The organism is Candidatus Poriferisodalis sp. (assembly GCF_965203655.1).
Classification (GTDB): Bacteria; Actinomycetota; Acidimicrobiia; order Acidimicrobiales; family Poriferisodalaceae; genus Poriferisodalis.
Genome location: NZ_CBDBDD010000001.1, coordinates 1 through 97,511, shown reverse-complemented (window position 1 = coordinate 97,511; position 97,511 = coordinate 1). Strand labels below are relative to the sequence as shown.

General features: G+C 66.6%; 86 protein-coding genes, 1 pseudogene and 1 CRISPR repeat array. Of the genes and pseudogenes, 56 read left to right on the top strand and 31 right to left on the bottom strand.

Features of this window, described 5'->3' with window-relative positions; translation table 11 throughout:
* Positions 1 to 298: pseudogene (locus ACOGW9_RS00435) on the bottom strand (acyl-CoA carboxylase subunit beta); the annotation flags it as partial.
* 124 nt (positions 299 to 422) lie between these two features.
* Here ACOGW9_RS00435 and ACOGW9_RS00430 point away from each other — a divergent pair.
* From ACOGW9_RS00430 to ACOGW9_RS00420, 3 genes are all read left to right on the top strand, one after another.
* Positions 423 to 1,082, top strand: a complete 660-nt coding sequence (locus ACOGW9_RS00430) for an O-methyltransferase (RefSeq protein ID WP_419907342.1) — start codon at positions 423 to 425, stop codon at positions 1,080 to 1,082.
* Between the two features lie 23 nt (positions 1,083 to 1,105).
* On the top strand, positions 1,106 to 1,888 hold the full coding sequence (locus tag ACOGW9_RS00425) for an alpha/beta hydrolase (protein WP_419907340.1): 783 nt from the start codon (positions 1,106 to 1,108) through the stop codon (positions 1,886 to 1,888).
* 99 nt (positions 1,889 to 1,987) lie between these two features.
* On the top strand, positions 1,988 to 3,139 hold the full coding sequence (locus ACOGW9_RS00420) for an amidohydrolase family protein (RefSeq protein WP_419907338.1): 1,152 nt from the start codon (positions 1,988 to 1,990) through the stop codon (positions 3,137 to 3,139).
* Positions 3,140 to 3,231: 92 nt separating this feature from the next.
* Here the strand turns inward: ACOGW9_RS00420 and ACOGW9_RS00415 are convergent, their stop codons facing one another.
* Positions 3,232 to 4,437 (bottom strand): hypothetical protein, encoded by a 1,206-nt coding sequence (locus tag ACOGW9_RS00415; protein ID WP_419907336.1) that lies wholly within the window; start codon positions 4,435 to 4,437, stop codon positions 3,232 to 3,234.
* 89 nt (positions 4,438 to 4,526) lie between these two features.
* On the opposite strand from ACOGW9_RS00415, the gene ACOGW9_RS00410 reads away from it, so the two are divergent.
* The gene (locus tag ACOGW9_RS00410; protein WP_419907334.1) at positions 4,527 to 5,204 is read left to right on the top strand and encodes a dienelactone hydrolase family protein; all 678 of its coding nucleotides are present in this window, start codon (positions 4,527 to 4,529) and stop codon (positions 5,202 to 5,204) included.
* A 93-nt stretch (positions 5,205 to 5,297) separates the two neighbouring features.
* Complete coding sequence (locus ACOGW9_RS00405; RefSeq protein WP_419907332.1) at positions 5,298 to 6,902, top strand: M1 family metallopeptidase; 1,605 nt, start codon at positions 5,298 to 5,300, stop codon at positions 6,900 to 6,902.
* 2 nt (positions 6,903 to 6,904) lie between these two features.
* On the opposite strand, the gene ACOGW9_RS00400 is transcribed toward ACOGW9_RS00405, so the two are convergent.
* Positions 6,905 to 7,798 (bottom strand): MaoC/PaaZ C-terminal domain-containing protein, encoded by an 894-nt coding sequence (locus tag ACOGW9_RS00400; RefSeq protein WP_419907330.1) that lies wholly within the window; start codon positions 7,796 to 7,798, stop codon positions 6,905 to 6,907.
* A 71-nt stretch (positions 7,799 to 7,869) separates the two neighbouring features.
* Between ACOGW9_RS00400 and ACOGW9_RS00395 the strand changes: the two genes are divergently transcribed.
* Genes ACOGW9_RS00395 through ACOGW9_RS00385 form a run of 3 tightly spaced genes read left to right on the top strand, consistent with a single transcriptional unit; the run spans position 7,870 to position 11,140 of the window.
* Positions 7,870 to 8,616: a lysophospholipid acyltransferase family protein gene (locus ACOGW9_RS00395; protein WP_419907328.1), complete on the top strand. Its 747-nt coding sequence runs from the start codon at positions 7,870 to 7,872 to the stop codon at positions 8,614 to 8,616.
* A complete protein-coding gene (locus ACOGW9_RS00390) occupies positions 8,613 to 9,893 on the top strand; it encodes a CaiB/BaiF CoA transferase family protein (RefSeq protein WP_419907326.1) in 1,281 nt (426 codons plus the stop codon). Before ACOGW9_RS00395 ends, ACOGW9_RS00390 begins: the two co-directional genes overlap by 4 nt.
* Positions 9,893 to 11,140, top strand: a complete 1,248-nt coding sequence (locus ACOGW9_RS00385) for a CaiB/BaiF CoA transferase family protein (RefSeq protein WP_419907324.1) — start codon at positions 9,893 to 9,895, stop codon at positions 11,138 to 11,140. Before ACOGW9_RS00390 ends, ACOGW9_RS00385 begins: the two co-directional genes overlap by 1 nt.
* A 31-nt stretch (positions 11,141 to 11,171) precedes the next feature.
* Here ACOGW9_RS00385 and ACOGW9_RS00380 read toward each other — a convergent pair whose 3' ends face one another.
* The gene (locus ACOGW9_RS00380; RefSeq protein WP_419907322.1) at positions 11,172 to 11,915 is read right to left on the bottom strand and encodes a helix-turn-helix domain-containing protein; all 744 of its coding nucleotides are present in this window, start codon (positions 11,913 to 11,915) and stop codon (positions 11,172 to 11,174) included.
* 180 nt (positions 11,916 to 12,095) lie between these two features.
* Here ACOGW9_RS00380 and ACOGW9_RS00375 point away from each other — a divergent pair, with 180 nt between their 5' ends.
* The 5 genes from ACOGW9_RS00375 (at position 12,096) to ACOGW9_RS00355 (ending at position 19,126) form a co-directional block, all read left to right on the top strand.
* Positions 12,096 to 13,208: an LLM class flavin-dependent oxidoreductase gene (locus tag ACOGW9_RS00375; RefSeq protein WP_419907320.1), complete on the top strand. Its 1,113-nt coding sequence runs from the start codon at positions 12,096 to 12,098 to the stop codon at positions 13,206 to 13,208.
* A gap of 83 nt (positions 13,209 to 13,291) precedes the next feature.
* Positions 13,292 to 14,143, top strand: a complete 852-nt coding sequence (locus tag ACOGW9_RS00370) for an LLM class F420-dependent oxidoreductase (RefSeq protein WP_419907318.1) — start codon at positions 13,292 to 13,294, stop codon at positions 14,141 to 14,143.
* Between the two features lie 30 nt (positions 14,144 to 14,173).
* Positions 14,174 to 15,754: an acyl-CoA carboxylase subunit beta gene (locus ACOGW9_RS00365; protein ID WP_419907316.1), complete on the top strand. Its 1,581-nt coding sequence runs from the start codon at positions 14,174 to 14,176 to the stop codon at positions 15,752 to 15,754.
* A 212-nt stretch (positions 15,755 to 15,966) separates the two neighbouring features.
* Positions 15,967 to 16,668 carry an ABC transporter ATP-binding protein gene (locus tag ACOGW9_RS00360; protein ID WP_419907314.1) on the top strand — a complete coding sequence of 234 codons (702 nt, stop codon included), beginning with the start codon at positions 15,967 to 15,969 and terminating at the stop codon, positions 16,666 to 16,668.
* 10 nt (positions 16,669 to 16,678) lie between these two features.
* Positions 16,679 to 19,126: an FtsX-like permease family protein gene (locus tag ACOGW9_RS00355; protein WP_419907312.1), complete on the top strand. Its 2,448-nt coding sequence runs from the start codon at positions 16,679 to 16,681 to the stop codon at positions 19,124 to 19,126.
* A gap of 12 nt (positions 19,127 to 19,138) precedes the next feature.
* Here the strand turns inward: ACOGW9_RS00355 and gluQRS are convergent, their stop codons facing one another.
* On the bottom strand, positions 19,139 to 20,080 hold the full coding sequence (gene gluQRS / locus ACOGW9_RS00350) for a tRNA glutamyl-Q(34) synthetase GluQRS (protein ID WP_419907310.1): 942 nt from the start codon (positions 20,078 to 20,080) through the stop codon (positions 19,139 to 19,141).
* Positions 20,077 to 21,288, bottom strand: a complete 1,212-nt coding sequence (locus tag ACOGW9_RS00345; RefSeq protein ID WP_419907308.1) for a nitroreductase family protein — start codon at positions 21,286 to 21,288, stop codon at positions 20,077 to 20,079. Before ACOGW9_RS00345 ends, gluQRS begins: the two co-directional genes overlap by 4 nt.
* A gap of 40 nt (positions 21,289 to 21,328) precedes the next feature.
* Here ACOGW9_RS00345 and ACOGW9_RS00340 point away from each other — a divergent pair, with 40 nt between their 5' ends.
* Both ACOGW9_RS00340 and ACOGW9_RS00335 read left to right on the top strand, forming a co-directional pair.
* Positions 21,329 to 22,993 carry a hypothetical protein gene (locus ACOGW9_RS00340; protein WP_419907306.1) on the top strand — a complete coding sequence of 555 codons (1,665 nt, stop codon included), beginning with the start codon at positions 21,329 to 21,331 and terminating at the stop codon, positions 22,991 to 22,993.
* 22 nt (positions 22,994 to 23,015) lie between these two features.
* The gene (locus ACOGW9_RS00335; RefSeq protein WP_419907304.1) at positions 23,016 to 24,176 is read left to right on the top strand and encodes a pyridoxal phosphate-dependent aminotransferase; all 1,161 of its coding nucleotides are present in this window, start codon (positions 23,016 to 23,018) and stop codon (positions 24,174 to 24,176) included.
* A gap of 33 nt (positions 24,177 to 24,209) precedes the next feature.
* Here ACOGW9_RS00335 and ACOGW9_RS00330 read toward each other — a convergent pair whose 3' ends face one another.
* The 3 genes from ACOGW9_RS00330 to ACOGW9_RS00320 are packed head-to-tail and all read right to left on the bottom strand — an operon-like array spanning position 24,210 to position 26,176.
* Complete coding sequence (locus ACOGW9_RS00330) at positions 24,210 to 24,836, bottom strand: hypothetical protein (RefSeq protein ID WP_419907302.1); 627 nt, start codon at positions 24,834 to 24,836, stop codon at positions 24,210 to 24,212.
* 16 nt (positions 24,837 to 24,852) lie between these two features.
* The gene (locus ACOGW9_RS00325; RefSeq protein WP_419907300.1) at positions 24,853 to 25,995 is read right to left on the bottom strand and encodes an LLM class flavin-dependent oxidoreductase; all 1,143 of its coding nucleotides are present in this window, start codon (positions 25,993 to 25,995) and stop codon (positions 24,853 to 24,855) included.
* Positions 25,988 to 26,176 (bottom strand): hypothetical protein, encoded by a 189-nt coding sequence (locus ACOGW9_RS00320; protein WP_419907298.1) that lies wholly within the window; start codon positions 26,174 to 26,176, stop codon positions 25,988 to 25,990. Before ACOGW9_RS00320 ends, ACOGW9_RS00325 begins: the two co-directional genes overlap by 8 nt.
* Between ACOGW9_RS00320 and ACOGW9_RS00315 the strand changes: the two genes are divergently transcribed.
* The 5 genes from ACOGW9_RS00315 to ACOGW9_RS00295 all read left to right on the top strand — a co-directional run bounded on the left by ACOGW9_RS00315 (position 26,177) and on the right by ACOGW9_RS00295 (position 29,363).
* Positions 26,177 to 27,475, top strand: coding sequence for an AMP-binding protein (locus tag ACOGW9_RS00315; protein ID WP_419907296.1), 1,299 nt, complete (start codon positions 26,177 to 26,179; stop codon positions 27,473 to 27,475).
* Positions 27,476 to 27,552: 77 nt separating this feature from the next.
* Entirely contained in the window at positions 27,553 to 27,861 is a 309-nt protein-coding gene (locus ACOGW9_RS00310) for an NIPSNAP family protein (protein WP_419907294.1), read from the top strand.
* 16 nt (positions 27,862 to 27,877) lie between these two features.
* On the top strand, positions 27,878 to 28,681 hold the full coding sequence (locus ACOGW9_RS00305) for an HpcH/HpaI aldolase family protein (protein WP_419907292.1): 804 nt from the start codon (positions 27,878 to 27,880) through the stop codon (positions 28,679 to 28,681).
* Positions 28,682 to 28,765: 84 nt separating this feature from the next.
* Entirely contained in the window at positions 28,766 to 29,017 is a 252-nt protein-coding gene (locus tag ACOGW9_RS00300) for a hypothetical protein (RefSeq protein WP_419907290.1), read from the top strand.
* Positions 29,007 to 29,363, top strand: a complete 357-nt coding sequence (locus ACOGW9_RS00295) for a type II toxin-antitoxin system PemK/MazF family toxin (protein ID WP_419907288.1) — start codon at positions 29,007 to 29,009, stop codon at positions 29,361 to 29,363. The genes ACOGW9_RS00300 and ACOGW9_RS00295 overlap by 11 nt, the downstream gene beginning before the upstream one ends.
* Before the next feature lie 55 nt (positions 29,364 to 29,418).
* Here the strand turns inward: ACOGW9_RS00295 and ACOGW9_RS00290 are convergent, their stop codons facing one another.
* Positions 29,419 to 30,996 carry a hypothetical protein gene (locus ACOGW9_RS00290; RefSeq protein WP_419907286.1) on the bottom strand — a complete coding sequence of 526 codons (1,578 nt, stop codon included), beginning with the start codon at positions 30,994 to 30,996 and terminating at the stop codon, positions 29,419 to 29,421.
* A gap of 390 nt (positions 30,997 to 31,386) precedes the next feature.
* Here ACOGW9_RS00290 and ACOGW9_RS00285 point away from each other — a divergent pair, with 390 nt between their 5' ends.
* From ACOGW9_RS00285 to ACOGW9_RS00255, 7 genes are all read left to right on the top strand, one after another.
* A complete protein-coding gene (locus ACOGW9_RS00285; RefSeq protein WP_419907346.1) occupies positions 31,387 to 32,040 on the top strand; it encodes a vWA domain-containing protein in 654 nt (217 codons plus the stop codon).
* A gap of 105 nt (positions 32,041 to 32,145) precedes the next feature.
* Entirely contained in the window at positions 32,146 to 33,294 is a 1,149-nt protein-coding gene (locus ACOGW9_RS00280; RefSeq protein ID WP_419907284.1) for an amidohydrolase family protein, read from the top strand.
* Positions 33,295 to 33,504: 210 nt separating this feature from the next.
* A complete protein-coding gene (locus tag ACOGW9_RS00275; RefSeq protein ID WP_419907282.1) occupies positions 33,505 to 34,281 on the top strand; it encodes a TIGR00266 family protein in 777 nt (258 codons plus the stop codon).
* A 6-nt stretch (positions 34,282 to 34,287) separates the two neighbouring features.
* Positions 34,288 to 35,352, top strand: coding sequence for a hypothetical protein (locus ACOGW9_RS00270; RefSeq protein ID WP_419907280.1), 1,065 nt, complete (start codon positions 34,288 to 34,290; stop codon positions 35,350 to 35,352).
* Positions 35,353 to 35,400: 48 nt separating this feature from the next.
* The gene (locus tag ACOGW9_RS00265; RefSeq protein WP_419907278.1) at positions 35,401 to 36,180 is read left to right on the top strand and encodes a hypothetical protein; all 780 of its coding nucleotides are present in this window, start codon (positions 35,401 to 35,403) and stop codon (positions 36,178 to 36,180) included.
* Positions 36,181 to 36,254: 74 nt separating this feature from the next.
* On the top strand, positions 36,255 to 36,776 hold the full coding sequence (locus ACOGW9_RS00260; RefSeq protein WP_419907344.1) for a UGSC family (seleno)protein: 522 nt from the start codon (positions 36,255 to 36,257) through the stop codon (positions 36,774 to 36,776).
* An 88-nt stretch (positions 36,777 to 36,864) separates the two neighbouring features.
* Positions 36,865 to 37,332 (top strand): VOC family protein, encoded by a 468-nt coding sequence (locus tag ACOGW9_RS00255; RefSeq protein ID WP_419907276.1) that lies wholly within the window; start codon positions 36,865 to 36,867, stop codon positions 37,330 to 37,332.
* Between the two features lie 46 nt (positions 37,333 to 37,378).
* Here the strand turns inward: ACOGW9_RS00255 and ACOGW9_RS00250 are convergent, their stop codons facing one another.
* Positions 37,379 to 38,731 carry a hypothetical protein gene (locus tag ACOGW9_RS00250; RefSeq protein ID WP_419907274.1) on the bottom strand — a complete coding sequence of 451 codons (1,353 nt, stop codon included), beginning with the start codon at positions 38,729 to 38,731 and terminating at the stop codon, positions 37,379 to 37,381.
* A gap of 126 nt (positions 38,732 to 38,857) precedes the next feature.
* Here ACOGW9_RS00250 and ACOGW9_RS00245 point away from each other — a divergent pair, with 126 nt between their 5' ends.
* The 4 genes from ACOGW9_RS00245 (at position 38,858) to ACOGW9_RS00230 (ending at position 46,759) form a co-directional block, all read left to right on the top strand.
* Complete coding sequence (locus ACOGW9_RS00245) at positions 38,858 to 39,085, top strand: CopG family transcriptional regulator (RefSeq protein WP_419907272.1); 228 nt, start codon at positions 38,858 to 38,860, stop codon at positions 39,083 to 39,085.
* Positions 39,082 to 39,501, top strand: coding sequence for a type II toxin-antitoxin system VapC family toxin (locus ACOGW9_RS00240; protein WP_419907271.1), 420 nt, complete (start codon positions 39,082 to 39,084; stop codon positions 39,499 to 39,501). Before ACOGW9_RS00245 ends, ACOGW9_RS00240 begins: the two co-directional genes overlap by 4 nt.
* Before the next feature lie 73 nt (positions 39,502 to 39,574).
* Positions 39,575 to 44,881 carry a RecQ family ATP-dependent DNA helicase gene (locus ACOGW9_RS00235; RefSeq protein WP_419907269.1) on the top strand — a complete coding sequence of 1,769 codons (5,307 nt, stop codon included), beginning with the start codon at positions 39,575 to 39,577 and terminating at the stop codon, positions 44,879 to 44,881.
* Positions 44,882 to 44,962: 81 nt separating this feature from the next.
* Positions 44,963 to 46,759 (top strand): 3'-5' exonuclease, encoded by a 1,797-nt coding sequence (locus ACOGW9_RS00230; RefSeq protein WP_419907267.1) that lies wholly within the window; start codon positions 44,963 to 44,965, stop codon positions 46,757 to 46,759.
* A gap of 87 nt (positions 46,760 to 46,846) precedes the next feature.
* Here the strand turns inward: ACOGW9_RS00230 and ACOGW9_RS00225 are convergent, their stop codons facing one another.
* Complete coding sequence (locus ACOGW9_RS00225) at positions 46,847 to 47,254, bottom strand: type II toxin-antitoxin system VapC family toxin (protein ID WP_419907265.1); 408 nt, start codon at positions 47,252 to 47,254, stop codon at positions 46,847 to 46,849.
* A complete protein-coding gene (locus ACOGW9_RS00220) occupies positions 47,251 to 47,478 on the bottom strand; it encodes a FitA-like ribbon-helix-helix domain-containing protein (RefSeq protein ID WP_419907263.1) in 228 nt (75 codons plus the stop codon). The genes ACOGW9_RS00225 and ACOGW9_RS00220 overlap by 4 nt, the downstream gene beginning before the upstream one ends.
* 146 nt (positions 47,479 to 47,624) lie before the next feature.
* Here ACOGW9_RS00220 and ACOGW9_RS00215 point away from each other — a divergent pair, with 146 nt between their 5' ends.
* Positions 47,625 to 48,662 carry a TIGR03617 family F420-dependent LLM class oxidoreductase gene (locus ACOGW9_RS00215; protein WP_419907261.1) on the top strand — a complete coding sequence of 346 codons (1,038 nt, stop codon included), beginning with the start codon at positions 47,625 to 47,627 and terminating at the stop codon, positions 48,660 to 48,662.
* Positions 48,659 to 49,318, top strand: coding sequence for a DNA-3-methyladenine glycosylase I (locus ACOGW9_RS00210; RefSeq protein ID WP_419907259.1), 660 nt, complete (start codon positions 48,659 to 48,661; stop codon positions 49,316 to 49,318). Before ACOGW9_RS00215 ends, ACOGW9_RS00210 begins: the two co-directional genes overlap by 4 nt.
* 49 nt (positions 49,319 to 49,367) lie before the next feature.
* Here ACOGW9_RS00210 and ACOGW9_RS00205 read toward each other — a convergent pair whose 3' ends face one another.
* Positions 49,368 to 49,667 carry a hypothetical protein gene (locus ACOGW9_RS00205; protein ID WP_419907257.1) on the bottom strand — a complete coding sequence of 100 codons (300 nt, stop codon included), beginning with the start codon at positions 49,665 to 49,667 and terminating at the stop codon, positions 49,368 to 49,370.
* A 62-nt stretch (positions 49,668 to 49,729) separates the two neighbouring features.
* The gene (locus ACOGW9_RS00200; RefSeq protein WP_419907255.1) at positions 49,730 to 50,347 is read right to left on the bottom strand and encodes a 5-formyltetrahydrofolate cyclo-ligase; all 618 of its coding nucleotides are present in this window, start codon (positions 50,345 to 50,347) and stop codon (positions 49,730 to 49,732) included.
* Between the two features lie 47 nt (positions 50,348 to 50,394).
* On the opposite strand from ACOGW9_RS00200, the gene ACOGW9_RS00195 reads away from it, so the two are divergent.
* Complete coding sequence (locus tag ACOGW9_RS00195; RefSeq protein ID WP_419907253.1) at positions 50,395 to 51,348, top strand: sterol desaturase family protein; 954 nt, start codon at positions 50,395 to 50,397, stop codon at positions 51,346 to 51,348.
* Positions 51,349 to 51,362: 14 nt separating this feature from the next.
* On the opposite strand, the gene ACOGW9_RS00190 is transcribed toward ACOGW9_RS00195, so the two are convergent.
* Positions 51,363 to 52,091, bottom strand: coding sequence for an SDR family NAD(P)-dependent oxidoreductase (locus ACOGW9_RS00190; RefSeq protein WP_419907251.1), 729 nt, complete (start codon positions 52,089 to 52,091; stop codon positions 51,363 to 51,365).
* 114 nt (positions 52,092 to 52,205) lie between these two features.
* Here ACOGW9_RS00190 and ACOGW9_RS00185 point away from each other — a divergent pair, with 114 nt between their 5' ends.
* Positions 52,206 to 53,504 (top strand): MFS transporter, encoded by a 1,299-nt coding sequence (locus ACOGW9_RS00185; RefSeq protein ID WP_419907249.1) that lies wholly within the window; start codon positions 52,206 to 52,208, stop codon positions 53,502 to 53,504.
* Positions 53,505 to 53,572: 68 nt separating this feature from the next.
* On the opposite strand, the gene surE is transcribed toward ACOGW9_RS00185, so the two are convergent.
* Positions 53,573 to 54,388 (bottom strand): 5'/3'-nucleotidase SurE, encoded by an 816-nt coding sequence (gene surE, locus ACOGW9_RS00180; RefSeq protein ID WP_419907247.1) that lies wholly within the window; start codon positions 54,386 to 54,388, stop codon positions 53,573 to 53,575.
* 160 nt (positions 54,389 to 54,548) lie between these two features.
* Here surE and ACOGW9_RS00175 point away from each other — a divergent pair, with 160 nt between their 5' ends.
* Positions 54,549 to 55,355, top strand: coding sequence for a metallophosphoesterase family protein (locus ACOGW9_RS00175; protein WP_419907245.1), 807 nt, complete (start codon positions 54,549 to 54,551; stop codon positions 55,353 to 55,355).
* 15 nt (positions 55,356 to 55,370) lie between these two features.
* Here the strand turns inward: ACOGW9_RS00175 and ACOGW9_RS00170 are convergent, their stop codons facing one another.
* Both ACOGW9_RS00170 and ACOGW9_RS00165 read right to left on the bottom strand, forming a co-directional pair.
* Complete coding sequence (locus ACOGW9_RS00170; RefSeq protein ID WP_419907243.1) at positions 55,371 to 57,353, bottom strand: ABC-F family ATP-binding cassette domain-containing protein; 1,983 nt, start codon at positions 57,351 to 57,353, stop codon at positions 55,371 to 55,373.
* 55 nt (positions 57,354 to 57,408) lie between these two features.
* Positions 57,409 to 58,326, bottom strand: coding sequence for an LLM class F420-dependent oxidoreductase (locus ACOGW9_RS00165; protein ID WP_419907241.1), 918 nt, complete (start codon positions 58,324 to 58,326; stop codon positions 57,409 to 57,411).
* Positions 58,327 to 58,384: 58 nt separating this feature from the next.
* Here ACOGW9_RS00165 and ACOGW9_RS00160 point away from each other — a divergent pair, with 58 nt between their 5' ends.
* Positions 58,385 to 60,049 (top strand): ABC transporter substrate-binding protein, encoded by a 1,665-nt coding sequence (locus tag ACOGW9_RS00160; protein WP_419907239.1) that lies wholly within the window; start codon positions 58,385 to 58,387, stop codon positions 60,047 to 60,049.
* 1 nt (position 60,050) lies between these two features.
* Here ACOGW9_RS00160 and ACOGW9_RS00155 read toward each other — a convergent pair whose 3' ends face one another.
* Together ACOGW9_RS00155 and ACOGW9_RS00150 are read right to left on the bottom strand one after the other, a co-directional pair.
* Positions 60,051 to 61,652 carry an FAD-binding oxidoreductase gene (locus ACOGW9_RS00155; protein ID WP_419907237.1) on the bottom strand — a complete coding sequence of 534 codons (1,602 nt, stop codon included), beginning with the start codon at positions 61,650 to 61,652 and terminating at the stop codon, positions 60,051 to 60,053.
* 51 nt (positions 61,653 to 61,703) lie between these two features.
* The gene (locus ACOGW9_RS00150) at positions 61,704 to 62,939 is read right to left on the bottom strand and encodes an acyl-CoA dehydrogenase family protein (RefSeq protein ID WP_419907235.1); all 1,236 of its coding nucleotides are present in this window, start codon (positions 62,937 to 62,939) and stop codon (positions 61,704 to 61,706) included.
* 66 nt (positions 62,940 to 63,005) lie between these two features.
* Between ACOGW9_RS00150 and ACOGW9_RS00145 the strand changes: the two genes are divergently transcribed.
* Positions 63,006 to 64,049: an LLM class F420-dependent oxidoreductase gene (locus tag ACOGW9_RS00145; protein ID WP_419907233.1), complete on the top strand. Its 1,044-nt coding sequence runs from the start codon at positions 63,006 to 63,008 to the stop codon at positions 64,047 to 64,049.
* 8 nt (positions 64,050 to 64,057) lie between these two features.
* Positions 64,058 to 64,564, top strand: a complete 507-nt coding sequence (locus ACOGW9_RS00140; protein WP_419907232.1) for a YbaK/EbsC family protein — start codon at positions 64,058 to 64,060, stop codon at positions 64,562 to 64,564.
* 53 nt (positions 64,565 to 64,617) lie between these two features.
* Here the strand turns inward: ACOGW9_RS00140 and ACOGW9_RS00135 are convergent, their stop codons facing one another.
* Positions 64,618 to 66,969, bottom strand: a complete 2,352-nt coding sequence (locus ACOGW9_RS00135) for an MMPL family transporter (protein ID WP_419907230.1) — start codon at positions 66,967 to 66,969, stop codon at positions 64,618 to 64,620.
* A 150-nt stretch (positions 66,970 to 67,119) separates the two neighbouring features.
* Between ACOGW9_RS00135 and ACOGW9_RS00130 the strand changes: the two genes are divergently transcribed.
* A complete protein-coding gene (locus tag ACOGW9_RS00130; RefSeq protein WP_419907228.1) occupies positions 67,120 to 69,171 on the top strand; it encodes a 5'-nucleotidase C-terminal domain-containing protein in 2,052 nt (683 codons plus the stop codon).
* Here ACOGW9_RS00130 and ACOGW9_RS00125 read toward each other — a convergent pair.
* Positions 69,119 to 70,801 (bottom strand): Ppx/GppA phosphatase family protein, encoded by a 1,683-nt coding sequence (locus tag ACOGW9_RS00125; protein WP_419907226.1) that lies wholly within the window; start codon positions 70,799 to 70,801, stop codon positions 69,119 to 69,121. The genes ACOGW9_RS00130 and ACOGW9_RS00125 overlap by 53 nt on opposite strands.
* 94 nt (positions 70,802 to 70,895) lie before the next feature.
* On the opposite strand from ACOGW9_RS00125, the gene ACOGW9_RS00120 reads away from it, so the two are divergent.
* Entirely contained in the window at positions 70,896 to 71,306 is a 411-nt protein-coding gene (locus ACOGW9_RS00120) for an acyl-CoA thioesterase (RefSeq protein ID WP_419907224.1), read from the top strand.
* On the opposite strand, the gene ACOGW9_RS00115 is transcribed toward ACOGW9_RS00120, so the two are convergent.
* Positions 71,303 to 72,088, bottom strand: a complete 786-nt coding sequence (locus tag ACOGW9_RS00115; RefSeq protein ID WP_419907222.1) for an SDR family oxidoreductase — start codon at positions 72,086 to 72,088, stop codon at positions 71,303 to 71,305. The genes ACOGW9_RS00120 and ACOGW9_RS00115 overlap by 4 nt on opposite strands.
* Positions 72,089 to 72,259: 171 nt before the next feature.
* Between ACOGW9_RS00115 and ACOGW9_RS00110 the strand changes: the two genes are divergently transcribed.
* From ACOGW9_RS00110 to ACOGW9_RS00100, 3 genes are all read left to right on the top strand, one after another.
* Complete coding sequence (locus tag ACOGW9_RS00110) at positions 72,260 to 73,810, top strand: acyl-CoA carboxylase subunit beta (protein ID WP_419907220.1); 1,551 nt, start codon at positions 72,260 to 72,262, stop codon at positions 73,808 to 73,810.
* Positions 73,811 to 73,897: 87 nt separating this feature from the next.
* Positions 73,898 to 75,148: an acyl-CoA dehydrogenase family protein gene (locus tag ACOGW9_RS00105; protein WP_419907218.1), complete on the top strand. Its 1,251-nt coding sequence runs from the start codon at positions 73,898 to 73,900 to the stop codon at positions 75,146 to 75,148.
* Between the two features lie 10 nt (positions 75,149 to 75,158).
* Positions 75,159 to 75,941: an SDR family oxidoreductase gene (locus tag ACOGW9_RS00100; protein WP_419907216.1), complete on the top strand. Its 783-nt coding sequence runs from the start codon at positions 75,159 to 75,161 to the stop codon at positions 75,939 to 75,941.
* A 116-nt stretch (positions 75,942 to 76,057) separates the two neighbouring features.
* On the opposite strand, the gene ACOGW9_RS00095 is transcribed toward ACOGW9_RS00100, so the two are convergent.
* A complete protein-coding gene (locus tag ACOGW9_RS00095) occupies positions 76,058 to 76,918 on the bottom strand; it encodes an alpha/beta fold hydrolase (RefSeq protein WP_419907214.1) in 861 nt (286 codons plus the stop codon).
* A complete protein-coding gene (locus ACOGW9_RS00090; RefSeq protein ID WP_419854421.1) occupies positions 76,915 to 77,883 on the bottom strand; it encodes a crotonase/enoyl-CoA hydratase family protein in 969 nt (322 codons plus the stop codon). The genes ACOGW9_RS00095 and ACOGW9_RS00090 overlap by 4 nt, the downstream gene beginning before the upstream one ends.
* Positions 77,884 to 78,021: 138 nt before the next feature.
* On the opposite strand from ACOGW9_RS00090, the gene ACOGW9_RS00085 reads away from it, so the two are divergent.
* The 6 genes from ACOGW9_RS00085 to ACOGW9_RS00060 all read left to right on the top strand — a co-directional run bounded on the left by ACOGW9_RS00085 (position 78,022) and on the right by ACOGW9_RS00060 (position 83,711).
* Positions 78,022 to 78,264 (top strand): FitA-like ribbon-helix-helix domain-containing protein, encoded by a 243-nt coding sequence (locus ACOGW9_RS00085; protein ID WP_419907212.1) that lies wholly within the window; start codon positions 78,022 to 78,024, stop codon positions 78,262 to 78,264.
* Positions 78,265 to 78,270: 6 nt separating this feature from the next.
* Positions 78,271 to 78,714 (top strand): PIN domain-containing protein, encoded by a 444-nt coding sequence (locus ACOGW9_RS00080; protein WP_419854419.1) that lies wholly within the window; start codon positions 78,271 to 78,273, stop codon positions 78,712 to 78,714.
* Between the two features lie 383 nt (positions 78,715 to 79,097).
* Positions 79,098 to 81,092, top strand: a complete 1,995-nt coding sequence (locus tag ACOGW9_RS00075) for a fibronectin type III domain-containing protein (RefSeq protein ID WP_419907210.1) — start codon at positions 79,098 to 79,100, stop codon at positions 81,090 to 81,092.
* 286 nt (positions 81,093 to 81,378) lie between these two features.
* Positions 81,379 to 82,557, top strand: a complete 1,179-nt coding sequence (locus ACOGW9_RS00070) for an AAA family ATPase (protein ID WP_419907207.1) — start codon at positions 81,379 to 81,381, stop codon at positions 82,555 to 82,557.
* Positions 82,554 to 83,186, top strand: coding sequence for a DUF4276 family protein (locus ACOGW9_RS00065; RefSeq protein ID WP_419854416.1), 633 nt, complete (start codon positions 82,554 to 82,556; stop codon positions 83,184 to 83,186). The genes ACOGW9_RS00070 and ACOGW9_RS00065 overlap by 4 nt, the downstream gene beginning before the upstream one ends.
* A 3-nt stretch (positions 83,187 to 83,189) precedes the next feature.
* On the top strand, positions 83,190 to 83,711 hold the full coding sequence (locus ACOGW9_RS00060) for a hypothetical protein (protein WP_419854415.1): 522 nt from the start codon (positions 83,190 to 83,192) through the stop codon (positions 83,709 to 83,711).
* A gap of 240 nt (positions 83,712 to 83,951) precedes the next feature.
* On the opposite strand, the gene ACOGW9_RS00055 is transcribed toward ACOGW9_RS00060, so the two are convergent.
* The 5 genes from ACOGW9_RS00055 to ACOGW9_RS00035 form a co-directional block, all read right to left on the bottom strand.
* On the bottom strand, positions 83,952 to 85,172 hold the full coding sequence (locus ACOGW9_RS00055; protein WP_419907205.1) for an HNH endonuclease: 1,221 nt from the start codon (positions 85,170 to 85,172) through the stop codon (positions 83,952 to 83,954).
* 196 nt (positions 85,173 to 85,368) lie between these two features.
* On the bottom strand, positions 85,369 to 85,830 hold the full coding sequence (locus ACOGW9_RS00050; protein WP_419854413.1) for a HEPN domain-containing protein: 462 nt from the start codon (positions 85,828 to 85,830) through the stop codon (positions 85,369 to 85,371).
* A complete protein-coding gene (locus tag ACOGW9_RS00045; protein ID WP_419907202.1) occupies positions 85,823 to 86,419 on the bottom strand; it encodes an ArsR/SmtB family transcription factor in 597 nt (198 codons plus the stop codon). The genes ACOGW9_RS00050 and ACOGW9_RS00045 overlap by 8 nt, the downstream gene beginning before the upstream one ends.
* A gap of 125 nt (positions 86,420 to 86,544) precedes the next feature.
* Positions 86,545 to 87,009 carry a hypothetical protein gene (locus tag ACOGW9_RS00040; RefSeq protein ID WP_419907200.1) on the bottom strand — a complete coding sequence of 155 codons (465 nt, stop codon included), beginning with the start codon at positions 87,007 to 87,009 and terminating at the stop codon, positions 86,545 to 86,547.
* Between the two features lie 317 nt (positions 87,010 to 87,326).
* Complete coding sequence (locus ACOGW9_RS00035; protein ID WP_419907198.1) at positions 87,327 to 87,608, bottom strand: hypothetical protein; 282 nt, start codon at positions 87,606 to 87,608, stop codon at positions 87,327 to 87,329.
* Positions 87,609 to 87,798: 190 nt separating this feature from the next.
* Between ACOGW9_RS00035 and cas7u the strand changes: the two genes are divergently transcribed.
* Genes cas7u through cas2 form a run of 6 tightly spaced genes read left to right on the top strand, consistent with a single transcriptional unit; the run spans position 87,799 to position 96,529 of the window.
* Positions 87,799 to 89,037 carry a type I-U CRISPR-associated RAMP protein Csb1/Cas7u gene (gene cas7u / locus ACOGW9_RS00030; RefSeq protein WP_419907197.1) on the top strand — a complete coding sequence of 413 codons (1,239 nt, stop codon included), beginning with the start codon at positions 87,799 to 87,801 and terminating at the stop codon, positions 89,035 to 89,037.
* The gene (gene csb2, locus ACOGW9_RS00025; protein ID WP_419907195.1) at positions 89,034 to 90,629 is read left to right on the top strand and encodes a type I-U CRISPR-associated protein Csb2; all 1,596 of its coding nucleotides are present in this window, start codon (positions 89,034 to 89,036) and stop codon (positions 90,627 to 90,629) included. Before cas7u ends, csb2 begins: the two co-directional genes overlap by 4 nt.
* 7 nt (positions 90,630 to 90,636) lie before the next feature.
* On the top strand, positions 90,637 to 93,663 hold the full coding sequence (gene cas3u, locus ACOGW9_RS00020) for a type I-U CRISPR-associated helicase/endonuclease Cas3 (RefSeq protein WP_419907193.1): 3,027 nt from the start codon (positions 90,637 to 90,639) through the stop codon (positions 93,661 to 93,663).
* On the top strand, positions 93,663 to 94,595 hold the full coding sequence (locus ACOGW9_RS00015) for a hypothetical protein (RefSeq protein WP_419907191.1): 933 nt from the start codon (positions 93,663 to 93,665) through the stop codon (positions 94,593 to 94,595). Before cas3u ends, ACOGW9_RS00015 begins: the two co-directional genes overlap by 1 nt.
* A complete protein-coding gene (gene cas1 / locus ACOGW9_RS00010; RefSeq protein ID WP_419907189.1) occupies positions 94,588 to 96,228 on the top strand; it encodes a CRISPR-associated endonuclease Cas1 in 1,641 nt (546 codons plus the stop codon). The genes ACOGW9_RS00015 and cas1 overlap by 8 nt, the downstream gene beginning before the upstream one ends.
* Positions 96,229 to 96,232: 4 nt before the next feature.
* The gene (gene cas2, locus ACOGW9_RS00005) at positions 96,233 to 96,529 is read left to right on the top strand and encodes a CRISPR-associated endonuclease Cas2 (RefSeq protein WP_419907187.1); all 297 of its coding nucleotides are present in this window, start codon (positions 96,233 to 96,235) and stop codon (positions 96,527 to 96,529) included.
* A 170-nt stretch (positions 96,530 to 96,699) separates the two neighbouring features.
* Positions 96,700 to 97,471: direct repeats of the CRISPR family, unit length 36 nt; unit sequence GTTTGGCGGGGAATATTCCCCGCCCTTCATTGAAGC.
* Positions 97,472 to 97,511 lie beyond the last annotated feature (40 nt).

Genomic DNA, 97,511 nt, shown 5'->3' with positions numbered 1-97,511 from the left:
CGACGCCGTTCACGACGCCGATGCCCATCACCAGCCCGCCCCCGACGGCGTAGTTCGAGCAGTAGCCCGCCAGCGAGCTGATTTCGTAGAAGGGCGAGTCGCGGTCCAGCACCATGGCGATGCGCTCGCGTACCGGCATCTTGTCGCGGCTGCGCATGCGTGCCATGGCCCGCGGCCCGCCGCCGGCTGCGGCTTGCTGCTGCAGCTCGTCAAGCTCGGCGAGTTGCTCGCGCATGTCGTCGCAGTTCTTGGTGAACCACTCGGCGGAGGTATCGATGTGGGATCGCAGTACCGGCATGTGACTCCCGCGGGCTCGCAGCGCTCCCGCCTGCGCCCCACCAGCCGGGCACGCAGACGCGAACTGCCGAATTCTGCATGACCGAGCCCGCCTTTGCCTACCTCGCTGCCATAACCTCGCCCGGGTGTCGCGGGACTCGGCATTTGTGGAGGAGAGCGCTGCGCTCTATGCGGCGGCGCATTCGCTGCAGCCCACCGAGGTGCAGCGTGAGCTGATCGCCGAGACGGCGTCGCTCGGGCGGGTGGCCGGCATGCAGATCGGCCCGCTGCAGGGCGCGTTCATGACGGTGCTGGCGACAGCCCTTCGCCCCCGGCTCGCCGTCGAGGTGGGCACCTTCACCGGGTATTCGGCGTTGTGCGTCGCCAGCGCCTTGGAACCGGGTGCACAGCTCATCTGCTGCGATGTGTCAGAGGAATGGACGTCGATTGCCCGCCGGTACTGGGAGCGTGCTGGTGTGGCTGATCGCATCGAGCTCCGCATCGGATCGGCACTCGACACGCTGCGCGCGCTGCCGCCTGAACCCCAGATCGACCTGGCGTTCATCGACGCCGACAAATCCAGCTATCCCGCCTACTACGACGAGATCGTCGGCCGGCTCTCGCCTAGAGGGGTGATCTTGGTCGACAACGTGCTGCGGGGCGGCACGGTCGCCGATGCCGCCAACGACGACGAGGCCACCGAGGCGATGCGTGCGTTCAACGAACACGTGGCCGCCGATGAGCGCACGCGCACCGTGCTGCTGCCCATCGGCGACGGCCTGACGATGATCAGCCCCAAGCCATAACCCTCCGCAATAGCATCCCGGCCGTGAACGATCAGGCTGCGTGGCCCATCGAGACGCACATCCTGCACCGGGACGATGCCGACCGCAGCTACCAGGTGTGGGTGGCATTGCCGATGGGCTACCGGCCCGACGCCACCAACCCATACCCGCTCGTCGTCTGCTGTGACGCGCCGTGGACGTTCGGCACCGCGGTGGACACCACCCGCATCCTGTCGATGTCGCGGGAGACGCCCCGCTGCGTGGTGGCGGGCATCGCGCACGACACGCCCGACATGCGCGAGATGCTCGATCTGCGGGCCATCGACTACACGGTGACGCCGGCCGAGGCCCCGCCGATGACGGGTATCCGGGCGCCTGCCGCTGAGACCGGTCAGGCAGAGCCATTCCGCCAGTGGCTCGCCAGTGATGTCATGCCGCTGCTGTACGACCGGTATCACGTCGGCGAGCCCACCTACGTCGGCCATTCGTTCACGGCGCTGTTCGGCCTGCACGTGCTGTTCAACGCACCTGACATGTTCGCCCGCTACCTGCTGGCCAGCCCGTCGGTGTGGTGGGACTACGAGGTCATGTTCCGTCTCGAGGAAGAGCACCACGCCGCGGGCGGCGATCCCGCCGTGAAGGTCTTCATGTCGATGGGGGAGCACGAGACCGACGAATACTCGCCCCAGGCCAAGTTCTGGGACCAGTTCTCGGCCCGCGGCTACCGCAACATCGACTCGACCTGGCACGTCTTCCCACGCGAGAACCACAACACCGTGGTCGGCCCGGCCGTGAGCCGGGGTCTACGGGTCCTCTACGCCGACTGAGCTTCTCCGGCTCACCGTGCCCCGCTGCCATCCGCCTGCACCGCTTGCGGGGGTGGGGCAGAATGGGCGCGTCGCATGGGGCAATGGGGAGGCCGTGACATGGCCATGACTGAGGAACGCAAGAGCCTGGGGCCGCTGGCAGCCAACGGCAAGGTGCCGGTGTACGACGCGGACGCGCATATCGCCGAGCCGACGTCGGTGTGGGAGGAGTACGCCGATCCCAAATACCGGGATCTGATCGCGCAGTGCCGGATCATGGACGACGGCAGCGATGCCATGTTCGTCGAGGGCAAGAGGCTGCGCAACGGCATCGCGCCGGCCTGCATCCCGGACGCATACGGTACTGATGTCACCTGGGACGACATCGTGCCCGGCAGCTACGACCCGGCCGCTCGCTTGTCGGTGATGGACGACGAGGGCCTCGACGCGGCGCTGATGTTCCCGTCGCTCATGCTGATCTCGGGTGACATCAACGACCCCGACATCGCCGTTGAGAATGCCCGTGCCTACAACCGCTGGATGACCGACTTCTGCTCGGAGGATCCGAACCGGCTGTTCGGCATGGGCGTGTGCCCGCTGCAGTCAGTCGACGGGGCAGTGGCCGTGATCGAAGAGGTCGCCAACGCCGGTCTGACCGGCATCACCTTCCGCCCCGAGCGGTATCAAGGGCTTGAGCTGTTCTCCGACGAGATGAACCGCGTGTGGTCAGCCGCCGAGCACCACGACCTCACCGTCGGCATCCACGGCAGCTTCGGCTCTGGCATGCCGAGCTTCGCCAAGACTCGCTACGAGAACCAGTTCTACGTCCATATGGTCTGCCACCCGTTCGAGCAGATGGCGTCGGTGATGGAGATGGTGTCCTCGGGCGTGCTCGATGATCACCCGATGCTGCGGGTGGGCTTCTTCGAGTCGGGCCTGGGCTGGCTGCCGTACTGGCTGGATCGCCTCGACGAGCACAAGGAGGCCATGGGCCACCTCGTGCCGCGGCTCAAGCGCGACCCCACCGAGATCTTCTCCGAGCAGTGCTTCGTGACCATGGAAGCCGGCGAGGGCGAGGCCTTCGAGCAGGTCGCCGCGATGGGCCTGGCGCACACCGTGGTGTGGGGATCCGACTACCCCCACTACGACTGCACCTTCCCCGGCGCGCTCGCCGAGCTCAACGAAACCTTCGACGGCTTCGACGACGAGGTGAGCGCCCTGCGCGACGAGGTCGTCTACACCAACGCCCGCCGCTTCATGGGCCTGACGTAGCCCCATGAACGTCGGGCACAGCATGGGGCTCTCGTAGCCCCATGAACGTCGGGCACAGCATGGGGCTCTCGTAGCCCCATACCGCCAGCGTCTCAGGGCGATTCGGTGACCAGGGTTCGGTGGTAGACGGCTCGCACGGCCAGTGCCTCGCGCAGCTCCTCGGTCATGTCCTCGGCAAAGTCCGCGCGGTAGCTGGCATCGTGCATGACCGACACGGCGAACTGCAGGCCGGAGAACAGCCCGATGAAGGCTGCTACCAGCACCAGCTGGCGGCTGAACAGCAGTTCCTCGCCCCACAGCGGCACACGCACCGCCCACGACTCTGCCCAGGTGAGCTGGCTCAGCGTGGTCCACTGCATCAACGTGCTCTCGCGAACGGTGAACATGCCGAACAGCACGTAGAAGCCGGTGACGATCCCCGCCACGAGCACGGTCTGGATGCTCTGAGCCACGAACAGCAGCAAGCCGACATTGGACCGGGCCCGGCGACCCAGCGGCGGCGCATCTGGCGGGGGCGCATCGTCGGCTGGCACCAAGTGGGCCACCGGCGTGTCGGCGCAGCGAGAGCGCACGTCGACCCAGGAGGCAAAGCGAGCCAGGTCCACGGCAAGGCGCCGCACAGAGACGCCGAGGAACAGCGCCCCGACGGCGATGAGCAGGCCGGCCACCATGGCGAAGAACGGCAATGTGAAATCGTGAGCCACCTGCCACATCTCGGCATTGAGAAAGATGAACGCCGAGAACACCAGCAAGAGCGGGAGCGACTTGGCCAGAAGCGTCGTCATTTGACCCACCTGACGCCACAACTGACCCACCGACCAACGCACCATCGGCACCAGGCCCCAGCTGGTCACCACATACGCGCCGCCGAGCAGCACCACATTCAGGCCCAAGGTGAAGGCCGCATCGACGATGACCGCGTTGGACGATCCCAGGCCGGCAAACACGGCACCGAGCCCGAGATAGGCCAGCACCTCCCACGGACCGAACCGCTCGGGCAACTGCCACAGACGCCGGCCCCGGATGCGGTTCACGAGTGCCATGGCGCCTGCCATTGCCGCTAGGCCCACCACGAAGATGCCCGCCTGGGCCCAGCCCGTCCATCGGTCGCCGAATACCAAGAAAAACTCAATGAACACCACGAACGCCAAGAACGGCGCGGCGCGGGTGAGCACGTCGGTGGTTGCGGAGTAGTCGTGGATCAGCTGCGGCAGTCCTTGGCGAACGAACCAGCGCTCGCACCGGTGTCGCTCGGCTGCGCGGCCCTGCTCGTGGCGTGACTCGCTGGGGCCGTCCATGACCGAGCACCTTAGGAAACCCGGGGACGGCGGCCAAAGTGGTGGCAGCCAAATCATCGGCAGTGCTCGGGCCGCTAGACATTGGCGCCATGGGACAGACGATTTCTTTGGCAGCTTCAGACGGCGTGACCTTCAGCGCCTACCGGGCCGATCCTGCGGGGCCGCCCAAGGGTGGTGTGGTGGTCGTGCAGGAGATCTTCGGGGTGAACGACCACATCCGCAGCGTCGCCGACGGCTATGCAGCTGACGGCTACCTGGCTGTGGCGCCGGCGCTGTTCGACCGTGTGCGGGGCGGCGTCGAGCTGGGCTACAACGCCGAGGGGATCGACGTCGGCCGCAAGATCGCCTTCGACGACCTCACCGTGGACCAGGTGATGGACGACATCGCGGCTGCCGCCGACTGCGCTGCTGAGGGCGGCAAGGTCGGCGTCGTCGGCTATTGCTGGGGCGGGTCGATGTGCTACGTGGCCTCAGCTCGCCTGGCCGACAAGATCGCTGCGGCGTCGGGCTACTACGGCGGGCAGATCATGCCGCACCTCGACGAGCGGCCCATCGCCCCGCTGCTGCTTCACTTCGGCACCGAGGACCACGGCATTCCGCTCGAGAACGTGCATGCCATCGACGAGCGCTGGGATCACATCACCGTGCACATCTACGACGGTGCCGATCACGGCTTCAACTGCGACGCCCGAGCCAGCTATCACGCCGACGCCGCGGCACTGGCCAAGCAGCGCACGCTGGACCACTTCGCTCAGCACCTGAGCTGAACCGGCGCTACCGGCCCGGGCGTCGCCGGGCGCCCACGAGCCGAGCGCCAGGGCGACGACGCTTCATCGGACTCTTCTGCAAGAGTGACGCCGATGCACGGATGGATGAAGACAGCCATCTCCGCGCTTGCCGTCGCGCTGGCATTCTCGGCTTGCAGCACCGCTGAGGATGATGCGGCCCCGGCAGCGACGACTCCGCCGCCCGATACGTCCCCGGCTGTCACGACGACTGCCGAGTCGCCGGCCACGACGGCGCTTCCTTCCGAGACCACTGCGCCGCCGCCTACGACTGCAGCACCAGAGGCCACGTCGACTACGGCGCCCGAAGCCGACATCACCGATGCGGATGCGAATGCGTCCGCGGATGCCGACGCATCACCGCCGCCCGGCGCTGGCGCCGGCGACAGCTTCTACCCGTGGCTCGGCAACAGCGGCTACGACGTCATCCACTACGACCTCGTGCTCGATGTGGACCCAGACGCCAACACCATCGATGGCGTCACGACCGTCTACGCCATGTCCACCGGCAAGCTCGAGACGGTCTACCTGGACCTGTCTGGCCTCGAAGTGAGCGGCGTCAAGGTCGATGAAACGGCAGCCGAGTTCTCACGCGAGCGGGCTGAGCTGATCGTGCAACCGGCGGCACCGATCGCCGCCGGCGCCGGCTTCACTGTCGAGATTGCGTATGCGGGTGTGCCAGAGCGCATCGACGACCCGGGTGTGCCGTTCGCTCGCATCGGCTGGTTCAACCAGGGCGGCGTGATCTTCACCGCCAACGAGCCGTCGGGCTCGATGTCATGGTTCCCATCCAACAACCATCCGACCGACAAGGCCACGTTCACCATCAGCATCACGGTGCCTGAGCACCTCACGGCTGCCTCGACAGGCTTGCTGGTCGAGGAGACTGCGGCCGGCGGTCGCCGCACCTTCACTTGGCAGATGAACGACCCGATGGCTACCTATCTGGCTGCCGTGTACATCGGCAAGTTCGAGCGCCATGAACAGCAGAGCCGCGAGGGACTGCTGATCCGCGACTACATCCCCGCTGGCCTGCCAGACACCGAGCGAGAAGCGATGCTCGAAGCGCTGTCGGTCACGCCAACGGCAATCGAGTATTTCGAAGGGCTGCTCGGCCCATATCCCTTCGACGCTTACGGCACGCTCGTGGTGCCGCTTTCTTTCGGTTTCGCCATGGAGAACCAGACTCTCTCGCTGCACAGCACCCAGACGCTTGGCGAGCAGATCATCGCCCATGAGCTTGCCCACCAGTGGTTCGGCAACTCGGTGACCGCGGCGGACTGGAGCGATATCTGGCTGCACGAAGGCTTCGCCCACTACCTGAGCTTCCTGTACCTGGCTGAGGTCGGCGACCAGGACCTCGATGAACTGATGGCCACGGAGCATCAAGCCATCATCGCTGGGCGGGCGGCACCTCCCGGCAGCATCGACGTCCATCAGCTGTTCGACTTCAACGCGGTGTACCAACGGTCGACGCTGACACTGCACGCGCTGCACCGTCACCTCGGCGACGAGACGTTCTTCCAGATCCTGCGCCGCCACTACGACGAGGCGGCCGGCGGCACCACGACCACGGCGGATTTCACGGCCATCGTTGCCGAACTCGGGGGGATCGCGGCAATCGATCTGCTCGATGATTGGCTCTACGACGTCGAGGTGCCGACGTCGCTCGGCAGCTGAGGTCAGTCGCTCAGGACGACGACGCCGCGGTCTATCGCGGGGCCGCCTTCGGCGTTGAGCACGTCGAAGCGGGCAGCCCGTGTGGCACCGCCGTCGCTGCTCGTGGGCACGACATCCCAGATGCGCACGGTGATCGTCGAGGGCATGAGCACCATGGCCCGGAATCGGCAGACGATCCGGCGCGCGCTGTGCGGATTGCCGTCGGCAACAGCGTCGACGACCGCCGAGACGCCCAGCGCCAGCGTGGCGGTGCCGTGCAGGATGATGCCCGGCAGCCCGGCCTTGCGAGCAACCGCCGCGTCGGTGTGGATCGGGTTCCAGATGCGAGCGCATTCGGTGTAGGCGTGCGCCGCGCCGTGTGCGACCGGCACAGGTATCTCGGCAAGGGGCTCCGCGGGCAGCCTGCCGAAGTCCGGCTCGGCCGGGGCGTCAGGGTCGGGCCTGTTGCCGCCGACCGTTTCGACGTTGAGGAACATCCCGCCCTGGTACGTCGTGGCAACAGGATTCCCATCGGCGTCCACGGTGTCGATCCGCATGGTCTGAAAGGTGCCGGGCTTGCGCTGCTCGACGCCCGTATAGGTGACGCTGGTCGTGAGATGGTCGCCGGGGCGCACCAACCGGTGGACCGTCAGGTCGTGGGTGGCGTGCACTGAGCGGCGGACCTCGTCGGGCGTGATGCCCCAGCGGTCGGAGATGTCGCGGCCTGCCACGATGACCGGCCACTCCGGGCACACGGCGAACATCGGGTGCGCCACCACGCCGTCGTCGGACAGCGTGTCGAAATAGCAGTCGTGGGTGTCGCCGAGCGAGGCCGAGTAGGCCATCGTCCAGCGCTCGTCGACGTCGTGGGAGATGGGCCCGATGGTCTCGCCCACCATGTCTGTCGGAACTGGCATGGCTGCGAGCGTAATGACAACGCGCATTTGGGATCGTCGCGGAACATTGCTGAGACGCCAGAATCGAGGGCGTGAGTGCACGAGCCCCCAGATGGAAGCTGCGAGGCAGCGGAGGGCTGCTGGCCGACGACGGGCTCGCCGGGACACTGGCATGGCGAGCTGCTCGGGGCCTGGTGCGCATCCTGCTGTTTCGCGTCTACCGGGTGCGGGCCACCGGTCAGGAGCGTCTGCGGGCGAACGGCACTGTCATCTACGCCCCGGTCCACCGCAGCCACCTCGACGGTCCGCTCATCGGCGGTCTCACCCACCGTCGTGTGCGGTACCTGGGCAAGGAGGAGCTCTTCCATCCCAAGCCGCTCGGCTGGTTCATGCGCTCGATCGGGGTCTTTCCCGTCCGCCGCGGCGAGGCTGACCTCGACGCGATGCGTGCAGCCCTCGGTCTGCTGACCAGCGGCGAGGCGATGCTGGTCTTCCCCGAAGGAACACGCCAGCCATCCGACGACATCGGCCCTGTCTTCGACGGCGCTGCATGGCTGGCCGCAAAGTCGGAAGCGCCGGTGCTGCCGGTGGGCATCGCGGGCACACGCGAGGCGATGCCCAGCGGCGCCAAGTTCCCGAAGCGGACGCAGGTCGCGATCGTGGTGGGGGAGCCGCTCGCCCCGCCGACCGGAGCCGACGGCGGCCGTGCCAAGCGGCCGGACATGACGGCATGGACGGCAACGCTGCGAGATGCCCTCGACGACTGCCAGCAGCGAGCGCGGGCGATGGCCGAACAGCCAGGACGGTGGCGCTCTCCCAAGCGGGAACTCGTGCCGTGATCGATCCCGACCACTGCCCGCCCAACTGGCCGAATCCCTATGGGCCGGGCGCTCTGGCGGGCATTCGCATCTGCGATTTCACTGGGCAGCTCGCCGGGGCGGGAGCCACCAAGATCTTGGCTGCGCTCGGTGCAGAGGTCATCCGCATCGAGGACCCGGTGAACCAGGGCCGGTGGGACATCCTGCGAGGCACGCAGCCGTTCATTGGGGAGCACCGCGGCATCGAAGCCGGGGGATCGTTCAACAACCACAACGCCGCCAAGCTCGGCATCACGCTCAACTTGCGAGACGACCGGGCCAAGGAACTGCTCGCCGAGCTCATCGCGGTCAGCGATGCAGTCACCGAGAACTTCGCCGCTGGGGTGCTGGAGCGTCTCGGATTCGGCTACGAGGCCCAGCGCGCCATCAAGCCCGACATCGTGTACGTCTCCAACTGCGGCTTCGGCGCCGACGGGCCCTACGCCAGCTTCAGGTCATGGGGCCCGATTGCTCAAGCCGTGTCGGGTCTCACCTTCCAATCGGGCCTGCCCGATCTGCCGCCAGCCGGTTGGGGCTACTCGTTCATGGACCACACAGGCGCGTACTACATGGCGATGGCGATCCTGATGGCCCTCTATCACCAGCGCCGCACTGGCGAGGGACAGTGGGTCGACCTCGCCTGCATCGAAGCAGCCGGAACGCTGCACGGAGCGGCGTCGCTGGACTTCACCGTCAACGGCCGCCCGGCTCGGCGCGACGGCATGCCCAACAGCAACCGGTCCCGGTCGCCTGCGATGGCGCCCCATGGCGTATGGGCCTGCCGGGGCGATGACGAGTGGGTGGCGATCGCGGTACGCGATGACGATGACTGGCAGCGGTTCGCCGACGCGGTCGATCGGCCGTGGGCCGCAGATGAATGCTGGGACCGCCTCGCGGGACGCTTGGCTGAGGAGCACCGCCTCGAGCGCCTGATCGGCGAGTGGACTGCGCAGCGCGGCAAGGCCGAGGTGGCCGAGCTGCTCGTCTCGGCCGGCGTGCCCGCCGCACCGGTGCTGCGGCCGAGCGAGCGCATCGACGGCGATCCCCGCACGAGCGACTGGGGCATGTGGGTGACCGCACCCCACAGCTCCATCGGCGACACCCGCGTCGAGGGACTGCCGATGCGCCTGTCCGAGAACGACTGGGCCATCGGCCGCGCCGCACCATGTCTGGGCGAGGACAACCACTACGTGCTCGGCGAAGTGCTGGGGCACAGCGCTGACGAGATTGCCGAGCTCGCCGCTGCGGGGGTCATCTGATGTCGGCGCCGACTGCTACACGTGCGCTCGACGGCCTGCGGGTGATCGAGCTGACCTCCGAGCGCTGCGCCCTGGCCGGAAAGCTGCTGGCGGACATGGGCGCCGATGTCATCGTGGTCGAGCCGCCCGGTGGGTCGCCGATGCGCGCCTACGAACCCTTCGCCGGCGACCGACCCGATCCCGAAGGTGCGCTGTGGTGGTGGCACTACAACACGTCGAAGCGCTCGCTCGTGGTCGACCTCGACAGTGCGCAGGGCGCGAACGACTTCCGCCGCTTAGCGAGCACCGCCGACGCCGTGATCGAGGCTGAGCCGCTGGGCCGACTCGACTGCCTCGGGCTGGACTGGAACCAGCTCGGCGGCGCCGGCGATCCCACTGGAGCGGCGCCTGCACGCAACGATCTCCTCATCTGGGTCTCGATCACCCACAACGGGCGTGAGCGAGCGGATCCGCCGGCCACCGACCTGACCGTGCTGGCCGAGGGCGGGCCGATGTGGTCGTGTGGATACGACGATCACTCAATCCCACCGGTGCGCGGCGGCGGGAATCAAGGCCTGCACATGGGGAGCCAGTACGCGGTGATCGCGCTGATGGCGGCGCTGATGCGGCGAGAGCACTCGGGCCGGGGCCAGCTCATCGACGTCTCGATGCTGGCTGCGGCCAATGCCACCTGCGAGTTTGCGACCTACTTCTGGCTGAACCAGCAGATTGAAGTGCAGCGCCAGACCGGTCGCCACGCGCTGCCGCAGATCAGCGAGCCCACCCAGGTGCAGTGCGCCGACGGCCGTTGGCTCAACACGGGCGTGCCGCCCCGCCGAGGCCCCGAGTTCGCGGCACTGGCCAAGTGGGTTGCCGAGCTGGGGCTGTTCGAGGAGTGTCCCTATACCGAGCTGTTGGCGCTCGGCGAGAGTTACGAGCAGATCGACATCCTCCACCTCGATGCCGATCCGCTGGGCGCCGAGGTATTCGGTGCCGGTCGGGACACTGTCAACTTCTTGGCCGAACGACTCGGCGCACACGAGCTCTTCGTGGGCTTGCAGACCATCGGCCTGGCGTGCGGCATCGTGTACTCGCCCGAGGAGATGCTGACCGACTCGCACTTCGAGGCCCGGGGCTTCCCCGTCGAGATCGATCACGACGGAGCCGCCGTCACTTACCCCGGTGCCCCGTTCAAGTTCTCAGCCACGCCATGGCACGCAACACGCGCGCCGCGTCTCGGCGAGCACCAAGACCTGATCGCCGACTGATCTCTCTGGACTGGGCGCCGCAGCCCCGCGGTTACTCGTCGGGATTGTGGAAGCGTGCCGCTTTCGCCAGTTCGCGCACTTCGGCGCGCTCATCGGGCGTCAGGCACTCGAAGTCGGGCGCATGCAGCTTGTCGGTCAGCGACTCGATCTCCTCGCGGGCATCACCGAGATCGCTGACGTCGGGATAGGGCTTGGGCCACCCGAAGAACTCGGCATTCCATTCGCCCGCAGGACCCGACAGGATCGCCTCGAGCGGTCCCATGCCCAGCGCCTGCACGGCCACGGCGTGCCGGCCGAAGCGCAGCTCGCGCATGATCTGGGCCATGAAGAACGCATGAGCCGGGCCGGGTTCGCCAGGTCGAGGCATGTCCCGCCAGCCGACAAAGGTCGGCGCACCTTGGGGGACGGCAGCGTCCACGACCCGCTCGAGCAGTTCGCCCAAACGCTCCGCGCCCTCCATCCCGGCGAGTCGCTTCTCGCCGTACTCGGTGCAGATGTCGGCCCAGATCAACGCCCCCTGTGACGGGTTCATAACCGCACGGCCCGCTTCGACGGCTGAGCGCATGGTGTCGGGATTCCAGAAGAATGCTGCGCCGATCACGTTGTCGACCGGGCACTCGCCGAGCACGCCCAGCCGGCCGGTTGCATATGCCCCGAGGCCCTCGGCCATGCCGCGCTGCGCCGCCTTCTCCAGCGTGGACGGGTCCATCAGCCAATCCATCGCCAGCATCCCCACTGAGCCGCGCATGCTGCGCGCTACCGCCGCCGTTTCCATGACCGACTTCTCCTCGTTCGACTGAGTGGTGACGCTAACCGCCCGACCTCTCGTCATGCATTGGCCGGCCCCTGCACAGTCGCCCCAGGACAGTCACAGCTGCGCGGACGCGGCGAGTCGGGAATCTGCCTAACATTAGATTCTGGCCGCGGCACAGGCGGCCGGACCAGGGGGCACGTCATGCACGTCGGATACTCGGCCGTCTTCCAGAATCCGGAAAATGCGCTCTCGGACCGTGAGGTCTGGGACCAAGAGATCCGCATGGTCGAGGAAGCCGAGGATCTCGGCTTCGACTCGATCTGGACGGTGGAGCACCACTTCACCGACTACACGATGTGCCCCGACCCGGTGCAGTTCCTGACGTGGGTCGCCGGCAAGACCAACCTCCAGCTCGGCACCGCGGTCATCGTGCTGCCGTGGCATGACCCGATGCGCGTCGCCGAGCAGGTGACCATGCTCGACAACCTCTCCGACGGCCGGCTCATCTTGGGGATCGGCCGCGGCCTGGCCCGCATCGAGTACGAGGGCTTCCGGGTGGACATGAACTCCAGCCGGGAGCGGTTCCTGGAGTACGCCAAGATGCTCATCGAGGGCCTCGAGCAGGGCTACGTCGAGCACGACGGCGAGTTCGTGCAGCAGCCCCGCCGCGACATCCGCCCGACTCCGGAGCACTCCTTCAAGGGCCGCACCTATGCGGCCGCGGTGTCTCCCGAGGGCATGCCGCTCATGGCACAACTCGGCATCGGCCTGCTGGTGATCCCGCAGAAGCCGTGGGACATCGTCGAGTCAGACTTCGCTGCGTACCACGGCGAATGGGTCAACCACCACACCGCACCCCCGCCGCCCCCGCTGTCGGGAGGTTTCTGCTGGGTGGACACCAACGCCGATCGTGCCGAGGAGAAGGCGCTCGAGCACATCTGCAACTACTACGGCACGGTGATGAAGCACTACGAGTTCGGGCCCAAGCGCCCGCACGAGGGCGTCAAGGGCTACGAGTTCTACGAGGGCATCTCCAAGTACATCGACCGCCACGGCGCCCGCGGCGCAGCCGAGGATTTCGCTCGCCTGATGCCGTTCGGCACGCCCGACCAGGTGCTCGAGAAGATCCAGTTCATCAAGGACAAGATCGGCATAGCGGCGTTCTTCCCGAACCTGTGCTTCGCCGGCATGAACTGGACAGAGGCCCGCCGCAACCGCGACCTGTTCGCCACCGAGGTGCTGCCCGTGCTCAAGGAGTGGGACGCCCCGCCGGTCGGCCTCGCCGCCACCGAGCTCGCCGCCGCTGCCGCCTAGCCGAGCCCGCGGGAATCCGCGGCGCTGATCGGCCATGATGTTCGCCGCCGCGCCGCCCGAGTGCGGCGGACGGGGGCTTCCAGATGAGATTCGGCCTGATCTCCGCGAACTTGATGGGCAACGTCGATGGCGCTGCGGCGCAGGAGACCGCCCAGACCGCTGAGGAAGTCGGCTTCGATTCGCTGTGGGCGATCGAGCATGTGGTGGTGCCGAAGTCGTACAGCTCCACCTATCCCTACGACGAGGGCGGGCGCCTGTTCAAGGGCGCAAGCCAGCTCGACCACTCAGACCCGCTCATCTGGCTGGCGTATGCCGCCGCAGTGACGGCACGCATCCGGCTGGCAACCGGCATTCTCATCCTGCCCCAGCGCAACCCCCTGATCCTGGCGAAGGAGATTGCTTCGCTCGACCGCCTGTGCGGCGGTCGTTTCGACTTCGGCATCGGCGTGGGATGGCTGCGCGAGGAGTTCGACGCACTCGGCGTGCCTTTCGACCGTCGGGGTGCGCGCACCGACGAGTACATCGCGGCGCTGCGTGTGCTGTGGACCGAGGAGGAAGCCGAGTTCCACGGTGAGTTCGTCGACTTCGACCCGGTCTACTCGCAACCCAAGCCCGTCCAGCAGCCGGTGCCGATCCTGGTAGGCGGCCACAGCGACCGCGCCGCCCGGCGCGCCGGTGAGCTCGGCGACGTGTTCTTCCCGGCCGAACGGCCTGTTGAGGTGCTAGCGGGGCTCTTCGAATCGACGCGCCGCTATGCCGAGGCCGCGGGACGCGACCCAAGTGACGTCGAGATGTGGACTACTGGCGGGACCGACCGCGCCCACCTCGATCAGCTGGTCGAGCTCGGCGTCAGCCAAGTGATGGTGCCGGGGCGCAGGCCGCCCCAGCTCGGCGAGACATACGGGCAGATCCTCGCTGACTACGCGGATGCATAAGTAGGGCGATAACAGTGCAGGAGACGGCCAATGGTTGAGTACGGAGACGGCGACGCGATCAGCCACGAGCAACGGGTTGCCGAGATGCAGGCCCAAGCCGAGGTGATCCGGCGGGACATGGGCGGCGCTTCGAAGGTCCAGGCGATGGCCGAAGAAGGCGACCGGACGATCCGCCAGCACATCGATGCCTTCCTCGACGACGGCTCGTTCCGTGAGATCGGCACCTTCAGCCGGTCGCTCCGCCCCGAGATGCGCGACATCACACCCGGTGACGGCAAGATCGGCGGGCACGGCGATGTGGACGGCCGGCCGGTGGCAGTGTTCGGCGACGACATCACGGTGCTGCGCGGCTCGAGCTCCATCGTGGGCACCCGCAAGGAGAGCCGTCTCTACGACCGCGCGCTCACCATGGGCATTCCTGTCGTGCACTTCGGCGAGACCGGCGGCGGCCGCATTCCTGATCTCATGGGCTCGGAAGGCATCTCCGAGCCCGGTGCCATGTTCGAGATGGCCCAGCGGCGTCACCGGATCCCGATGGCCACCATGATCTGCGGCCAGTCCTTCGGCGGCTCGTCGTTCGTGTCGGCCATGAGCGACTACGTCGTCATGGTGCGCGGCTCGTGCCTCGCCGTGACCTCGCCGAAGGTGTTCGAGATCGCGACCGGCGAGGTCATCTCATTCGAAGACGTCGGTGGCGTCGATGTGCACGCTCGCATCACCGGGCAGATCGATCTCGGCGTCGACACCGACGAGGAGGGGTATGAAGCCATCCGGCGGTGGCTGTCATACATGCCCTCGAATGCCTGGCAGCCGGCGCCCCGGGCCGAGCCACGCGGCGGCGACGGGCCCGATCCCGAGCTGGCCCGCATGGTGCCGGCCCGGCGCACCCGCGGCTACGACATGCGACGCGTCGTCGCCCGCATCTGCGACCCCGGTTCCGTTTTCGAGATGCAGCCGAATTACGCCCGCAACGTGGTGTGCGCGCTCGCCCGGCTGGACGGGTACGCGGTGGGCGTCATCGCGAGCAACCCGATGTTCCAGGCGGGAACCCTCGACCCGCAGGCCTGCCACAAGGTCATTCGCCTCGCCACCGTGTGCGACTCGTACAACATTCCCATGATCTTCCTGGTGGACGTGCCGGGCTTCATGGTCGGCAAGCGTGTCGAGCACGACTTGATGCTCCACTGGGGCATTCGCATGATGCATGCACTGCAGAACGCGTCCGCGCCCACGCTCACGGTGTGCCTGCGCAAGGCATTCGGCATGGCCTGGCAGGCCATGAACGGCTCCCGGATGCCCAGCCATGGCATCTACTGCTGGCCCGGTGCGGAGGTCGGCTTCATGGATCCCGAAGTCGGCGTGAACGTGGCGTTCGGCTCGAAGCTCTCGCGCATCGCCGACCCTGACGAGCGCGAGGCCGAGCGGCTGAAGCTCGTGGCCGAGGTGGCTGAGGCGACGAATCCCTTCGAAGCAGCCGGCACGATGCGCATCGACGAGATGATCGACCCCGCCGACACCCGCAGCGTGCTCATCTCGGACATCCGGATGCTGGCCAATCGGCCGGTGCCGCCGCCCGAGCAGCGGCCGCTGAGCTATTGGCCGAGCTGCTGAGGCCCGGGTCCGAGCGGCCCGTGAGCCCAATCGCACGAAATACGGGAACAAGAGCGGGAAACAACAGGTGCGGTTCACCTAGCTGCCTAGCCCACCGACGAGCCAGCGAGCAGTAGCGTCTTGAAGCAATGCCGAGCGGCCGTGATGTCGGTCGAGAGCTTTGGTAGTTCGTACCATTATCGACGTCGGCAGCGACTGGGGAGATCTCTGACGTGATCGATCTCGAAGGCGTCACCAAGCACTACGAAGTCGGCCCCGTGCTGGTGACAGCGCTGGCCGGCATCGACCTGCACGTCGATACGGGCGAGTTTGTCGTCGTCCTCGGTGCATCCGGCAGCGGCAAGACCACCACGCTCAACATCATCGGTGCCCTGGACGTACCGTCATCCGGCAAGGTGACCGTCGGGGGACGTGATCTCACCACATCAAGCCGCAGCGAGCTCTTTGCGCTGCGGCGCGAGACGGTCAGCTTCATCTTCCAAAGCTTCAACCTCTTCCCGGGTTTGACCGCAACCGAGAACGTCGAGTTCGGCATGGACGTCTCCGGCAAGAGCGGATCGGCCGATCCCGCCGACATACTCGACTCCGTCGGGCTCGGCCACCGGCTCGGTCACTTCCCGCATGAGCTGTCGGGCGGCGAGCAGCAGCGCGTGGCGATCGCGCGAGCACTCGCCACCGGCAACCCGGTGCTGCTCGCCGATGAGCCCACCGGCGAGCTGGACTTCAAGACCGGTGCCCAGATCCTCGAATTGCTCGCCGAGCAAGCCAACCAGGACCGGGCGGTGCTCGTGGTGACCCACAACCGCGAGATCTCCCGCATGGCCGACCGCGTCGTGGAGATGAGCAGCGGGCAGATCATCAGCGACGGTCCGCCCGAGGGCGGCAAGACCCCGCTGTCCGAGCTCCACTGGTAGGCCCGCGCGCATGTGGTTGTTCCGGCTGCGGTGGTCCCTGCGGGACGCGCGCAAACGCTGGATCCAGATCGTCGCCATCGGCTTCACACTGGCGATCGGCATCGGGCTGTACGCGGGCCTCTCGAGCGTGACGCAATGGAGGCTCACCTCCATTGACAAGAGCCTCGAGGCCACGAGCATGTACGACCTGCGGGCGACGGTCGGCGAGGGCGGGGACGTGCCGGCCGGCTCGCTTGCTCGCATCGCCAGCGAGATCGACGGCATCGACCGCTACAACGAACGCCTCCTGTTCGACACCCAGGTCGAGACTGTCGTCGAGGGCGAAGAACTGCTGGTGCACGGGCGCATCGTCGGCATGGACCTGTCGGGGAGCGAGCCCGTCGTCAATGACGTCTACCTGATCGACGATGCTGCGCGGCCGGTTTCGAACAGCGCAACACCGCAGGTGCTGGTCAATCGGGGCTTCTCGACCTTCTGGGACTTGCCGACGAGCGGCGCGCTGACGGTGGGCGGCGATGTCGGCGTGGACTATGTCGGCGCTGCCGTGTCACCCGAGTTCTTCCTCATCATCGAGGGGAACGGATCGCTCGGCAGGTCCAACCTGGCGGTGCTGTTCGCCCCGCTGGATGCCGCGCAGGACATATCGGGCCGGTCCGGCATGGTCAACGACCTCGTGCTGACCCTCGAGCCAGGTGCCGACGCAGCGGCGGTGACCCGGCAGCTCACCGAAGCCGCCGCGTCGCAGGACGGTGTACTGCTGGACGTCCTCACCCGAGAGGCGACGCCCTCGTATATCGGCTTGACCGGTTCACCAGAGATCGACCAGGGCATCTACAACGCCATCTCGCTCCTGCTCTTTGTCGGAGCTGCGTTCGCCGCACTGAACTTCTCCGCCCGCATGGTCGAAGCGCAGCGGCGCGAGATCGGCAACTCAATGGCGATCGGAGAGCATCCCCGGACGATCGTCATCCGGCCGCTGCTGATCGGCCTGCAGATCGGCATCATCGGCATGATCTTGGGCGTCGCCGTGGGCTACGCGATCGCCTTCCAGACGGTGACCGTCGTGCAGGAGGTTGCGTGGCTGCCGATCTTCGAGCAACCCTTCCAGGCAGGCATCTACGCGCAGGCTATGGCGCTCGGATTCGCAGTGCCGGTGCTTGCCGTGCTCTGGCCTGTCCTGCGCGCCGTCAGGGTGCGGCCAGTCGACGCGATTCGCTCAAGTCATCTGGCATCGAGGGGCGGCAGTTTGGGGCCCATCATCAGCCGCATCCCCCTGCCGGGCCGCAGCCTCGAGCGGATGCCGTTCCGGAACCTGATGAGGGCTCCCCGCCGGACATTCCTGACGCTGCTGACCTTCACCATGAGCTTGGCGATCATGTTCGCCATGCTGGGGCTGGGCAGCACCTTTACGGCCACGCTCGACGACGGCAACGAAGAACTGCTCGGTGGCGAGCCTGACCGCTTCACGGTGCAGTTGGATTCCTTCTACCCGGTCAACTCGCCGCAGGTTCAGGACATACTCACCAATCCGACGGTGCAACTCGGCGAGCCGGCGATGGTGCTCGGGGCCAATGTCACAGCCGCCACGTCAGAAGCCACCGACGACCCGATCCGGCTGGATCTCGCGGTCCGCTTCGTCGATTTCGGCAGCACCGTGTGGACGCCGACCGCGACGGAGGGATCGCTGTCGCCCCGGTCGCCAGGCATCGTTCTCGCCGACAAGGCCGCTCGTGACTTCGGTGTGGGGGTAGGCGATGACGTCATCGTGACGCATCCGGCGCTCGTCGATGGGGCGTTCACTTACAGCACCCGCAGCCTGCCCGTCGCGGCGATCCATCCGCATCCGCTGCGGCTCAACGCCTACATGGATCTCTCGCAGGCGTCGACCTGGGGCTTCGGCGATCTGGCCAACATCGTGACCGGCGTGCCGGCAGACGGCAGCAGCCTGAACGACGTGAAGCGAGCGCTCTTCGGCAGCGGCACGGGCGTGGCACTGGTGCAGGGGTTGAACGAGACGTTCCAGTCCTTGGAGGATTCGCTGGAGCAGTCCAGCGGCGTGTTCGTCATCACGCGAATATTCGTCATCTTCCTGGTGATGCTGATCGCGTTCAACACCGCCAACATCAATGTGGACGAGCGCTCCCGCGATCACGCCACGATGTTCGCCTACGGCATACCCGTGCGGCGGGTGATCGCGAACCTCTCGGTGGAGGGGCTGCTGCTGGGCGTGGTTGCCGTGGTGCTCGGCGGTCTGTTCGGGTACGCACTGTTGCTATGGATGGCGTTGTTCCAGATGCCGACGGCCGTCCCCGACGTCGGCATGATCGTGTCGGTGCGCTGGTGGGAGATGGCGGCGTCGTTCGTGGTGGCATTGGCCGCAATCGCGCTGGCGCCGATATTCCCTGGCCGCAAGCTGAACAAGATGTTCATCCCGGGCCAGCTCCGGGTCATGGAGTAGCGCCGGGCCGACTCACGCTGTGACCGCAGGAGGCTCGTACACCCAGGGTTGTCGTGGCAGAGTCGTCGGGTCGAAGCGCTGCGCTGTCTCGGCGAGGGCGTCGAGGCTCGTAACCGGGTCGAGTCCGAGGCTCGACAGCAGCAGGATGACGAAGTCGATTGGTGTCTCGCCGAGTGCCAGGCGGTCCTGCAGCGTCACGGCGCCGTCTCGCTTGGCCAGGCGGCGACCTTCGGGGCCGAGCACGAGGGGGACGTGGGCATAGGAGGGCGGCTCAAGGCTGAGCAGGCGCGCCAGATGGGTCTGGCGGGGGGCGGACGGCAGCAGGTCGTCGCCTCGCACGATCTCGGTGACGCCTTGGGCGGCATCGTCCACGACGACCGTGAGGTTGTAGGCGGGGGTACCGTCGCCGCGCTGGATCACGAAGTCGTCGACTGTGCTGGCGTAGGCGCCGAGCTGGCGGTCGACGACGGTCACCTCGGTGGGCTCCGAGTCGTCCGAGCCCACCCGCAGCCGCAGCGCCGCCGGTCGGCCACTGCTGCGCCGCTGCTTGAGCTCAGCGCGGGTCAAGCGTCGGCAGGTGCCCGGGTAGGCACCCTCGGGTGACGGTCCGTGCGGTGCCGCCGCGGCTTCGGCGATCTCGCGCCGGGTGCAGAAGCACTCGTAGGTGAGGTTGCGCCGGCGCAGCTCGGCAATGGCGTCGCGGTAGAGAGCTAGGCGGTCGCTCTGGCGGACCGGCTCGCCGTCCCAATCGAGCCCGAGCGCGGCCACATCGCGCAGCTGCGATTCGTAGAACCGCGGTCGCGCCGCGCCGTCGAGATCCTCAAAGCGCCACAAGAAACGTCCGCCAGCGGATCGGGCGAACAGCCAAGCCAGCAGTGCGGTGCGCAGGTTGCCCAGATGCAGGTCGCCTGTCGGGCTCGGCGCCCAGCGACCGACAGTCAGATCTGTGGTCAAGCGCTGCCCTCGGCGAGCGCCTTGATGCCCTCCACGCAGCGCGCCATGTTCGCCAGGTGCTCGTCCTGGCGGCGGGACAGGATGCGCGGCTCCTTGTCGGGCATCGCCGTGATTGCCACCGAGAGGCCCGATTCGCCCGGACCGATCCGCACGGTGTGGCGCAGGCGGCAGCGCTGGCCGTGCAACACGTCGATCTCGTAGCGCCACCGGGCGCCGGCAACGTCTTCGGTCTCGCCGGTCGCCCATCCGAACAGCACGTTCGGTTCGTACTCGGTGACGATGAGATCGATATTCCACTCGCCGATGGCGGGGTGTTGGTTGTGGCCGATGAACTTGGCGCCAGCGGCCGGGCCGTCGTAGCCCGGTGCCCACTCGGCGCGTACGAATTCCTCGGAGAAATCAGCCCCGGCATTGATGTCGCTGACGATCTCCCACACGCGTTCGGCGGGTGCGTCGATATCGACTTCGACCGTGGCGCCGGGCCCCTCTCTCAGCGACCGGGCGGCCGACTCGTCGCCTCGTGCCTCCCAGGTGCGACCCCAGCCGTCCACGTACGCGATCTCATTGGCGCGCCGGCGCGGGACCGAGCCGAACTCGGTGCCCTTCGACCATGCGAGCGGCAGGAGCGCCACCGGTGTGACTCCTTCGGGGATGCCGAGCACCTCGCGCAGCTCGTCTTCCTTGTTGAGAATCGCGGTGGTCCACGCCGTGGCGAGACCGCGGGCACGGGCGGCGAGGCAGAAGCTCCACGCCGACTGCAGCACCGAATCGAACAGGCCGGGCTTGCCGCTGTCGTCGTGCACCCCCCAGACGCATGGGATGACGATCACTGGCACGTCGGCGAGGTGCTCCGCGAGGTGGAACGCCGACTTCATCACCTGTTCCATCGGGTGCCCGGTTCCCATGGTCGCGTCGCGCCCCCGCTTCATGAACGCGCCGACGACCGAGTTGTACATGTCGCCGATGGCCTGACGCTGCTGAGGATCCCGGATCAGCAGCCACCGCCGGCTGGCCTGGTTGCCGCCGCCGGGCCCCTGCTCGGCTACGTCGATGCAGTCCAGGACGACGTCATGGGGGACGTCGCGTTCCAGATCCAGCCGCAGGCGCACTGACCGGGTGGTCGACAGCACCCCGTCGACCGATGCGAGGTCGACTCCGGCCGTGTCGTAGCGGGCAGGGACATGGGCGTTCAACTCTGGCGTTGGCATAGCCGCCAGTATTGCCGCCTCACTCAATAGTTTCTCCGGCGTGACGAACCCCTCGCCGGCTAGGCGGCACGACGCTCGGCCGTTCAGGTCGGGCGCGGTGCTGGCGTGCGCCGCCCTCGCGCTGCTGTGCAGTGCGTGCTCGCTGCGCTTGCTGGAGCGGCCAGAAACCCAAGAGCCCGCCGAGTCTGCGGTGACAGACGCTCCCGCGGCCGCTGAGACGACGGCTGGAGCGGCAGGCACCGCTGAGGCGGCCAGTACGACTGCAACCTCCGGCGCGACTGGCACCACCGGGACCGCCGCGACAACCGAGGCGGCCGTCCCTCCCACGACGGTCCGTGACTGTTCGCCCCGGGCCAGCGCCGGAGAGATTGCTCTCGACACCGCCGACGCGGTGACGCTCAGCTTCGACATCTCGCGCACGCTCTACGAGTGCGCCGACGAGGTCGGGTTGGCGCTCGCTTGGAGTCCCGAAGCGATCGTCTCGCTCGCTGGCCACGATCTTCGGGGGCCGCTGCTGCTCATCGAGTCATGGTCCTCGGCCGACCTCATGGCGGAGATCGAGCGCCTCGCTCCGGAGCGGATCGTGACGGCTGGCTTCAGCGAGCAGATCCTCGAACGGCGGCTCCCCGGTTTCGCCATCGAGCGGGTGCCGGTCGATCCGCAGACGACGCTGCCGCTGTCGGACGTGACCTACGAACGCGTGTGGATCGTTGCCGGCGCCGAGCACGCCGCTGTGCTGGGGGCGCTCGTTCAGCCCCTCGGCGGAGCGGCGGTGGCCGCTCATGCAGACATGCGAGCCCTCGCCCCGGCCGAGCGCGAGATGCTGCGCAGCGCAGTGCACGTAGAGGTGCAAGCCGAACTCGAACCCGAAGCAGCGTGGCAGCTCGAGGTTGTCCGCCGCGGCGCAGAATTGCCGGGCGGCGGCCTGCTCATCTTCGACCGTGACCGCACTCGCCGGATTGTGGCCATGTACGGCCACCCATCGACGTCGCAGCTCGGGGTGCTCGGAGAGCAGGGCCCATCCGAGGGCGTGGCGCGGCTGCGGTCCATCGCCGAGGGCTACGACGCCGACGGGGCAGACGTGGTGCTCGCCTTCGAGATCATCGCCACCGTCGCCTCAGCGCAAGCCGGCCGTGACGGCGATTATTCCAACGAGACCGCCCTCGACGACATCAGGCCGTGGATCGAAACTGCGGCGGCGAACGACATGTACGTGGTGCTGGACCTGCAGCCGGGCCGCACCGATTTTCTCACCCAGGCGAAGCAGTACGAGGAGTTGCTGCGACTTCCCCACGTCGGGTTGGCGCTCGATCCCGAGTGGCGCCTCAAGCCCGGCCAGGTCCACCTGCGCCAGATCGGCACCGTCGATGCGGCCGAGATCAACGAGGTCGTGCGTTGGCTGGCCGAGCTTGTCCGCACCGAGGCCCTGCCGCAGAAGCTGCTGGTGCTGCATCAGTTCCGCTTCTCGATGATCACCAACCGCGAGCTGATCGAGACGCCCCCGGAGCTGGCGGTGCTGATCCACATGGACGGTCAAGGCCCGATCAACACGAAGTACAGCACTTGGGATGCGCTGACCGGCGAGCCCGACGCCGACCGCTTCTGGTGGGGCTGGAAGAACTTCTACGACGAGGACTCGCCGACGCCCACCGCCTCCCAGGTGCTGGCGCGCACGCCGTTGCCCCTGTTCGTGTCGTACCAGTAGCGGCGCCTCTAGCCTCCGCGACATGGCACGGCTGCCGTACCTGAGTTCGCGCCTGCAGGGTTACCAGTTGACGATCTTCGCCGAGATGTCCGCACTGGCGGTGCGCACCGGGGCCATCAATCTCGGCCAGGGCTTCCCCGACACCGACGGGCCGGCTGAGGTGCTCGAAGCGGCGGTCGCAGCGATCCGCAGCGGCACGGCTAACCAGTACCCGCCGGGCATCGGCATCCCGGAGTTGCGTCACGCGGTCGCACGGCACCAGAAGCGGTTCTGGGGCATGGACGTCGATCCCGACAGCGAGGTGCTGATCAGCGCTGGTGCCAGCGAGGCCTTGGCGGCCAGCATCCTGGCGCTGACCGAGATGGGCGACGACGTGCTCACCTTCGAGCCGTGGTACGACCTGTACGGCGCGGTGATCTCGATGGCGGGGGCGGTGCGCAAGGTGGTGACCCTGCGCCCTCCCGACTACGGATTCGATCCTGACGAGCTGGCGGCCGCGGTGACGCCGCGCACCCGGATGCTGGTGCTCAACAGCCCCCACAACCCCACCGGCAAGGTGTTCAGCCGGGCAGAGCTGGAGGCCATCGCAGCGGTGGCGATCGAACGGGACCTCATCGTGGTCACCGACGAGGTGTACGAGCACTTGACCTTCGACGGCGAGCACATCCCCATCGCGACGCTGCCCGGCATGGCCGACCGCACGGTCACGATCTCCAGCGGCGGCAAGACCTTCGCCGTCACCGGCTGGAAGATCGGCTGGGTGTGCGCCCGCCCCGAGTTGGTGGCCGCCGTGCGCACGGCCAAGCAATGGCTGACCTATGTCAGCGGCGGCCCGTTCCAGCATGCGATCGCGGCGGGCCTCGACCTCGGCGACGAGTACTTCACAGCCCAAGCCGACGATCTGCGAGCCAAGCGAGACCGGCTGTCGGAGGGCTTGCGCTCGACAGGCCTCGAGGTCTTCGAGCCTTCTGGCACCTACTTCATTACCGCCGACATCCGCTCGATCGGCCACGACGACGGCATCGAGTTCTGTTGGGGCCTGCCCGAACGCATCGGGGTGGCCGCGGTCCCGAACGTCGTCATGTATGACAACGTCCACGAGGGCCGCCACCTCGTCCGCTTCGCCTTCTGCAAGCAACATGCCGTCCTCGACGAAGCCATAGAACGCCTCCGCACCCTGTAGCGCTGCCGGCTGGCAGCAATACGGCTCAGCGATTCAGCGGGGTCGCGCCGGAAAGAGAGTGACGGCGAGAGCGGAGCCGATCATGCCGCCAGCGGTAGAAAGGACGAGGTCGGCGACGGTGTCGTCGTAGGTGAGATCGAGGCCGCCGCCTGCGCCCGTCTCGGCCACGATCCACTCGGCTGCTTCCCAGCCCACGATGGCGAGCGCGCCGAGTCCTGCGCCGAGCAACCACGCATCGCCGCGGGACAGGCGATCTGCGGCCCCGCCACGGCGATAGCGCCAGGCGTGAAACGCACCGACGAGCAGGATCCAGTTGAGCGTGTGCAGCACGTCGTCGGTGGCGTCGAAGGTGTCGTAGACGTAGGCCAGGTTGCCGAGCGTGTCGATCAGGAACGGCGCCACGATGAGCACGTCGGCAGTCGCCGGATACGGCCGGAACCGCCCGCGCCACGCCAGCGGCACCACCACCGCTGACAGCATGAACAGCGGGAAGCGGAATGCCATCCCCTTGCCTTCGAGGTGATCGAGCGGCACGGCGATGGCCACCACGAAGCACAGCGCCAGCGCCACCTTGAACGCCATCGCCACCGCAACCGCCCGGGAGCGGGCATCCAGTGCGCCGACGCCGACCAGTCGGTTGTCGTCGGCTGCGCTCGTCACAGTTCGCAGGCCGTGCTCAGGCGCCAGCTCGCAGGGGAGCGATCACGCCTTCGGCGAACTCGTTGAGCATGGCCAGCTCTTGGTCCTGAGTGAAGTAGCCGACGTGATGCCACAGGAAGAACTCGGTGACACCGAACTCCTCGTGCAGCGAGGCCACGTGGTCGAGTTCCTCTTCCCTGCTGCCTCGCCACACACGCCCCATCGGCACCACGTAGGGCGGCGCGTTGTAGGCCCAGTTGAACAGCTCCTCGAAGCCGGCGTAGAGGTCCGCAGCTTCGGCGGGTGTGCGGCCCATGGTGAGGTGGCCGCCGATCGCCAGCGCATCGGCCGCAGATGTCTCGCGCCCCGCGTTATGCGCTTCCTCGAGGTAGATGCCCAGCGCGGTGCCGATGAAGCTCTGCCGCTCGGGCGCCACGAAGCTCACCATCTTCCCCCCCTCGCGTGCCCAGAACTTCGAGGTCTCCATGCTGTAGCTGAACGGTGCGTACACCGGCGGGTGCGGCCGCTGCAACGGCCGGGGGACGATACCGATTTCGCGCAGGGTCTTGTCCTCGTCGACGGCGGTCGGATCGAAATCGTCGGTCGGCGGGAAGTGCCATTCCATCTCGGGCGGCACCTGCCAGAACTCGCCCTGGATCGACACCTTCTCCTGGGTCCACAGCGACTTGATGAGGTGCCAGTTCTCGTAGAGGGCCCGCCGGCTTCGTTGGTCGGCCTCGGACTTGTCGGATTCGGTCGAGGTGATGCCGAGGTGCTGCCCAAAGGTGCCGGTCCAGCGGGGAGTGTTGCCGCGCGTGAAGCCCACGAAGGTGCGCCCGCCGGTGAAGTGGTCGAGGATGGCGATGTTCTCGGCGAGCTGGATCGGGTTGACAGCGGTGAGGTTCATGCCGAGCTGGCCCACACGCATCCGCTCGGTGTGCTGGGCCACGAAGTAATCCCAGAACAGCGGGTTGGTGGTGGTCTCGATGCCCTCGACCTGCATGTGCTGCTCGGTCATGGCGAAGCCGTCGTAGCCGACCGACTCGGCGAACTGCATCTGGGTCCGCACGTGATCCATGAGGGTCTGCCAGCGCTCGGGCATCGATCCGGCGAGGCCGATCTGCTCGTCGCGCCGGCGCATGTACGGCACGACCAGGATCGTGAAGCGGAAGTCAGTCATGGAACATCGGCCGGCCGGCCTCCGGGCGGTTGCGGTACAGGAACGGTGCCGCGTCGGGCGGGAGCGGTGCCGCAGACGTCAACACTAGGAAGCCGGCGCCCCTGCCATCATCTGAACGGGCATCATCGGGGCCGGCATCGATCGAGAGCTGCCGACCGCCGACGACACGAGGAACCGCCACATGGCCAAGTTCGAGCCCGCCGCGGGGCGGGGACTGCATCCCATCGAGCAAGCGCCGATCGCTGAGATCCGGGCCGTCCAGCTCGAGCGCCTCGCCTGGAGCCTGGCGCATGCGTACGCGCACGTGCCCGCCTACCAGCGTCTGTTCGACGACGCAGGCGTCCACCCGTCGGATCTGCGCAGCCTGGACGACTTGGCACGGTTCCCCTTCACCACCAAGACCGAGCTGCGCGACAACTACCCCTTCGGCATGTTCGCGGTGCCGCGGGACCAGGTCGTGCGTGTTCACGCCTCCTCGGGCACGACCGGCAAGGCGACCGTCGTCGGGTACACGCAGTCGGATATCGACATGTGGGTGCACGTGTATCAGCGCTCGCTGGTCGCAGCCGGTGTGCGGCCCGGCGATGTGGTGCATGTTTCCTACGGCTACGGCCTGTTCACCGGCGGGCTGGGCGCGCACTACGCGGCCGAGCAGTTCGGCTGCACGGTGGTGCCGGCGTCGGTCGGCCAGACGGCCCGGCAGGTGCAGCTGCTGGTGGACTTCGATGCCGATGTGCTGTGCGCGACGCCGTCGTATGCGCTGGTGGTGGCCGACGAGTTCCGCAGCCAGGGCATCGACCCCGCATCCACCTCGCTACGGGTGGGGCTGTTCGGCGCGGAGCCGTGGTCGGAGGCGATGCGGGCCGAGCTCGAAGAGGCCTTCGGCATCGACGCTGTCGACATCTACGGCCTCTCTGAGGTCATCGGCGGGGGTGTCGCCAACGAGTGCGTGGAGACCAAGGACGGGCCGACGATCTGGGAGGACCACTTCTATCCCGAGGTCATCGACCCAGACTCGGGCGAGGTGCTGCCCGAAGGCGAGACGGGCGAGCTGGTGTTCACCTCGCTGACCAAGGTTGCGATGCCGGTGATCCGCTACCGGACCCGGGACATCTGCTCGCTGCAGCCGGGCACGGCCCGCTCGATGCGCCGTATGGGCCGGGTGGCTGCCCGCACCGACGACATGCTCATCATCCGCGGCGTCAACGTGTTTCCCAGCCAGTTCGAGGAGTTGGTCTCGGCTGATCCTCGGCTCACCGGGCACTTCCTTCTCGAAGTGCACTCCCAGGGCCGAATGGAGGGCATCACCGCAGTGGTGGAGCCCAAGTCCGACGCCGGCGGCCACGATGCGATCGCTGCAGACTTCGCCAACACCGTCCGCCAGCGCATCGGCATCTCCGTGGAGGTGCGGACCGTCGAGCCCGACGGCATTCCCCGCTCAGAAGGCAAGGCCCAGCGAGTCCGCGACCTCCGGGGCTGAGCACATCGGGGGCGCGCTACGGTTCGGCGGTCGAGCCACGACGGGGCATGGCTTGAGCACGGCCGAAGGAGACAGTCATGAGCTTTGTGGAGATGCGGCACTACCGGCTGAAGGTGGGTGCCCCTGAACGCTGGGTGAAGGAGTACTTCGAGAAGGGCTACGAAGCACAGCGCAAATACCTGGGCGAACCGGTGGGCTACTACACCACCGAGTTCGGCGGCATCAACGAGATCTACCACCTGTGGCGCTACGACACGCTTGAGGAGCGTGCCGAAAAGCGCAAGGCGCTGTTCGAGGATCCGCAGTGGCTGGAGTTCGTCAGGGAGATCGCGCCCCTGCTGGAGATTCAGGAAAACGTGATGCTGCGCGACATCTTCGAAAGCTGAGCCGGAGCGCACACCTATGCCGAACACGATGATGGACACCTGGGCTGCCGGCGACGAGACGCTGGGCACGTGGCTGTCGATGGCTTCCAGCCATTCGGCCGAAATCGCCGGGCGTGCCGGCTTCGACTACGTCTGTGTCGACATGCAGCACGGCGTGGCCGACTACCAGGTCGCGGTTGAGATGATGCAGGCCATCGAGATGGGCGGCGGCACGCCGATCGTGCGGGTGCCGTGGAACGAGCCGGGCATCATCGGGCGGGTGCTCGATGCGGGGGCGCGGGGTGTTGTTGTGCCCATGGTGAACTCGGTTGCGGAGGCCCAGGCGGCGGTGACGGCGTGCAAATACCCGCCGCTGGGTGCCCGCAGCTTCGGCCCGGTGCTGGTGGCTGCGCGGGCTGCGGCGGGGGAGAACTACTTCGAGGTGGCGAACGACACCACGGCCTGCATTCCCATGATCGAGACCCGCCAGGCAGTCGAGGCGCTGGATGAGATCCTGGCGATCGAGGGCGTCGACGCCATCTACGTCGGGCCTGCCGACCTGTCGATCAGCTACGGCTACGGCCCCGGCTACACCGACGACAACGCCGACTACAAGGCAGCGCTCGAGCACATCGCCGAACGATGCGCCGCACACGGCGTGGTGGCGGGCATCCATTCCACGGCTGGGTTGTCGGCGAACCGCCGAGCCAAGGGCTACCGCATGCAAACGGTGGCCGGCGACGCCATGGCACTCGGCCGCGGCATGGCCCGCGACCTCCGCACCGCCCGCGAGTCCGGCGTAGCCGAAGCCGCCACCGGAGCCGACTCCAAGATCTACTGACCCTGCCAGCGTCGGAGCCGTATCTGCTGTCGCAAGACGGAATGACCAACGACGCCAAAGTGATCGCCGCGTTAAGCTACAAATATGGCGCTAACTCAGACGACCACGCTGCGGATGCCCACCGATCTGCGCGACGAAATAGCTCGCCTCGCTGAGCAGCGGAGCACGTCGATGCTGCAGGTTGTGACCGAAGCCGTGCATCGGCTCAGCCGTGACGAATGGTGGACGTCGGTGCGGGATGCGCTCGACAATCTCGATTCCGAGCAAGCGGCCATCTACCAGGCCGAGAGTCGCCGTCTTGACGCCGCGGCTGCGGACGGCCTCGATGGCGGTTGAGGAGCAGCTGCTCCGCGGCGACATCTGGCTTGTCGACTTCGGAATCGAACCGCGCGATCCCGAACAGGCGCTTGTGCGTCCGGCGGTGATTGTGTCGGAGAATCGGCTGCATCATCCGAATCTGAAGATGGTCATCGTGGTTCCGGGTACAACCACCATTCGGGGGATCCCGTTGCACGTCGTATGCCATGCTGACCGCGCTAACGGATTGTCCGCTGAGACGGCGTTTCAGATCGAGCAGGTGCGGGCAGTCTCGACTGAGCGTCTCATCCGCCGGATCGGCCGCCTGCACGCGCTGGAACTCCGGACGATTGACGAGACGCTGCGCAGCGCACTCAACCTCTGACCGGATGCCGCGCTTCGCGCTCAGCCGAGAACGGGTCCCTCGCTGCTATCTGGTCTCAGCCGTCGGATGTGTCCGGCTGGTCGACTTCGACATCTTCCGGCCCTTCGCGGTCGATGAGCGCCTTGGCTCGCCGCGCCACTGAACCAGCTGCGGTCGACGTCGCCGCGGCGGCATCCGCTGCGAGGCGTCCGGCAGCCTGAGCTGCGTCGGCCGTCCCTCGCCCGACCGTCGTTGCTTGGTCGGCTGAGAAGCGTCCGACAGCCGCCGCCGAGCTTGCAACGGACTTGCCAGCGATCGCTGCGCTACCGGCCACGATCCTGCCGACGCTTGCCGTGCCGTCCGTGACAGCGCGGCCAGCGTCAGCTGCGACATCCCCTATGGCATCGCCGATGGCAATGGCCTGTTGAGTGATTTGGCGTACCACCGTTGCCGCATCATCCTTGACGAAGCTGTGGATGGACTCCAGGGTTACGTCCTTGGTGGCGACGTGTGCGAGCACTCCTGCGGTGACGCCTGCGAGCAGAGCAACGCCGGCGGGGCCGCCCGCGACGCCGACGAGCGCGACGGTGCCTAAGCTGGCCCCGATGCCGATTGCGCCCTTGAGCCCGCCCTCGGCCAGCTCGACGTACTCGTCTGCATGATTTGCCTTGTGGAAGGCGCGCCCGAAGGCGACAACCGACACTGCCAGCAGCAGTGGGTTCGCGCTCACGGCAGCCGACATGCCCATGCCTGCTGCGAGGCTCGCGAACGACTCGGTCTCGGCCTTGTTCCAGCCGAAGACCAGCGAAACGACTCCGACGCTGGCGCCCATCAGTTCGCCGACATCGTAGGAATTCAGGTCGTAGAGCCATTTCTTCGGTATGCCGAAGTTCGATTTCAGCGTCTCCGCGACGGAGTCGTAGGTGGCCTTGTCCCAGTTGGCCAAGGGCAGACCCTTCGGCGTGGACACGTCGCGAAGCAAGCCCTGCATCCCGCCGAGTGCTTTTTGGACAAATGTGTCGTCTGGCGACGCGTTGTGGGCTGCCTTGATCGCGCCGAGGAGCGTGTGTCCACCGTCAAAGAGACGGTGATTGCCGCCGCCGATGTGCGTCTCGAGAAAGACGGCGTCCATCGCCTTGTCGTAGATGGTGGCTTTGCCCTTCACGGCTGCCTGCACGAGTTCGTTCAACTGAGGTGTGAGATCGCTCGCCACCAGTCCTTGAGCGGCCGCGAACAGTTGCGCCGTGCGCTCAGATGTCGAGTCGAACAACCACCGAGTGCCCGTGGCAACGGCCCGTCCGCTAGTAGCTCCCACCTTGGCGGCCCCGCTGCCGATTGCCCGCCCCGCTGACGCGCTGGCCGCGGCTGCCGTCTTGGCGTTCTCGCCGACGACCCGAGCTGTCGATGCAGCGGCTGCGCCAGTGGTCTCGGCCGCCTTGCGACCTCCGGACACCGTCGCGTCAGCCGCTTGCTTGGCAGTCGCGAGCGCTGTGTCGCCGAGGCGACTGAGACGTCCAGGCTCATCGTCCTCGGGCTCTGGGTCCTCCGACAAAGCAGGCCGCGGCGCGAGTGGGTCCGTGCCGTCTGGCGGCTCGTCTGCCTCGGCCGATTGGCGATCGGCAGCTTCGTTCATTTCCTGTTGCGCCTCGCTCATTCGGCTGAGACTCGGACCGACGAGGTTTGTCCGGCCAATTTGCAAGAGCCTCGCCACCGTGGTTGTAACACCCCCTCTCTACGTTGGACATCAGTGAGGTGGAGGCCGATCAGCGGCGCCGCCGCCGGCCCGTTTGGCAGTCACGCCGGGTGGGTCGGAGTCTGCAGAAAGGGAAAGACAGTGGGCTCAACATCAACCAACGGCACTGGCAACGGGCAGCTTGAGCGGAGCGGCACGGCGCCGTGGGAACGCGGTGGCGACGACGCAGGCTCGGCAAGAGATGCAGAGCGAGCGAGGAGCTCCGGGTCGGCTCAGAGCGGCAAGAAGAGCGGCAAGAAGAGCGGCAAGGCGGGTGGCAAAGCGTCGCCGTCTGGCCGGTCGAAGGTGTGGATGTTGCTGGATCGATCTGGGTCGATGTCAGGGCTGGAAGGTGCCGTCGTCAAGGGCGTAAGTCGCTTCATTGCCGAGCAGGCGGCTGAGCCGGGCACGTGCCGCCTCACGGTGGCCCAGTTCGACTCGCAAGCGCCGTTCGAAGTGCTCGTCGACAACGTCTCGGTGCAGAAAGCCGATCCGCACGCATTGGAGCTGTACGAACCGCGCGGGCTGACGCCGCTGTTCGACGCTGTCGGGAGGTTGATCGGATGTGCCGACCGTCGAGTCAAGCAACGGCGCCAGGCGGGCAAGAAGCCTGAAGATCAGACCATCGTGATCGTGACCGATGGGTATGAGAACGCCAGTACCGATTACTCAGTGGCCGACCTCCACGAGCTCATCAGCAAGCGGCGCGACCAGGGTTGGGCGTTCGTCTTCATGGGTGCCAATCAGGATTCCTACGCTGAGAGCACCCGCCTGGGTGTTGATCAGCGCAACGTACAGAACTACGAGGCGTCTGACGAAGGTGTCGGTGAGGCCTTCGCATCGGTGAGCCGGGCGTACAGCGAGCGGCGAACGAGGCACTCCACCGTGGGCCTGACGCCCGACAACGACGACTTCTTCGGAGGCGTACGCGAGGCCGAGGAAGGAATGCGACGCCGCTCGCAGTGAGACGGGCGCCGGCGCTCGCGGTTGATGCCGCGGTGTCAGTTGAGCCCGGCGGTGTCTGGAGCCCGGACAGTACGATCCGCTCCGGGGACCGACCTGGAGGGGAACGTGGACGTCGACTATCCGATCATCTCGGCCGATTCGCACATCGCGGAGGCACGCAACACTTACGTCGACTACATCGACCCCAAGTGGCGCGATGTGGCGCCACGGGTCGAGTGGACCGAAGAGCGCGGCGATGTGTATGTCATCGACGGCATGAAGCGCACGATCGACATGGGCCTCATCGCTGCCGCAGGTCAGAAGCCCGAGGAGCTCAAGCGCAGCGCGGCGTATGAGGAGCTGCCCATCAGCAGCTACGACCCAGCCACGCGGACTGCCGACCAGGACCGAGACGGCGTCTCGGCTGAAGTGATCTACCCGTCGGTGGGCATGGTGCTGTGCAACCACTCCGATCCCGACTACAAGAAGGCGGCCATGGACGCCTACAACCGGTGGATCGCCGACTACTGCTCGGTGGACACCGACCGGCTGCTGGCGGTGGGCCAGACCGCCCTCCGCTCGGTGGAAGAGGCCATCAGCGACATCGAGGCCATGGCCGAGGCGGGCATGCGCGGCGTGATGATGTCGGGCAACCCCCATACCGAGTTCGACTTCGACGACCCCCAATGGGATCCGTTCTGGCAGGCCGCCGTCGATCTCAACCTGCCCGTGTCGTGGCACATACTCACCAGCCGCGGCCAAGGCCGGCCCCGCGGGCCGAAGGCGAACGCCTTCATGACCATCATCCGGGCCAACCAGGACATCATGGGCACGCTGGTGTTCGGCGGCGTGTTCGAGCGCAACCCCGGCTTGCGAGTGGTCTGCGTCGAGGCCGACGCCGGCTGGGTGCCGCACTTCATGTACCGGATGGACCACGCCTACAAGCGCCACCGGTACTGGCTGCCGCCCGGTCAGGAGCTGTCCAAGCTGCCCAGCGAGTACTTCAGCGAGCACATCTACACAACGTTCCAGGACGACTGGGTGGCGTTCAAGATGGTGAACGACGTCAACCACAAGCGGCTGCTGTGGGCCAACGACTTCCCGCACTCGGACAGCACCTGGCCTTGGAGCCAGGAGCTGCTCGACGAGCATTCGGCGAATCTGACGCCGGAGCAGCAGCAGGACATCCTCTGCAACAACTCGGCCGAGCTGTACGACATCGACCTGTCCAAGCTGCCCGTCGGCGGCGACCGTCTGGCGGCTGCGGCTGCCTAGAGGCAACACCGACGGCGGCTCGCTGATCATCGGCAGGCGGCCTCGATGGCCTGAAGAGAAAGCCACCGACTCCTCGTCGCGAACGGGCACCGCCGATACCAGCGCCGCGGCGAACTCGCGCCGGAGCGCATGAAGCCGAGGGGTACGGTGGGCCATACGCGTCGCGCGCACCTGCTCGCGGCCGAGTATCCCCGAAGGAGTCCCCCCAAAATGCAGAGCCACGAAGTCGATTACGAGGTCTACGGCGACGACCTGCAGTTCGTCGAAGTCGAGCTCGACCCCGGTGAAACCGTGATCGGCGAAGCCGGAACGATGATGTACCTGGAAGACGGCGTCACGTTCGAGTCCAAGATGGGTGACGGCTCCGAACCCGACGCCGGCCTGTGGGGCAAGCTGAAGTCGGCCGGCAAGCGGGCGATCACCGGCGAGGGACTCTTCATCACGCATTTCACCAATACCGGCGCCGGCGGCAAGGCCAAGGCGGCGTTCGCAGCGTCGTACCCCGGAAAAATCATCCCGGTGGATCTGGCCAAGATGGGCGGCGAGATCATCGCCCAGCGAGATGCCTTCCTGTGCGCAGCATTGGGCACGAAGATCGACATCGCCTTCCAGCGCGGCATAGGCACCGGACTGTTCGGCGGCGAGGGGTTCGTTTTGCAGCGGCTCTCCGGCGATGGCATGGCATTCCTGCACGCCGGCGGCTCCATCAAGGCGGTCCAACTGAACAACCAGACCGTCCGGCTCGACACGGGATGCCTTGTGGCCATGCAGCCGTCGCTGCAGTATTCGATCGAGCGGGCCGGCAATCTCAAGTCGATGTTCTTCGGAGGAGAGGGCCTGTTCCTGGCGACGGTGTCGGGAACCGGCTGGGTGTGGCTGCAGTCGCTGCCATTCGAACGGCTCGCCTCTCGCGTGCTGGCCAACGCAGTGGGCCCGCAGTCGGACGACTCCCGCGGCCTGCTCGCGGGCATGCTCGAGCGCAGCTAGCAGTTCATGCAGCTGACCTCGAGTCGTATCAAGGTCGACGACCTCGCCGAAGCGCAGGAGACCTTCCACGCGCGTGGGTGGACCGACGGCCTGCCGGTGGTGCCGCCCACCGACGACGCGGTGGCGGCGTGCCTGGAATGGGCGATGCTGCCGCCCGATCATCTCATCGGCATCGAACCGGTGCGGGCGCGGGCCATCACCGCGGAGAAGGCAGCCATCAATGCCGTCATGGCGGGGTGCCTGCCGCCGCACTTCCCGGTCGTCGTGACCGCACTCACGGCCCTTTTGCAGCCCGAATTCGGATTGCACGGCCCTACGGCATCCACCGGCGGCTGTGCGCTGCTGCTGATCGTGAACGGCCCCATCCGGCACGAGCTGGCGATGGACGCCACCTTCAGCGTGCTTGGGGGAGCCGACCGGTCGCGCGCCGTCATCGCCCGTGCCGTACGGCTGGTGCTGGCCAACGTGCTCGATGTCAAGCCCGGCGGCATCGACCGCTCCACGCTCGGCCACCCCGGCAAGCTCGGCTACTGCATCGCCGAGGACGAGGAGGCCACGGGCTGGATCTCGCTCGGCGACCAGCGGCTCGGCACGGCGCCCGCCGAGCGGGGGCACGTGTCATCGGTGACAGCGGTGGCCTCGATGGCGCCCCGGCAGGTCATGAACGAGTGGACGACCGACCCGACCGAGCTCTGCGAGACCCTCGCCGCGGAGATCCGGGCCAACCAGCTCAACTATTCCATCTGGCCCGGCAACTACACCGTGGTGCTGCCGCCGCAGCTGCGGGACCACTTCGATGCGGCCGGCTGGTCAAAGGATGACATCGCCGCTTGCGTGTACGAGCGGGCCCGGGTGCGCCGGGGTGACTGGGCGGCCGTCGGCAAGGGAGCCGTTGTCAAAGACCGGGCCGAACGCACCTATCCCGCGCTGGAATCGCCCGATGACCTGCTGATCGTTGCTGCAGGCGGGCCGGCAGGCGGCTTCGCAGCCGTCATCCCGCCATGGCTCGGCACGCGCAGTCACGCGGCCACGGTCGCAGTCGGCGCCTGCGTGGACTGCGAGATCCGCTAGCCCGCCAGCCGCGACCCCATGATCTGAACGCTGCGCAAGAATCCGATCATGGACAAGAACCGCAGTTCGCACCAGCCGCAGACTGTGCACGATGACCTACTGGCGGAGCTGACTGATGACTACTTGACCGCCGTCGAGGACTACCACCGGCTGGCCTACGCCGTGGTGGGCGAGGCGCGCCGGGTGGCGACCGGCCGGTTCGGGCTGCGCAGCCTGTCGCAGGGCTTCGGCACGCCGGTCTTCGAGGTGACGATGGGCCGTGCCGGCGAGATGGAATGCCAAGTGTGGGTGAGCGCTGACGAGCTGTTCGCCACCGAAGGCGGCACCCTGCGCAGCGCCCACATCACGACGCTGTCCGCGGCCGCGGAGTTCGTCGGGGTGTCGCCTGGCACCGAGGCGCGGGAGCACGACAGTCCGGAACTCGGCGATGTCGATCGCTGGCTGCGGGTGAGCCCCGAGATGGGTGCGCACCTGGCGGCGTGGTTCCGGCTCGGCAAGCAGGCGCTCGGACAGTTGCACGACCTGCCCGGCGCAGCGGAGCCCGACGAAATTCAGCTGTGGCCCGGCCACTTCGACATCGCAACGGCAATCGGCGATGCTGGCGCCGGCACCAGGGCCACCTACGGCTTGTCGCCCGGTGACGCTGCTCACCCGTTCCCGTATGCCTACGTGGGGCCATGGGGCGACGTGGATCCCAGCGATCCATACTGGAACGACGACGCGTTCGGCGGGGCGTCGCTGCCGTATCCGGAGATCATCGCTGCGCCAGACCCCGCCAGCGCCGTGTTTGAGTTCCTGTACGCGGGTTTCGACAGCATCAACGGCTGAATGATCAATGCTCGTGGCAGCATGTAGCTGACCGGAGCTCGCCGACACAAGCTGTCGAGAACCGCTAGGAGGACATCGTGGAACTGCTGGACCCGACACACGAGCAGGATCCCGCAGGGTTCGCCCCGCCGGCGCGGCTTGCCACTCTCAAGGGCGCCACCGTCGGCGTCATCTCCAACGGCAAGGAGAACACCAAGCCGTTCTTCGACCATGTCGAGCGCCTGCTGCGTGATCGCCATGGCGTGGCCAAGGTGATCCGGCGGATCAAGTCCAACTACAGCGCTCCGGCGCAGCACGAATTGCTTGCCGAGGCGATGGGCTGGGACGCGGTGCTGGCCGGTGTCGGCGACTGAGGCAGCTGCTCGTCGTGCAGTTTGCACGACGCCGTCGCCGCCGAGCGGGTTGGCGTGCCCGCGATCAGCGTGATGACCAGCGCGTTCATCGACGCCGCCGAGCTGATGGCCCGTGTCCAGGGCGTGCCCGAACATCCCTTCACCGTGATCGAGCACCCCATCGCCAGCGCCGACCAAGCGGGGCTCGAAGCCCGTGCCGAAACGGCGGTCGAGCAGGCCGTCAGGGTGCTGGTGGCGCACTAGCTTCGGGCTGCGCCCGCGGACCGGCGGACCGCACCGACGGGTGCTCCGGCCGAGGCGCCGGATTCCTCGAACTCAGGAGCAGAGCACGATGGTGAACCCCATTCCGGACGACTACCCGCGCATCTCGGTGTCGATGAGCATCGACGGTGCCGCAGACGCCATCGCGTTCTATACCGAGATCCTCGGGATGACCGAGCGGATGCGCATCGACATGGGCGGCCGCATCGGTCATTCCGAGCTGCAGTTGGGCGATTCGCTCATCATGGTGGCCGACGAGTTCCCCGAGATGGAGTTCCACTCGCCCAAGCACTACGGCGGGTCGCCCGTGCAGATGAGCGTGTACGTCGAAGATGTCGACGCCACATTCGCGGCGGCGCTCGCGGCCGGCGCCACCGAAGTGCGACCCGTCGTGGACCAGTTCTACGGCGACCGTTCGGGCATGATCGAAGACCCGTGGGGCCACCGCTGGAACCTCACCACCCACATCGAGGACGTCGATCCCGAGGAGATGGCCCGCCGCTCTGAGGCAGCGATGTCGGAGATGGCCGAAGGCTGACAGTTCCTCGCTGGCACTGATTCGCGGCTCCCTCCGGCGCCGCGGATCACTCCACGGCGCCGCTGGTGCGCCACCCGACGACTGCCGCGGGCGCTGCGGAGACGGCGAACAGCGCCGCGGCAATGGCAAGCGCAAACGGCACCGAGACGATCTGCGCCACCGTTCCCAGCGCCAGACCGATCGACACTTCGCCCACCGCTTGGGACTGTCCGACGAACGAGACCACCGTGGCGCGAACCGACGAGTCGGCATGCCGATTCGCCATTGCCTCGGTCAGCGAATACGCCGTCTCGCCGGCCACGTCGAGGATCGCCCAGCCGATGAGCGCAACCGCGAACCACGGGCTCAGCGCCAACGCCAGGGCGCCTGCTGCGGCGACCATCAGGAACCGCGCCAGCAGGAAAGCGTCACGGCGGGCGCTCCGCTGGTCGGCCTGCGAGCGCTCGAGGTGACGGCGCAGCCACGTCATCGTGGGGATTGCCAGCGCGGACATCACGAACCACGTTGCGCCGAAGAAGAGCACGGCCTCCCGGCCGTCAAGCTCGATGAGGCCGAGTTCGAACAGCCGCAGGACGGAGAGTCGATCGTTGGCTTCCCACGCTCCGGCGGCGACGGCGGCCGAGAGAGTCACCGCCAGCAGCGACGGATTGAGGCGGACAAGCCGTGCGCCTCGTTTCCAGAGGGTGATCGCATCCTTCCATGCGCTCGTGCGCGCCGGCCGGGGTGCGCCGCCGGCCCGGCGGCGGGGCGACTCGAAGCCGGCTTCAGGCATCGTGACGGCCAGGTATCCGGCCGCCGCGATCGCAAACAGGCCCATCACGGCCATCGATCCTCGAACCGACCACGCGCCCATCGCGGTGGCGGCGACAAGGCCGACCATGACGCCCACGGACCGGAAGACGGCATGGCGCACGATGAGCCCGTCCACCTGGCGGCTGGGATCGCCGCCGTCCGCAGCCCCTGAGTCGTCGCCTGAGGTCGAAGGCTCGACGGGCATCATCGCCGCGCTGCGATGCGAGTGCGATGCGTGGTGGGCGATCTCGTCGGTCATCCACGCCGTGGCAGCGCCGCTCTGCAGCGTCCAGCCGACCCCCCACAGCACCTGCCAGATGACGAGAACGCCGAACAGCTCGGTCACCGGGCCCAACGCCATCGCCGAGCCCATCACGACGTACGCGGCCACCACCGAGTACTTGCGGCTGTAGAGGTCGGCGACCACGCCGGTCGGTGTCTCGGTCACGAGAATCGACAGCACCAGCGCAGTGCCCAGCACCGCGAGCCGGAACGGGGACAGCCGCAGATCGACCACCCACCACACCATCGCCGGCAGGCCCCACGAGAAGGCCAAGCCCTGCACGCCCCCCGTCAGCAGAAAGAGCCGATCAGGCCGATGCCGCACAACGCCGCAGCCTAGAAACCACTTCCGCTTCCCTAGCGCCGAGCGCGATGATCCCGGGTGGGCTGCTTATGAGTGAACCACGATCGGAGTGCAATATATCTTGCAATACATGGCAAGATTGACAGCATGAAGCAGACGACGATTTACCTACCTGATGAACTCAAGGAACGACTTGAACGCGCAGCGGAGGAAGCCCGTTGCTCTGAGGCTGCGCTGGTTCGCGAGGCACTGGCTGAAGCACTTGCTCGGCGTGAGGCTCGGCCGACAACCCCGCTGTTCACCGAGGGCTGGGGCGATCCCGACATCGCCGAGAACGTCGACGATCACCTAGCCAAGACCGGTTTCGGTACGTGATCGTCGACACCAGCGTTCTCTTGGCCGCATTCGTGCCGGACCAACGGATGCATGAACCGTGCGCCCAAACGCTGGCAGAGGCCCGCCCGCTGGTGATCTCCCCCTTTGTGCTTGCGGAACTCGACTACCTCACGGCGCGCATCGCGGGTGTCGATTCCGAATTGGCGGTGCTTGAGGAGATCTCGTCGGGTGCGTATGAACTAGCGGCATTCGATGCCGTCGATCTCGTCCGGGCACACGCTGTCATCGAGCGATACCGCGACCTGCCGCTTGGCTTGACCGATGCATCGCTGGTGGTCCTAGCCGACAAGTACGACGAGGATGCGATTGCGACGCTCGACGAGCGGCACTTCCGCGTCGTTCAATCGCTGCGCGGCAAGCCATTCCGCATCCTGCCCGCCGACATCGATCGCTGACAACGACATCGCAGCCCGATCCGGCCATCTCGTCTAGCTTGCGTTCCGGTTGTCGGCCTGCGGGGTGTGGGCTTTGCGCGAATACGTGGTGTTCGACCTAGAGGCCAATGCGGATCGCTCCGACCCGCCGGCCCATGAGATCATCGAGATCGGGGCCGTGCTCGTCGTCGACGGCGTCGAAGCCAGCGAGTTCGAAACATTGGTGCGACCAACCCGGCCTTTGCGCTCCCAGACTCGGGAATTGACGGGCTTGACGGACAAGGACCTGGCGCAAGCGCCGACCTTGGTCGAGGCCTTGCGACGCTTCTCCGCGTTCGTCGGCGACCGTCCTCTCATCGCTCACAACGGCTTCGGCTACGACTTCCCGCTGATGGATGAGGCATCAGCGCAGTCGGGGCTGCCAGCGCTCGGCGGCCGACGTCTAGACACGTTGGACCTGGCACACCTCGCGTTCCCGAGGGCCGGACGGGAGATGACGAGCGGCAGTGATGACAGCAGGCCGCCGTTGGGACGGAGCCTCGACGATCTGGCGGAACGGCTCTTGGGACGCACCGCCCGTTCCGAGCACCGAGCGCTCGGGGATGCCCGTCTGCTGGCTGATGTGCTGAGTCCGCTGCTCGCGTCGATGAACGAAGCGTCCCCGCCTCGCCGACTTCAACGTTGGGTGCTGCACGCAACTGCCCACGCATGGTCCGCATTCCTTGACGCCGAATCCGACCCGCCGTCGCTGGCCTCGACCATCCCGGTGTCCAGGCAGCGGCAATGGTCCGAACCGACTGGCAGATTCGATCCAGAAACCACCGCGGGCATGCTCGACAACGGCGGAGCGCTGATGGAACACGGTCGCTCACCACGCGCGCAGCAAGTCGAGATGGCTCGCTTGGTGGCGTCGGCGCTGCACAAAGGCGAACGTCGGCTCATCGAGGCCCCGACGGGCACGGGCAAGACCTTCGCCTATCTCGCACCCGCGATCGAATACGCCCGCGCCAGTGGCGCGACGGTCGCAATCGCCCCGCATTCCAAGGTGCTGCAGGATCAGATCGCGCACTCCCTTGAGGAACTGACCTCGCTCTTGGTGCCCTTCAACTGGGTGTTGCTCAAGGGCAGGGGCAACTACATCGACGTGGCCGCGCTGGAGAGCGCGCTTGGCGAGTTGGGCATTCAAGGCGACCATTCCGGCGACGCACAGGATGTTGTCGCGGGACGCACCGCGCACCCGGAGCACGATCCCGGTAACCGTGCAGGCTCGCGTCAAGCAGTGCGCGGTCTCGCGCTCGCGATCCTGTGTGGCTGGGTCTCACAGACGCCGACGGGTGATTGGGACGACCTGAACACGTGGGCACTCGGCAGCGATTTTCGAGACGTCATGTCGAGTCTTCGATTCGTGCTCTCCGTCAGCGAGCAGCCGGGTCCGGAAACGACTGACTTGGACAGACGGTGCTTCTATCGCCGCGCTCGTGACGGGCTGCGTCATGCGGATGTGGCCGTGCTGAACCATGCGCTGGTCGTGACCGATCACGAGTGGCTCGATCACGCCAGGCACTTGGTCCTCGACGAAGCGCACAACCTCGAAGACTCGGCGACCGATGCACTGACGGCCGAAATCGGAGTGGGCGAGATTGAGCAACTCTGTGATGCGATCGATCCGAGCGGCACAGGGAGCGGGACGCTAGGCCGGCTCGCCCGCGCCGCTCGCTGGTCCGTGCGTGAATCGCCGTTGACCGACGTGCGCCGCTGTGTCACCGCCATACGGAATCAGCTGCCGCGCTTCGGCTCGGAGCTGACGGCCTACATACGGGTGCGAACGGCAGCAAGTGCCGACGATCGTTATCCCTCGTCGTATCGAATTCGGCGCGGCATCGACACTGCGCACCCCGACTACTACGCAGTGCTGCGCGAAGGGCGGTCGCTCGCCGAAGCCGTGGAAGGCATCGTCGGCGAGCTGAACGAGATCAACCTGCCAGAGCAACTCGCCGGACGTTACCGGCGCGACCGCCTCGAAGCCGAGTTACGACACCTTGGGCGCTTTGCCCGAAATGCCGCCAAGACGCTCCGCCGCGTCATCCACGCCGACGCGGGCTCGGCTGGCCCGCAGGCTGCGGGAGACGGCGGCGATGCGATACGCGGCGCAAGTCTGATTGCCAATCTTGAAGAGCAACAGCGCATCGCAGTCAGTCAGGTCCAGTACACCGAAGGACGCTGGACATGGCTGCTGCGGCATGTGCCCCTGTCGGTAGCGCCGCAGTTGCGGCAGCTGTGGAATGAGCTCGACGCCACAGTCGCAACATCGGCGACCCTGCAAGTGGGCGGCAACTTCAGCCACATCCTGAATTCACTGGGTCTCGACGCCGCCCAGACGAGGGCCCTGCCAACTCCGTTTGAAGCGCTCAGCGAACAGCATCTGCTGATCTTGGCTGACTGGCTGCCATCCCCCAGAGCACGCCTGATGGACGAGTTCACCGAGGCAGCAGGCCGTGAGACCGGGCGGCTGATGCTGTTGTCCCGAGGTCGGGCGATGGCGTTGTTCACCGCTCGTTCCCGCATGGAAGCGGCTCGCAACAAGCTCCGTGACTACCTCGATCAGCACGGAATTCCGCTGCTCACCCAAGGCGACGCACCAGCAGCTGCGCTCGTCGCCCGAATGAGAACTGAGATGGCCACCAGCCTGCTCGCTCTGCGCTCGTTCTGGGAGGGCGTCGACATCCCCGGCGAGGCGCTGAGCTTGCTCCTCTTGGAGAAAATCCCCTTCGACTCTCCTGCTGACCCGATCTCGGGCGCTCGGATGGAAGCTGTGGAGCAGCAGGGCAAGGATGGGTTCGCTGACTACGCCGTGCCACGCGCCGCACTGAGGATGGCTCAGGGGGCAGGACGGCTGATCCGTGCGGCAGACGATCGCGGGGTGACCGTGATGCTGGACAACCGCCTGTGCAGGGCCAGCTCTTACGCCGAGCAAATCCTCGGCACGCTGCCCGGTCCGCCCGCACAGCACCGCGTACGTGATCCCAACGACGCGTATGACCGCATCTGTGGGCATCTCGACGGCATCGAGCTGACCGATGAGCTGCGGAGCGCCATGGATGCAGTCCCGGTCGACGACACCCTCGCGAAGATCCGAGCGCTCGCGCTCGACGAGGATCAGGCCCGGGACGGCGACATCGTCGAGCGGCGGCTGGACCGCGTGCGTCAGATCTTTGGCTTCGAACAATGGCGGTCCGGCCAGCTCGAGACGATGCGGCGATTCATGGCAGGCGAAGATGCGCTCTCGGTGCTGCCGACAGGGTCGGGCAAGTCGATCACCTACCAGATTCCGGCGCTGCTGATGCCTGGCGTGACGCTCGTGCTGTCGCCATTGATCTCGTTGATGAACGATCAAGTCGAGAACTTGCGCCGCCGTGGCATCACCGAGGTGGCAGCCATCCACAGCGGCGTGGGGCAGAGCGAATGGCGCGACATCCTGCGGGGCGCAACCCGGGGCGACTACAAGCTGCTGTACATCAGCCCCGAGCGGCTGTGGTCGCAGGAGTTCATCAGCCTGCTCTCCAAGGTCGACGTTGCCCGGATTGCCATCGACGAAGCGCACTGCATCTCGCAGTGGGGACACACGTTCCGGCCCGAGTACGCCAGGATTCCCGAGGCAATTGAGCTGCTCGGCGGGACACCGACAGAACGTCGGCGCCGCATTGATCAGGGCAGGGCAGCGCCCGTCGGCGACCGCCCGGCGCTGTTGGCAGTGACGGCCACGGCCAACGCCCGAGTGCGCGACGACATCGTGGCTTCACTGAGACTGCGGACTCGTGAGGCGATAGTGCTATCGCCGGATCGGCCCGAGATCAGCTACCTCACTGAGGACTGTGCGAACCGCAGCGACCGCGATGTCCGCATCGTTCAGGTGGTGGAGGCGTATCGCCGCCAGGCAACTGTGGTCTACGTGCCGACTCGACGCGACGCCGAGCGTGTCAGCGGGTTGCTGCGCGTTGCTGGCCATACGGTTCGCGCCTACCACGGAGGCATGGAGACAGCGGCAAGGTCGCACGTCGAGGACGCATTTCGTCATGGCGAGATCGACGTGGTCGTCGCTACCAAGGCCTTCGGGATGGGCATCGACAAGCCTGACATCGCTCTGATCGTGCACTCCGAGATGCCCGCCACAATCGAGGAGTACGTCCAAGAGACCGGCAGGGCCGCCCGCGGTGCTGGTCAACCCGGCATGCCGACCGACGGCACAGCAGTACTTCTGACTATGCCGAAGGACTGCTCCATCCATCGAGTCTTCGTTCGCAGCGCGGCGCCGTCAATCGCGCAGGTGCGCAGCATCTGGGCGAAGCTGCTGCCGGGCCTGGGCTCATACGACCCGGAGGATCTCGTCGACCGACCCGATGACAAGACCCGCGAGAGTGACGCGGAATCGGTCGCGACCTCGCTCGCCGTTCACTACTTGGCGATCGCGGACGTTTTGAAGCGCCACCCTGACACGCCGTGGGAGGGCCGCGTCACAATCATCGACGACACGCGCAAGCGGCTCAGCCAGCTGCGCCTGAGCGACGTGTCGGCCGATTCCAACACGCCGAATGCCGACGGGGTTGCGGGTCTGCAGAGAGACGCAGCAGTCGAACCGGAGTTCATCGCACGCGCCCAGCAGATCATTGAATTGGCGGAGCAACATGACGGCCGTTATGACGCACCGCAGTGGTCGAAGGAACTCGGGCGATCCGAGGTGGAGGTCGCGCAAGATCTGCTTGAGCTCCAGCTACGAGACATCATCGGATTCACTGTCTGGAAGTACGGATGGGTGCTGGAGCGTTCGCAGCGCGAACCGGACTGGGCAGAGATCGAGCGACAATGCGAACAACGTCGCAGCGAAGTGGCTGAGAAGTCTGATCGTGCGAAGGAGTTCGCTCGCGACCGAGCCGCGTGTCGAGTAGCGGCGCTTCTCGAGTATCTCGATGCATCGGATGCACCGCCGCAGACCGTCGACGATGGCTGTGGCCGGTGTGACATGTGCTCTGACCTGCCGCGGCCGTGGGCCGACAGCCATCTCACCGAGGCCGGCCTGCGCGAGGCATTACCGGTCGCTCAAATCATCCTCGGCCTGCTGGCAGACACCGCTCATTGGCGATACTCACGCAAGAACATCGAACGCTGTCTTGCAGGCAACCTGTGGGGTGCCGAGGCCGTCGGGGCGGGTGGTCCGACTTCGCGTCTGGTGACGCACCCGTCAGCAGGCCGGCTGGCGTTCCTCGGTGAGAAAGACGTGAGAGCAGCAGTTGACGCGTTGATTGGCGAGGGCCTTGTCGCTGCCGTCGCCGACGAGTTCGACGGCACCTCTTACGTTCGGCTCGAACTCACCGACGACGATTCTGAGTTCGCCTGCACCATGTAGGCGCCTCATGGCCATCGGCCCACGTCCGCAAGCGGGAAAGTGCCTTCACTACAGTCGAGCCGCGCGACCCGCGGAGCACGCATGGCATTCCTGCAGCCTGAGAATCTTGCGAGTCGCAGCGATGTGCCCGATCGGCTGCATGAGGTGGCTCGGCACCTTCGGGACGACTTGCCAGATGAAGTAACTGTCTGGCTCGAGCGCACCGGAGAGGGTGAAGCGGCGGCGCTGCGGCGCGAGTTTGACGGCGCTACGACACCTAGCGACGACAGTGACTGCTATCTGGTGGTGCTCGACCCGCAGGCCGGGATCGCCGTCCTGCAGGCACCGTCGCGTCGGCAGATCAAGGCGTCTCGACGACGACGCGCACGGCTCGACGAGGGAGCGACCCATCGCCTGGTAGTGGAACGGACAGCCGAGCTAGGCGGCAGTGTCGCCGAAGTCCCGGTCGAGTCCCTGCCGGTGCGGCATGTCCTAGCGGTGCCGCAGACCAGCCGGGAGCATGCAGCCGAGATCAATACCAAGTTGCCACTGCTGACTCGTGATGACTTCGAAGCAGGTGCGCTTCGCCTAGCGCTTCAGCGCGCCATCGGAGGCCAGATTCTGCAGCTCGGGCCCGCGGAACAGTCACAGACCCGAGCAGCGATCAAGCCCGAGATCATCATCACCGGCAAGACCGCTGCGATGTTCCGAGAACCCGATGCTGCCAGCGAGGACATCATTCGAACACTCGACCGCGAGCAAGAACGCATGGCCCGTCACTTGGGGGCCGGGTATCGGGTGATACGAGGCGTCGCCGGCAGCGGCAAGACACTCGTGCTCACGCACCGAGCCAAACACATGGCCCGGAACTTTTCCCATTGGCGGATTCTGCTGTTGTGCTTCAACAGACCGCTCGCTTCGGCCCTGAAGGCAGAGACTCTTGATCATCAGAACATTCGGGCGATCCATATCGACAAACTGGCTCATCAGGTCGTAGCGAAGGCGGGAAGGACCGGGGAGGTCGAGAAGGAGGCAGCGGGTGACCGAGTCCTGTTCTTCAAGCTGCTGCGCAAGGTTGCGGTCGAGGTGTTTGACTCGGGGAACGCAGCCGAGCGCTACGACATGGTCATCGTCGATGAGGCACAAGACCTCGGTGCCGAAGGCCTCGACATGGCGTGGGCAGCACTGAAACCACATCGAGACAACCTGCTGGTTGCACACGACGGTGCCCAGCGAATCTACGCCGGGAAGAAGCGGTGGAACCCACCGGACATGACGGCGCGTGGCCGCACAACCGTGCTCAAGCGCAACTATCGAAATACCAACGAGATTCTTGACTTGGCGCTTGAGTATCTGGGTGATGCAGCACAACGCGTCGCCGATCAAGAACAGCCCGATGACTTCGACGTCTTGGTGCAGCCGGATCAGGCCGTACGTCACGGCGTGCTGCCGCGGCTAATCGAATGTGACGGCATGACGTCCGAAGTTGAAGCGGCACTCGAACACGTAAAGCGATTGCGCCCTGACGGAATTCCACGCGATGCCATCGCAATCCTGTCCGGCTCCATGGACTTCCGCAAGAATGCTCTGGCGCGCATCGGTCCGAAGGCCTCCCTCGACGCCCAAGCACACAAGGACAAGGTGGCGCAGGCCCGCAACGTCATCCGCATAGCCACGCTTCAATTGCTCAAGGGCCTCGAATTTCCTCATGTCGTCATCGGCGGCGCGAACGACATCTGGGTCGAAGACGACGAGCCCGCGGAGCAGGACCGCCAGCGCCGCCGGCTGCTGTACGTCGCCATGACGCGAGCCAGCGAATCGCTGACCGTCACCTGCTCCGGCAAGGGCATCATGAACGCAATCAGCCATCTGCCCGAGATGCCTTCGGCCCAGCTCTGATCCTGGTGACTATGCGGTGACCGGCACGAAGACTCGGTGGGGCCACGGCATGCCCGCCAAGAGGCTGCCGATGGCACCAGAGCGCTGCTAATCCGCGATCAGGTCGATGCGTGGCGGCGGCAGGTCGGTTGGCCAGGGTGCGCGTGCGGTGCGGGCGTCGAGCGTCACCAAGGGGGCGTCGAGCATGACGGCCAGCGCGGCGAACGAGGCGTCGTAGGCGGTGAAGTTCTCGCGCAGCCGCCAGATCACCGGCAGCAGCAGCTCATGTGGATGGGCCACGATGCCGAGCCGCGGGAATTCGTCCAGTGCATGCTGCGCTTGCTCGGCCGAGAGATCCCCTCGTCGCACGTAACGCTGCAGCACATGGGCAGTTTCCACTGCGAGCAGCGCAGGAGCGTGCAGCGAATCGGAAGACATCACACGACGCTCGACGTCGGCTGCTTCCGGCAAGCGAAGCAGCCAGGCGATGACGGCCGATGTATCGAGAACGATCACCTCGCGTCGCGTATCGCGCGCACCGCGTCGGCAGGCGACTCGGTCACCTTGATGCGGTCAAGCGCCGCGAGACGTTCCAGCATCTCCTGCCGTGTCGGGATATCGAGCGAACGGCGCAGCTCGCGCAACACGTACTCCGACATCGACTGGCCTTCCAAGGCGGCGCGCGCCTTCAGACGGCGATGAAGCTCATCCGGCATGTCTCGAATCTGCAGTGATGTCATGCAGAAATCATACTCTCATGCAATGTTCATGCAGTCACGCAAGCGGATTCCCGCAGCCTACGAACGCTCCATAGGGCAAGATTCACCCGGCCCGCCAACGGCTTCGGCGGTGGGCTGGCACAGCGAGCGTTCAGGAGGCCTGTCCAATGAACACGACCGGAACAGCACAGCACCGCATCGACGGGGCGACGACTGCGTCGACACCGGGGGGCTGCGCAGACGAAGCAGCGCAGTTCGAGGAGATGGGGCTCTCGGCGGCGTGGTCGTTCGAGGCGTCCCACGATCCGTTCCTGCCGTTGGCGCTGGCAGCAGAGCGCACCGAAAGCATCGAGCTCGGCACGGCCATTGCCGTGGCCTTCGCCCGCAACCCCATGACATGCGCCGTTACTGCGTGGGACCTGCAGCGCCACAGCGGCGGTCGCTTCATCCTGGGGCTCGGCACGCAGATCAAGCCCCACATCACCAAGCGCTACAGCGAGCAGTGGTCACGCCCTGCCGAGCGGATGCGTGAGTACATCGAGGCGGTGCGGGCGATCTGGCACGCCTTCGAGACCGGCGAACGGCTCAACCACCGGGGCGAGTTCTACACCCACACCCTGATGACGCCGTTCTTCAATCCGGGCCCGATCGGCATGGCGCCGCCGGCGATCTACGTGGCCGGCGTCGGCCCCCGCATGGTCGAGGTGATCGGTGCGGCGGCGGACGGATTCTTCGTGCACCCGTTCCACACCGCCCAGTTCATGACAGATGTCACGCTCCCGGCCATGGCGGCCGGCGCCGAATCGGCAGGACGAGACATCGACGACGTCACCGTTGCCTGCCTGACCATCGTCGCGATGGGCGAGAACGACGAGCAGATCGACAAGGCGCGCCGCTCCGCCGCAGGCCAGCTCGCGTTCTACGGATCGACGCCGGCCTACGCGGGTGCGCTCGACCACCACGGCTACGGCGAACTGCAGCCGCGCCTGAACACGCTGTCCAAGCAGGGCAACTGGCGGGAGATGAGCGATCTCATCGACGACGATCTGCTGGATCTCATCGTCGTGTCTGGCACACCGTCAGCCGTGGGCGTGCAGATCGCCGAGCGCAACACGTTCGCCGACCGCACCACGATGATGTTCTACGGTCCGACACCCACCAACGACGCGATCGCCGAGGCCGTCGCAGCCGCCAGTGCCGCATGAATCAACCGGCCGCTGTGCCTGAGGGGCTGAGGCGGCGAGCTGACGGAACGCTGGCGTGCTGGTGGGGCGAGGGCCACGACGACTACGAGGCCTACCACGACACCGGGTGGGGCCTGCCGGTCACCGACGACGTGCGGCTGTACGAGAAGATGTGCCTCGAGGGCTTCCAATCGGGTCTGTCGTGGCTCACGATCCTGCGCAAGCGGGAGAACTTCCGGGCCGCGTTCTGCGGGTTTGACTTCGAGGCGGTGGCCCGCTTCGGCGACGCCGATGTCGAGCGGCTCCTCGGTGACGCAGGCATCGTGCGTCACCGTGGCAAGATCGAAGCCACCATCAATAACGCCCAGGCTGCGCTCGGCACCATCGATGCGCACGGCAGCCTGGCGGCCTTCTTCTGGTCGTTCGAACCGCAGCCCGGCGATCGGCCGCCCGTCATCGACTACCGCACGCTCGCCTCGATGCCTTCAACACCCGAATCGACAGCGCTCAGCAAGGCACTGCGCAAGCAGGGCTGGCGGTTTGTCGGCCCCACCACCTGTTACGCCCTCATGCAGGCCTCCGGCATCGTCAACGACCACCTCGAGGGCTGTCACCGCCGACCCGTCATCGAGGCCGCGCGCGCAGCGCTTGATCGACCGGTCGCACTGGGCACCTGAGGTTCAGTCCCAACCCGCAGCACGGATTCGTGACGCCGGCGGCTGGCTGTCAGTCGGAGCCGGGGGCGATGACGGTGTCCACCATCGACAGGTGCATGCCGCTGACTCGATCGGGCTGGCCGGCGAACACGGCCGCCCGTTCGGGTGACGCTGCGAATTCTTCGTACGCGGCTTCGTAATCGCCGGGGTGGCTCACGGCCCACACAAGCTGGTTGTTCTCGCGGTCGGCATACATGAACTCGACCTTGAAGCCGAACTTCTCCCGCACGGCGATGATGTTGGGGAACCACTCGAGCAGCGAGTCCATCTGACCTTCGATGACGTCGTAGCGGCGCAGTTGTGTCGCCATGCCGGCTCCTCTCGGTGTGGTGCGTCACCGCTATTGCTAGCGCGATTCGACGATGTGTACCACTAGGCGCCATCGGAGCCGAGATCGACGACGCCGTCCTCGGTGGCGAGGTGGGTCATCGGTACATCGTGGGGCTCGGACGGAAGCTGTTCGAACACGATGTCGCGGCAGGCGACCCCGACCCGCGGGCAGTCCTCGGGCAACCGGGCCAGCAGCTCGTCGAAGTAACCCACGCCGTGGCCCAGTCGCGTGCCGTGACGGTCAAAGGCCACACCGGGTACCAGCGCCAGCGAGATGTGGCGGGGCTGCAGCTCGAACGCATCCGCAGTGGGCTGGGGAAAGCCGTACCGGTGCTGCTCCATCGCACCGATCGCCGGATGCAGCGTGAGCGGGCCATCCGGGGGAGTGCGCGTCACGGCGAAGCGCTGCCAGCCGACGGCATCTGCCAGCGCGTCCAGCGACAGCTCGTTCGCCATAGCCCGGTAGAAGAGGATCAGGTTGGCTCCCGTAGGCGCCAGCCTCCCGGCGACAGCCGCCGAGTTCTCGTCGAGCGCCTCGATGAACGCCTGAAGCCCCGCGATCACGGCGGTTATCGACGCTGCCGTGACCGGCTTCCGGCGGTCTCGGATCCACCGACGCCAGGCGTCCTTCGAAGACTCAGGTCCCGGCTCACCGCTCATAGAAACGACGCTAGGTGTCTCGCACCCGCAGCCATACAATTCGCGTCGTGGGGATTGGGGAGGTGACGCTCCCGCCGCTGTACGACCGGCCGCCTCGCCCGCTCGCGATGGCGCGCTGGACGATCACCAAGTTTCTGTGGTGGCAGGGCGGCCTGTGGATCGCCGTGGGCATCGTGGCGTGGAACTGGCTCACGCCGTCGCTCGAGAGCTTCGCTACGCCAGCGGCGTGGGCCGTCGCAGCGGTGTGCCTGCGCAATGTGGCGCTCATGATTGCGGTGGCCGGCGGCTTGCACTGGTGGCTGTACATCCGCCGCCGCCAAGGCACCCTGCACAAGTACGACGAGCGTTGGCTCTCGGTTGGTCGCCGCCCGTTCCTGTTTCGCAACCAGACACGTGACAACGTCTTCTGGTCGCTGGCCAGCGCGTGCCCAATAGCGGCGCTGTTCGAGTCACTGATGCTGTGGCTGTATGCCAACGGCCTCATCTGGACCGTTCCCGCGACCGGCAGCCTCGCGGCTTTCACTTACACCGCAGCGCTCACGTTGGCCGTCTTCCCGCTGGGGTCGATCCACTTCTACGGCACCCACCGGCTGCTGCACACGCGGTGCCTGTACCGCTGGGCGCACTCGCTGCACCACCGCAACGTCAACATTGGTCCTTGGTCGGGTGTGTCGATGCACCCGATCGAACACCTGCTGTATCTGTCGGTGCCGTTCTTGTTCCTCGTCATCCCCGCAAACCCGTACCTGGTGACACTGGCGACCACCTACTTCCTGCTGTCACCGGCGGCGTCGCACTCGGGCTTCGACCGCTTCGTCGTAGCCGGCGGAAGCACAGTGGCAGGCGGGGATCGCTTCCACACGCTCCACCACCGCTACTTCGACTGCAACTACGGAACCGCGCTGGTACCGCTCGACAAGTGGTTCGGCACCTATCACGACGGCAGCGATGACGCCACCGATCGAATGGTGGAGCGTCGCCGCCAGCTCGCAGCTCGCTAGGTAGCAGAGGCCGCTCAGGCGATGGTCTCTGGTTCGGTGGTGACGAGCAGTTCGGCTACCGATGCGGTGTTCGGCAAGCGCAGGATGGTGGCCAGCGCCTGAGCCAGATCGTCGGCTTGGATCATGATCGACGGGTCCACGCCGAAACCCGAGGTCATGTCGGTCAGCACGTAGCCGGGACACACGGCCGTGCACCGGATCCCGTCAGGAAAGGTGAGGTGCCGGACCGAGTGATGCAGGGCCATCGCGGCGTGCTTGCTCATCGCATAGCCGGGTGCGAAGGTGCCCCGCACCCGCTTGCCCGACATCGAGATCACGTTCACGATGCGGCCCTCGCCACTGCGGCGCAGGTGGTCGAGTGTGGCGCGGAGCATGCGGAACGGCCCCTTCGCGTTGACCTCCCACATCTCGTCCAGCGTGTCTTCGGTCAGCTCCTCGAACACATCGGGATGGGCGACGCCGGCATTGTTCACGAGGCAGTCGATCCGACCGTGTGCCGAGATCGTCTCGGCGGTCCAGCGCTCGGCTGCATCGAGGTCGGTGGCGTCGTAGCGGTGCAGGGTGACGGCCGGGCCGCCGCCGTCGTCGGTGCGGTACGAGGCAGCTGAGGCTTCGAGCGCGGCCACATCGCGTCCGCCTAGCGACAGCGCCCAGCCATCCGCATGCAGCGCCTCGGCCACTGCGGCGCCGATGCCGCGATTCGCGCCGCTGATCATCGCCACGCATCCGGTGATGTCTCGCATCTCGCATACCTCCTGCCGGGCGGTCGGGTCATCCCGACGCGTTTCGGTGACCCGCAGTAGCGTTCGCATTCGGCCTCGCCGCCAAGCCGGCAGGCCGATCCGGAGGCTAGGTCGATGGTGCAGAGTCTGTCGGCGGGCGACGGCGAAGCCGCCTACCTGCCCGGCACGCGCGAGCGCGAAGAACTGGCGCGCCGCACCATCGGGGTGCTGCAGCTCGGTGTGATCCCCGGCGGGCTTGCCATGACGGCGTCGTTCTCGGCATCGACCCTGCTGGCCGACCAGATGACCGGCAGCGAGACCAAGGCCTCGCTGGCCGCGGTCTGCCTCAGCATCGGCGGCACGCTCGCCGGCATCCCGCTGGCCGCGCTGATGGCCCGCCGCGGCCGCCGGGCCGGTCTGTCCGCCGGCTACTTCATCGGGGCCATCGGCGCCACGCTCGCATTGCTGTCCGCGTTCGCCGGCAGCTATTCGCTGCTCGTCGTGGGCATGGTGCTGATCGGCACCGGTCAAGCGGCGAACCTGGCGTCGCGCTACGCCGGAGCCGACCTGGCAACCGACGAGAACCGGGCCCGCTCGATCAGCCTCGTGCTGTGGGCCAGCACCGTCGGATCGGTGCTAGGCCCCACCGTCGCGCTCGGGCTGAAGAGCTTTTTCGCCGATACCGAGGGGCTGAGCGGGTTCGCGCTGCCGTACGCGCTGGCGCTCGGGCTCTTCCTAGCCGCGGCGATCAACCTCTCACGCCGGCTGCGGCCCGATCCGCTGCACGTCGTTGCGGCCGAGTCGGGGTCGAACGGCGTCAAGCTGCCCAGCCTCGCCGAGGCCGGACGAGTCCTCGCTCATCCGGTGGCCTCGATCGCGCTCATCGCCATGATGCTGTCCCAGGCCGTGATGGTGGGCGTCATGACGGTGTCGCCGATCCACATGCAGGCCGGCGATCAGAACCCGCTGATCATCGGCTTCATGCTGTCGCTGCACATCGCCGGCATGTTCGCCTTCTCACCGTATGTGGGCTGGCTGGTGGACCGTATCGGCGGGCAACTCGTCATCATCGTCGGCGCGCTCGTGCTTGCGGTCGGCTCCTCGACAGCTGCGAACACCGACCCCGAGCACGCCACCGGCCTGCTGCTGGGGCTGTTTCTCGTGGGCATCGGCTGGAGCTGCTGCGTGGTGGCCGCCAGCTCGATCCTTACTGCCTCGTTCTCGGTTGAACGGCGGGTCAGCGTGCAAGCCACCGCGGACGTGCTGATGACCGCATTCGGTGCTGCTGCAGGCGTGAGCTCAGGACTGGCCGTGGAGCACCGGTCCTATGGCCAACTGGCGAGCTGGGGAGCCTGGGTGGCCGTGGCGCTGGGCATCGCGGCAACGATGATGCTGGTGCGGAACTTCAGAACGACTCGACGACTGACGGTCTGAGCGGTCGTGTCGCCACTGCCACGCGGCTGCTGCCGCCAGGCGCCGCCGACCCGATCAGAGCGGCCCGATCAGAACAGTCCGTCGAGGCAGGTCGCGAGCTTCGAGTCGCCTGTAGCCGGCTGCGCTGTAATGCGCGACAGGAAGGTCACCGAGATGTAGTCGTGCATGACGGCGCCGGTGTCGACTTCCACCGGCATGTCGACAGCGTCGCCCCACTGCATCGCAACTCGATAGGCGTCTTCGTTCTCGGGGTGCGGCTCGAGGCTGACCGACGTGATGGAACGCGGCGGCAGCGTGCCCACATCGGTGAACCGCCAGCCCTTCATGTCGGCGACTTCGCGATTGGGCACGTTGAGGTTGACCGCCCAGGCGGCGTCGTGCTCGTCGGCGAGCAGGCCGCTGAGCACGACACTGGCCACTTCGGCCGCCGAATGCCATTTCTGGTCGGCGATGGCATCTTCCCAGCCTTGGCCCTCGACGCCGAAGCCCTCGACGGTCTGGCTGACTGCCAGGCCGGGGATGGCGCCGTTGCGACCGGTCAGCACAGCGCCGACGGTGCCCGAGTGATAGACGGACCGGCCGACGTTGGCGCCGGGATTGATGCCCGACACGACGAGATCAACGGGGCCGAAGGCGCCGAGCCGAGCGAACATCACGCACAACGCCGGCGCCCCGGATACAGCCCACGCATCTTCGATGCCTTCGAAGCGCACCTTGTGCACTTGCGGATCCATCAGGTGCAGCGGCCCGATCGCGGCACCGGCGCCGGAGTACTCAGAATCTGGCGCGACCACCACGACGTCGCCGTGTGCGGTCATGGCGCTCGCAAGCACGTGCAGACCCTCGGACTCGATTCCGTCATCGTTGGTCACCAGGATGCGCACCGTGTCGAAGGTACCGCCCGCAGGTGAAGCGAGGACGAACCCCAAGCGAACGAGTGACACCGCAGCGCCGACGCCCAGCCGACACACGGCTTGCGCCCGGTGACCGGTCTCCGATCCCGCTCGGAGTCTCGGGCAGCGTGTCGTGGCAAGCTGTCTCGCTGTGGAGGGGCCAGCTGAATCGGGGTTTCCTGCGGCAACCCAGCCGCTGCGCGTCCTGCATACGTCCGATGTTCACATCGGACACGTACGTGGACCGCACGGCCCGCACCGTGACGTCTGTCAATGCCCCATACACGCCCTCGCGCACACGGCGGTCGCCCACCGGGCCGACGTGCTGCTGATCGCCGGAGATCTGTTCGATCACGCCCGGCTGAAGCGGACCGATGTCGCGCACACCATGGAGCTGCTCGGCGACGTCGACGCGTCGGTCGTCATCATCCCTGGCAACCACGACGTGCACGACGAGCAATCGCTGTGGGGCACCCATGCCGACCACGAGCACCGGCTCGAAGTCACCGGCGCCGGCGTGATCTTCCTCGACGATCCCGAGGGCGCGACGCTGCACTTCGGCGAGCACGACCTGACGCTGTGGGGCCGGGCGATGGACCTACACCATTCCGAGTACCGGCCCCTCGCCGGCGTGCCGGCCCGCCCCGATGACGGCTGGTTCATCGCCGCGGGGCACGGGCACTTCCAGCGGACGGCCGACGACGCGCACCGGTCGTCGCCGATCGCCGCCGAAGAGATCGAGGCCACCGGAGCGGACTACGTGGCCCTCGGACACTGGCACGTGACAACCGATGTCTCGGTCGGCGATGTCGTCGCGTGGTACCCCGGGGCACCCATGGGTATCCCGTCGAACGGGACGGCCTGCCTGGTCACGTTCTCCCGGCATGCCGACGGCAGCCCCGGCACGGTCACGGTCGATCATGTGCCAGTCGCGCCGCCGTCCGACGGCTGCGCTTAGCGGCCGCTGAGTCGACTACAGGCTGGCTGCGGCGCGGTCGATGCGTCGTTGAAGGGATTCGCATTCGGACATGTGGCGCATCGCCTCGGACTTGGCCGCTCCGTAGTTCTCGGCGACCTGGCGGGCACGTTCGGGATCGTCGTAGGTGGCGGGCTCGCCCAGCAGCGCCTGCAGCTCCGCGACGCGGTGCTCAGCGGCCTCCCAGGCCCGCTCGGCTGCGGCGAGTTCCCGGCGCAGGCCCGCAGTCGCGTCGTGCGCAGCTTGACGCTTGCTGGCCCCCGCACGGCGCCGCTCGGCAGCGGCAGCTCGGGATGTCGGCGTGTCGGGGGTGCTGTCGGGCCGGCCCTCGGTGATCCGCCCTCCGGTGCTGCCACCAGCAGTCCGTCTGGTGCTCAGCCCCGGGGGACGCAGCAGCTCTTCGTCGACGCCCTGGTGCAGCGTCGCGGTGCCGTCGCGCACCACGATGAGCGAGTCGGCCACGCTGCGGATGAGGTGACGGTCGTGAGTCACCAGCAGCACCGTGCCCGGGTACACCGACAGCGCATCCTCGAGCAGGTCGCAGCTCGGCAGGTCGAGATGATTGGTGGGCTCATCGAGCACCAGCAAATTGACCGGGTTGGCCATCGTGATCCCGAGCGCCAGCCGTGTGCGCTCGCCGCCCGACAGGTCGGCCACCTTGCTGTCTGCCGCGTCGCCCGGAAAACCGAAACCGCCGAGCATCGTGCGCACATTTCGTCCCGGCTGGTCGCCCACCGACGCCGTGAATTCCTCCACGACCGTTCGGCGCGGGTCCATGACCTCGGTGAGATGCTGCTCGAAGGTGGCCATGTCGACGTTTCGACCCCGGTGAAGCTCGCCGCCGAGCACACCGAGATTGCCCTGCAGCACCCGCAGCAGCGTCGTCTTGCCGGCGCCGTTGGGACCGACCACGCCCACCTTCGTGCCGCGTTCGATGACCAGGTTCACGCCTTCGAGCACCGGCTCGTCGCCGTCGGCGTAGCCCAGCGTGGCGTCGATCAGCTCGGTGACGACCCGCGACGAACGCCGCGGCGTGCCGAAGCCGAAGCGTGCGGCCAGCTCCTTGCGGCTCGGCGCCTCGACCGGTTCGATCTTCGCCAGTGCCTTGATGCGGCTCTGCACCTGGCGGGCCTTGGTGGCCTTGTAACGGAAGCGCTCGATGAAGCGCTCGGTATGCGCCCGGCGGCGCGCCTGCTGTGCCGCCGCGGCTTCGGCGGCCGCGAGCCGCTCCTCGCGAGCCGCAACGAATTCCGCGAAACCGCCGACGTGCTCGTACGCGCTCGTGCCGTCCATCTCGATGACACGATTGGCGACCGCGTCGATGAAGTCGCGGTCGTGGCTGACGAACAGCAGCCCGCCCTCCCACGTGGCGAGCTGATCCTCCAGCCACGCCACCGAGTCGACATCGAGGTGGTTGGTGGGCTCGTCAGCCAGCAGCACATCGGGCTTGGCCAGCAGGAGCTGCCCGAGCGCTACCCGCATCCGCCACCCGCCCGACAGCTGCGCGACCGGCCGCTGCGCGTCGTCGGGGGCGAAACCCAGCCCGGCCAGCACCCGGTGAGCCTCCGCCTCGAAGCCGTACCCGCCGATCTGGCGGAAACGCGCCTCCAGCTCGCCGTAGCGGGCGAGCACCTCGTCGTGATCTGCCGCGTCGACTTCGGCCAGCCGAGCCTCGAGCGATCTCAGTTCCGTCGTCATCGCGGTGATGTCGCCGGACCCCGCCAGGGTCGCGTCCAGCACCGTCCCTTCGGTGATGTCGTCGAGTTCCTGGGGCAGGTAGCCGATCGTCAGCCCGCTCTGGCGATGGACCTCGCCCTCATCGGGCTCCTTGATGCCGGCCAGGATCTCGAGCAGCGTCGTCTTGCCGATGCCGTTGCCGCCCACCAAGGCGATGCGCCGCCCGGGCGCGAGCTGCACATCCACGTCGGCGAACAGCCGCCGCGGCGGGTACGACTTGCCCAGCGAGGAACCCCACAGCACGCAGCGAGTCTGCCGCAGGGCCGCCCGATCGAGTGGCTGAATTTCACCTCGAGCGTTACGAGAAGTGCGGCGCGACGTCAGCCATGAAGGCTCGCAGCGCGTCGAGGCGACCCTCGATGCCGCCCCGCGCCACCGGGTCGAGCACCAGATGCGTCACGCCGGCCTCGGCGATCCGCCCGACGCTGTCGATCATCTCCTCGGTGCTGCCGGCCACTGACACCGCCGGCTTCATGGCCGATGCCGGATCGAGGTAGTAGCGCAGCGACAGCGTGATCTCGTCGCGGTCGCGCCCCGCGGCGTCGCATGCCTCGCCGACTTGGCGCCACCCCGCTGCGACGACTTCAACCGTCTCGAAGGCCGCATGGAAGCCGTGCCCATGCCGCGCCACCCGTCGATACGCGGCGGCCGTGTTGCCTCCCACCCACACCGGCACGGGGTCCTGCACCGGCTTGGGCTCGAAGCCGACCGAGGGAAACGAGTAGAACTCGCCGTCGAAGCTGGGATCGTCGTCAGTGAACAGCGTGCGGAACACCTCGAGCTGCTCGTCTGAGCGCTTGCCGCGGCGGTCCCACGGCATGCCCAGCACCTCGGCTTCCTCGCGCATCCAGCCCACGCCCACGCCCAGGATGAGCCGGCCCTCCGACAGCACGTCGATGGTCGCAAGGCGCTTGGCCGTCTCGACCGGCGGCCGGTACGGCAGGATCAGCACGCTGAACCCGAGGCGCAGATTGTCGGTGACGGCCGCGACGAACAGCAGCGTGCCAATCGGGTCGAGCCATCCCGTCTTGGGCGGCGCCGGGAACGAGCCGTCGTCGCTGTAGGGATACTGCGACACCAGTTCGGCGGGCCAGCAGACATGATCGGACGCCCAGCCCGACGCAAAGCCGAGCCGGTCGACTTCGGAGGCGAACGTGATGAGCCCGTCGCGAGTACCGACGCGGCCCAGATGCGGCAGAGTGACTCCCCATTCCATGGGGCGACACGCTATGCCGTGGCGGTACGGGCCTGCCGAATCGGGCGAGGATGGAACCATGACACTGTTCAAGAGTCGGCGTGTGCGTCTGCTCGTGCTGTTCTGCTCGCTCTCGCTCGCAGCGGCTGCATGCATCCGTGTCGATGACCCTGATGAGGTCGCAGCGACGCAGGACACCGACGCCGTGGCGGCGCGGGAAACAGCCGATGACGACGAGGCAGTCGACGAGACAGTCGACGAGGAGCCCTCCGAATCGGCCGGCACTCCACATCAGCAGGACATCGAGGAGGCCTCCGAACAAGAGCATATGACCGCCGAAGAGGAAGCGGAGATTGCGGAGCCTGAAGTCCCCACCATCGAGGCGCTCTTCGAAGAAGCTGCCGACCGGCGTGCGCGGGTCGTCGAGCGAATCCGAGACCGCATCGAGTCAGGCCAGTGGGGTATCGGTGACGACAACATCCTCCGTGGCCCCGAAGGCTTCGAGATCGACCTGAACGAGTGCCCGGCCGATTGGTCGGACACCGAGGGAATCACCGACACCGAGATTCGCATCGGCCAGATCGGTCCGCAAACGGGCCGGCTCGCGTCGTATGACAGCGCACGCTTAGGTTGGATGACCTATCTCGACTACGTCAACGCGCAGGGTGGCGTCAGGGGCCTTCGTGTCGTCATGCAATCTCGTGACGATGCCAACGAAGCAACCAAGACGATCGAGCACGTCAATGATCTGCTCCAGAACGACAACGTCTTCGCGATCCACACGCTGGGCTCGCCGAACACGCTGGCCGTGTACGACTCGCTCAATGACCAGTGCATCCCGCAGCCGTTCGTGTGGACCGGTCACCCTGCGTGGGGCGATCCGCAGGTTCACCCATGGACCACCGGCAGCATCCTGTCGCACGCGACCGAAGCAGTGCTCTGGGGAAGGTGGATCAAGGAGAACCTCGCTGACGAGCTGCCCGTCGTCGTTGCCGGATTGGCGGCGGATTACGGATTCGGGCCGGTCTACGAGTCGAGTTTCCGCCAGTACGCGGAAAGCAATCCTGGCGTTGTGAGTGAGTTCGTCTCTGCGCGTCATGCGCCGGCGGCATCGACGCTCACCGAGGAAATCGCAACTCTGGCGTCAAGCGGCCCGGATGTGTTCATCTCGATGACTGCCGGCAACGCGTGCCTGCTGGCCATCGAGGAGGTCGCAGAGTCGGGCTTGAAGGAGGAGCTGGCTGCGGCGTTCACGCCGTCTGTCTGCGCTACGCCTTCGAGTTGGATCGCACCTGCAGGCGATGCAGGGCATGGCTGGCTGGTTGTCGGAGGCGGAGTCAAGGACATCACCGACGCGGCGCTTGCTGAGCACGATGTGTTCGTTCAGTTCGTGATCCAGAGCCTTGAAGCCAATGGCCTCGATCCCGCCATCTCGATGTTCGGCAACGGCTACATGCTGGGCTACCCGTACGTGGAGGCGCTGCGTATTGCTGCCGAACTGCCCGGCGGACTCACCAGGACGAACTTCATCTTGGCTGTGCGGGCGATCGACATCCGTCACCCGATGTTCCCCGAGGCCGTCGCGTTTGCCATGAATGGCAATGCGGATGCCTTCCCGGTCGAGGGCTCCGGCGTCAGCCGGTACGACGCTTTGTCGCACGCTTGGGTTGCCTCGAGTGTCGTCGACGTGAATGGCGGAACGCCAGACTGCGTCTGGGATGCGGACAGCGGCGGCTGCCGCTGAATCAGGGGTCGATGAGGACGCCCGGGTTGAGGATGCCGTTTGGGTCGAGCCGCTTCTTGGCAGCCCGGATCGCTTCGGCGAAGAGCTCGGGGCGCTGACGGTCGTAAGCGTTCGGACGGTGCATGCGGCCCACCGCGTGATGGTGCGTGCACGTGCCGCCGGCGGCCTCGAGTGCCTCGTTGGCGGCGTCCTTGACGATCTGCCACTGTTCGATCTCGCCACCCGGGGTGCCCATGCCCGACCACGTGTAGTACGGCGCAGGGCCGTCGGTGTAGACGTGGGTGAAGCGGCACGACAGCGAGTGGTGGTCGCCGAAGACCTCGGCCAGCACTGCGCCGACCTTCTCGCGCACGACGGCGTCGAATTCGGGCCACCGGTCCCAGGTGATGGCGGTCTCGAAGGTGTCGTTGATCAGCCCCAGCGAGGTCTCCACGCCGTTGCCCACGCCGATGAACGCGTTGCGCCACGCGCCGACCGCGCCGCCCCTGCCGGTAGGCGTTCCGGTGCCGTCGTCGATGTGAATCTCGTCGTCGGGCACGTAGCCGTTGCACTCACGCGCGATCTCGACCGCTTGAGCGACGTTGTGACGCTGGGTCAGCTCGGCCGATTCGAACGACACGATGACCAGCGCGTGCTCGCCGTCCATCCCCGCCGCGCGCCCGGCCTCGGCCGGGTCCAGGATGCGCAGGTTGGCCGGCCACAGCTTGGCCTGAACCAGGTGCCGCACGGCGTCGTAGCCGGCTTCCCATGACGGGAACGTGATGCCGGCCGTGGCGCGGAACGTGGGGCGCTTCTGGATGCGCATCCACGCCTCGGTGATGATCCCGTAGATGCCTTCCGAGCCGATCACCATGCGGTCTGGGCTCGGCCCGGCACCAGAGCCGGGCAGCCGGCGCGATTCCCACCAGCCCGACGGCGTGATCATCCGGGTCGACTCGACGAAGTCGTCGATGTGGGTGTGGTTGGTGGCGTAGTGGCCGCCCGAGCGTGTGGCGATCCAGCCGCCGAGCGTGGAGAAGCGGAACGACTGCGGGAAGTGGCGCAGCGTGTGCCCGCTGGGACGCAGCTGGTCCTCGAGGTGCGGGCCGAATACGCCGGCCTGGATGCGAGCCGCGCGAGACACGTCGTCGATCTCGAGCACCTGATCGAGCTGGTCCAGCGAGATCACCACGGTTGGCCCGCGGTCTTCAGGCGGAGTCAAACCCCAGACCACTGACGAGCCGCCGCCATAGGGCACCGCGATGTAGCCGTTGGCATCGCACCAGTCGAGCGTGGCCTCGACCTCGGTGTCGCTGCGGGGGTGCGCCACCACATCCGGCGGATTCGGGAAGTCGAGGTTGAAGGCCCGCACCCGCTCGGTGAAGTGGGCACCGTAGGCGTAGCGGGCCCGGTCGTAGGTGCTGGTCGAGCACCAACCGGCAACCGAGTCGGGAATAGCTATGCGGGGCGCACGCAGGTCGGCGTCATTCACCGACGGCACCGGCTTCGCGGTGATCTCGGTGCCGTACTGGGCCGAGAGCTTCTTGGCCAGCTCAGACCGTTCTGCGTCGGTCGGCTCTTCGGACTCCAAGCACCACGCCCAGAACGACTTGCGATCTGCCATGACTCGTACCTCCAGCTGTGCGCCCGTCAACCTAGGCGCGTCGCCGTCGTCTCAGTCGTCCGCGAGCAGCGCCCGGCTGATGACCAGCTTCTGGATCTCGCTCGTGCCCTCGCCGATGATCATGAGCGGGGCATCGCGGTAGTAGCGCTCCACCGGGTACTCGGTGGAGAAGCCGTTGCCGCCGTGGATGCGCATAGCGTCCAGCGACAGCTCCGCAGCCGTCTCCGAGGCGAACAGCTTGGCCATGCCCGCAGCCAGGTCGACCCGTTCGCCAGCGTCGGCCTTGCGGGCGGCGTCATAAGTCATCAGCCGGGCGGCGTGCAGCTTGGTGGCCATCTCGGCGATCTTGAACGCGATCGCCTGGTGCTTGGCGATCGGCTTGCCAAAGGCTTCGCGCTGCTTCGCGTACGCGACCGCGGCGTCATATGCAGCCTGAGCCACGCCGACACCGCGCGCTGCCACGTTGATGCGCCCCAGTTCCAGCGCAGCGAGCGCCCAGCGCAGGCCGTTGCCGATGCCGCCATCTCCATCGAGACCGTCGCCGCCCAGCACCCGGTCTGCGGGCACCCGGTGGTCGATGTAGGACATCTCGACAGTCTCGAGTCCGCGGTAGCCGATCTTGTCGATCTTGCGGCTGACGGTGATGCCGCCTGAGTGCTTGCCCGGCGTCTTGTCGACCAGGAAGCAGGTGATGCCCGAGCTGCCGGAGGGGTCGCCTTCCGGCACCCGAGCCAGCAGCGCCACGATGCCAGCACGCTCACCGTTGGTGACCCACATCTTCGTGCCGTTGATGACGAACTCGTCCCCGTCGCGCACCGCACGGCAGCGCAGCGCTCCCGCGTCCGAGCCGCTGTCGGGCTCAGACAGCGAGAAGCAGCCGCGAAGCTTGCCGGTGGCCATGGGTGGCAGCGATCGGTCGCGCTGGTCGTCGGTGCCGAACCGGGAGATGAGCTTGGCGCAGATGAGATGGCTGTTGACGATCCCCGCCAGCGACATCCAGCCGCGCGACAGCTCCTCGATCACCCGGGCGTAGGTCACGTGGTCGAGGTCGAGCCCGCCGTGCGATTCGGGAATGGTGGCGCCGAACAGGCCGAACTCCTCCATCTGTTCGGCCATCTCGGTCGGGTACTCGTCAGCCAGCTCCAGGGCCGACGACCCCGGCACCACGACCTCGTCCACCCAGCGCCTCAGCGTCTCGATGATCTCATCGGCTACTTCGTCAGCGGCTTCGTCGTTGTCGTGCACCGATCCTCCCAACATGGTTCGTGCCGATGCTTGCCCCGTCATCGACGCGACGTTGCTCCTAGCATTCGCGCCGACTGAACGCAGCAGCGAGCACGACGGAGTATGACGATGAAGATATCCATGGCGATCGGAGCGGGTGCGAGCCTCGACCCCAAGCGTCTCACCCAGCATGTGACAGATCTCGAAGCCGCCGGCGTCGACATGATCTGGGGCGGCGAAATCTACGGCTTCGACTTGGTGTCGACGCTGGCGTATGTGGCCGCCAAGACCGAGCGCATCCAGCTCATGACCGGCATCCTGCCCATCTACTCCCGCAGCCCCGCCATCATCGCCCAGACCGCGATGACCATCGACACGCTGTCCGAAGGACGGTTCATCCTGGGCCTGGGCACTTCGGGACCCCAGGTGATCGAGGGCTGGCACGGCGTGCCGTTCTCCAAGCCGATGGGACGGACCCGCGACGTGATCGAGATCTGCCGCAAGGTGTGGTCGGGCGACCGGGTGGTTCACGAGGGCAGTGCCGTCAGCCTGCCCTACGACGGCGGCACGGGCCTGGGCAAGCCGCTCAAGCTCATGGCCAAACCGCACCGCCGGGACATCCCGATTGCGGTCGCTTCGATCGGCCCTCGCAACGTGGAGATGACTGCCGAGCTCGCCGAGGTGTGGCAGCCCATCCACTTCCTGCCCGAGAAGTTCAACGACGTGTGGGGCGATGCACTGGCGGCAGGCGGCGCCAAGCGCTCCGACGACCTGGCCGACCTGCAGATCGTGGCCGGCGGCACCGTGGCGATGGGCTCGGGCCCGATGGTCGACGGGGTCCGAAAGGGCGTGCGCGACAACGTGGGCTTCTATGTCGGCGGCATGGGCGCTCGTGACAAGAACTTCTACAACGACCTGTTCAAGCGCTACGGCTACGTGGACGAGGCCGAGAAGATCCAGGACCTGTTCCTGACCGGCAAGCGAGACGAGGCGTTCGCCGCAGTGCCCGACGACTACGTCGACCGTGCCAGCCTCACCGGCGACCCCGAGCGCGTGAAGGAACGCATCGAGGTGTACCGCTCGGTGGGCGTGTCGTACCTCGACATCACCATCCCGCCGGAGACCGAGAACCCCCTCGACGTGATCTCCCAAGTCAAGGCCTGGGCCGAGTAGCGCGAACTGTGTCCCCAGAGTCGGAGACACCTCGCGCCCCCAGCGGGCGCTCAGGAGCGCGGGAGCGGTTTCTGGACGGCGCCGCCCAGGTCGGGATGTCACCGGAGATCCGGCGATTTCCCGAGGGCACGCGCACGGCTGAGCAGGCGGCTGCGGCAGTCGGTTGCGAGCTCGGCCAGATCGTGAAGTCATTGGTGTTCCTGTGCGACGGCCAGCCGGTGCTGGCGTTGACCTCAGGCGCCAATCGTGTCGACACCACCCGGCTGGGCGAGCTGCTCGGCGGCAAGATCAGCCGTGCCGACGCCGATGGTGTGCGGGAGGCCACCGGCTACGCGATCGGCGGCACGCCCCCGTTCGGCCACGCGCAGCCGCTGCAAGCGGTCGTGGACCGGGCACTGCTGACCTACGACACGGTGTGGGCCGCAGCAGGCACCCCCGACACCGTCTTCGAGCTGACGCCCGGCGAACTCGTAGATGCGAGCGGGGCGGAGGTCGCTGACTTCGCCGCCGGCTGACTGCGTTGGGCTCAGCCGTGCGCGCTCAGCCTGCGTGCGTTGAGTCGAACCGCTCAGCCCGCGTGCTCGGGCTGCCCGGGTTCAAGATCGGGGTCGTCGGCCTGCCGAGTGTCAGGCAGCTCGCCTTCGACTCGCAGGTTGGGGATGATGCGGTCGAGCCAAGCCGGGAGCCACCAGTTGCGGGCGCCGAGGAGCTCCATCGTGGAGGGCACAATCAGCATCCGCACGAGAGTGGCATCGATGGCGATGGCCGTAGCCAGACCCATGCCGAACAGCTTGACGACCCGTTCTTCCTCCAGCACGAAGCTGCCGAAGACCACGATCATGATTGCCGCCGCTGCGGTGATGACCCGGGCCGTCGCGGCCAGCCCGTCGGCCACGGAGTTGACCGGATCGCCGGTGCGCTCGTACTCCTCCTTCATGCGTGACAGCAGGAAGACCTCGTAGTCCATCGACAGCCCGAACAGCACGGCGAACAGCATCATCGGGATGAACGGTTCGATCGGCGCGGGCTCGATGCCGAGCACGCTGCCGAACCAGCCCCACTGGAACACGGCCACAAGCACCCCGTAGGACGCCCCGATCGACAGCAGGTTCATGATGACGGCCTTGAGCGGCACCACCAGCGAGCGGAACACGGCCATCAGCAACAGGAACGACGCCCCCAGCACCGCGCCGAAGAAGATCAGCATGCGTCCGGCGAGGTAGTCGCTGAAGTCGATCTGGAAGGCCACGGTGCCGCCGATCAGCGCGTCGACGTCGCTGCCGTCCATGGCAGCGGGGATGACCTGATCGCGCAGCGTGTGGACGAGCGTCTCGGTGCCGGCGTCTTGGGGGCCGGTTGCCGGCAGCACCCGGATCATCGCGGCCTGACCGTCTGGGCTCGGGAACGGGGGCGAGGCAGCCACGACGCCATCGGTCCGGTTGAGCGCGTCAGTCAGCTCCAGCAGATCGAGCATGTCTTGCCGGCCGTCGGTCTCGGCGACGATCAGCAGCGGGCCGTTCGCTCCCGGACCGAAGCCGTCCGCGATCAGGTCGTAGGCCTTGCGGGTGGTGCTGTCGGGCGAGAAGTTGCCCTCGTCGGAGAAACCCAGGCGCAGGGCGAAGACCGGGGCGGCGGCCAGCACAAGCACGGCAGTGCCGCCGAGCGCGAACAGCCACGCTCGGCGCTGCACCACCCGGCTGAGCCGGTACCAGGCGGTGTCGCGCAGCGGCTTGGGCTGGCGGTGGTGCAGGATGCGCCTCAGCGGGTTGCGGCGATCGCCGAACGCCCCTGCCACTAGAACGGCGGCCGCAGCAGGCAGCCCTGCCAGCAGCGGGCGAAGGCCGAGGCCGAAGCCCAGCAGCGCCACCGCCACCAGCGACGCGGCGAGCATGCCGCGGACCCGGGTGGTGGCCATCCGGTTGCGCATCAGCCCCAGCACAGCGGGCAGCAGGGTCATCGAGCCTGCCATCACGATCGCGACCGTGATCGCCGCGGACAGCCCCAAGCCGGCGACGAACGGCAGGCCCATGAGCAACAGCCCCAGCAGCGACACCACCACGGTCGCGCCGGCGAAGACCACCGAACGGCCCGCAGAGTCGAGCGCTGCGCCCACCGCCGCGAGCGGACCGAAGCCGTTGCGCACCCATTCTCGATAGCGGTTGAGGATGATCAGCGCGTAGTCGATGCCCACGCCGAGCCCGATCATCACCCCGAGCGTCGGCGCGATGTCGGGAACGGTTGCCAGGTTGCTGAGGATCGTGATGGTGAGCGCGCCGATGCCGACGCCGATGAGCGCGGTGCCCACGGTGACGCCCATGGCGACCACTGAGCCGACCGCGGCGATCAGCACAAACACGGCAAACGCCAGCCCGATGGCCTCGGTCTCGGGTGGCTCCTGGCCGGCGAGCCACGCGCCGCCGACCTCCACTTGGACGCCTGGGATGTCGCGCACGCCGCTGCGGTCGATGAGTTCGATGATGTGCTCGCCAAGGCCGCCTGCTTCGTCAAGGTTGAACGAGCGGCTGATCTGGACCTCGGCGACGGCTATCTGGCCCGCATGGGGGCCTTGCTGGGCGATGAACTGGCGGCCGCCGGGGTCATAGGGCGAGCTGATGGTCACCTCGTCGATGGCGTCGACTGCAACGAAGAGTTCGGTGAGCGTCGATCGCACGGCGGGGTCGTCCACCCCGGAGCTGGACTTGACCACGATCGACCCGCTGATGTTGGAGCCGAGGTCGCCGAAGTGGGTATCGAGCACATCGGCGGCGCGGTCGCTCTCGGAATCGGGGGTGCTGAGTGCTGCGCCGAACGACGGCCCGACGAGTCCGGCGAGCAGTCCAGCTGCGACGGCAAGCCCCAGCCAGGCAGCGAAGACTCGCCACGGCTTCTGGAAGCACCACTGGCCGAGCGCGCTGTACATGCTGGGCATCCTTCTGTGACAGCGAGCGATGCGGTGGGCTGGCGCCATGCACCGAGCCCGCAACCGATCGCCCGAAGGGGGATCAGCCGGGCAAGCTACCGCCACACGGCGCTGCAACACTTCGCGGCGAATGAACCGAGGAGGCAGCAAGTGGCTGTGACAACGACGGGGACCGAGCTGGCAGAGCCGCGGCGCAGGGGACGACGCTTGCGGGCGGCCGCGATTGCCGTGGTGATGCTCGCGGCGATGCCGCTGGCTGCGACCCCGCTGGGGGCCCAGGCCGACGGTGACGGCAATGGCGACGGCGGTGCCAGGCCCACACTCATCTCTGCGGGTCCGCTGACGGTCACGATCCTGCACAACAACGATGGCGAGTCGAAGCTGTTGCCTGACGTCGAGTCGGGGTTCCCGGGTGTGGCGAGGTTCGTGGCTGAGATGCGCGAGCTGCAGGCCGCCGCCGCCGAAACGGGACCGGTGGTCACGCTGACATCTGGCGACAACTTCTTGGCATCGCTGGAGCTGGGCGTGTCGCTCGACCGCGAAGGGCCGATGTACGACTCGGTCGCGCTCAGCGGCATCTACGACGCGATGGCGCTCGGCAACCACGACTTCGACTTCGGGCCCGATGTGACGGCGAGATTCATCGAGGGGTTCGACCCGCCGATCCCATTCCTGAGCGCCAACATCGACGTGTCGGCCGAACCGGCGCTGGCTGTGCTGGCCGATCGGGGATTGGTTGCACCGTCAACGGTGATCGAAACCGGTGGCGAGCGCATCGGCGTGATCGGCGCAGTGACCCCGTGGCTGCCGAACATCTCCAGCCCGCGCAAGGTGATGGTAAGCGCAGTGCTGCCCGCAGTGCAGGCCGAAGCAGATCGCTTGGCCGCTGATGGCGTCAACAAGATCATCCTTGTCAGCCACCTTCAAGACGTGAGAGAAGAGGAGGCGCTGGTCGTCGGGCTCACCGGCGTGGACGTGATCATCGCCGGCGGCGGCGATGACCTCTTGGCGAACCCCGGCGACACCTGCCAACCCGATGAGGAGCCGGTGGGGCCGTACCCGACGTGGGTCGACGATGCAGCGGGCAGCCGGGTGCCGGTGGTGACTGCTCCCGGCGGCTACCGCTGCATCGGCAAGCTGGAGGTGACCTTCGACGCCGACGGCAACGTCACCGCCGCGGCGGGCACCTCGATCGGGGTCGCGCTCGACCGCGATCCCGATGCCACCGCGCAGTCCGATGTAGTCGAACCGCTGATTGCTGAGGTGACGCTGGTCGACAGCACCGTTGTGGGCACGAGCGATGTCGAACTCGAAGGCCGCAAGCCGGTCCTGCGCACCCAATCCACGAACGTCGGCAGCCTGATGGCGGACGCGTTGCGGGTGCGGGGCGCGCACCTCGCACCGGGCTTCGGCGTGGCGGCCCCGCAGGTGGCGGTGACCAATGGCGGCGGGCTGCGCAACGACTCGGTCATCGGTGCCGGCATGGTGAGTGTGGGCACCACGTGGGACATTGCTCCGTTCAACAACGTGCTGGTGACCGCCGAAGTGCCGCGTGCCACGCTGGCCGAGTTGCTTGAGCGGGCGCTGAGTGTCCTGCCGCGAGCGACGGGCCAGTTCCCGCATGTCTCGGGCATGACCGTCGTCTACGACCCCGACGGCGCGGGGCAGGGAATCGACCGCGACGGCGACTGCGCGCTCATCGAACCTTCCGGCACACGGCTGCGCGAGGTGACCCTGGACGACGGCACGCAGATCGTTGCCAGCGGCGAGGTGGTGCCGGGTGATCCGGTGACGCTGGCGACGGTCGACTTCCTGGCCAACGGCGGCGACTGCTACCCGCTCAGCGATCTCTCGTTCACGCGGCTGGGTGTGACCTACCAGCAGGCGCTGGCGGACTACATCGCCGAGGATCTGAGCGGCATGATCAGCGCCGAGCAGTACCCCGTCGACGGCGGGAACCGGGTGATGGCGCAGGCATCGGAGGGTGAACCCGGCGGCGAGACCGCCGCCGACGGCAACTACGTGCTCTACACGGTGCAACCCGGCGATTTCCTGTGGAACATCGCGGCGGCGCACTTGGGCCACGGCGCACGCTGGCCGGCCATCTTCGAAGCGAACGAGGGACGCCCCCAGAGCGACGGCGGTGCGCTTACCGACCCGAATCTGATCCGGATCGGCTGGGTGCTGCGAATCCCGGCGTAGCCGGTACGGCGGCGTCGCCGCAGCCCAGCCCGTTCGTGGGGTGGCCCGGCTTGCCGGTCACCGCGACCTCAGGCTCGATCACCACGCTGTGTCCGGTGATCGCGGCCAGGAGCTCGCTGCGGTTCTGGGCGGTGAACAACTCCACCGAGGTGTCGACGTCCGGCGAGACACGGGCAATCAAACGGAGCTCCCCGTTCTGCTTCGCGGACGCGTCATCGCCTCCGACACGCACGCGGGTCACCACCTGACGATTCGAGCGGTCCAAGCCGATGGCGACGCGCAGCATGGCCGCCATCCACCGCACCCTGTCCTTGTCGGCCGAATTCAGCGACGCGAACTCAGGGTGCTTGGACTTGGGCGCACTCTTGCGGTGATAGCGGGCGACCTGGGCAATGATCTCGATCTCGCGCTCGGTGAAGCCGGTCAGGTGCTCGCTGTTGCGGATGATGTAGTAGCTGTGGCGATGGTGGGCACTGTGGGAGATGAAGATGCCCACGTTGTGGAGCAATGAGGCCGCCTCGAACAGCTCCCGGTCCTCATCGTCGAGCCCATGCAGCGGGTGCAGGCCATCGAACAGCTCGAGCGCCAGATCGGTGATGTGCTCGGCGTGACCGAGGTCCTCGTGGTAGCTGTTGGCCACGTACATCACGCCGGAGCGGCGCAAGTCCTCCAAGCGGTGGAACGGATCCAGTCCCGGTGCAGCGGCCCGGCGCAACTGCTCGAACAGGATGCCCTCACGCAGTGCGTAGTCGGAGACCTCCATGCGCTTGATGCCCAGCAGCTTGAATGTCTCGGCCAGCAGCAGCGCGCCTCCCACGATGATGTCGGCCCTGCGTTCCTCCAGTCCCTCGATGCCGAGACGGCGCGCAGGAGTGGGGGCATCGGCGAGGTCGGCCGTCAGCGATCGGAGCTCCTTGGCGGTGAACGACAGCCGCCCGGTGCGGCTGTCGCGGTCGCCGCGCCGGATGGCGCACATGCGTGCCAGTGCGGTGATGGTTCCCGAGGATCCCACTACGGTCTCGAAGCCGAGCGCTGCGATCTCGGCGGGCAGGTGCCCGAGGAACGACCGGATGTAGTTGCGGCACTCGCGCACGGCGCGCTTGCGTGCGCGGCCGTCGGGGAAGAAGCGATCGGTCAGCCGGATGGAGCCCAGCTTGAGACTGCGCAGCAGCAGCGGCTCGGACCCGTCGCCGATGATGAACTCGGTGGAGCCGCCGCCGATGTCGATGAGCAGGTGGCGCTGGTCCAGCAGCGGCACCGCCGCCAGCACGCCGAGATGGATGAGCCGGGCCTCTTCGACACCGGAGACCACCTCGATGTCGACGCCGGCCTCGATGCGGGCGCGCTCGGTGAACTCGCTGCGGTTGTCCGCCTCGCGCACGGCGCTCGTGGCAACCGCGGTGATGCTCTGCGCGCCGGCATGGACCGCGATTCGCTGCATCCGGTCGAGCGTCGCGATGCCGCGCTCGATGGCTTCGGGCTCGAGCACCTTCATGTCCTCGCCGCCTGAGCCGAGCCGCACCGGCTCTCGCTCTCGCGTCAGCACTTCGAAGTGGCCCTCGTCGTCGACGTCGGCGACGACGAGGTGAAACGAATTCGTCCCGACGTCGATCGCTGCGAGGACGCTCACGTGCCGCAACGCTAGAGGGCGAGCGCGCTGTCGTTGAAGATGGCAGCAGATGCGAGCAGATGGCAGCGGGCAGCAGCCCACTAGCGTTCCGCCGATGGCGACCCACGCGACCCAGGTCGTGCCGCGATTCGGCGAGTTGGATCCCTACAACCACGTCAACCACGCGGTCTACGTGTCGTACTTCGAGGCGGCGCGCTGCCTGGCGCTGGAGTCTGCCGACCTCGCGCTGCCCGACCTGTCAGATCAGAACGTGCAGATCGTGGTGACCAACCTCGAAGTGCGTTTCCGGGCGCCTGCGACCGCTCGGGACACGCTGCGCGTCGAGACCGAGCTGGTGGAGCGCCGCCGTGCGAGCACCCGCTGGCAGCAGCGCATCATCCGCGAATCTGACGATGCCGTGCTGGTCGAGGGCAACCTGACCGCAGCCATCTGCGACAACGACGGCAAGCCCCGCCGTCCGCCGCCAGGCTTGATGGACAAGTTCGATGCGCTCGCCCCCGGCTAGACGACGGGGCACAGACCGCCGTCGATGTTGATCGCGGCGCCGGTGAGGTAGCTGGCGGCGTCGCTGGCGAGGAACAGGGCGAGGTTGGCGAACTCCTGGGCGTCGCCCATGCGGCCGATGGGAATGCGCTCGCCGACCGCTGCGGTGAATTCCTCGAACGTCTCGCCGGGCTGCATCCGCTCCCAGCGAGCCCGCCACTGGTGGGTCACAAGCAGGCCCGTGTTGAGCGCATTCACGAGCACGCCGTCGGCCGCGAACTCCGACGCGAGCGCCTTGGTCATCGCCATGCCCGCAGCGCGGGTCGCAGACGTCGGGCACGTCTGCGCTCTCGGCGCTTTGGCCTCGGCGTTCAGCGAGTTGATGATCCGCCCCCAGCCCTGGCTGCGCATGTGCGGGATGCAGAGCCGGCACAGTCGGATCGCCGAGAACAGTTTCAGGTCGAGATCGTCGTGCCAGTCGTCGTCGGTAATGTCCAGGAACGGCTTGGCGTGCGACGTCCCGGAGTTGTTGACGAGGATGTCCACCGGCCCGCAGGTTGCCACCGCTTCGGCGTGAGCCCGGGACAACTCTTCCGCCACGCGTACATCGGCCGAGATCGCCGCATGGGCAACGTCTGGGTTCGCATCTCGGAGCGCCGCGAGCGTCGCATCAAGCACCGCCTGGTCGCGGGCCACCACCGCCACCGCGGCACCCGCAGCAGCGAATGTCTCGGCCATCGCCCGTCCCAGACCCCGGCTGCCCCCGGTGATCAGCGCTGTGCGGCCGTCAAGTCTCAATTCCATACGCGCACCATATGTGCGGGGGTTGTCCCGCGCCTCTTGCGGTCGCTGCACCGCACTCGCAGCGCTTGCACCCGGGGGCACCGGCCGAACGGATCGTGAGGTGCTCCTGGCGTCACCGGCGAGCACCTCGAGCACAGCCGTACGCTTGCGCTATCCGGCACGGGGAGCGACATGAGCTGGGAGCCCGAGATCGCAGAGCTGCGCCGGCGCGAGGCATTTGCCGAGGCGCTGGGCGGGCCCGACAAGGTCGAGCGACAGCACTTCTTCGGCAAGATGACCATCCGCGAGCGCATCGATGCCATGGCGGACAAGGGTTCGTTCCACGAGATCGGCAAAACCGCCGGCGTTGCCGAATACGACGATCACGGCCATCTCGTCCACTTGACGCCGTCGAACTTCGTCTTCGGCCTTGCCCGCATCGACGATCGGCCTGTGGTCCTCTCCGGTGACGACTTCACCGTGCGCGGCGGCTCCTCGGACGCCACCATCCCCGAGAAGCGCAATGCCGCCGAGTCCATGGCGTATGAGATGCGGCTGCCGCACATCCGCCTGGTGGACGGCATGGGCGGCGGCGGCTCGGTCAAGTCCATCGAAATGGCCGGCCGCACCTACATCCCCGAACTGCGGGGCTGGGACGTCATCGTGAACCACCTCTCGGTGGCGCCGTCGGTGTTGCTGGCGCTGGGCTCGGTGGCGGGCATCGGCGCTGCCCGGGTGGCCGCTGCGCACTACTCGGTCATCGTGCGCGACACCGCGCAGATGATGATCGCCGGGCCGGCCCTGGTCGAGCAGGCGTCGCTGGGCGATCACGGCAAGGAAGAACTCGGCCACGCCGACATCCACACGGCCAACGGCGCCATCGACGACGTGGTCGACAGCGAGGACGAGGCGTTCGAACGCGCACGCCGGTTCCTGTCGTACCTGCCCGCCAACGTGGACGAGCTGCCCGACCGGGTGCTGAGCGGCGACAGCCCGCAGCGACGCGACGACGAGCTGATCTCGATCGTGCCCCGCGAGCCGCGACGCGTCTACAAGATGCGCTCGATCATCGAGTCGGTCTGCGACCAGGGCAGCTTTTTCGAGATCGGCAGTCGCTGGGGGCGTTCGATCATCACCGGGCTGGCACGCCTCGACGGGTGGCCGGTGGCGATCTTCGGTGAGGATCCCTACGTGTACGGCGGCGGCTGGACGGCTGACAGCTGCCGCAAGCTCATCCGCTTGCTCGACACCGCCTCCACGTTCCATCTGCCGGTAGTGCATCTCGCGGATTGCCCGGGCTTTCTGATCGGCAAGGAATCCGAGGAGAGCGGCACGATCCGTTTCGGATCGGCTGCCCTCGCAGCACTGGGACAGCTCACCGCGCCGTTCGCCTGTGTGGTCATCCGCAAGGCATTCGGCGTCGCGGGTGCTGCCAACAACAAGCCGGGCGTCCGCAGCTTTCGGGTCGCGTGGCCGTCGGGCGACTGGGGCTCGCTGCCTATCGAGGGCGGCCTCGAGGTGGCCTACAAGCAGGACCTGGCCGACAGCGACACGCCCGACGAGTTGCTCGAAGAGATCCGTGAGCGGCTCAACAGCGTTCGCTCGCCGCACCGCTCGGCCGAGTTCTTCGAGATCGAGGAGATCATCGACCCGCGCGACACCCGCCCAGTGCTGTGCGAGTGGGTGGATCTGGCCCGCCGTGCACTGAAGCCTGGGCCGTCGACCTTCGGGTATCGGCCCTGAGCCATCCATCCGACCGCGTGGCAGACTCAGCGGCGAGCTGACCTGTAATCCAAGCAGGGCTGCATCTCAATCAGGGGAGCGCACACAATGGATCCCACCTACACCGACGAGGCCGACGACTACCGCGAGAAGATCCAGGCCTTCTTGGCCGAGCACCTGCCGGCCAACTGGGGCGGCATGGGTTCCCTCGACGAAAAGGCCCGCGACCAGTTCGTCGAGGAATGGCGGGCGCTGCTGTCGGAGAATCAGCTGCTGGCCGTCTCATGGCCGGTCGAGTACGGCGGCGCCGGGCTCAGCGAGGTCGAGCGTGTCGTGATGGCCGAAGAGTTCGCCAAGGCTGGGGTCCCCGTCGGCGGCGACAACGACGGGTTCAGCATCACGATGGTCGGCAACGCCATCATCGAGTGCGGCACCGAGGAGCAGAAGCGCCATTTCCTGCCCAAGATCATCTCGGGCGAGCATCGCTGGTGCCAGGGCTACAGCGAGCCCGACAGCGGCTCCGACCTCGCCAACCTGGGCACGCGCGCCGTGCTCGACGGCGACGAGTGGGTGATCAACGGCCAGAAGATCTGGACCTCCAGCGGCCACACCGCCAACTGGATCTTCGTGCTATGCCGCACCAACCCCACCGAGGCCAAGCACCGCGGCATCTCGTTCCTGCTGGTGCCGGTCGACCAGCCCGGTGTGGAGATGCGCCCGATCATCAACATCAACAACCGGCACGATTTCAACGAGGTGTTCTTCACCGACGCCAAGACGGCGAAAGAGAACGTCGTCGGCGACGTGAACGACGGCTGGCGGGTCGCCAACGTGCTGCTCGGCTTCGAGCGCGGCCATGGCGCCACCACCGACGCGCTCCGCTTCCGCGACGAGCTCGACCGCATCACGGCTGTGGCCGTCGAGCGCGGCGCCACCGACGACCCGCTCGTGCGTCAGGACCTCGCCCAAGCGCACGCCAAGGTCGAGATCATGAAATGGATGGGCCAGCGCAACGTCACCAACGTGCTGGCGGGCAAGGCCCCCGGGCCCGAGTCGTCGCTGCACAAGCTGCTGTGGAGCGAGTATCACCACTGGATCACTGAGTTCTCGATGGATCTGCTCGGCATGGAGGCCACGGCGCCCAGCGGGCATCCAGCGGTGAACGGCATCAATACCGACGCTGTCGGGGCGGATTTCTCGTCTCTGGCGTGGGTGCAGACGTTCATGGGCGCGAGGCCCGGCACGATCTACGCAGGCACCTCGGAGGTGCAGCGCAACATCGTCGGCGACCGGGTGCTCGGGCTGCCGCGTGAACCGCGTGCCGACGGCGGCCCGTGGAACCAGATCGGCAAGAGCTAGGGAGTTCACCATGGAACTGCGACTGGATGGCAAGACGGCGCTGGTGACCGGCGGCTCGGCCGGCATCGGCAAGGGCATCGCGAAGTCGTTCGCCGATGCGGGCGCGAACGTGATGATCACGAGCCGCAAGGCCGACAAGTGCGAGGCGGCAGTGGCCGACCTGGCCGAGAGCGCCAGCGGCGAGGTGAGCTACATCGCGTCCCACATCGGGCACCTCGAAGAGGCCGAGCGGGTGATGGACGGCACAATCGAGCGCTACGGGTCGCTGGACATGCTGGTCAACAACGCGGCGACGAACCCGTGGGCTGGCCCCATGATGGACTGCGATATCCCGCGGCTCGACAAGACCTACGAGGTGAACCTGCGCGCACCGCTGCAGTGGTCGCAGGTCGCTTGGGACAAGTGGATGGGCACCCATGGCGGCTCGATCATCAACATCGCGTCGGTAGGCGGGCACCACACGTCTGAGGCGCTAGGCGTCTACTGCATGTTCAAGGACGCGCTCATGCACATGACCCGCCAGCTCGCAGCAGAGATGGGGCCGAAGGTGCGGGTGAACTGCATTGCGCCCGGGCTGATCCGCACCGATTTCGCTCGTGTGCTCTGGGATGGACCCCGCGGGAAGATGATCGCCGACCAGTTGCCGCTCAAGCGGCTCGGCGAGCCGTCCGACATCGGCGAGGCTGCGCTGTTCCTGTCGGCTGCCGGCTCGTGGATGACCGGCCATGTGATGGACATCGACGGCGGCGAGTGCGTGAAGATCTCCGGAGAGCTGCCGCTCGAAGAGGGCTAGGACCGCAACAAGGCCGCGGCTCAAGAAGGGCTAGTCCGCAGTCTGCGCCCCGAACCGGAGGCTGGCTGCGGTGCCAGCGCCAGCGAACTCGACAGGGTGGGCTCGGCCCCGGCGCTTCAGCCGGTTCCGGCGAACCCCGGCAAGGTCGCAAGCCAGTCGACGACTGCTTGCGGGCCTTCGACCATCGCGTTGTGGCCGAGGCCGCTGAAGACGTGTGGCTCGGTGACGCCTGCCGCCAGCAGATTCACTGACGCTGCTGCGGCCAGATCATCGTGATGGTCGGGCGCAACGAGCGGGTCATGCTCGCCGATCGCCATCGCGACCGGGCACTTCGCTGCTGCGAGCAGGCCGGTCATGTCAGGCGGGCCGACCTCGACGGTGGCAGGGTCTTGCGCCACGCACCAGCCCGGTGCCGGGCCGGGCGGGTCAACGCGCATCGGCTCGCCGTCGTCGGTGAAGCGCAGCTCGGTGTCGGTGCGCATGACGCCGGCTTCGATGGCCACCTCGATGCGGTCGTCGTCGGGGGCGATCACGCCGTGCAGGCCTGCGAGCTTCATGAACCATTCGACAGCGCCGTCGCGGTCAGGAAACTCACGCGGCGGTCGGCTGGCTAGATCGTCGATCCGGCCGAGTTCGTCGCCGGACCAACGCAGCTTGACGCCGACGGTGGCGGCCAGCACGGGCGGCGGGCCGAACCAACCGCTGGCGAGTGCGAGGCCCACGATGCCGCCCATCGAATGACCGAGCACCACATACGGGTCGTCGGCGTATTCGTCCGCCAGCATCTCGGCGACGTCGGCCGCCATGGCACCGAATGAGTACCGGCCGCGCCACTCCGCGCCGCCGTGCCCTCGCAGGTCGGGTGCCACGATGGCGCCGTCCCACGGAAGCGAGCCGATGAGCGGGTCCCAGACGAACTGGTTGGCACCGAGCCCGTGCAGCAGAACCAGCACTGGGGGATCTGCCGTTGCGCTCACCGGGGGCGCTCGCCGTAGTCGCCGTGGGGTGCGTCGCGTTCGGCGATCACTTGGCGGAAACCCTTCGTCTCGAAGTCCTCCACCCAGCGGTAGGCCTCCTCGGTGTGGCGTGTCACGCCGTCGAAGAACGTGCCGAGCAGCTGGCTGGTGCGCAAGCCCATGTTCTCGTAGGCCTGGTTGACCAGCAGCTTGTTGAGCGCGAGCTGGTTGGCGGGGATGTGCGCCAGCCGACGGGCGAACGCCTCGACCCGCTCGCCGAGTTCGTCGGGCGGGTGCACGTAGGCGACGAGACCGATGCGGTGGGCAGTCTCCGCATCGATGGCATCGCCCGACAGCAGGAACTGCTTGGCGTGCTCGAGGCCCAGCCGGTACACCCACATCATCGTGGTGGGCGTGCCGTAGATGCGCGACGGCGCGTAGCCGATATGGGCGTCATCGGCCATGAACAGCAGGTCGCAGCACAGGATCATGTCGGTGGCCCCGCCGATCGCCCAGCCGTGGATCTGGCCCAGCACCGGCTTGGGGCACTCCCAGATCTTCATGAACCGCTTGACGTTGTGGCCCATGAACTGCCAGTCGCGCACCGGGTCCCAGGCGCCCTCGCGGGGCTTGGGGCCGGGGGCGCCATAGGGGCTGCCCCAGGAGTCGTACAGCTCTTCGGCGCTGGCTGTGTCATTCCCGTGGCTGCCGCCACGGGTGCCGCCGCCGGGGTTGAGGTCGTAGCCCGCCGTGAGCGTGGGGCCGTTGCCCCGGATGACGATCGAGCGGACGTTGCGGGAGGCCGTCGCCCGGTCGATGCCGTCTGCCACCCCGGCAATGACGCTCTCAGTCAGCGTGTTCATGCGCTCCGGCCGATTCAGCGTGATGAACGCGACCGTGTCGACCTCGTCGTACAGCACCACCGCCTCGCCGCCCGTATTGCCCGCCCCGTCCGCCGTCCCGCCGACAGCACTGCCCGCATCCATGCCGCGGACGCTACTTGTGCAGCACCCAACCAGTAGGCCGCTGTCGTCATTCGGGCGACTGACGGCCGAAACGGTCAGGCCCGATATGATTGCAATGCAATCATCCGCGAGAAGCCGCAGGTATCGGGAGTCGCAGCGTTGGCAAGCATCACGATTCGTAACCTCGACGAGCACGTCAAGACCGGGCTGCGAATGCGCGCGGCGGTTCATGGCTGCTCAATGGAGGAGGAGGCCCGCCGGATCCTCCGCTCTGCCGTCGAGGCCGACGTCGTGCCTGCGGGTCTCGTGGCGTCGATTCGCGCACGCGTCGAGCCGCTCGGCGGGGTGGAGCTGGTGCTGCCTCCGCGCGAGCCGGTGCGTGAGCCACCAGTGTTCAGCTAGACGGCGATGTTCATTCTGGACACGAACGTCGTGTCGGAGTTGTTGCGTCCCATTGCCGAGCCGTCGGTGGTGGGGTGGGTTGCCGCTCGGGACGCTTCGCATCTGTTCCTGACTGCCGTGACCGAGGCAGAGCTTCGCTTTGGTGTGGAGATCATGCCGGCCGGGGCACGCCGGGATGCTGTCGGTGAAGCCATAGACGCGCTGTTGCGCGAGGACTTCGCCGGTCGAATCCTGCCCTTCGACAGCCCGGCCGCAGTCGCGTACGCCGAGTTCGCCGCAGCGCGGAGAGCAGCTGGCCGTCCGGCGGCGCACGCGGATGCCCAGATCGCTGCCATCGCATCTGTGCACCGCATGTCGGTGGTCACGCGCAACGTTGGCGACTTCGCTGGCGCGGGCCTCGACATCGTCAATCCGTGGTCGGCAGGCGAGGGCGACGTCGCAAGGCCGTGACGGTACGAAGCGGGTGCCGTCCGGCTGTGGGTCCCAATCCCGCTGGTCACGGCACTCGCTGCCGGGTCGTGGGTGTTCGGTCGCATGCGCTTGGAACTGCAGATCGATGACGGTGGCTTCACGGCCCGTGTGCGACCGTCTCCCCGCACCGTGAGGGCGATTCCTCATATGCGCGGAATGTGCGACCCCGGCGCAGCCGGCATGTGTCTGTCCGCGGTCTGCCGCGTGTAGTGTCGCCCGCGTCCATGGACGACAAGGGCGAACGACAAGGGCATGAATGATGACTGAACCAGCACGTACCCCGACCCGAACCGCACGCATGTTCGGGGGGGGGGGGGGGTAGACGTTCCGCCCTCAAACTGACGCTGGCCGCAGCGGCCAGCATGCTCATGCTCAGCACCGCGCTCACGTTGACCGCCCAGCCGGCCGCGGCGCAGACACCATCCTGGTCCGCCACGCTGGCGGCGCAGACGCTGGACAATGGAGCTGGCTGCCTGAACGGGACAACGGACGCCGAGTGCAGCGACACGGACAACCTGTCGGAAGACGACTTCACGTTGGGAGGCAACGCCTGGTCGATTACCCAGATCGTGTACAGGTCAGCCCACAACGACATCGTTGTATCTTTCAACCGCAGCGTGGCGACCGCGCTGGACAGCTACAAGTTCTGCGTCGGCGCGACCGCCCATGCGTTTTCCTCGGCCACGCATCCGTTCAACGACGAGACGGCTGAGTTTGACACCACCGCCAGCTGGTCCGGCGGCCGCGGCGCGGTGCTCAGCATCGTGGCCAGCGGCGCATCCTGCCCCCAGCCGGTCTCGATCGGCCGCCAGGGCAGCATGTCTGTTGACGGGTTCCACCCAATGGGACCCGGGCGCATGAAGATCGCCGAGGGCGCATCGATCACCTACGGCATCGTGCTCCACCAGCCGCCGACCGCGGATCTGATCATCGCGCCGCGGCATCACAACGTCCGGCCGGACGGCAGTGATTACCCCAATGTCGACAACGGTCTGTTAACGATCCACAACTCGGTCACTTGGAAGGCCGCTCCGCATCCCAATTACTTGAGCGGGGACTGGCAGCGGTCCAAGTCGGTCCGGCTCACCGCGGTGGACGACAACGTGTGCAAGTCTCCGCCCGGCACCCGGTACTGGATCAGGCACCACGGCATCGGCGGCGGTCCCGACTGGGGAGGCTGGGACCGCCAGGACCGGCACCATGGCCTGGTGGTGTCGATCGAGATCATCGACGACGACTGCCGCTTTTTGGCTCCTTCCCCGGGCTCCGTGTGGCTGGAGGAGGGCGCCAGCGCGACCTACACCGTCCGCCTGAAGACGCCGCTGGAGGACGCCGCGTACATTTCCCCGCGCGTCAGCGCCGCCGGCGACAGCGACATCGACGCGATCACGGTCTCTCCCGAGCGGATCTGGGTCGAGGCGGGAGACACGAGCCCGAAGACGTTCACGGTCAGCGCCGGAAAAGACGCGGACTCCCGTGCCGAGGTCCTGCACGTCGACCACAGCGTCGACTCGCCGGAGGTCCCGCCGGATTACCTGGGCGCCCGGGTGACCGTCGTTGTCATGGACGAACAGAGCGCGCAGAACGCGGCGAGGCACCAAGAGCGCGACCCGCTGACCGTGACCGGGCTCGCGCTCACGGCCGGTTCGGGAGTGGTGGCGCTGAGCCCGGCCTTCTCGACCGATGTGACGTCGTACCGGGCGGAGGTCCCGGCGGGGACGACGAGCGTGACGCTGGCGCCGCACTGGAGCGGCGGGGAGAGCGTGCACGCGGGCTCGCGCCAGGGCGCGACGACCTTCACGCGCCCGGCGCGGGTGCGGCCCTCGGGCACGACGGTCGATCTGGCCCTCGCGCCCGACGGCGGCGCGACCGAGCTGTACGTCATGGTCAGCGGTTCCGGCGGCACGACCACCTACAGCATCGAGGTGACCGAGGCGCGCCCCGAGCCGAAGATCGTCACCGTCCCCGACGACGACGCCCCCGAACCACAACAGCAACAACAGCCACAGCAGCAAATCCCCGAACAACAACAACCAGAGCAGCAGCAGCAGACCGCGGACCCGGTGGAGACGCCCGGCCCGGTGGTCGGCCTGCAACTGACGGCCAAGCGCAACAAGGTCATCGTCACCTGGGAGGCCCCGGCCTCCGGCGACACGCCCGACCGCTACATCGCGCACATCAAGAACACCGACACCGGCAAGGGCAAGAACCGCAATATCGCGGCGGGCAAGACGACCACCACCTTCGGCAACCTCACGCCCGGCGCGACCTACCGGGTCTGGGTGCGAGCCCAGAACGAAGCCGGCAAAGGCGAGCGCATCCACGCCCGCATCACCCTGCCGACCGAGGCCGAGTAACAGGCCGCGCAGCCGGAACCCGAACAGCAGTAGCCACAGCAGCAGCCGGAGCCGCAGAACACTGATCCGCCACAGCCGGAGCCGGTCGAGCAACCGCCGCCGAACAGCTTCAGGCATCTCTGGATTTGATGCCTCCAAATCCCCAACTCGAATCGTCGCCCGTGTCGTAGCGACGCCTCCGAACCCGTCGCGCCCCGGGTGGCACCGTAGGATCAAGAAGCATCCGATTGCCGCAGAGTTGGGCCAGACCACAGGCAGCCCCGGTCAATGAGGTGTCGAGTTCCTGATGGATGACGAATCCCAGTGGGAAAAGCGGACGCATACAGTTGCGGAATCTGCAACGGCGAGGCTTGAGTCAGTGGCGATTCGCGGGTTCCGTTCGCTAGCTAACGTCGAGTTGGAAGGATTGCGGGGCGTAACGGTTCTCATCGGCGCGAACGGTTCGGGCAAGTCAAACTTCGTTCGCTTCTTTGAGATGTTGGGTTGGATGCTGCGATCAGGCCGCCTTGAACAGTTCGTTAACCAATACGGCGGTGCCGACGACCAGCTGTTCATGGGGAACAAAGTGACGCCGCGAATGGATGCCGATGTTCGCCTCTCGACTTCAAAGGGACTGAACGAGTACTCGATCTCGCTCTCCTACGGTGCTCCCGATCGCTTCATCTTCAGCGACGAGCGCTGGCGATTCAGCGATCCGAAAAGAGGGACGGGGTTGGCCAAATGGATCTCGGTGGGCAGCGGTCATACTGAAGCGAGGATTGATGACGCCGCCAAGGGTCGCATTCCCGATCTCAAGCCGACGACGGCGCGTGTGGTCTGCAACCTGCTGAGGGATTGCCACACCTTTCAGTTCCACGACACCTCCCTAGGCGCCCCCATGAAGCGGCCATGGGACGCGAGCGACAACCGTTTGCTGCGCTCCGATGGCGGCAACTTGGCCGCTGTGCTACTTCGACTCTTGGAGGAGTACCCGGATCACTACGAGTGGGTCCAATGCAATATTCGACGCATCCTGCCCAACTTTGATCAGTTTCTCCTTGAGGAACGGAACGGCAAAGCGATCTTGAGGTGGCGCGCGGCGGAATGGGACAAGACTCTCGGCGCCCATCTGACCTCGGATGGGTCGCTGCGATTCTTCGCGTTGGTCACGCTTCTCAACCTTCCGTCCGACATGCTGCCCAAGGTGATGGTGCTCGATGAGCCAGAACTGGGCCTGCACCCTGCTGCTGTCTCGCTGATGGGGTCGATGATCGAAGCCCTCGCAGATCGGTGTCAGGTGATCGTGGCAACCCAGTCGCCGTTGCTTGTCGATGCATTCGATCTCAGCGAGATTGTGGTGATGGAACTGGAGAAGTCCGAGACGAAGGTGCGCCGCCTGAACCGAGCGGACTATGTGCGCTGGCTTGACGAGAACTACACGACGGGAGAACTCTGGCAGATGAACCTGCTCGGCGGTCGCCCGTGAAGCGGGTGGCTGTCGCGGTCGAGGGCGAAACCGAGGAAGAACTCGTCAAGCAGCTGTTGTCACCGCACCTCGCTGACCAGGGCATCTTGGTTGACCCGATCAAGCCATGGAGTCGAGGCGGAAACATCAACGTCGACCGGCTGGCGCCGCACATGGCGAAGCTGTCTTGGAACTACGACGCCGTGACCTCGTTGGTGGACTTCTACCGTTTCGGCCGGCTCGAGCCGGGCGAGACGGTTGACGACCTCACGGCGCGAATCGACGCGGCAATCGGCAACCACAGCCGGCGAGAGCCTCGTGCCACCCCGCAGTTCGCGTACGTCCAGCAGTATGAGCTTGAGGCGTTGCTCTTCTCGGACCCGAGTTCGTTCGGCGTCATTGCGGGCCTGCCAGCATCGGCAGTGGAGTCCCTCGGGCAGATTGCAGCTGGCTTCGGCACGCCCGAGGACATCAACGACGGCGACACGACTGCCCCGAGCAAGAGGGTCGAGCGCTGCTTCAAAGACCACGGGATGAAGTACGAGAAGCGGCTTCACGGCCCGGCGATTGCCAACGCGATCGGACTCGTGAGAATCCGTGAAGAGTGCCCTCGCTTCGACGGTTGGGTCGCTCGACTCGAAGCGTTGTAGGCCGTGGCGAGCGAGCTCGTGGAGCGGTTCGACGGCAAGAGCCGGCGCGCGCAGCAGATATTCGTAGCGGCGCTGCTGGTCATGGCGGCAGGGCTGGGCACGCTCGTCACGGCGGTCCCCGACGATGACCTGACGGGTACAGCCCGGTTGTGGGTCACGGTCCCGCTGGTCATGCCGTTCGCCGCTGCGTCGTGGATGTTCAGCCGTATGCGTTTGGAACTGCAGATCGACGATGGTGGCTTCACGGCCCGTGTCCGGCCGTTCCGCGGTCAGCGCGTGGATGCCCGAACGGTCGTGAGCGCAGAGATCGTCGAAGTGGAACCGTTCTGGGAGTTCGGCGGCTGGTGGCACAAGGGCCTGCGCAGCAATCGCCTGCTCGGTGGTACCGGCAGCACTGCCCTGCGCGTGACCTACGTGCACCAGGTCGGCGCTCGCGAGCCGAAAACCTGCCGCCTCACGCTCCTGACCGCCCACGCCGGCCACCTGCTCGATGCGCTGCAACGGGGTACGCCGAACCGAGCCTGAGCACGGAGCGCCGCCGGTAGAGTGAACCCAATCCTGCCCGCCTTTCTGGACGCTCCGGCTTGACTAGGAATGGCGGGCCTTTTCGTCGGTCGCCGTCTGCCGCCTCCGGCAAGCCGGGTCCTATTGGTGCCAATCCCACACGCCGGGTCACCTTGGCGCCGATCCCGCGATCCTCGGCCTCGGCACACAGGCTGTGGGCGCTCTCGGCCGAGACCGGCCCGCACCCCGCCGCCCCGACGTTCAAGCTGGGGGTGCTCTTGGGGCCGTGCTGTCACCCGTCGTCGGCGGCGTTGCAGGAGCACGCAGTTCGTAGCGGCTGGTGCAGGGCACTTGTTCGACGGTGTGGCCGTGGTGGTGGATTTTGTGGTGGCAGTCGTTGCAGACCAGCACGAGGTTGTCGTAGTCGGTGCGGCCGCCGTGCTGCCATTCGATGATGTGGTGCGCCCGGCAGTAGTCGGGCGACACGTCGCAGCCGATGCAGCCTTGGTCACGGAGTGCGAGCGCGGCACGCTGCAGTTCGGTGGCTGTGCGACGGCTGCGGCCCATGCGCAGGTCACCGGTTGCGTGGTTGAAGATCGCCGGCAGTACCTGTGCGTCGGCGGCGATGCGACCGATCTCGCCGATGGGGATGGGAGTGCCGTCTGACAGGCGGGCGTTCGTGAGTTGATGGTTCACCGCGTCGTAGTCGGCCACCACCAGCAGTGAGGTGCCCACGGGCCGTGCGGCCTCGGGCTCGAGCATCAGCATCGCAATCGCGTCTGCGGTGCGCTGGGGGTGCGACGGCCGTGACTTGGGGTCTTCGTTGCTGTAGAGGCGCCGTTCTGTCGCGGCGATCACGGACGCCAGGCGAGCTCCGGTGACGGGGTCGAACTGGGCATTGAGCACCACCATGCCGTCGTGCCGGCTGGTGAAGATCTTCCCTGCGCGCGCTTGGCGCTGGCGCTCCAGCAGTGAGGCGCCGTCATCACTGCTCGCCTCAGCCTGATGTCGGGCGACGGTGCGGCGGAACTGGTCATACCCCTCGCGCTGAGCCCGCTCAGCCAGCCATGCCTCGTCGATGGGCCCCTCAGTCGATGCGCGGGCGATCAGCTGAGCGTGCCCGTCGGGAATCGTGCCCTCCTCGAGACCGCTGCGAGTCGCGTCGAGGTCGCCGAGCGCCACGCTGAGCTTCACATCGCTGCGCGCCGCCCGCCCCGGGATTCTCAGTGTGTCCTTGGCCGTCTGTTCAGCCGTAGCGGTGTCAGTACGGCGCGTCAGCTCCCGCAGCGTCTCGCTGCGCAGCGCCGCCAACGCCGACGTTGCCCGGCCGATCTCGGCCAACCGGCGATGCAACGCAGCATCGGACAGCGCAGACACCGCCACCGCATCGACCCGCACCTCGACACCGGCAGATGCCTCACGTGCCGCATCCGAAGCAGGGGAGTCGCCGCCGCCAGCCCGGTCGCCGCTGTCCATTTCCATGAGAACAACCGTACGAAGAGGGTGTCACAAGTATCAAGCCGAGGCAGAGCCGAGGGCCGCGCTGCACGACAGCACGACCACAGCGGATCGCCGCGGCGGCTGTCCATCCGGTGAGTTGATCGACCCTTCACCGATAGGGCGCGCGGCGTTGCCTATGCGCCCGGGGCGCGATCTTGCGCACGGGCGCGGCCGCTGGTTATATCTGCTGCGTCGATTCGCCTGCGAGAGCGCTGGCGATTGCGTTGACGACTCGTTCCGCTACGTCGGCCGCATCACGGGCGTGGCTTGCAGTCAACTTTCTGGACGCAAAGTCGCCATATTCGGCGAGGGCGCGGTCCATTCGGATCTCGTTCGCTTCGACCAGATCACTCTCGTTGATCGTGCCTGCCAAATGGTGCCGGGCGTAGTCGAGAGTGATGCGATGAGTGCCTTCGCCTCGGCGCACGCGCAGCCCTCGAGCTGACATGTGGCCCGTCAGGGCCTTGCGGATGGCGTCGTGGCAGGCTGCTATGGCAAGCGTCGTGTCGCTCTCGGCGATTCTGCGGGCCGAATGGACGTGCCGCCTGGCGTCGTTGATGCGCTCGCCGGCGGCACCCATGTTCGCCGGCACTCGCTCCACGTCTCCGGTTGCAATCGCCTCCGCCAGCCAGTCAGCCATCGGGGCCTGCATCGAGTGAGATCGGCACCAGCGGCTGCTCCCGGATATGAGCAACGAACGGCTCCGCTTCTGGAGCACTCCAAGCACCCTTGTCGATCACAACAGGATTGATGTCTACTCGCAGGTGCTGCTCGACCTCACGGCATTTTCTGCGAACCGACCGCAGCGGCACGTCACCGACGACGACGACATCGACATCGTTCGGAAAGGGACCCGGCTCGCCCTCGAAGCGAGCGGCCCACGACCCGAACACAAACGCTTCGTCGGCGCCTTCCAGCCCGCTGAGCGCCTCGCCGAGGCGCCCCAGCACGCCGACGGTCTGCAACAGGATCGAGCGCAGCTCCGGCGCCCACGGGAGTCTCCAGTTAGGGCGCACCAGCCGGTTGCGGCCCAGAGCCCGCGTCTTCACGAGGCCGTGCTGTTCGAGACGAGCGACCTCGCGGCTCGCGGTAGCTTGCGCAACCTCAGCGCGCACGGCGAGTTCTCCCACAGTGAGTTCATCTCCGGTACCGCCGAAGAGGACTCCGAGGATGCGCAGCTGCTGATCTGATCTGAACAGCGGCACCAGCGCCGGCGCTGACGTATTCACATTCTCAATCTTATCATCGAGTATGTGAATATTTAGGTCCGAACGTTGCCGCATTCAGTACGAGTGCGCGCCCACCGGAGCAGCGGTTCGCCACGGCGGGTGTCCCATGCAACTGGGGCTGGTGCTCAGGACTGCTGGCGCGAATCGATGGTGCCGTTCAAGAGCAGGGCTTCGATGCGCGCGAGACGCTCGGCATGATCGAGCAGCACCGCACCGACCTCGGTTCGGAAGTCGTGCAGTTCGGTGCGCAGTGATCCGATCTCGTCTCGCATCTCGGTGCGCAGTGATCCGATCTCACCGTTGATCTCCTCTCGCAGCTCGGTCCGCACGGAGATGATGTCGGAGCGGAGCGTGTTGAACGCCGTGACCGCCGCGAGCGTCATGGACGCGATCAGCGCGGCGATGATCGTGATCGCGGCCGTCTGGCCGAGGAAGGGCCTGCGACTGCTGCTGCGATCACCGGCAGTCGGTGCCGGTTGTGTGCTGCCCGCGCCGCCATCGCGCCCGCCCGCCGACACTCGGGAGTCGGCCGCACTGTCGGGGCCGTCTGTCTCGCTGGCCGTGTCTGTTGCAGCGGGCTGCTCCGGCACAGTCTGAATGGTAGCCATGCGCTCTCCTGCCGCTCGGCTCGCGATGCACCCCCGAAACGTAATGTCATCGGTTCGGCACACCCGAATGGCTTTTAGGCCATCTCATGATTGCCATGAGAATGGTGTCGGCGCGGCAGCGATGCCGGTCTGGGCGCTCAGGCCATCGCCGTGCCTGACGATGGCATGGCGGGAACGACTCGGCGGTGGAGCAAGGTCCCGCTTGCTACGGCGCTCGCTGTCAGGTCGTGGGCGCCCGGCCCTGCATGCGTCTGGAATCGCAGATCGACGAGCACGGCCTTACCGCTCATGTGCGGCAGTTACGCAGTGCGCGCGGACGCGCTGTTGATGATGAGCACAGAGTTGGTCGAGGTGCCGCCATTCAGCGAGTTCGACCGTTGGTGAGACAGACGCCCAAGCAGCGTCGGTCCGCCCGACGTGACCGGGCCGGCCTCGGCCAGCTGGCGATGCAGCGCTGCGTCGGACAGTTCCGACACCGCTACCGCGTCGGCCCGCACCCCGACACCAGCAGACGCCTCATGTGTGGCATGTGGAGCGGGGGAGTCGCCGCCGCCAACCCGGTCGCTGCTGTCCGTTTCCATGGGAACAACCGTATGAAGGAGGTGCCACAAGTATCGACACCGAGGCAGAGCCAGAGGCCGTGAGCCGGGCTACTCGGCAGCAGCGCATCACCGGGACGGGTGTCCATCCGCATTCATGTAACACCGTGAAACTACGTTCGCGAAGAGAGCACAGAGAAATGAATGCGATGCATATCGCGAAGGAGCGGACGTGGCTGAGTTGACCTACGAGACACTGCGGGATGCTGTGGCGGGCGGGGCGGTTGCGCTGCGCTCGATCTTGCGCTTGCAGCCGGCGGATGGCGAGGGAGGCAAAGTCTTCCCCCCGACTTATGCGGTGCGCAGCGGCCATCGCTACGCCATGGAAGAGCGATTGGTTGACGGGGAGGTAAGGCACACCGTGTTGTTGGACTCGGTGGCGTCTCAGGCGAATCGGGCGGAACTGGCACTCCTAGAGGGTTGGGAGTCTGGCGAATTGGAGTTTCCAGTCCCATTCGTTGATTTCACAAGCGAGCAGATTGGTGCGGACATCGGGCGCGTCACCGTGCTCGAAGCGCCCCACCGCCTGGCCGATGCCATTTTCCGCGACAGCTTGCTCGATGGCACGCTGTTTCGCCTCTCGGATATCGGGAAGGCGATCACTGACGCGCGGCCTCGCAATGCCACCGCAATGTTTCGCTACGCACCGTCGGCGTTGCTCTTCGGTCAATGGGATTCCACCGGTCCCAAAGGGGGACTCGGTGCCAAGTTCCAGCGAAGCTACGTCTCAGAGATCGTCGGCCACGACGCCGTCGTGGGCAAGGGTGTCTCAAGTCGAATCGATCCGCTTCAGATTGAACGTAGCTCTGCCACCCTGCTGGAGCACAAGGAGAGCGACCAAGTGTGGACGCTCGATCCCGCTGAGGCTGTTCAAGCGGGTGGCAAGCCCAAACCGCTCAAGAAGACGGGGCGACCTGCGGAGGCGAACCACGGCAACATCACGCCCAGCTTCGATGTCAATGCCGACGGAGCGGTCATCGGCGGAGGAGTGACGATCTCGTATGCCGTACAAACCACCGTTATTTCTCTAGCGGCTATTCGCAGGCTGAGATTCGCCGACGCATCACGGGAAGCTTCACTCGCCGCTCGAACTGCTGTCGCCGCTTTGGGTATTGCGGCGATCGCCTATGGCTATGAGGTGGATTTCGACCTGCGATCGCGTTGCCTCCTGATTCCGGAGGGTCCACCGCGGGTCGAGTTGGTAAGGCGCGATGGTGCCGAACCGGAGGTCATTGAGCTTGATCGCAGGTCCAGCAGCGCATTGATCGAGCGGTCGGCACAGGAAGCGGCTGAAGCTGGTCTTGGTTGGACGACAGATGAGGTTCGACTCGTGCCCGCCGCCAAGCTGATTGAACTGCTCAGACGCAGCCGCGAGGTGTCGGCACGCGAGGGTGAAACGGAATCCGAGTGACCGTCGTCGAGGTCACGCTCTTGACGGGTCGGTATGTCGCGACGGCGCACCACGACCGTCTGCAGCACGAATGGCCACCGCATCCGGCCCGTCTGTTCTCGGCCCTCGTAGCCACTTGGGCCGACGCTGAGGTCCCCGATGCTGAAGAGAAGCATGCCCTCGAGTGGCTGGAGCGCCAAGACGCACCGGCGATCGCGGCTTCGCCAGAGGATGAAGTCGCAATTCGCTCCTCAGTGAGCCACTTCGTGCCAGTGAACGATGCGGCGATTGCGAGTGGCTCTGCTACGGCGGCCGAAGTTCTTCCAGAGGGTTACCTGCCTCCCACCCGCTATGCATGGCATAAGAAATCCAACGGCAAGATCCTCTGGTTCGGTGAGAAAGGTGAGTGGGTATCAGGTCGCGGCAAGCAGGAACGACAATTTCCGTCGGTCACTCCCGATAGTCCAGTGGTGACATTTGCTTGGGACCAAGTCCCCGAACCCCACCTCACAGCGGCGCTTGACGAGCTGCTGGGCAGGGTCACGCGTATCGGCCACTCGTCGTCTTTGGTGTCGTGCCGGCTGGTTGGGTCGCCGCCGGCACCAACGATTGCGCCTGGAGAGGGGTCGATGGTGCTGCGATGTACCCAGCGGGGTCAGCTCGCTGCGCTGGAGCAGGCGCATTCGCAGCACTTGGGCGTGCGCCCTCGGGCGTTGCCCTTCGTCGGTGTGCGCTATTCGCAGGTTCGTAGCGATGTGGACGTGGGTTCGATCGTACGACCGGACATCGCCGGCGACCTCGTCGTCTTCGAGATCCCTGCGGACAGGCGCCGCATGCCGATGACCCGCACAGTCGAACTGACTGAAGCCTTGCGTGGTGCTGTCTTCCACCATGCCGAGGACCCGTTGCCTGAAGGACTGAGCGGTCACCGGTCCAACAGCTCGCCGAGCCGTGACCCTCATGTCGCCTTCCTGTCCCTGCCCAACGTCGGCCATGCCCATGCGGACGGACGGGTCATGGGATTGGCCGTGCTGCTCCCCGAAGGGCTCGACGAACTCGCAGCCCGCGCCGCATACCGCGCCATTGGTCGCTGGGAGCAATCCGAGCCACCTGGTCTCTGCCGGCTGACGCTGGCCAGAGGAGATGTGATCGACCTTCAACGCAAGCAGCCTCCATTCGAACTCTCAAGTCTGCGGAGCGGAACGTGGGCACGGGCGTCTCGCAGCTGGGCGAGCGCGACACCGATTGCCCTGCCGAAGAATCCCGGCCGGCTGGCCCGTGGTTCGCCGAGCGCAAGAGCCAAGGCGTGGGCTGCAGCCGAAGCGCAAGTGCGACAGTCGTGCGTCCACGTCGGTCTGCCCGAACCCGAGGCCGTTGCGGTCTCGCTTGATCCGCTGATCGCCGGTGTTCGCGGTGCGGCTGCCTATCCGGCCTTTGTGCAAGGCACGCGTCGTGGCGAGGGCGTGCGTCGTCGTTTGGTGCATGCCGCGGTGCGATTCGGTCAGGAGATCCAGGGACCGTTGACCGTGGGCTCAGGCAGGTTCCTCGGCCTCGGCCTGATGCGTCCGGTTCCTGATTGGGACCCATCAACGGATGGCTCAGGCGAGGAATAGGTTGCCGATGAGCGCTGAGTCGTTGTCTGCCGAAGACTTTGCGGGCTACTTCACGTCGGTGCATGGTTATGAGCCCTACCCATGGCAGGAGCGTCTGACGGGTCAGGTGCTCGCCGAGGGGCGATGGCCAGATGTCATCGACCTGCCGACCGGCGCGGGCAAGACAGCAGTCCTCGACACCGCGGTGTTCACGCTCGCAGCACGACCAGATGTCTTTCCACGGCGCGTCGTGTTCGTGATCGACCGTCGCATCGTGGTCGATCAGGTCTACGAGCGGGCCCGCAAGATCAGCGACTCGATCCGCGCTGCCGAGAACGGTGTGCTCAACCGGATGCGCTCAGTACTCGGGGACACCGCTGATGACTTGACAGATCTGATCGGCGTATCCGCTCTGCGTGGCGGTGTCCCGATCGACAACGATTGGTCGCTTCGGCCCGATCAGCCATGGGTCATGGTGTCCACCGTCGACCAGTTCGGCTCCAAGCTGCTGTTCCGCGGCTATGGGGTCAGTCAGGGCATGTGGCCCATTCATGCTGGCCTCGCCGGCAACGATTGCCTAGTCATCCTCGACGAAGTGCATCTGAGCAGGCCCTTCGTCGACACGCTGCGCGGCATCGAGAAGGAGCCGACTGTTAACTCGCTCAATGCGGACCTGCTGCCGAGGCGCGGCTGCATCGTGGAGATGTCCGCTACGCCTCCCTGCGAGGACCGCCGCCGTTTCGCATTGCAACCCGCTGCTGACCTCGATGGTCGCGACGCACCGAGCAGCCGGCTCCGTCAGATCACTCGCGCAGCCAAGCGAGCAACCCTGATTCCGATTGCGGGCTCGGCGGCGCATGCGGCGCTGCCCAGGAAGATCACGACGATCCTCGAGAAGGAACTCGAGCCCCACGAGCGAAGCATCGGTGTCGTAGTGAACCGGGTGCGCACAGCGCGGGAAGTCGATCGCGCACTGCGCCGCGCGGGTGTCTCTTCGCACTTGATCACGGGTCGCATGCGCCCGTTGGATCGAGCACGTCGGCTTCGGGAGATACAGGCTCTTGTCGATCCCGATATTCGAGACCCCGATGCAGGCCGGACGGTCGTAGTCGCCACCCAAGCGATCGAGGTCGGAGCCGATTTCAGCTTTGACGCGCTCATCACCGAAGCCTGCCCGGTGGACAGTTTGCGTCAGCGTGTCGGTCGTCTGGATCGGCGTGGCTCGCTGGCGGCACAAATGAACGAGCCAGCGCGCTGCTGGGTCCTGGGGTTGAAGTCGGATGTCGAAGGCAAGCGATCTGATCCGATCTATGGCGAAGCCGTCAAGGTCACGTGGCGGGAACTGAATGAGCGAGCTGCCGGCGGGCACATAGACATCGGGTCGTCGAGCGAATCGCTCGCTGACATGCCACCTGACGCCAGTGCCCCGACTGCGGAAGCACCTTTGCTGTTGCCGACCCACATTGAGGCGTGGTCACAGACCCGACCTGAGCCACTTGTGCAACCGGAAATCAGCGAGTTCCTGCACGGTTTCGACGAGAACCCGCCCGAGCCGGAGGTGTCCGTCGTGTGGCGCCGGGACCCGCGACGCGACGCACTGCAGGCTGTTCGCCCGCGGCAGGCGGAGTACTTGACGGTGCCGATATCCGCCGCTCGCGCATGGCTGCAGCGCGACGACGAGACGCCGATAGCCGATGTGGCCACACCCGCCCCGGATGACAGCCCGGGACACGCAAGCGGCGACGGGGTTGCAACAGCCGGGCAACATCGAGTTTGCCGGTACCTCGGCGGCGACGCAGTCATCGAAGAGGTCGACATCGACGAGCTCAAGCCGGGCGATGTCATCGTCGTCGACCCGTCACGAGGTGGGTTGTCGGGCGGAACCTGGGACCCGCAAGGTGTCGTTGCAGCAGAGTCGAGTTCGCCTGACAGTGGAGATGCAGCAACGGCGCAAGAGGCTGTTGCTGATCTCGGTGACGAGGCTCAGTGGGCCTACGGAAAGCGCTGCACGATTCGCCTAGACGGTCAGCTTCAGGAGTGGATTGCAGAGTGGCTCGGCGACGAAGCGCCCCGACTGCCCCGGCCGCATAGCGATCAATTCGCTGACAGCGATGACCCAATCGGGGACGCTCGCACGCCCGACGAGAAGATCGATGAGTGGATCGAGGCGTTGCTTGGTCATGACCGCGAAACAGTGCCGCCGCAATTGCGTTGGCTGTTCGAGAGCCCGGCTTCCGACCGGAACGACGGTGCCGGGGCGCTGGTTCGCCTCAGTGACCCCTCTCGACGTTCACGGAGCTTGGTCTCAGACTCGGACGACGGTGTCAGGCCGATCGGCCGTAGTCCCGGAGTCGGTGACTACTACGTGCTCTTCGAGAGGCAGCCTGATATCTCGGCATCCCGCGAAGACGACGATGCGTCGTTGACCGGCACCGGCATTCCTCTTCGTCGCCACCTCGAAGGGGTAGGCGCACGGGTTGAGAGATTCGCCAAGAATCTGGGCCTGGGTGCCGAATTGGTTGCCGACCTGCGGCTCGCTGGCGAGCTGCATGACCTCGGCAAAGTGGACCGTCGGTTTCAGGCGCAGATGGTCGGACATGATCGGGTCCAACTCGAGCTGCTGGACGAGCCGCTTGCCAAGTCCCTTCGTGGCGCCCGAATTCGGCGTCGTTCATGGCCACCCGTGCGACACGAGATCGCAAGCGTCGCATTGGCACAGTCCTCCTCTGCGCTGATGGAGCGAGCCCACGATGCAGACCTCGTACTGCACCTCGTAGCTACACACCACGGTCACAGTCGCCCGCTGCCGCGGATAGTTCCCGACGATTGTCCCCAGGATTTGGCTTATCAACACGACGGCCATGCGCTGAGTGCCCGGTCCGACTTCAGCCAATCCACTCTCGCCCTCGAGATGGCCGATCGCTTCTGGCGGCTGAGCACCAAGTACGGGCACCACGGCCTCGCGTGGCTCGAAGCAATCCTCCGCCGCGCCGACCACCGCCAGAGCGAAGCTGAAGCACAGGGACTCGCCAGCGCCGACCAGGAAGTTCGCTGATGCCAGAACTCGAACTCCCTGGACTGACTGGCAACAACCCGCTCGGGTTTCTGGCGGGACTCGGAGTGCAGGTCGCACTCGCCGAGACCGACTGTGAACTGCATCTTGGGTGGGCCGACTCGCTCACTTCGGTGGCCATTGTCGACTGCGTCTTCGACTTGGACGAAATCGTCTCGCGTGTCGTTTCGGTGGCGGAGGGCTGGTCCGAAGGAGCAGCGCTGAATCCAAGGCCACCTCGTGGTGATGCCAAGTTTCCTGCAACTGCGATCCGGGATTACCTAGCCGAATCGCGCATTCCGAGAAACGGGGTATTGGCGGCGTCACTAGTCGCGGAGAACAGTCTCGATGCGATGTCTCGAACGAAGGCGAAGCCGACAGATCTTGACTTCACCTCCGGGAATCAGAAGCTCCTCGACATGATGCGGAGAATTCTCTCTGAGACAAGTCCAGAGGACATTGCACAAACCATGTCGGGGGCGTGGCGATACGACGATCGACTCCCGTCGCTCGGCTGGGACGTCATCGATGACCGCCAATATGCGCTTGAAGCGTTCGACCCGACTGACGCCGCGAGGAATCCGAAACTCTCGTGCGCAGGTGCCCAATGCCTCGCCATCTTGGGCATGTTCCATTTCCCGGTATTCCGCGGTCACCGAAAGACTGCGACCACGGCGTGCCACGGGACATGGAACCAAGGGTGCTTCTCATGGCCGCTATGGGAGCGCCCCGTACCGAATCGGGTCTCCAGAACGTACATAGCCCACGCATCGATCCCGCCGTCCGATGCGGCCAGCGTTGATTTAGCTCCATACGTCGCCCGGACACGTCAACTCGCTGGCTGGGGGATTACCCGGATCCTGACGTCGAGTATCGACCGGACCAGCAAGTACGGGCGCTTCGGGCCGCCGAGAGTGATCTGGCAACGTGACTGACGTACCTGAGCTCGTGCCGGCCCGGATGGTCAACGAGTTCGTGTACTGCCCGCGGCTGTTCTACCTCGAATGGGTCCAGGCCAGATTCGAGGACAACGCTGACACGGTGCACGGCCGCTATGTGCATCGCAACGTGGACAAGGGCGGCGGACGCATGGGTGAGTCGTCGGAGGACGATCCTGTTCGCGACGCTCGCTCTGTGCTCGTGAGTTCCGAGCGTCTGGGCCTCATTGCGAAGACGGACATCGTCGAGGGTTCCGACGGCAAGGTCGTGCCAGTGGAGGTCAAGCGGGGCCGGCCGCCGAAGCACGGCCCCGCGTGGGAGCCCGAACTACAGCAGCTGGCTGCAATCGGGTTGATCCTGCGCGAGAACGGCTACGACTGCGACCACGGCCAGTTCTATTTCGCCTCGTCGCGCGAACGCACAACTGTTGAGTTCGACGACCGATTGGTCGACCGGACGCTCGACACAGTCGACCGTCTGCGCGAGGTCGCCGCTGCCGACGATCCGCCGCCGCCGCTGGTGGACAGCCCGAAGTGCCCGCGTTGTTCGCTGGTCGGCATCTGCCTTCCCGACGAGACCAACTTCCACACCGGGCGTGTCGAAGGGACGCCTCGACGCCTGACACCTCGCGACTCGGCTGCACGGCCGCTGTATGTCGGCCAGCAAGGTGCTCGGCTCGGCATCAGCCAGCGCCGGATTGAAGTGAAGGTCAACCGCGAGGTGGTCAGCAGCGAGCGCCTGATCGATGTCTCGCAGATCAACCTCACTGGCAACGTGCAGGTATCCACTCAGCTTCTCCACGCAGCGTTCCGACAAGACATCCCGGTGTGCTGGTTCAGCTACGGGGGATGGTTCCAAGGGATGGCCCACGGCCTGCCGTCCAAGCACGTGGAACTGCGGCGGCGCCAGGTTGCGGTGGTAGCCCAAGCCGGCCTGCCGTTGGCGCGTCAGATGATTGTCGGGAAGATCCGCAACTCCCGAACCCTGTTGATGCGCAACTCTCGTGAACCGGTGGACTCAGCCGTCGCGCAGATGAAGGAGCTCGCTGCCAAGGCTGCTGAGGCTGACTCGGTCGAGTCGCTGCTCGGGATCGAAGGCGCCGCAGCTCGCTCGTACTTCGGCAGCTTCGCGACGATGCTAAAAGGCGACCGCCTCGGGACATTCGACTTCGATGGGCGCAACCGGCGGCCTCCCCGAGATCCCGTGAATTGCCTGTTGTCGTTCCTGTACGCCCTCTTGGTCAAGGACCTCGCGGCGGTGGCGTTCTCGGTCGGCTTCGATCCCTACCTGGGCGTCTATCACCGGCCGAGATTCGGGAGGCCGGCGCTAGCGCTCGATCTGGCTGAGGAGTTCCGCCCCATCATCGCTGAGTCAGTCGTCGTGAACGCCGTGAACAACGGCGAGGTGGCTGAGAACGGATTTGTCGTCCGCGCCGGGGGAGTGGCGCTGGAGCAGCCCGCCCGCCGAGCGGTCATCGCTGCCTACGAGCGGCGCCTCGACCACGAGATCACTCACCCGACATATGGCTACAAGATCACCTACCGTCGTGTGCTCGAAGTGCAGGCACGGATGCTCGCAGCAAGCATGCTCGGCGAGATTCCTGAGTACGTCCCCTTCATGACCAGGTAGAGCAATGAGTGATCGACGTCGGTACCTGGTCTCATACGACATCCGAGATCCGAAGCGGTTGCGCAAGGTCCACAAGGCCATGAAGGCATACGGCTGGCCGATGCATTACAGCGTTTTCATCAGCGATCTAGACCACATCGAGTTGATAGATCTCAAGTTCGAACTCGGCGAAGTGATCCACCATGGAGAGGATACAGTTGCGTTCATCGACCTAGGAATGCCAACGGAACGCGGCCGAGACTGCTTTGATTTTCTCGGTATAGCTCCACCACTGCCACAATCCGGGCCGGTAATCGTCTGATGCGAGCGGTCCAGTCCGGCCTCGATACCCGGGCAGCGCTCGCAGCCCTGAAGTACAGGCCTGAAATGCACCTTGACAACAGAATCTCATGCTTCCCGGGCGCTCCAACACATGGAGCGCTCGCAACCGCTCTCAAAGCCGCTGGTCACAGCCGGTAGTTTTCGAGAGCGGTTTGGCGGGGAATATTCCCCGCCCTTCATTGAAGCTCGTCGGGGGAATATTCCCCGCAGTGCGCCTGCGATGGCCACCCGTCGTTTGGCGGGGAATATTCCCCGCCCTTCATTGAAGCACCTAGGCCGGCTCGCCGCCCCATGGCGGGGAATATTCCCCGCCCTTCCATGAGGGCGACTGGCGGTTTGGCGGGGAATATTCCCCGCCCTTCATTGAAGCGCCGGTCGCCCTGCGATGCGCCGCCCGGGTTTGGCGGGGAATATTCCCCGCCCTTCATTGAAGCGCACGCGGGGCAGGCGATGCCGACGGCGAGCCGGTGCGGTTTGGCGGGGAATATTCCCCGCCCTTCATTGAAGCCGAGCGGTGCGCGGTGCTGTGGCGGCGACTCGGCGGCAGTCGTTTGGCGGGGAATATTCCCCGCCCTTCATTGAAGCCGATGTGCCGCGGTGCAGGCCTAGGTTTGGCGGGGAATCCCCGCCCTTCATTGTGGGTGCACGGCTGAGTGGTCGATCACGGTTTGGCGGGGAATATTCCCCGCCCTTCATTGAAGCAAGCCGCCCGACGACGTGACGACGACGACCTCGCCGCGTTTGGCGGGGAATATTCCCCGCCCTTCATTGAAGCATCACCGCCGACGGACTGTTCGTGGACGACACCAACATGTTTGGCGGGGAATATTCCCCGCCCTTCATTGAAGCGGGAACGGGAGCAGGATTCGATACCTGCAACCTTCCGGTTTGGCGGGGAATATTCCCCGCCCTTCATTGAAGCGCTTGGAGTGCGTTCGCCCGCAAGCCGGGGAGCTGGTGTT

Bases quoted from the DNA above. Each gene is read 5' to 3' on its own strand.
- ACOGW9_RS00405 (WP_419907332.1), top strand. From the start codon at position 5,298: ATGCACGGATGGATGAAGACAGCCATCTCCGCGCTTGCCGTCGCGCTG.
- ACOGW9_RS00090 (WP_419854421.1), bottom strand. From the start codon at position 77,883: ATGGATGCGGGCAGTGCTGTCGGCGGGACGGCGGACGGGGCGGGCAAT.
- ACOGW9_RS00420 (WP_419907338.1), top strand. From the start codon at position 1,988: ATGGCCATGACTGAGGAACGCAAGAGCCTGGGGCCGCTGGCAGCCAAC.
- ACOGW9_RS00410 (WP_419907334.1), top strand. From the start codon at position 4,527: ATGGGACAGACGATTTCTTTGGCAGCTTCAGACGGCGTGACCTTCAGC.
- ACOGW9_RS00270 (WP_419907280.1), top strand. From the start codon at position 34,288: ATGCAGCTGACCTCGAGTCGTATCAAGGTCGACGACCTCGCCGAAGCG.
- ACOGW9_RS00285 (WP_419907346.1), top strand. From the start codon at position 31,387: ATGTTGCTGGATCGATCTGGGTCGATGTCAGGGCTGGAAGGTGCCGTC.
- ACOGW9_RS00305 (WP_419907292.1), top strand. From the start codon at position 27,878: ATGCCGAACACGATGATGGACACCTGGGCTGCCGGCGACGAGACGCTG.
- ACOGW9_RS00415 (WP_419907336.1), bottom strand. From the start codon at position 4,437: ATGGACGGCCCCAGCGAGTCACGCCACGAGCAGGGCCGCGCAGCCGAG.
- ACOGW9_RS00375 (WP_419907320.1), top strand. From the start codon at position 12,096: ATGCACGTCGGATACTCGGCCGTCTTCCAGAATCCGGAAAATGCGCTC.
- ACOGW9_RS00335 (WP_419907304.1), top strand. From the start codon at position 23,016: ATGGCACGGCTGCCGTACCTGAGTTCGCGCCTGCAGGGTTACCAGTTG.
- ACOGW9_RS00215 (WP_419907261.1), top strand. From the start codon at position 47,625: ATGAACACGACCGGAACAGCACAGCACCGCATCGACGGGGCGACGACT.
- ACOGW9_RS00370 (WP_419907318.1), top strand. From the start codon at position 13,292: ATGAGATTCGGCCTGATCTCCGCGAACTTGATGGGCAACGTCGATGGC.
- ACOGW9_RS00070 (WP_419907207.1), top strand. From the start codon at position 81,379: ATGGATGACGAATCCCAGTGGGAAAAGCGGACGCATACAGTTGCGGAA.
- ACOGW9_RS00035 (WP_419907198.1), bottom strand. From the start codon at position 87,608: ATGGAAACGGACAGCAGCGACCGGGTTGGCGGCGGCGACTCCCCCGCT.
- ACOGW9_RS00150 (WP_419907235.1), bottom strand. From the start codon at position 62,939: ATGACGGGGCAAGCATCGGCACGAACCATGTTGGGAGGATCGGTGCAC.
- ACOGW9_RS00300 (WP_419907290.1), top strand. From the start codon at position 28,766: ATGGCGCTAACTCAGACGACCACGCTGCGGATGCCCACCGATCTGCGC.
- ACOGW9_RS00245 (WP_419907272.1), top strand. From the start codon at position 38,858: ATGAAGCAGACGACGATTTACCTACCTGATGAACTCAAGGAACGACTT.
- ACOGW9_RS00050 (WP_419854413.1), bottom strand. From the start codon at position 85,830: ATGGCTGACTGGCTGGCGGAGGCGATTGCAACCGGAGACGTGGAGCGA.
- ACOGW9_RS00120 (WP_419907224.1), top strand. From the start codon at position 70,896: ATGGCGACCCACGCGACCCAGGTCGTGCCGCGATTCGGCGAGTTGGAT.
- ACOGW9_RS00325 (WP_419907300.1), bottom strand. From the start codon at position 25,995: ATGACTGACTTCCGCTTCACGATCCTGGTCGTGCCGTACATGCGCCGG.
- ACOGW9_RS00275 (WP_419907282.1), top strand. From the start codon at position 33,505: ATGCAGAGCCACGAAGTCGATTACGAGGTCTACGGCGACGACCTGCAG.
- ACOGW9_RS00160 (WP_419907239.1), top strand. From the start codon at position 58,385: ATGACACTGTTCAAGAGTCGGCGTGTGCGTCTGCTCGTGCTGTTCTGC.
- ACOGW9_RS00015 (WP_419907191.1), top strand. From the start codon at position 93,663: ATGCCAGAACTCGAACTCCCTGGACTGACTGGCAACAACCCGCTCGGG.
- ACOGW9_RS00080 (WP_419854419.1), top strand. From the start codon at position 78,271: ATGTTCATTCTGGACACGAACGTCGTGTCGGAGTTGTTGCGTCCCATT.
- ACOGW9_RS00105 (WP_419907218.1), top strand. From the start codon at position 73,898: ATGGATCCCACCTACACCGACGAGGCCGACGACTACCGCGAGAAGATC.
- ACOGW9_RS00230 (WP_419907267.1), top strand. From the start codon at position 44,963: ATGGCATTCCTGCAGCCTGAGAATCTTGCGAGTCGCAGCGATGTGCCC.
- ACOGW9_RS00265 (WP_419907278.1), top strand. From the start codon at position 35,401: ATGGACAAGAACCGCAGTTCGCACCAGCCGCAGACTGTGCACGATGAC.
- ACOGW9_RS00315 (WP_419907296.1), top strand. From the start codon at position 26,177: ATGGCCAAGTTCGAGCCCGCCGCGGGGCGGGGACTGCATCCCATCGAG.
- ACOGW9_RS00075 (WP_419907210.1), top strand. From the start codon at position 79,098: ATGCTCATGCTCAGCACCGCGCTCACGTTGACCGCCCAGCCGGCCGCG.
- ACOGW9_RS00135 (WP_419907230.1), bottom strand. From the start codon at position 66,969: ATGTACAGCGCGCTCGGCCAGTGGTGCTTCCAGAAGCCGTGGCGAGTC.
- ACOGW9_RS00355 (WP_419907312.1), top strand. From the start codon at position 16,679: ATGTGGTTGTTCCGGCTGCGGTGGTCCCTGCGGGACGCGCGCAAACGC.
- ACOGW9_RS00220 (WP_419907263.1), bottom strand. From the start codon at position 47,478: ATGACATCACTGCAGATTCGAGACATGCCGGATGAGCTTCATCGCCGT.
- ACOGW9_RS00295 (WP_419907288.1), top strand. From the start codon at position 29,007: ATGGCGGTTGAGGAGCAGCTGCTCCGCGGCGACATCTGGCTTGTCGAC.
- ACOGW9_RS00200 (WP_419907255.1), bottom strand. From the start codon at position 50,347: ATGAGCGGTGAGCCGGGACCTGAGTCTTCGAAGGACGCCTGGCGTCGG.
- ACOGW9_RS00385 (WP_419907324.1), top strand. From the start codon at position 9,893: ATGTCGGCGCCGACTGCTACACGTGCGCTCGACGGCCTGCGGGTGATC.
- ACOGW9_RS00310 (WP_419907294.1), top strand. From the start codon at position 27,553: ATGAGCTTTGTGGAGATGCGGCACTACCGGCTGAAGGTGGGTGCCCCT.
- ACOGW9_RS00210 (WP_419907259.1), top strand. From the start codon at position 48,659: ATGAATCAACCGGCCGCTGTGCCTGAGGGGCTGAGGCGGCGAGCTGAC.
- ACOGW9_RS00155 (WP_419907237.1), bottom strand. From the start codon at position 61,652: ATGGCAGATCGCAAGTCGTTCTGGGCGTGGTGCTTGGAGTCCGAAGAG.
- ACOGW9_RS00205 (WP_419907257.1), bottom strand. From the start codon at position 49,667: ATGGCGACACAACTGCGCCGCTACGACGTCATCGAAGGTCAGATGGAC.
- ACOGW9_RS00145 (WP_419907233.1), top strand. From the start codon at position 63,006: ATGAAGATATCCATGGCGATCGGAGCGGGTGCGAGCCTCGACCCCAAG.
- ACOGW9_RS00365 (WP_419907316.1), top strand. From the start codon at position 14,174: ATGGTTGAGTACGGAGACGGCGACGCGATCAGCCACGAGCAACGGGTT.
- cas3u (WP_419907193.1), top strand. From the start codon at position 90,637: ATGAGCGCTGAGTCGTTGTCTGCCGAAGACTTTGCGGGCTACTTCACG.
- ACOGW9_RS00115 (WP_419907222.1), bottom strand. From the start codon at position 72,088: ATGGAATTGAGACTTGACGGCCGCACAGCGCTGATCACCGGGGGCAGC.
- ACOGW9_RS00165 (WP_419907241.1), bottom strand. From the start codon at position 58,326: ATGGAATGGGGAGTCACTCTGCCGCATCTGGGCCGCGTCGGTACTCGC.
- cas2 (WP_419907187.1), top strand. From the start codon at position 96,233: ATGAGTGATCGACGTCGGTACCTGGTCTCATACGACATCCGAGATCCG.
- ACOGW9_RS00380 (WP_419907322.1), bottom strand. From the start codon at position 11,915: ATGGAAACGGCGGCGGTAGCGCGCAGCATGCGCGGCTCAGTGGGGATG.
- ACOGW9_RS00345 (WP_419907308.1), bottom strand. From the start codon at position 21,288: ATGCCAACGCCAGAGTTGAACGCCCATGTCCCTGCCCGCTACGACACG.
- ACOGW9_RS00100 (WP_419907216.1), top strand. From the start codon at position 75,159: ATGGAACTGCGACTGGATGGCAAGACGGCGCTGGTGACCGGCGGCTCG.
- ACOGW9_RS00290 (WP_419907286.1), bottom strand. From the start codon at position 30,996: ATGAGCGAGGCGCAACAGGAAATGAACGAAGCTGCCGATCGCCAATCG.
- ACOGW9_RS00185 (WP_419907249.1), top strand. From the start codon at position 52,206: ATGGTGCAGAGTCTGTCGGCGGGCGACGGCGAAGCCGCCTACCTGCCC.
- ACOGW9_RS00190 (WP_419907251.1), bottom strand. From the start codon at position 52,091: ATGCGAGACATCACCGGATGCGTGGCGATGATCAGCGGCGCGAATCGC.
- ACOGW9_RS00255 (WP_419907276.1), top strand. From the start codon at position 36,865: ATGGTGAACCCCATTCCGGACGACTACCCGCGCATCTCGGTGTCGATG.
- ACOGW9_RS00110 (WP_419907220.1), top strand. From the start codon at position 72,260: ATGAGCTGGGAGCCCGAGATCGCAGAGCTGCGCCGGCGCGAGGCATTT.
- ACOGW9_RS00400 (WP_419907330.1), bottom strand. From the start codon at position 7,798: ATGCCAGTTCCGACAGACATGGTGGGCGAGACCATCGGGCCCATCTCC.
- ACOGW9_RS00055 (WP_419907205.1), bottom strand. From the start codon at position 85,172: ATGGAAATGGACAGCGGCGACCGGGCTGGCGGCGGCGACTCCCCTGCT.